77 protein-coding genes, 2 pseudogenes and 1 riboswitch are annotated in these 87,684 nt (G+C 45.1%); of the genes and pseudogenes, 49 read left to right on the forward strand and 30 right to left on the reverse strand.

The window, feature by feature from the left end; all coding sequences use genetic code 11:
• Positions 1 to 9 precede the first annotated feature (9 nt).
• The 4 genes from Q4Q46_RS16970 to sodB all read right to left on the reverse strand — a co-directional run bounded on the left by Q4Q46_RS16970 (position 10) and on the right by sodB (position 5,686).
• Positions 10 to 1,536: a SpoVR family protein gene (locus tag Q4Q46_RS16970; protein ID WP_259512880.1), complete on the reverse strand. Its 1,527-nt coding sequence runs from the start codon at positions 1,534 to 1,536 to the stop codon at positions 10 to 12.
• Positions 1,537 to 1,545: 9 nt separating this feature from the next.
• Positions 1,546 to 2,814 carry a YeaH/YhbH family protein gene (locus tag Q4Q46_RS16975; protein ID WP_063883574.1) on the reverse strand — a complete coding sequence of 423 codons (1,269 nt, stop codon included), beginning with the start codon at positions 2,812 to 2,814 and terminating at the stop codon, positions 1,546 to 1,548.
• 66 nt (positions 2,815 to 2,880) lie between these two features.
• A complete protein-coding gene (locus Q4Q46_RS16980; RefSeq protein WP_006086332.1) occupies positions 2,881 to 4,815 on the reverse strand; it encodes a PrkA family serine protein kinase in 1,935 nt (644 codons plus the stop codon).
• Positions 4,816 to 5,101: 286 nt separating this feature from the next.
• Positions 5,102 to 5,686 (reverse strand): superoxide dismutase [Fe], encoded by a 585-nt coding sequence (sodB, locus tag Q4Q46_RS16985; RefSeq protein WP_028760317.1) that lies wholly within the window; start codon positions 5,684 to 5,686, stop codon positions 5,102 to 5,104.
• A 224-nt stretch (positions 5,687 to 5,910) separates the two neighbouring features.
• Here sodB and grxD point away from each other — a divergent pair, with 224 nt between their 5' ends.
• Positions 5,911 to 6,243, forward strand: coding sequence for a Grx4 family monothiol glutaredoxin (gene grxD, locus Q4Q46_RS16990; protein WP_011846572.1), 333 nt, complete (start codon positions 5,911 to 5,913; stop codon positions 6,241 to 6,243).
• Between the two features lie 155 nt (positions 6,244 to 6,398).
• On the opposite strand, the gene Q4Q46_RS16995 is transcribed toward grxD, so the two are convergent.
• On the reverse strand, positions 6,399 to 7,649 hold the full coding sequence (locus Q4Q46_RS16995) for a uracil-xanthine permease family protein (RefSeq protein WP_106650264.1): 1,251 nt from the start codon (positions 7,647 to 7,649) through the stop codon (positions 6,399 to 6,401).
• A gap of 216 nt (positions 7,650 to 7,865) precedes the next feature.
• Here Q4Q46_RS16995 and Q4Q46_RS17000 point away from each other — a divergent pair, with 216 nt between their 5' ends.
• Together Q4Q46_RS17000 and hda are read left to right on the forward strand one after the other, a co-directional pair.
• Positions 7,866 to 8,957 (forward strand): DUF2066 domain-containing protein, encoded by a 1,092-nt coding sequence (locus Q4Q46_RS17000; protein WP_311906555.1) that lies wholly within the window; start codon positions 7,866 to 7,868, stop codon positions 8,955 to 8,957.
• A 67-nt stretch (positions 8,958 to 9,024) separates the two neighbouring features.
• The gene (gene hda / locus Q4Q46_RS17005) at positions 9,025 to 9,735 is read left to right on the forward strand and encodes a DnaA inactivator Hda (RefSeq protein ID WP_006081292.1); all 711 of its coding nucleotides are present in this window, start codon (positions 9,025 to 9,027) and stop codon (positions 9,733 to 9,735) included.
• Between the two features lie 158 nt (positions 9,736 to 9,893).
• Here hda and Q4Q46_RS17010 read toward each other — a convergent pair whose 3' ends face one another.
• The 4 genes from Q4Q46_RS17010 to bepA all read right to left on the reverse strand — a co-directional run bounded on the left by Q4Q46_RS17010 (position 9,894) and on the right by bepA (position 14,517).
• Positions 9,894 to 11,849 (reverse strand): hypothetical protein, encoded by a 1,956-nt coding sequence (locus Q4Q46_RS17010; protein ID WP_311906556.1) that lies wholly within the window; start codon positions 11,847 to 11,849, stop codon positions 9,894 to 9,896.
• A gap of 297 nt (positions 11,850 to 12,146) precedes the next feature.
• Positions 12,147 to 12,521, reverse strand: a complete 375-nt coding sequence (locus Q4Q46_RS17015; RefSeq protein WP_107947135.1) for a DUF2069 domain-containing protein — start codon at positions 12,519 to 12,521, stop codon at positions 12,147 to 12,149.
• 47 nt (positions 12,522 to 12,568) lie between these two features.
• On the reverse strand, positions 12,569 to 12,919 hold the full coding sequence (gene arsC / locus Q4Q46_RS17020) for an arsenate reductase (glutaredoxin) (protein ID WP_106650269.1): 351 nt from the start codon (positions 12,917 to 12,919) through the stop codon (positions 12,569 to 12,571).
• A 128-nt stretch (positions 12,920 to 13,047) separates the two neighbouring features.
• A complete protein-coding gene (bepA, locus tag Q4Q46_RS17025; protein WP_311906557.1) occupies positions 13,048 to 14,517 on the reverse strand; it encodes a beta-barrel assembly-enhancing protease in 1,470 nt (489 codons plus the stop codon).
• A gap of 112 nt (positions 14,518 to 14,629) precedes the next feature.
• Here bepA and Q4Q46_RS17030 point away from each other — a divergent pair, with 112 nt between their 5' ends.
• The 3 genes from Q4Q46_RS17030 to cctA all read left to right on the forward strand — a co-directional run bounded on the left by Q4Q46_RS17030 (position 14,630) and on the right by cctA (position 17,039).
• Positions 14,630 to 14,863 (forward strand): sulfurtransferase TusA family protein, encoded by a 234-nt coding sequence (locus Q4Q46_RS17030; protein ID WP_311906558.1) that lies wholly within the window; start codon positions 14,630 to 14,632, stop codon positions 14,861 to 14,863.
• Between the two features lie 221 nt (positions 14,864 to 15,084).
• On the forward strand, positions 15,085 to 16,170 hold the full coding sequence (locus Q4Q46_RS17035) for an AI-2E family transporter (protein ID WP_261273035.1): 1,086 nt from the start codon (positions 15,085 to 15,087) through the stop codon (positions 16,168 to 16,170).
• Between the two features lie 518 nt (positions 16,171 to 16,688).
• Positions 16,689 to 17,039, forward strand: a complete 351-nt coding sequence (cctA, locus tag Q4Q46_RS17040; protein WP_006081299.1) for a tetraheme c-type cytochrome CctA — start codon at positions 16,689 to 16,691, stop codon at positions 17,037 to 17,039.
• A 93-nt stretch (positions 17,040 to 17,132) separates the two neighbouring features.
• Here the strand turns inward: cctA and Q4Q46_RS17045 are convergent, their stop codons facing one another.
• Positions 17,133 to 17,879, reverse strand: a complete 747-nt coding sequence (locus tag Q4Q46_RS17045) for a cytochrome b/b6 domain-containing protein (RefSeq protein WP_311906561.1) — start codon at positions 17,877 to 17,879, stop codon at positions 17,133 to 17,135.
• 297 nt (positions 17,880 to 18,176) lie between these two features.
• On the opposite strand from Q4Q46_RS17045, the gene Q4Q46_RS17050 reads away from it, so the two are divergent.
• Positions 18,177 to 18,812 carry a LuxR C-terminal-related transcriptional regulator gene (locus tag Q4Q46_RS17050; protein WP_006081301.1) on the forward strand — a complete coding sequence of 212 codons (636 nt, stop codon included), beginning with the start codon at positions 18,177 to 18,179 and terminating at the stop codon, positions 18,810 to 18,812.
• 169 nt (positions 18,813 to 18,981) lie between these two features.
• Here the strand turns inward: Q4Q46_RS17050 and Q4Q46_RS17055 are convergent, their stop codons facing one another.
• Positions 18,982 to 20,748 (reverse strand): M61 family metallopeptidase, encoded by a 1,767-nt coding sequence (locus Q4Q46_RS17055; RefSeq protein WP_311906562.1) that lies wholly within the window; start codon positions 20,746 to 20,748, stop codon positions 18,982 to 18,984.
• Positions 20,749 to 20,892: 144 nt separating this feature from the next.
• Here Q4Q46_RS17055 and hinT point away from each other — a divergent pair, with 144 nt between their 5' ends.
• The 6 genes from hinT to tsgA all read left to right on the forward strand — a co-directional run bounded on the left by hinT (position 20,893) and on the right by tsgA (position 25,015).
• Complete coding sequence (gene hinT, locus Q4Q46_RS17060) at positions 20,893 to 21,249, forward strand: purine nucleoside phosphoramidase (protein WP_006086341.1); 357 nt, start codon at positions 20,893 to 20,895, stop codon at positions 21,247 to 21,249.
• Positions 21,246 to 21,773, forward strand: coding sequence for a PaaI family thioesterase (locus tag Q4Q46_RS17065; RefSeq protein ID WP_006081304.1), 528 nt, complete (start codon positions 21,246 to 21,248; stop codon positions 21,771 to 21,773). The genes hinT and Q4Q46_RS17065 overlap by 4 nt, the downstream gene beginning before the upstream one ends.
• Positions 21,760 to 22,257: a PaaI family thioesterase gene (locus Q4Q46_RS17070; protein ID WP_259521415.1), complete on the forward strand. Its 498-nt coding sequence runs from the start codon at positions 21,760 to 21,762 to the stop codon at positions 22,255 to 22,257. Before Q4Q46_RS17065 ends, Q4Q46_RS17070 begins: the two co-directional genes overlap by 14 nt.
• Before the next feature lie 141 nt (positions 22,258 to 22,398).
• The gene (locus tag Q4Q46_RS17075) at positions 22,399 to 22,794 is read left to right on the forward strand and encodes a YcfL family putative periplasmic lipoprotein (protein WP_220592722.1); all 396 of its coding nucleotides are present in this window, start codon (positions 22,399 to 22,401) and stop codon (positions 22,792 to 22,794) included.
• Between the two features lie 290 nt (positions 22,795 to 23,084).
• The gene (gene deoD / locus Q4Q46_RS17080; RefSeq protein WP_012196924.1) at positions 23,085 to 23,789 is read left to right on the forward strand and encodes a purine-nucleoside phosphorylase; all 705 of its coding nucleotides are present in this window, start codon (positions 23,085 to 23,087) and stop codon (positions 23,787 to 23,789) included.
• A 50-nt stretch (positions 23,790 to 23,839) separates the two neighbouring features.
• A complete protein-coding gene (gene tsgA / locus Q4Q46_RS17085; RefSeq protein WP_311891178.1) occupies positions 23,840 to 25,015 on the forward strand; it encodes an MFS transporter TsgA in 1,176 nt (391 codons plus the stop codon).
• A 67-nt stretch (positions 25,016 to 25,082) separates the two neighbouring features.
• Here tsgA and Q4Q46_RS17090 read toward each other — a convergent pair whose 3' ends face one another.
• Positions 25,083 to 25,763, reverse strand: a complete 681-nt coding sequence (locus tag Q4Q46_RS17090) for a Crp/Fnr family transcriptional regulator (protein WP_261273030.1) — start codon at positions 25,761 to 25,763, stop codon at positions 25,083 to 25,085.
• Between the two features lie 197 nt (positions 25,764 to 25,960).
• Positions 25,961 to 26,086, forward strand: a riboswitch (TPP riboswitch).
• Between the two features lie 54 nt (positions 26,087 to 26,140).
• Between Q4Q46_RS17090 and Q4Q46_RS17095 the strand changes: the two genes are divergently transcribed.
• The 13 genes from Q4Q46_RS17095 to Q4Q46_RS17155 all read left to right on the forward strand — a co-directional run bounded on the left by Q4Q46_RS17095 (position 26,141) and on the right by Q4Q46_RS17155 (position 36,826).
• Positions 26,141 to 28,375: a TonB-dependent receptor gene (locus Q4Q46_RS17095; protein WP_311906563.1), complete on the forward strand. Its 2,235-nt coding sequence runs from the start codon at positions 26,141 to 26,143 to the stop codon at positions 28,373 to 28,375.
• A 106-nt stretch (positions 28,376 to 28,481) separates the two neighbouring features.
• Positions 28,482 to 28,742 (forward strand): hypothetical protein, encoded by a 261-nt coding sequence (locus Q4Q46_RS17100; protein ID WP_006081308.1) that lies wholly within the window; start codon positions 28,482 to 28,484, stop codon positions 28,740 to 28,742.
• A gap of 46 nt (positions 28,743 to 28,788) precedes the next feature.
• Positions 28,789 to 29,442, forward strand: a complete 654-nt coding sequence (gene pnuC / locus Q4Q46_RS17105) for a nicotinamide riboside transporter PnuC (RefSeq protein ID WP_011846582.1) — start codon at positions 28,789 to 28,791, stop codon at positions 29,440 to 29,442.
• Positions 29,442 to 30,590 carry a phosphotransferase gene (locus tag Q4Q46_RS17110; protein WP_311906564.1) on the forward strand — a complete coding sequence of 383 codons (1,149 nt, stop codon included), beginning with the start codon at positions 29,442 to 29,444 and terminating at the stop codon, positions 30,588 to 30,590. The genes pnuC and Q4Q46_RS17110 overlap by 1 nt, the downstream gene beginning before the upstream one ends.
• 146 nt (positions 30,591 to 30,736) lie before the next feature.
• Entirely contained in the window at positions 30,737 to 31,609 is an 873-nt protein-coding gene (locus Q4Q46_RS17115) for a DUF6279 family lipoprotein (protein ID WP_311906565.1), read from the forward strand.
• A 70-nt stretch (positions 31,610 to 31,679) separates the two neighbouring features.
• Positions 31,680 to 32,273 carry an HvfX family Cu-binding RiPP maturation protein gene (locus Q4Q46_RS17120; protein ID WP_300482073.1) on the forward strand — a complete coding sequence of 198 codons (594 nt, stop codon included), beginning with the start codon at positions 31,680 to 31,682 and terminating at the stop codon, positions 32,271 to 32,273.
• Between the two features lie 136 nt (positions 32,274 to 32,409).
• Entirely contained in the window at positions 32,410 to 32,958 is a 549-nt protein-coding gene (locus Q4Q46_RS17125; RefSeq protein WP_011846586.1) for an NAD(P)H nitroreductase, read from the forward strand.
• 55 nt (positions 32,959 to 33,013) lie between these two features.
• Positions 33,014 to 33,511, forward strand: coding sequence for a GNAT family N-acetyltransferase (locus Q4Q46_RS17130; protein ID WP_106650284.1), 498 nt, complete (start codon positions 33,014 to 33,016; stop codon positions 33,509 to 33,511).
• A 193-nt stretch (positions 33,512 to 33,704) separates the two neighbouring features.
• Positions 33,705 to 34,328, forward strand: a complete 624-nt coding sequence (locus Q4Q46_RS17135) for a 2OG-Fe(II) oxygenase (protein WP_259512915.1) — start codon at positions 33,705 to 33,707, stop codon at positions 34,326 to 34,328.
• A 350-nt stretch (positions 34,329 to 34,678) separates the two neighbouring features.
• Entirely contained in the window at positions 34,679 to 35,284 is a 606-nt protein-coding gene (locus tag Q4Q46_RS17140; RefSeq protein WP_106650286.1) for a GNAT family N-acetyltransferase, read from the forward strand.
• Between the two features lie 19 nt (positions 35,285 to 35,303).
• Positions 35,304 to 35,768: a GNAT family N-acetyltransferase gene (locus tag Q4Q46_RS17145; RefSeq protein WP_311906566.1), complete on the forward strand. Its 465-nt coding sequence runs from the start codon at positions 35,304 to 35,306 to the stop codon at positions 35,766 to 35,768.
• 31 nt (positions 35,769 to 35,799) lie between these two features.
• Entirely contained in the window at positions 35,800 to 36,204 is a 405-nt protein-coding gene (locus Q4Q46_RS17150) for a hypothetical protein (RefSeq protein WP_106650288.1), read from the forward strand.
• Between the two features lie 226 nt (positions 36,205 to 36,430).
• Positions 36,431 to 36,826 (forward strand): hypothetical protein, encoded by a 396-nt coding sequence (locus tag Q4Q46_RS17155; RefSeq protein WP_106650289.1) that lies wholly within the window; start codon positions 36,431 to 36,433, stop codon positions 36,824 to 36,826.
• Between the two features lie 85 nt (positions 36,827 to 36,911).
• Here Q4Q46_RS17155 and Q4Q46_RS17160 read toward each other — a convergent pair whose 3' ends face one another.
• Positions 36,912 to 37,757 (reverse strand): substrate-binding periplasmic protein, encoded by an 846-nt coding sequence (locus Q4Q46_RS17160; protein WP_311906567.1) that lies wholly within the window; start codon positions 37,755 to 37,757, stop codon positions 36,912 to 36,914.
• 137 nt (positions 37,758 to 37,894) lie between these two features.
• Between Q4Q46_RS17160 and Q4Q46_RS17165 the strand changes: the two genes are divergently transcribed.
• The 10 genes and pseudogenes from Q4Q46_RS17165 (at position 37,895) to Q4Q46_RS17210 (ending at position 50,613) form a co-directional block, all read left to right on the forward strand.
• Positions 37,895 to 39,058: a DUF2157 domain-containing protein gene (locus tag Q4Q46_RS17165; RefSeq protein WP_311906568.1), complete on the forward strand. Its 1,164-nt coding sequence runs from the start codon at positions 37,895 to 37,897 to the stop codon at positions 39,056 to 39,058.
• Complete coding sequence (locus tag Q4Q46_RS17170; RefSeq protein ID WP_311906569.1) at positions 39,045 to 40,244, forward strand: DUF4401 domain-containing protein; 1,200 nt, start codon at positions 39,045 to 39,047, stop codon at positions 40,242 to 40,244. The genes Q4Q46_RS17165 and Q4Q46_RS17170 overlap by 14 nt, the downstream gene beginning before the upstream one ends.
• The gene (locus Q4Q46_RS17175) at positions 40,244 to 40,759 is read left to right on the forward strand and encodes a GDYXXLXY domain-containing protein (RefSeq protein WP_311906594.1); all 516 of its coding nucleotides are present in this window, start codon (positions 40,244 to 40,246) and stop codon (positions 40,757 to 40,759) included. Before Q4Q46_RS17170 ends, Q4Q46_RS17175 begins: the two co-directional genes overlap by 1 nt.
• 313 nt (positions 40,760 to 41,072) lie before the next feature.
• Entirely contained in the window at positions 41,073 to 43,907 is a 2,835-nt protein-coding gene (locus Q4Q46_RS17180; protein WP_311906570.1) for an ExeM/NucH family extracellular endonuclease, read from the forward strand.
• A gap of 339 nt (positions 43,908 to 44,246) precedes the next feature.
• Positions 44,247 to 44,747, forward strand: a pseudogene (locus Q4Q46_RS17185) (transposase); the annotation flags it as partial.
• A 76-nt stretch (positions 44,748 to 44,823) separates the two neighbouring features.
• The gene (locus Q4Q46_RS17190) at positions 44,824 to 45,801 is read left to right on the forward strand and encodes a transposase (protein ID WP_311906571.1); all 978 of its coding nucleotides are present in this window, start codon (positions 44,824 to 44,826) and stop codon (positions 45,799 to 45,801) included.
• Between the two features lie 903 nt (positions 45,802 to 46,704).
• Positions 46,705 to 47,904 (forward strand): alpha/beta hydrolase-fold protein, encoded by a 1,200-nt coding sequence (locus Q4Q46_RS17195; RefSeq protein WP_107947158.1) that lies wholly within the window; start codon positions 46,705 to 46,707, stop codon positions 47,902 to 47,904.
• Positions 47,905 to 47,949: 45 nt separating this feature from the next.
• On the forward strand, positions 47,950 to 48,420 hold the full coding sequence (locus Q4Q46_RS17200) for a hypothetical protein (RefSeq protein WP_107947159.1): 471 nt from the start codon (positions 47,950 to 47,952) through the stop codon (positions 48,418 to 48,420).
• A 108-nt stretch (positions 48,421 to 48,528) separates the two neighbouring features.
• Positions 48,529 to 49,878 (forward strand): serine hydrolase domain-containing protein, encoded by a 1,350-nt coding sequence (locus tag Q4Q46_RS17205; protein ID WP_107947160.1) that lies wholly within the window; start codon positions 48,529 to 48,531, stop codon positions 49,876 to 49,878.
• A gap of 342 nt (positions 49,879 to 50,220) precedes the next feature.
• Positions 50,221 to 50,613 (forward strand): DUF6678 family protein, encoded by a 393-nt coding sequence (locus Q4Q46_RS17210; RefSeq protein WP_107947161.1) that lies wholly within the window; start codon positions 50,221 to 50,223, stop codon positions 50,611 to 50,613.
• A 209-nt stretch (positions 50,614 to 50,822) separates the two neighbouring features.
• On the opposite strand, the gene atcC is transcribed toward Q4Q46_RS17210, so the two are convergent.
• The 4 genes from atcC to atcJ are packed head-to-tail and all read right to left on the reverse strand — an operon-like array spanning position 50,823 to position 53,324.
• Entirely contained in the window at positions 50,823 to 51,719 is an 897-nt protein-coding gene (gene atcC / locus Q4Q46_RS17215) for a cold adaptation protein AtcC (RefSeq protein WP_311906573.1), read from the reverse strand.
• An 11-nt stretch (positions 51,720 to 51,730) separates the two neighbouring features.
• Positions 51,731 to 52,489 (reverse strand): cold adaptation protein AtcB, encoded by a 759-nt coding sequence (gene atcB / locus Q4Q46_RS17220; protein ID WP_263185176.1) that lies wholly within the window; start codon positions 52,487 to 52,489, stop codon positions 51,731 to 51,733.
• Positions 52,489 to 53,016 carry a cold adaptation protein AtcA gene (atcA, locus tag Q4Q46_RS17225; protein ID WP_115015148.1) on the reverse strand — a complete coding sequence of 176 codons (528 nt, stop codon included), beginning with the start codon at positions 53,014 to 53,016 and terminating at the stop codon, positions 52,489 to 52,491. Before atcA ends, atcB begins: the two co-directional genes overlap by 1 nt.
• A gap of 23 nt (positions 53,017 to 53,039) precedes the next feature.
• On the reverse strand, positions 53,040 to 53,324 hold the full coding sequence (gene atcJ / locus Q4Q46_RS17230) for a cold adaptation protein ActJcold adaptation protein ActJ (protein WP_311906576.1): 285 nt from the start codon (positions 53,322 to 53,324) through the stop codon (positions 53,040 to 53,042).
• Positions 53,325 to 53,539: 215 nt separating this feature from the next.
• Here atcJ and Q4Q46_RS17235 point away from each other — a divergent pair, with 215 nt between their 5' ends.
• Positions 53,540 to 53,707, forward strand: a complete 168-nt coding sequence (locus Q4Q46_RS17235; RefSeq protein ID WP_311906577.1) for a hypothetical protein — start codon at positions 53,540 to 53,542, stop codon at positions 53,705 to 53,707.
• Positions 53,708 to 53,717: 10 nt separating this feature from the next.
• Here Q4Q46_RS17235 and ppx read toward each other — a convergent pair whose 3' ends face one another.
• On the reverse strand, positions 53,718 to 55,280 hold the full coding sequence (ppx, locus tag Q4Q46_RS17240) for an exopolyphosphatase (protein WP_311906578.1): 1,563 nt from the start codon (positions 55,278 to 55,280) through the stop codon (positions 53,718 to 53,720).
• Between the two features lie 41 nt (positions 55,281 to 55,321).
• On the reverse strand, positions 55,322 to 57,493 hold the full coding sequence (ppk1, locus tag Q4Q46_RS17245) for a polyphosphate kinase 1 (protein WP_006081332.1): 2,172 nt from the start codon (positions 57,491 to 57,493) through the stop codon (positions 55,322 to 55,324).
• 375 nt (positions 57,494 to 57,868) lie between these two features.
• On the opposite strand from ppk1, the gene yegD reads away from it, so the two are divergent.
• Positions 57,869 to 59,341 carry a molecular chaperone gene (gene yegD / locus Q4Q46_RS17250; protein ID WP_259544303.1) on the forward strand — a complete coding sequence of 491 codons (1,473 nt, stop codon included), beginning with the start codon at positions 57,869 to 57,871 and terminating at the stop codon, positions 59,339 to 59,341.
• A 71-nt stretch (positions 59,342 to 59,412) separates the two neighbouring features.
• The gene (locus Q4Q46_RS17255) at positions 59,413 to 59,901 is read left to right on the forward strand and encodes a CreA family protein (RefSeq protein ID WP_107404719.1); all 489 of its coding nucleotides are present in this window, start codon (positions 59,413 to 59,415) and stop codon (positions 59,899 to 59,901) included.
• A gap of 230 nt (positions 59,902 to 60,131) precedes the next feature.
• On the opposite strand, the gene Q4Q46_RS17260 is transcribed toward Q4Q46_RS17255, so the two are convergent.
• The 3 genes from Q4Q46_RS17260 to pdsR form a co-directional block, all read right to left on the reverse strand.
• A complete protein-coding gene (locus Q4Q46_RS17260; protein ID WP_311906579.1) occupies positions 60,132 to 61,331 on the reverse strand; it encodes a cystathionine beta-lyase in 1,200 nt (399 codons plus the stop codon).
• 256 nt (positions 61,332 to 61,587) lie between these two features.
• Complete coding sequence (gene pdsS / locus Q4Q46_RS17265) at positions 61,588 to 63,747, reverse strand: proteobacterial dedicated sortase system histidine kinase (protein WP_311906580.1); 2,160 nt, start codon at positions 63,745 to 63,747, stop codon at positions 61,588 to 61,590.
• A gap of 74 nt (positions 63,748 to 63,821) precedes the next feature.
• Entirely contained in the window at positions 63,822 to 64,514 is a 693-nt protein-coding gene (gene pdsR / locus Q4Q46_RS17270) for a proteobacterial dedicated sortase system response regulator (protein WP_006081337.1), read from the reverse strand.
• A gap of 258 nt (positions 64,515 to 64,772) precedes the next feature.
• Here pdsR and pdsO point away from each other — a divergent pair, with 258 nt between their 5' ends.
• The 3 genes from pdsO to Q4Q46_RS17285 all read left to right on the forward strand — a co-directional run bounded on the left by pdsO (position 64,773) and on the right by Q4Q46_RS17285 (position 68,748).
• Positions 64,773 to 65,597 (forward strand): sortase-associated OmpA-like protein PdsO, encoded by an 825-nt coding sequence (pdsO, locus tag Q4Q46_RS17275; RefSeq protein WP_311906581.1) that lies wholly within the window; start codon positions 64,773 to 64,775, stop codon positions 65,595 to 65,597.
• Positions 65,598 to 65,702: 105 nt separating this feature from the next.
• On the forward strand, positions 65,703 to 68,012 hold the full coding sequence (locus Q4Q46_RS17280; RefSeq protein ID WP_311906595.1) for a marine proteobacterial sortase target protein: 2,310 nt from the start codon (positions 65,703 to 65,705) through the stop codon (positions 68,010 to 68,012).
• A 31-nt stretch (positions 68,013 to 68,043) separates the two neighbouring features.
• Positions 68,044 to 68,748 (forward strand): class GN sortase, encoded by a 705-nt coding sequence (locus Q4Q46_RS17285; RefSeq protein ID WP_311906582.1) that lies wholly within the window; start codon positions 68,044 to 68,046, stop codon positions 68,746 to 68,748.
• A 222-nt stretch (positions 68,749 to 68,970) separates the two neighbouring features.
• Here the strand turns inward: Q4Q46_RS17285 and Q4Q46_RS17290 are convergent, their stop codons facing one another.
• Positions 68,971 to 69,996, reverse strand: a complete 1,026-nt coding sequence (locus tag Q4Q46_RS17290; protein WP_006086374.1) for a GGDEF domain-containing protein — start codon at positions 69,994 to 69,996, stop codon at positions 68,971 to 68,973.
• Positions 69,997 to 70,206: 210 nt separating this feature from the next.
• Between Q4Q46_RS17290 and Q4Q46_RS17295 the strand changes: the two genes are divergently transcribed.
• Entirely contained in the window at positions 70,207 to 71,829 is a 1,623-nt protein-coding gene (locus tag Q4Q46_RS17295; protein ID WP_311906583.1) for a M28 family metallopeptidase, read from the forward strand.
• Positions 71,830 to 71,965: 136 nt separating this feature from the next.
• On the opposite strand, the gene Q4Q46_RS17300 is transcribed toward Q4Q46_RS17295, so the two are convergent.
• The 3 genes from Q4Q46_RS17300 to Q4Q46_RS17310 all read right to left on the reverse strand — a co-directional run bounded on the left by Q4Q46_RS17300 (position 71,966) and on the right by Q4Q46_RS17310 (position 74,671).
• Positions 71,966 to 72,829 (reverse strand): DUF481 domain-containing protein, encoded by an 864-nt coding sequence (locus Q4Q46_RS17300; protein WP_311906584.1) that lies wholly within the window; start codon positions 72,827 to 72,829, stop codon positions 71,966 to 71,968.
• 385 nt (positions 72,830 to 73,214) lie between these two features.
• Entirely contained in the window at positions 73,215 to 74,201 is a 987-nt protein-coding gene (locus tag Q4Q46_RS17305; protein WP_259528553.1) for an ATP-grasp domain-containing protein, read from the reverse strand.
• Positions 74,202 to 74,221: 20 nt separating this feature from the next.
• The gene (locus tag Q4Q46_RS17310) at positions 74,222 to 74,671 is read right to left on the reverse strand and encodes a MaoP family protein (RefSeq protein WP_011846617.1); all 450 of its coding nucleotides are present in this window, start codon (positions 74,669 to 74,671) and stop codon (positions 74,222 to 74,224) included.
• Positions 74,672 to 74,779: 108 nt separating this feature from the next.
• Between Q4Q46_RS17310 and hdfR the strand changes: the two genes are divergently transcribed.
• Entirely contained in the window at positions 74,780 to 75,649 is an 870-nt protein-coding gene (gene hdfR, locus Q4Q46_RS17315; protein ID WP_311906585.1) for an HTH-type transcriptional regulator HdfR, read from the forward strand.
• 10 nt (positions 75,650 to 75,659) lie between these two features.
• On the opposite strand, the gene Q4Q46_RS17320 is transcribed toward hdfR, so the two are convergent.
• Complete coding sequence (locus tag Q4Q46_RS17320) at positions 75,660 to 76,031, reverse strand: diacylglycerol kinase (RefSeq protein WP_311906586.1); 372 nt, start codon at positions 76,029 to 76,031, stop codon at positions 75,660 to 75,662.
• Between the two features lie 279 nt (positions 76,032 to 76,310).
• Here Q4Q46_RS17320 and Q4Q46_RS17325 point away from each other — a divergent pair, with 279 nt between their 5' ends.
• On the forward strand, positions 76,311 to 77,258 hold the full coding sequence (locus tag Q4Q46_RS17325) for a DNA ligase (protein ID WP_311906587.1): 948 nt from the start codon (positions 76,311 to 76,313) through the stop codon (positions 77,256 to 77,258).
• Positions 77,259 to 77,303: 45 nt separating this feature from the next.
• On the opposite strand, the pseudogene Q4Q46_RS17330 reads toward Q4Q46_RS17325, so the two are convergent.
• The 3 genes and pseudogenes from Q4Q46_RS17330 to Q4Q46_RS17340 all read right to left on the reverse strand — a co-directional run.
• A pseudogene (locus Q4Q46_RS17330) lies at positions 77,304 to 77,876 on the reverse strand (restriction endonuclease); the annotation flags it as partial.
• Positions 77,869 to 78,429, reverse strand: coding sequence for a TrkA C-terminal domain-containing protein (locus Q4Q46_RS17335; protein WP_311906589.1), 561 nt, complete (start codon positions 78,427 to 78,429; stop codon positions 77,869 to 77,871). The gene Q4Q46_RS17335 and the pseudogene Q4Q46_RS17330, both read right to left, overlap by 8 nt.
• Positions 78,430 to 78,447: 18 nt before the next feature.
• Complete coding sequence (locus Q4Q46_RS17340) at positions 78,448 to 78,771, reverse strand: diguanylate cyclase domain-containing protein (RefSeq protein WP_259400050.1); 324 nt, start codon at positions 78,769 to 78,771, stop codon at positions 78,448 to 78,450.
• 96 nt (positions 78,772 to 78,867) lie between these two features.
• On the opposite strand from Q4Q46_RS17340, the gene Q4Q46_RS17345 reads away from it, so the two are divergent.
• The 4 genes from Q4Q46_RS17345 (at position 78,868) to Q4Q46_RS17360 (ending at position 87,579) form a co-directional block, all read left to right on the forward strand.
• Positions 78,868 to 83,745, forward strand: coding sequence for a PAS domain S-box protein (locus Q4Q46_RS17345; RefSeq protein ID WP_311906590.1), 4,878 nt, complete (start codon positions 78,868 to 78,870; stop codon positions 83,743 to 83,745).
• Positions 83,745 to 84,677 carry a diguanylate cyclase gene (locus tag Q4Q46_RS17350; RefSeq protein ID WP_311906591.1) on the forward strand — a complete coding sequence of 311 codons (933 nt, stop codon included), beginning with the start codon at positions 83,745 to 83,747 and terminating at the stop codon, positions 84,675 to 84,677. The genes Q4Q46_RS17345 and Q4Q46_RS17350 overlap by 1 nt, the downstream gene beginning before the upstream one ends.
• Before the next feature lie 161 nt (positions 84,678 to 84,838).
• Positions 84,839 to 86,152, forward strand: a complete 1,314-nt coding sequence (locus Q4Q46_RS17355; RefSeq protein WP_311906592.1) for a methyl-accepting chemotaxis protein — start codon at positions 84,839 to 84,841, stop codon at positions 86,150 to 86,152.
• A gap of 641 nt (positions 86,153 to 86,793) precedes the next feature.
• Positions 86,794 to 87,579: a type 2 periplasmic-binding domain-containing protein gene (locus Q4Q46_RS17360; RefSeq protein WP_311906593.1), complete on the forward strand. Its 786-nt coding sequence runs from the start codon at positions 86,794 to 86,796 to the stop codon at positions 87,577 to 87,579.
• The last annotated feature ends 105 nt before the right edge of the window (positions 87,580 to 87,684 follow it).

Below are 87,684 nucleotides of genomic sequence, written 5' to 3' on the forward strand. Positions count from 1 at the left end.
GGCTTATTATTATTCTGCTTTAGCCACTTCAGGGCAGGATGCTAATACGGTAATACTCGCATCAGCATTCTTTTGCTCTAAGGTGACAGTAAAACCCCATAATCTATGTAAATGCTTTAATACTTCTTTATGGCTGCTGGCTAAGGGAATATCGTTATTTGGCACATAGCGTAAGGTTAAGGAACGGTCACCGTTGATCTCCACATTATGCACTTGGATATTTGGTTCAATGTTCGACAAGTTATATTGCTGCGATAATAACTGGCGAATATCTTGATAACCTTGTTCATCGTGAATAGCCGATACCGACAGATAATTGCGCTTCTCATCATCATGGATACCAAACAATTTAAATTGGCGGATAACTTTAGGTGAAAGATATTGGCTAATAAAGCTTTCGTCTTTAAAGTTTTGCATTGCAAAGTGTAAGGTTTCGACCCAATTGCTGCCGGCAATGTCGGGAAACCAAGCTTTATCTTCATCGGTTGGATTTTCACAAATACGTCGAATGTCGGTGAACATGGCAAAACCTAAAGCATAGGGATTGATGCCACTGTAATAACGACTGTTGTAGTCGGGTTGGGCAACCACACCCGTGTGGCTTTGCAAAAATTCCATCATAAAGCGATCAGTGACCACACCATCGTCGTACAAGTGATTCAAAATAGTGTAGTGCCAGAAGGTGGCCCAGCCTTCGTTCATCACTTGAGTTTGTTTTTGTGGATAAAAATATTGCGCCATTTTACGCACAATACGGATTATTTCTCTTTGCCATGGTTCAAGTAAAGGGGCATTTTTCTCGATGAAATATAAGATGTTTTCCTGCGGTTCTGCGGGGAAACGACGTTTTTTTGTTTGAGACAGTTCTTGGTGTTGGTTAGGTATAGTGCGCCATAAATCATTTACTTGGCTTTGCAGGTACGCTTCGCGATCTTTTTGTCTTGCTTGTTCTTCTCGGAATGATATTTCAGAGGGGCGTTTATAGCGATCTACACCATAGTTCATCAGCGCATGGCAGGAATCTATGACACTTTCGACCTGCTCTACACCGTATTTTTGTTCGCAGTTACTGATGTAGTTTTTAGCAAACACTAGGTAGTCAATAATCGAGCTCGCATCTGTCCATGTTTTAAATAAGTAATTGTTTTTAAAGAAACTATTATGTCCGAAACAAGCGTGGGCGATCACCAGCGCCTGCATTGTGATGGTGTTTTCTTCCATTAAGTAAGCGATGCAGGGGTTAGAGTTAATCACAATTTCATAGGCGAGCCCCATTTGGCCACGTTTGTAACCTTGCTCGGTTTCGATAAAACGTTTGCCGAAAGACCAATGGGTGTAACCTATGGGCATGCCTATGCCAGCATACGCATCCATCATCTGTTCAGCAGTGATGACTTCGATTTGATTCGGGTAAGTGCTGAGTTTATAGAGCGCTGCCACCCGCTCAATTTCCTTGAGGTAGTCCTGAAGTAGCTCGAAGCTCCAGTCGGGACCATCGCTCAGTGGTGTCCAAGGTGTTGATTTAGTTATCCCCATAGTGCCCCCTTAAACCGCTTGTTTCTTGAATAGCTCCCTAAAGACAGGGTAAATATCTTCGGCTTGACGTATATGCTGCACGGCGATGTTGTCGTAATGCTGTTGCAGGGATTCATATTCGCGCCACAGGGTTTGATGGGCGCGATTGGTGATTTCGATATAGCTGTAGTAGCGCACCAGTGGCAATATTTTTTGTTCTAACAATTGCCTACAGGTAGGTGAATCGTCGGCCCAGTTATCACCGTCGGATGCTTGGGCTGCGTAAATATTCCACTCATCGGCGGGGTAGCGGGCTTGTTGAATTTCATGCATTAATTTCAATGCACTGGACACTATGGTGCCGCCCGTTTCTTGGGAGTAAAAGAACTCGTGTTCATCGACTTCTTTGGCTTGGGTATGGTGGCGAATGTAAACTACTTCTAAATTTTTATAGGTACGAGTGAGGAACAAATACAGCAAGATATAGAAGCGTTTTGCCATATCTTTAGTTGCCTGATCCATAGAACCAGACACATCCATTAAACAGAACATCACAGCTTGGCTAGAGGGGATTTCTCGTTTCGCATAATTATTAAAGCGCAGATCGAAGGTATCGATAAACGGCACTCTAGCAATCTTTTGTTTTAATTCCTCAATTTGAGCTTTTAAATCCAAAATCAACTCAGCCTTAGTACCTGGAATATTTTCCAGTTCAGCAAGTTCTTGTTCTAACTCTTTTAATAGTTTCTTTTTACTGGCCGACATAGCAATGCGACGTGCAAGGGATGAACGTAATGAACGGACAATATTGATGTTAGCGGGGACGCCATCATTGGTGAACCCAGCACGGTAGATTTGGTATTCCACCAGTTTATTGAGGCGATTTTTTTGTAGATTGGGGAGTTCTAAGTCCTCAAACAATAACTCTAGATACTCGTCTTTAGAGATTTCGAACACAAAGTCATCGTCGCCTTCACCCGAGTTTGAGGCCTCACCTTTGCCCGAACCGCCGCCTGAACCACCAGGTGGTCGGTCAATTTTATCGCCACGGGTAAATTGGTCATTACCGGGATGCACTCTGTCCCTGACACCGCCTTTGCCTTGGTGAAACATAGGTTCACTGATATCCCGTGTTGGGATACTGATTTTTTCGCCTTTATCTACATCCGTTACGCTGCGACGAGTCACTGCATCGCTGACGGCTTTTTTAATTTGTTGCTTATATCTATTGATAAAGCGTTGGCGGTTGACTGTGCTTTTTCCTTTCGCATTCAACCGTCTATCGATAAAGTTCGCCATACGCACCTCCCAAAACCCAGCGAAGGCTTTGGCAACACCAAAGCCCTGTACTTAGTTAGCGCAAGTTTAAGAAGATTTACGAACTCGTAAATACCACTCAGACAAGAGTCGGACTTGTTTTTTGGTATAGCCTTTCTCCATCATGCGATTGACGAAATCATCGTGTTTGCGTTGATCGTCGTTCGACGTTTTGGCGTTAAAGGAAATAACAGGCAGTAAATCTTCTGTGTTGGAGAACATTTTCTTCTCGATCACTGTGCGAAGTTTCTCGTAGCTGGTCCAGAGTGGATTGTTACCCTCATGGTTCGCTCGGGCGCGCAGCACAAAGTTGACGATTTCATTACGGAAATCTTTAGGATTGCTGATCCCCGCGGGCTTCTCAATCTTTTCAAGTTCAGCATTGAGGGCGGCGCGGTCGAATAGCTGACCTGTTTCTGGGTCGCGGTATTCTTGATCTTGGATCCAAAAATCGGCGTAAGTGACATAGCGGTCGAAGATATTTTGGCCGTATTCAGAGTAAGACTCTAAGTAAGCGGTTTGAATTTCTTTACCGATAAACTCCACATATTTAGGGATCAAATAACCTTTTAGGAATTCAAGATAACGTTCGGCGGTATCACCGGGGAACTGTTCTTGTTCAATTTGTCGTTCGAGGACATAGAATAAATGTACTGGGTTGGCGGCGATCTCTGAATGGTCGAAGTTAAATACCCGCGACAAAATCTTAAAGGCAAAACGGGTGGATAGTCCATTCATGCCTTCATCGACACCTGCGTAATCACGGTATTCTTGGTAAGACTTAGCCTTAGGATCGGTATCTTTCAGGCTTTCACCGTCATATACCCGCATCTTAGAGTAGATGGAGGAGTTTTCAGGCGGCTTGATGCGTGACAACACACTAAATTGCGCTAAGGTTTCTAAGGTGCCGGGAGCGCAGGGCGCTTTCGATAACTCAGAGTTTATCAGCAGTTTTTGATAGATTTGCAGCTCTTCTGAGACCCGTAAACAGTAGGGCACTTTGACTATGTAAACACGGTCGAGGAAGGCTTCGTTGTTTTTGTTGTTTTTGAAGGTTGACCACTCGGACTCGTTTGAGTGAGCCAGAATAATCCCGCTATAGGGCAGGGCCGATAGGCCTTCTGTGCCGTTATAGTTGCCTTCTTGCGTTGCAGTCAGTAGCGGGTGCAGCACTTTAATCGGTGCTTTGAACATCTCAACGAATTCCATTACCCCTTGGTTGGCGCGGCATAAAGCACCCGAATAAGCGTAAGCATCGGCATCATCTTGGGAGAAATGCTCGAGCTGACGAATATCCACTTTACCGACGAGGGATGAAATATCTTGGTTGTTTTCATCACCGGGTTCAGTTTTCGCTATCGCCACTTGATCCAGAATCGATGGGAAGACTTTCACCACACGAAATTTAGAGATATCGCCACCAAACTCATGCAGACGTTTTACCGCCCAAGGCGACATGATGGTTTTAAGATAGCGGTTGGGAATGTTGAATTCATCTTTTAGCAGTTGACCATCTTCTTCTAAATCAAACAGACAGAAAGGATGATCGTTGACAGGGCTGCGTACCCCATTTGCGCTCAGAATGTAAATGGGCACTTTTTGCATCAGGGCTTTGAGTTTTTCGGCCAGCGATGACTTACCGCCGCCCACTGGGCCCAGTAGGTATAAAATTTGTTTGGACTCTTCTAATCCTTGTGCCGAGTGCTTTAGATAAGCCACGATTTGCTCTATGGCATCTTCCATGCCGAAGAAGTCTTTAAATGCGGGATAGCGTGAAATAAGTCGATTCGAAAAAATACGGCTAAGTGTTGGATTTTTTGCGGTATCAATGACTTCTGCTTCACCGATTGCAAGCAGTAGTCGCTCAGATGCTGACATGTAAGCGCTGCGATCTCCTTTGCAGATATCCAGAAACTCTTGCAAAGAATATTCTTCATCGAGTTTTTGTTCGTAGCGCTTTTGGTAATGCTCGAAAATGCCCATATAAACCCCCTGAAACGCCAGTGATGTCATGGAACGGATAACTGGCTAACCAGCCTCCTACTCTAATCTTAGACATAAACTCACTATCTGTGTCAAAAAAATATCAAATAAAACAATAACAAATAGTTGCAAACGCAATTATTGCACTTGTAGTTTACGGCGGGGTAATCTGCGGGATAAGGGATGGACGGCAAACGAGGGGTATAAAAAAAGAGCCACTAGGGCTCTTTTTACTGGGATTAACTCACTGCTCATTTAGGCAGTTAACAACGATAGGTTAAATGAATTAACCAGCGAAGTTTTGGTTAACGAAGTCCCAGTTAACTAATTGCCAGAAGTGGGCAAGGTAGTCTGGACGCACGTTACGGTAATCGATGTAGTAAGCGTGTTCCCACACGTCAACTGTCATGATTGGCGTGACTGTGCTGTCAGTCAGTGGCGTTGCAGCATTGCTAGTGTTAACGATAGCAAGTGTGCCATCCGCTTTTTTCACTAACCATGTCCACGCGCTACCGAAGTTGTTTACTGCTGAATCAGTAAATTGTGCTTTAAATGCGTCGAATGAACCGAAAGCAGCATTGATTGCATCAGCAACTGGGCCAGTTGGCTCGCCGCCAGCATTTGGTGCTAGGCAGTTCCAGTAGAAAGTGTGGTTCCACACTTGAGCTGCGTTATTGAATACGCCACCCGTAGAAGTTTTGATGATATCTTCTAAAGATTTACCAGCGAAATCCGTTCCTTCGATTAAGCCGTTTAGCTTAACAACATAAGTGTTGTGATGCTTGCCGTAGTGGTATTCAATGGTTTCTTGAGAAATGTGTGGTTCTAGTGCGTTCTTTGCATATGGTAATGCGGGTAATTCGAAAGCCATTAGTATCTCTCCATGGTCTTAGGTTATCGTTTTTAAACGTGCTCACTTAGGACTATTGTACCGATAAAATTTGTGATGTGAATCATTGTTTAGCTAATTGACTAGATAGACGCCATCGAAAAATCAAATGTCGGCATAACCTTACAAACTGTGGGATTTTGTTCTGCCTCTAGCTGACGTACAATAGCAGCATTGAGTCAATGTCATCCTACTTAGGAATCAAAATGGAAACAGTAGAGAAAATTAAGCAACAGATCACGGAAAACCCTATCATTGTTTATATGAAAGGTTCTCCAAAGTTGCCTAGCTGTGGCTTCTCGTCACAGGTCGCTCAGATCATGATTAACTGCGGTGAGCAGTTTGCATTCGTGGATATTCTTCAGCATCCAGACATTCGCGCAGAATTACCTAAGTTTGCTAACTGGCCGACTTTCCCACAATTGTGGATTGAAGGTGAGTTGATCGGTGGCTGTGATATCGTCGTGGACATGTTCCAAAAAGGCGAATTACAACCTTTGATTAAAGCCGCTGCCGCTAAGATCAAGACTGAAGAATAAGCGTTAATGCTTATTTTATAAGTATGAATGAAAAAGCCGCCATGATTAATATCATGGCGGCTTTTTTGTCGCTGCTTTTCAGAGTTCTATTGCTAAAAAACCACTACAACAAACACTTCAATAACACTGTGATTCCTCAAGCCCCCAAGCAAAAATTAGTGAGGGGCGACATCTGACACATTGTGCTTATCGTGAGGCTTGGTCGCAGGCAATAATAAGTTCATGGTAATTGCGACAATACCGCACAAGCTGATACCGGTCAGACTAAACGAGCCTATGCCAAATGCCATGCCGCCGATACCAAAGACTAAGGTGACTCCGACAATGCTTAAATTACGCGGCTCAGACAAATCCACATGATTGCGAATAAGGGTGTTGAGGCCAACGGCTGCAATTGAGCCGAATAACAAACACATAATACCGCCCATGACTGGGACGGGAATGGTTTGCATCAGCGCACCTAGTTTGCCGACAAAGGCCAACGTGATGGCGGTAATGGCGGTCCAAGTCATAATTTTTGGATCAAAATTGCGCGTTAGGGTTACAGCACCAGTGACTTCTGAGTAAGTCGTGTTTGGCGGGCCACCAAAGGCTGCAGCTGCAATTGTAGCGACACCGTCTCCCGTTAGTGTGCGGTGTAGGCCAGGTTTTTTCATAAAATCTTTACCTGTGACATTGGATATCGCCAAAATATCACCTATGTGTTCAACCGCCGGAGCGATTGCCACTGGGATCATAAAGGCGATGGCATGCCAGTTAAATTCGGGTGCGACAAATTTAGGAATCGCAATCCAACTGGCGGCAGTCACTACGGCAAAGTCAACAATACCAAAGGCAAGACTTAAGCCGTAGCCCACAATAATCCCCGCTAAAATCGGCATGACTTTGAGTAAGCCCTTGGCAAAAATTGCCACTGCTATTGTGGTACAGAGTGACGCGAGTGAAATAAATAGCGCAGTATTGGTGTCAACGAGAGTCAAGCTGCCATCGCCACTTTTACCTAAGGCCATATTCACAGCGACAGGTGCTAAGCCAAGGCCGATGATAATGATCACTGGACCCACTACCACAGGCGGTAACAGCCTATGGATGAAGTCGGTGCCGCGCACTTTGACCAAGGCGCCAAGCATGACATAGACCACGCCCGCGGCCATAATACCGCCCATGGTGGAGGGAATACCCCAGGTTTGCACGCCATAGAGTATGGGGGCAATAAAGGCGAAGGAAGAGGCAAGGAAGATAGGCACTTGGCGTTTAGTGATCAATTGGAACAGAAGGGTACCGATACCAGCGGTAAACAATGCCACACTAGTGTCGAGTCCTGTCAGCAGCGGCATTAACACTAGGGCACCGAAGGCCACAAACAGCATTTGTGCGCCCTGAAGGGGGATAGCGAGTCGTCTCATTTATTATTCTCGTTAATTTTAGGGTAAACCGCCAGATGATATCAGTTTGTTGGATTTTCAGCAGAAGAAAATCGCCCGTTTTGCCGACTCGGATCACTGTTTGGGTTTTCCATGCCATGGTTGGCACTGAAATGGGGCTAAATTTTGCCAAGACTCGCTTAAGGCGCTAACTATGGTACAATTTGCCCCATCTGACGTTACTTCAACTACTCAAAGATGCTGAAATTCCTATTGAAGCCGAGCTTAATTGCATTTCTATATTGTCTGTTCACGATTAATAGCGTCAATGCTGTTGAGGTGAGTAAATTAGATGAGGCCAATGTGCCTGTGTCTTCGCGCGCGGTTGCAGAACGCGACAAAGCCTTAAAAAGTGCGCTTGAGCAAGTCATTATCAAGAACACTGGCACGGCGCGATCCCTCGACAACAGTCTGATCCAATCTCAGCTCAGTAATCCTGATACCTTGCTGAGCCAGTATGGTTATATCGAGCAGAATGGCCAATTACTGCTAACTGCCAGTTTTGAACACCGTCGCATCGTGGCGCTACTGCGTCAGGCGCAATTACCGGTTTGGGGAACACAACGCCCGCTGACCTTATTTTGGGTCGCAATGCCAGGTGATGGCGACACTGTGATATTGGGTGACTCGTCTGCGTTAGCCGAACGTAAACTCTTTAGTGATTTTTCCGATGCACGTGGTATTCCGGTACTTTTGCCTATCTTAGATCTTGATGAGTTGATGGGGATTAATCCTAACGATATCAAAGGTATGTTTGCAGATATCGTGGCCAGTGTCTCCGGCCGCTATCAAGCTGACTTTTTGGCGCTGGTGGCGATTGATGCCACTGGCAGTCAAGTTCGTTATCGTTTAAATCTCTATACTAAGGCCACCATTGACTCTTTGACGCCACCGTTATTCAGCTACAACGGCACTGCTGAAAATTCGACTCAGGCGATTGAAGCCATGATGGCGGCGTTAGGCGAATACTATTTTACTAAGTACGCGATTGCCGACACGGGTACACAGCAAGGCGCGAGTGTCACCTTTGTGAATATTCAAAAAATGGCGCAATTAGTTGAAGTTGAAAGATATTTGAAACAACTTAGCGCGATTAAAAATGCCACGTTAACGCATATTCAAGGTCATACCGTGACCTTCTCGCTAGATTTGTTTGGCTCAGAAACGGATTTACAACGTTTATTAAGTTTAGAGCCGCGAATTTCTGTGGTTGCACCTGTGAGTGCGGGGGAATTTAGCCCTGTCTCTAACCAAACAGGCAAGCCTGTGTATGAATGGCGTTTACCTTAAGATGTTATCGGCCGTGCTTAGCCATGCTAAGCGCGGCATTGTTTTTATTTGATATTGAGAAGACCGAGTGCCCTTAAACTCACCTCTGCAACTCTCGTTACCTGTGCATTTGCCAGACGACGAAACCTTTAATAGTTATTACCCTGCCGCGGGTAATGATGAGCTTATTCAAAAACTGAGAGCCAATGCCGAAGGACAGGGGGAAGCCGCCATCTATTTGTGGGGCCCAGTTAAATCGGGTCGAACTCATTTAATGCACGCCGCTTGTGCTCACGCCAACGAAGTTGAGCGTCGCAGCTTTTATATTCCCTTAGGCATACATGCGAGCATTTCGACCGCATTGCTTGAAGGACTAGAACAGTTAGATTTAGTCTGTATCGATGATGTCGATGCCATCGCTGGTCACCCCGTCTGGGAAGAAGCGATTTTTGATCTCTACAACCGCGTCGCCGAACATAAAAATTGTGCTTTAGTGGTCAGTGGCAGTTCGTCTCCTGCGGATGCGGGTTTCCTCTTGCCAGATCTTGTTTCACGTATGCAGTGGGGGTTGAATTATCAACTGCAACCTATGGCTGATGATGAGAAACTTGCCGCACTGCAACGCCGCGCCGCTATGCGTGGCCTGCAATTACCGGAAGATGTGGGACGTTTTTTGCTGAACCGAATGGCGCGGGATTTACGTACCTTGTTCGATGTATTGGATAAGTTAGATAAAGCCTCATTAGTGCACCAGCGCAAGCTCACCATTCCCTTTGCCAAAGAGATGTTGCATCTTTAAAAGCATGATTGGTTAGAGACGCGGTTTGAGTGGTTTTGAATTAGCCTTGAGCGATATAAACGCTAGAAAATGTAAAATTCCTAAAACCTAAAACCTAACAATCAAAGCCCGTCATACTGAGTGCAGACGGGCTTTTGTTTATTTAAAGCTTAAACACTCTATTGCTGAGGATGACGGTGACGGTCGCCACTTAAGCGAAGTTCAGGCTCAAAGCGTGGCTCTGCATCACGTGCTGGTGCATTGTTTTGGCCTTTGAGCTGTGCATTCGCAGGCGATGTGGCTAATGTTTGACGCCAGCTTTGACCTTGTGTCATGGCAATCGGTTCGGGCAGACTTTCAATCAGACTGATGCCATCAAGCTCTGGCAGAATTTCATCAATCACCAGTGCAGCGCGATTCTCTAGGCTGTCTTGTGCAATTCTACCTCTTTGTCCCCAGTCAATAATCAGCGTATCAGCGGTTAACACCGCAGGCTTATTGGTGACGGCGACATCACGTAATATTTGATAGCGATAACTCATCATGGCTTCTTCAAACAGCATAGCCGTGTCTTCACGGGTGCTGGAATAGGCATAGAAGTCACTGGCGATATCAGTAGAAAAGAAAGTGCTCACATCCGATGGTTGATAGGCTTTTTGCACATTATTCGCCGCTGCGCCGAGGAAACGGACATTGGCAAGTCCCATCATTTCATCACTCATTAATGGATAACTGCTGCTGACTTGATCGGATATCAGGCTCTTGTTGGCATTGCGGCGACTGTAATCATCTAGCAGTCTTGGCCCTGTGAGTGAGGCATGTACGCTGCGGGGGAAGAAGTCATTGGCATGGGCAAGCTCGTGATACAGCAATGAGGCTAGATCGGGATTGATTTGCGCTAACGTGCGGTCTGCTCTGACGGTGATAGGTACGCCAAGTGACGCATATTGATTGTCTTTCACATAACGCCAAGGCATCACAAAGTTAAGATCATCACCAAAATTACTGCGGTAATCCGGCGCTTCATTAATGGTGTCGCGCTGGCTTGGCGTAAGCCATAAATCGTCGGGATCGAGATAAATTGCTCCTGTAACGACCCAATAGAAGGAAGGGCGCACATCATAGCTAATCACTACGGCCGTGACGGATTGTAACAGGCGGGCAAAATCGCTATTAGGGTCCATCTGGGCTAAGAAAGCGGCAAAGTTATCGCCCATCCAGTCGTGGGAAACCAGTACACGATTAAGAATAGTCTCGCGATTTAGATCGCTTGAGGTTTGGCCTATCAAAGGTAAGGTATTGATAGTGCAGCTATCATTAAGTTGATTGGAGTAAACACAGCCCGCTAACACATTGGCGTAAGGTGAAGCTGGACGATAGGCGTGGGTGCGTGCCACTGGGGTATCGAAATATTGCGAGCTGATCGCCGGCGCCGCGGTTGTTAGCACAAAAGCATCATCACTGAGTGGATTACCATTGATACTGGCGTTCACTTTGAGTCGAGTGATTGTATCTTGGGCGACGGTTGGCGCGGTAAATAACGGCCTAAACGGATCGCTTACATCGACCATTAAATCCGGGCCAGACGCTACGCACCAAGAGATATTCGCAGCACTTAATCCTGATTGTTGTCCGAGCCTTAAGCTGACACTGTTGCCTTCAACCACTTGGTGATCTTGGCGAACGTTCAGTACGCCCGACGATGCGGGGTCGACATTAATGCCGATTTCTCCGCTGACATCTAGATGACTTCCCGTCACATGCAAGCTAAAACGGTAGTCGCCAGCGGTAGGAGCATCGAATGCTAATACAGGACTGTTTTGACTGACTAATTGTATGTTCGGCCCATCGATTTGCTGCCAGCGAAAGGTTAAGTTTTGGCTATCGCGATTAAGGATGTTGGCAATGATGGCACTGGATTGACCTGCCACATAAGTCGGTTCAGTTTGAAAACGGATTGAGGATGATGTGGTAACAAGAAGCGGCGAAATGCTTTCTGTGCAGCGTGGCAACGAGCTAGAGGGGGGCGTGACTCCGCCATTATCTGTGTTGCTGTCTCCACCGCCTCCGCACGCCATAAGTAGGCTAGAGCAGGTTATTAATCCTAAAAGTTTCAGTGGTATCGATATCCCCATTACAACATTCTCCCATGTTAACTCAGCGGTGCAATCAGGCTTTTTGTGACTCGCGGGACATCAATACTCCACGATGAAAAACTGACTATAGCATGGGGGTTAAGTTGCAAAAAGTCGCTACAAGTATGTTAATTGTTAATTTTCATGCGATTTAGTTGTTCGATTAACTGTGCATTGAACTGAGGATGAAGAGGGTATTTGAACGCAGATCTTTAGCTGAGTTTGGCGTTGCGATTTAAAAATGCCGTCAAACCTAGTAAGGCAAGACGGCGCTGAAATCACATTGTATGCAATGGCTTATTCTTTGGATTTTTTCTTCAGGCCTAATCCCAGTTCTCGACCACGGATCCGAGCGTAGAAGGGGAAGGCAATCAGCAGCACACCAATCAACAATACTTCGATTAATGCAAAGGCGAAGGCATCGGTAGTGACATAAAGCAGCGTCAGCCCATGCAGCATATAGAGGCACAGAATAAAACTCGCCCAAGCATAAGTATATGGATTACCTTGGAAAACCCCTTTTGCAGGCAGTAACAATGGCACTATCCATAAGAGGCTAAATAGCAGAGTATATTCACCGCTAATACCCTGACCAACAAACCAGCCGCCTAATAGCAGGACGAGCGCAAAGTAACCTAAACGGCTAAGAGTAAATAAGGTGTTGGACGTCATATGTCTACCTAAGAATTAAAATTAAAGCGATTTTATAAAAATCATAATTAAAGAATAGCGAGCACATTCTCTGGAGGACGACCGATGGCAGCGCGTTGATTGGCGAGCACAATTGGCCGTTCTATGAGTTTAGGCGTGTTCACCATGGCTTCAATCAATTGCTGCTCAGTCAATGAGGTGTCGGCAAGCCCCAAGGCTTGATATTCCGTTTCTTTGGTGCGCATTAATTCGCGAGCACTGATGCCTAATTTTGTCAGAATGTCGCCAATGACTTCAGCCGTAGGAGGCGTTTTTAAATATTCCACTAGGGTAATGTCACAACCTTGTTGCTCAAGTAGAGCTAAGGTTTCACGGCTTTTTGAACAACGTGGGTTATGGTAAATCGTCGCTTGGGTCATAGTGCTAGAGGCTCAATACGGGCTGAAATAACAATGGAGCGGATGATAACAGAAAAAACAGCGCCCCGTCAGTGTGTTCGGGGCGCATAAATGGGCTATTAAGTTAAATCAATTTATAAAACAACTGATTACTTAAGTGCTTCCATCTCTTTATCGGCCATTTTGAATTGGCGAATACGGGCCTCAATACGTGCAAGCTGTAAGGGATTACTTTCGGATGCACGGTAGGCAAAGTTAAGCTGATCGATAGCGCCCTTATAGTTAGCCCCTAATGCCATTAGCTCAGCGGTGGAAAAATATTCCAATGCCTGATTACCTGTTTTTTTATAGACAGCGCTCAGCAATTGATAGGGCAGCTGATTTTGCTTATCGAGGAATATCATATCTTCTAGTAAAGGGATTGCCTTAGGGGCTTGGTCAGCTTCTAGGTAGATATTGGCTAAGTTGGCGTTGATCACTTGCGATGTTGGCTTCATTTTCCGCTGGGCTTCAAGCATAGCAATCGCCTTTGCGTAGTCCTTACGTTCGGTCAATAAGTCGGCTTTAGTATCGATATAAAACAGGTTGTTATCATCAATTTTTAACAGTTCATCGACGATTTTTTCCGACTCATCAAACTTCTTCAATCTAAATAACGCCAGCGCTTTGCCATAGAGCGCCGCCTCTTTAAAGCTGTAGGTCTGTTTGTTTAGTTGCTTGTCAAACATGCTCAAAACCGCTTCGTCGCTATAACTGGAAAAACGGACTTGAATACGAGCTTTCGCCAGCTGGAAGTTCAGGTTATCGGGAATATAACGCTTAGGATATTGCTCGGCGCGGTTACGGGCTTCAGTGATCCGCGACTCTGGTAATGGGTGAGTTAGCAGCATTTGTGGCGGTGTGGTGGTAAAGCGGTAACGAGTGGCTAACTTGCCAAAGAAATCCGCTGCAGCGTTGGGATCAAAGCCTGCATCCACCAAAATTTGCATACCGATGCGGTCGGCTTCTTTCTCGTGCAAACGGGTATAGTTGATTTTTGATTGTGTTGCCATCGCTTGGGTCGTCGCCAGTGCAGCCATACCGGCTTGTGGTACGGCAATGGTTAATAAAATGGCACCGAGTAAACCCGCAATTGTCGCAGGATTGCTCTTTTGTTGTGCTTCGAGCGAACGCGCAAGGTGACGTTGGGTAACGTGGGTAATTTCGTGGCCGAGTACTGAGGCGAGTTCGCTTTCGTTATCGGCATTGAGAAATAAGCCAGTGTGCACAGCAACATGGCCGCCGAAGAAGGCGAAGGCGTTGATTTCATCATTTTGTAACAAGAAGAAATAGAAGGGCGTTTTTACCCCTGTGGCATGGGCGACCAGTTTGTTGCCAAGTTCTGTAAGGTACTGACTCAACACAGGATCATTTAACATCGGCGCTGAGGAGCGAATGATGCGCATATAGGCATCACCGTAAACCATTTCTTTTTCAAGGCTGAAGGTGTTAACTGCGGCCGTACCTAAATCCGGTAAGTCATTGTTAGCAAAGCTTTTGGCGGCTAAGGTTAGCAGCATCAAAGAGAATGCGCCTGCAACAAAAGGTTTTAATCGAGTCAAAAAAGTCAAGTTACGCAAGCGGATCCTTTATTTCTAATTATCTCAACTAAAGGCAGAGATACTGCACTTAGCTTGTAGTTTGAGGTGCAACTTAGGATAATAGCCCAAGTTCGTCTATAGCAAGTTCATTATGATTTTTATTGATTTAACGCTATTTCGCTGTCCTGTGCCTTTAGTTAAAGTGAAACTTGTATTGAAGCCAATGCGAGACGGCGAGCAATTGCATATCTTACTCTCAGACTCAGGTTCGCGGCGAGATGTTCCCCAATATTTAAAAAAACAAGGTCATGTCGTGCAAGAGTTGCGTAATGATGTGAGTCTGTTAGCCTTGATGGTCACCAAAGTTGATCTATCTCAGGGATAAATTGAGGATTTTCATGTTTAAATCCTTTCCGAGTCGTGACCTAATTTAATGTGCACGCTAGATAAGTTCACCAAATGAGTTTGCTAGCTGGGCGTAAGATTTCCGTTCTGCTAACAAGTTGAAGTGAAAGTAGTTTGAGTAACGTCGTAGATAACACCATGATAAATAAACTTTCCTGAGCGTTTGGGAAGCCTAGCCAACCATCACTATTGGAATGATCCATGTTTACTGTTTTTTCTCGTTGGTATCAAGAGCGCTTTAGTGATCCACAAGCTGTGACCTTAATGGCTATTCTTGTTGGGTTCGCGTTAGTGATTTATTTTGCCGCAGGTTTACTTGCCCCCTTATTAGTCGCGCTGGTGTTGGCATTTTTATTGGAGTGGCCCGTGGCGCAAATGCTGAAATTAGGCATTAATCGCACCGCTGGTGCGTCCTTAGTTATCGTGTTGTTTTTGGGCATTGTGGTCTTACTGACATTTGGCTTAATTCCGAGTGTGTGGCGTCAAGGCGTGAGCTTAATTGCCGATTTGCCGAGCATGATAGATAAAGGGCTGCTGACGCTACAAACCTTGATCAACCAATACCCGCAATTTATCAATCCTGAGCAATTAGATTTGATGGTCGCAGAGCTTAAAAAACTGCTCGATACTCAGCATGTACTGGATATTGCTAAGCAATTAATTGGCTATTCAGCGTCATTACTCGTCTTGATGGTATACGCGATTTTAGTGCCTCTGTTGGTGTTTTTCTTTTTAAAGGATAAAGATCAGCTGATCAGTGGCAGTAAGCGTTTTTTCCCTGCTAATCGTCAATTAGCCCGCAAAGTGTGGTTTGAAATGCATCAGCAAATTTTCAATTACATTCGTGGCAAAGTGATTGAAATCGTGGTGGTTGGCGTCGCGAGCTATATCTTGTTTGCCTTAATGGGGCTGAGGTATTCAATGTTGCTCGGGGTGTTGACTGGCTTGTCGGTATTGATCCCCTATGTTGGCGCAACCTTAGTCACCTTGCCGATCACCTTAGTGGCATTTTTTCAGTGGGGTTTTAGTTCTGAATTCGGCTATTTGATGTTGGGTTACGGCATTATTCAGGCGCTCGACGGTAATTTACTCGTGCCGATTTTGTTCTCCGATGCGGTGGATTTGCATCCAGTGATAATCATAGCCGCGGTATTAGTCTTTGGTGGTTTATGGGGCGTGTGGGGGGTATTCTTTGCCATTCCATTGGCCTCGCTGGTCAAAGCCGTGATTAACGCTTGGCCTAAAACTGAGGTTGAAACTCTTCAGGGACTCGATGCGAGTTCATGACGACTTGCTCGATTTCCAGAGCTCGTTTTGTCTGCTGGCTTGCATGTAACAACTAAATTTGACACTGAGTTCCGCTATGGAGCTCAGTGTCACAGACGAGTAGGGCGTTAAGGCACTCTTTTTAATTTCCACGTATAGTCGTCATTACACATCTTTATCAAGCACCACTTACTCCTTTCGTTAACTTTTATTGTTTTGAGTTTGTCCTTAAGTCCTTCGAGTAGAGCCCAAATTGTTTAACCTTGGCTTTTTATTATGTCCTTAGTTGCTATAGGGATTTACATTATGTAACCTCTAGGTTAGGTATATGTAAAACTCTTATATAAGCATGTGGTTACATGATGCAGCGCACATTTTACCCTTGAGTATGTTGATAAAGTTGGGTTGCTTAGCATGGGTTTGCTTATTCGTACATCCTTAGCTAAGTTATATCGAGTCGTGCTATTTACTTTTGGTTGCGAGATGGAAGTCACCCTGACAAGAATTTCCACTGACAATCGCCATTGGAGGATACTATTGTGAGCAAAAAACTATTAAGTGCGCTTTTCGGGGCAAGTCTCGCAGCGTTAGCGCTGTCGCCAACCGCATTTGCTGCAGATCAAAAATTGTCTGATTTCCACGCTGAGTCGGGTGGATGTGAAAGCTGTCATAAAGATGGTACACCTTCTGCGGATGGTGCTTTTGAATTTGAACAGTGCCAAAGCTGTCACGGTTCTCTTGCTGAAATGGACGCGGTGCATAAACCACATGACGGAAATTTAGTCTGTGCAGATTGTCATGCGGTGCATGATATGAATGTAGGTGAAAAACCGACCTGTGAAAGTTGCCATGATGATGGCCGTACACCAGCGACTATTCTGAAAAAATAATCAAAAAATGTTAGAAGCGTTGGCATCTGCCTTCAAGTCTACATAAATAACGCCAGCAAATGTTGGCGTTATTTTTATCCGTAAATGAATCAATTACTCGTCTTTTGGTTGGCCTTGGATGATCTTCTTACCTGAGAACATGGCTGAAATAATGCCAGGTTGACGTTTAACTTCGGTATAAACCACAGCGAATACATGTAGTAAAATCAGTAGCAAAAGTAGATAAACCGCATAAACGTGAACTTCACCGGCTAGTCCCTTCAGCGGTTTAAGCGCAGCCGCTTTCTCAGTATTCACCCCAGTGGCATCATAGGGTTTTAAGCTTGCTGGGTCGACATTGGCATCGGCCAGATAGCTTTGTACTGCACTACCTAATGGCGGAAAGTAAATATCGGTTCCTGCACGTAAAAGCCCAGTAATCATGATAGTGATTAACAGCAGCATGATACCGAGAACGGCAAATTTGCCTTTAGGATTATGGCCTAAATACTGCGGATTTTTACCCGCGGCCAATTCTGACTTATAGGTCATTAATTCATTTTTGCTATTAGCATTGGGAAACATATGGCTTAAACGCGCATATTTGTTGCCGACAAAACCCCACACAAGGCGAATAATGAGGTTGATTGCAAACGCATAGCCTATGTACACGTGTAAAGTTTTTAAGCCAATTTTGCCCGTTAATTCAGTGATGCCCAGCTCAGCACGATACATCATGATGCCACCGACTAAGATGAGTGCGAGTACGAGAATGACATTAATCCAATGGAATAATCGCGTCGGTTTGTCCCAAACTGAGTAGGATTTAACTTCAAACGCGCTGGGTTTGCTGCTGGACATGGAATTTCCTTATTTTTTGTGTTGGTATGATCTTACGCTTTTATCTCAAAATTTCAGTAATTTTTTTCAGTTTCAATTAAGACTTCTGATTGATAGTGTATTCAACGAAAGTGTTAGAAGTTTTTGATTTGCGTACGGTAAATATTTTTCACGTAAGTCTTTTTAATCTGTTTTATCTAATGCTAATATCGTCACCACGGTAGACTTGGAAGTCTATTGAACGGATGTTGAAGTTGTATTGAGAGGATTTTAGGTTCTCAAAGTGAATAATCGTTAATCAGACAGGGAGTGAGCAGGATGTTCAAAATATTACATTGGATTGTAGTGTCACGATCGCAAGTATTAATGGAATTGCTAGCAGGACGTTGGCCACAGGAGTTTCTCGTTAAGTTGACGCAAGTCAGCCCTGATGAGATGTGTGAACAAATCAAGGATAATCATGCCTCCATGGTAGTGATTGATTTAGCAACTGTTGATCTTCAAAAAGCCCATCAATTTCAGCGTTTACTTGCCCGTGAACAACCAAGTGTACGAGTCGTCTATTTACAATTCCCTAAACAAGTCGATGCACGTTTTTTAATGCAAGCGGCCACGACCGCAGGGGTGTTTTATCTCGATGCGGGTTTAACTGAGATTAGCCTAGGATTCTCGAATATTTTACGAGGCCATAGGGTGATCCCAATTCAACTTGTCAATGGGGTAAACGATGACTTTGGTTTGTTCGAAGATACTGAGCCGCTGACGATTCGTGAGCGAGAAGTATTACAAGCCCTCTTAACGGGTAGTACTAACTTAGATATTGCTAATCAGCTGTTTGTCAGTGAAAGCACGATAAAAACCCATTTGTACCGAGTATTCCGTAAGATCGGTGTGTCGAGCCGTGGTCAAGCAATTGCGTGGGCGCAGACCTATTTGCACGATGTGGTGGTTTAAATCTGTATTAGCACTGATAGAAGACACTGATTTCGCAAGGGAATACTGTTCTAGACCTAGATGTGTGCGTTTAGAGATTAGTACCTAAGTTAAGTGTTATCTCAGAAATGATAAAAGGGGCTTTTGCCCCTTTTGTTTGTCTTAAAATCAATCGAATTAAAACGTTAAATTAACGTCCTAACCAAGCCGCGAGTTTAGTTTTGTCACTAATTGCTAGGGCGACAGTGTCCTTCGGCGCGGCAGTTATCATCAATTCACCCGTCATCAATTCATCCCGTCTAAACCAATGTAGATTCAAGGATTCACCCAGCGGATATTGCTGTAGCTGCGACTCAAATTGCGCGCTGACTTGCAAGTTATCGGCGGCGATTAAGATATCCCCCGCACTTAATCCCGCAAGGTGGGCAGGGCTGCCTTGGGTAACTGTCACCACTTTCAATCCCATCGGCGCCACTTGAGTTTTCGCGCCAAAGGCAATCTCATAACCTTTCGCTTGCCCGCCGCCCACATCCTGCGGACCTTGGCTGGCTCGAAGGTTAAACTCGACGCCAAATTCTGCAAGTAGCGGAGCCAGTGGAATATCGTCGGTGTTATCTAAGTAGACAAACAAATCGTGGCAATCACGGCCTAGGAGTTGCTCGACAATCGCTTGGTGGCAGCTGTCAGTCGTGCCTTTGTCTTGCAGAGCATATTCCTGCCATAAAATCTGCATAACATGGTCGAGATTGTATTTGCCTTGGGTTTCACTGCGCAGGGTTAAATCTAAGTACAGCGCAAACAGCGCGCCTTTGGTGTAATAACTGATGATGGCGTTTTGCGCGTTTTCATCCTGCTTATAGAACTTAGTCCAGGCATTAAAGCTTGAATCTTTAACACTTTGTTTAAAGCGTCCTTGGCTGCGATAGACACGGGTGAAGGTCTCACTCAGCATATCTAAATAGCTGTGTTCATCTACCAACCCAGCGCGATAGGTAAGGAGGTCATCGTAATAGGAAGTGATGCCTTCATAGGCCCACAGTTGTGGCGTGTAGGTTTCAGCCTCAAGTTTATAGGGTAAAAAGCACTCCGGCTTAATCCGCTTCACGTTCCAGCTGTGGAAATACTCGTGGCTGCACAGGGATAAATAAGTGCGATAGTCGTTATTAATTGGCGCATCGAGCGACAGTGGCAAATCCTTGCGAGAACACATCAATGCGGTAGAAGCTCTGTGCTCTAACCCGCCAAAGCCATTGTCTAATACTGTGGTCATAAACAAGTAACGTTTAAACGGCGCAGGCGTACCAAAAAGATTGATTTGATACTCACAAATGGCTTTCAAGTCTTGGCAGAGTCTTGGCATGCAAGCTCGGTGGCGGCCATTGAGGACGATATCGTGTTGGACGCCGCAGGCATCGAAACTGGCTAAGGTAAATAAGCCCATTTCCACTGGATGATCGATAAGCTCGTCATAGCTTGTGGCACTAAATTGGCCGAAGGTAAGATCATCACCACTGATGCGGGTCATGCTGGTAGCGACGCGCCAATCACTTAATGTGGACTCAGAGGGCGGTAACATAGTGACAGTGTGGGTTTGTTGTTCAAAACCGTGGGCGGATAAAAACACGCTACTGCCGTTAAAGAAGCCGTGGGTCGTGTCCAAATGCGCAGTACGTACCGACAGATCCCAAGCATACACTTGATAAGTCAGAATAATTTCGCTGCTATTATTGTCAATCGACCAAGTTTGCTTATCTAGTTGGCTGAGCTTGAGCGTTTGGCCATTGGCATCTTGTGCCTTGAGTTCAATAATATTTTTAGCAAAGTCGCGCACCATATAACTGCCAGGCAGCCAAGCGGGTAGGCTAAAGACTTGCACTGGCTTTGGTTGGGATAATGTCATAGTGACAGCGAATAAATGGGCTTTCGGATCGACGGGGATTATCTGGTAATGGATCATATTTATCCTGCAAAACCTGAGTGTTTTAATGGTGGCCATGCTGCCAAAAATGCCTGCAACTGGCAAATGAAAAGCAAAATATCTACAGACACAAAGCATTGAATTACTAGTATACTATGCCAACTAACCCAAGGAGGACGCCCCATGGCCGAAGAAACGATTTTCAGCAAAATTATTCGTCGCGAAATTCCCGCGGATATTCTGTATCAAGATGAACTTGTGACTGCCTTTAGAGACATTTCCCCTAAGGCGCCAACCCATATTTTGATTGTGCCGAATCATTTGATCCCAACGGCGAACGACATGAAAGCCTCTGATGAGCCGGTGCTTGGCCGTATGATGACTGTTGCGGCTAAATTGGCGGCGGAAGCGGGTATCGCTAAAGATGGCTACCGACTGATCATGAACTGCAATCAACACGGTGGACAAGAAGTCTATCACATTCATTTCCACCTTGTGGGCGGGGAGCCTCTGGGGCCCATGTTGAGCCAAGGCCAATGAAGGTAAATTCGGATTTTTTCCCGCTGACCCAAATGGCCCAGCGGTTTGTGGATCAACTAGCCCAGTGTCGTCGTCTCGGTTTAACCGTACTGGAGGCGAGTGAGCACCATGTGTTGATTGAGTTGCCCTACAGCACTGAATTAATTGGTTATCCCGATACGGGCGTTATCCATGGCGGAGTTATTACTACTTTAATGGATACCGCCTGTGGCAGTGCAGTGGTCAGTGCAATTTTCCATAAATTCAAATTGTTAGAAATCTCACCTACGCTTGATTTGCGGGTGGATTATATGAAGCCCGCTCAGCCCCATAAGCCTGTGTTTGGGTTTGCGGAATGCTACAAGTTGTCTTCCAACATTGCCTTTACCCGCGCGATTGCTTATCAAGACAGCATAGATGATCCTATTGCCCATGCTGTTGGTTCCTTTATGCGGATCAGTCCAGAAATGGTGGGTGATGCCTTTAGACAAGCGCTGATGGGTGAAGCCGTGCCTGAAATAGGAGACACTGATGAGCGCAAATAATTCGGAACTTGGCGCAGCCAGTCCCACTCAAAACGCCCAAGTCAAAGCTCCTATTGATGTGCAAGGCATTGTTAAGCGCGCCACTGAGCTTAACGATTTTGGTCATTTACTTGAGCACGTTCCCTATGCCAAATTTATTGGGATGAAGGTTGAGCGTTTTGGTGATGAGCTGATTTTTAAATTACCTGCTAAGGACGACAATATCGGTAATCCTGTGTTGCCCGCTATCCATGGCGGCGTCATTGCAGGTTTTATGGAGATGTCGGCGATAGTGCAGTTAATGGTTTTTATGCAAACAGCCAAAGTGCCTAAAGTGGTCGATTTTTCTATCGACTATTTGCGTGCGGGTCTGCATAAAGATAGCTTTGCAGAATGTCGCATTACCCGTCAGGGGCGAAGAGTGGCCAACGTGAATATCGATTGTTGGCAAACCAATCGTAAGCAGCTCATCGCTACGGCACGGGCGCACTTTCTGATTGATTAACTCGTTTTAGTGAGCAGATAGTTGAGTGATGATTAAGTCTGTCTTGTTAAGCATAAGTTCAGCACAGTTCACTTAGCTTGTCGTTTAATAGGGAATAATGCGCGCTAGCCGCGCATTTAGTCGCGTGACTGGGAGAAATATATGAAACAAATTTATACCGGACTATTATTGGCCGCGGCGCTGACCTTAGGTGCTTGTGCCTCACATACCGCCGGGATTTCAGTGAGTTCACTGGGTGAAACCCGCGTCGATAATACCAGCTTTGCCCGAGATATTGCGGTACAGAGTGTGGATGCTCGCCGAGTCGGTGATTTAGTGCAGGGCTCTGCGCTGATTGTTAGCAAATCATCAACTGACATGCGTGTGCAGTATAAATTCACTTGGTACGACGCCAGCGGTTACACCATAGAAGATGAGGCAACCAGCTGGAAATCGGTCAAATTACACGGCAAGCAACAATTGCAAGTCTCCGCCGTGGCACCTAATGCCCAAGTGGTTAAATTTGATGTGTACGTGCGCGAAACCTTTTCGAACTAAGCCTGAGTTTGCCTTTGTTTAGTTTATAAATTATTTTTTGATATAAAGTGATTGTTATAATGGCTTACTTCTCTCTGGGGTAAGCCATTTTTATCCGTATTGATTAATTTTTCAACAACCTTTTCTCATTTTTTATCTTTATTAATTCAGCCTTATCATGTTGAAATATGCGATTAATTACTCATTGTTGAGTAAAAAAACTTACTGCAGGGCTAGAACCGGACTTTAGTCCTAAATACATTTAGTGATTGAGCACTACTATCAGCATATTACCACATGAGGATAGAAAGATGACTGCTCATATTAATGCTCAACCTACTGATTTTGCTGAAACTGTTATTATGCCGGGTGATCCACTACGTGCTAAATATATCGCTGAAACCTATCTCACCGATGCCGTAGAAGTCACGAATGTTCGCAATATGCTTGGTTACACGGGCTTTTACCAAGGACAACGCATTTCCGTTATGGGGCATGGTATGGGTATTTCATCTATGGTGCTCTATGGCCATGAGCTGATTAATTATTTTGGCGTGAAACGCATTATTCGTATTGGCAGTTTAGGTGCAACACAAAAACATGTACAAATGCGAGATGTTATTTTAGCCCAAGCCGCAGGTACGGATTCACCTACTAACGCTAAGCGTAGTAGCGGCTACCAAATGGCAACTTCTGCGACCTTTTCTTTATTGCATAAAGCCTATACAACAGCGAATGAGAAAGGTATTAGTGTAAAAGTTGGCAATATCTTTAGTGGTGATCTTTATTACGATCCCGATGAAGATATGATCCCCGCACTTGAGCGTTTTGGGGTATTAGGTATTGATATGGAAGTGGCGGGGCTTTATGGATTGTCACACCAACAAGGTATCGAATCATTAGCCATTTTAACGGTATCGGATCATTGTTTAACCGGTGAAGAAACAACGGCCGAAGAACGCCAACTCTCTTTTAATAATATGATCGAGCTCGCGTTAGAAACCGCCCTCAATTAGGTTTAAAGCCATCCTTTGAACCCTTAGCATTTCACTTATGGAATGACATAATGAATAATAAAATTACTTTAACAGCCATCAGTTTTCTCGCCAATTTTATTATGGCGGGCTTTGCGACCCAATTTGGGATGTTGATTGAACCCATAGCTGAGAAATTTGCTGCTAATGTTAACGAAGTTGCATCAATCTTTTCATTGCTCAATGGTGGTGCACTCGCGGGGACGATTGCAGCATTTTTCTTTATTGAAAAAATGGGTATCAAAAGAATGACCTTGATAAGTTACAGTCTGGTTGCTCTTTCTGCTCTGGCTTTACATCTAACCAATTCCCTACAAGTTGTGATGGTGGCAATGACCTTGATTGGTTTTTGTGGCGGTATCGGTCTATGTATTGCTGGTACGATTGTGGTGTCTGTGTGGCAAGAGAAATTACAAAGCACAATGTTAGTAGTGCAGGATGCGACTTTTAATATTGCAGGTGTTATTTTTCCATTGATAACAACTTATGCATTAACAAGCTCACTATCATGGAGTTATAGCTATTTAGCTGTAGGTTTGGTCGCGTTAGGTACCGTCATTATTACATTATTCACTAATTTTTCTATATGTGAGCAGTCTTCTTCAACAGAAGATAAGCAACAATCTGAGTGGAATTTTGGAATTATTAGCGGGGGTATTGGATTATTTTTAGGGATGCTCGCATTATATACATTTTTAACTTGGGCACCTTTATTTGTAAAACAAAAATTTGATATTCCGTTTGAAGAGGCGGGTAATATTATTACCCAGTATTGGTCCGCTGCGCTAATTGGTGCCCTAATTTCGACTGTGATTGTGACTCGTGTAAAAATTCACCATTTCTTAGTTGGTATTATTGCTTTAGCTATGGTGCTCACCTCTGCCATTGTCAGTACCAATAATCTTAATTGGATAGCTTATTTAACCTATGGTTACGGTTTTGTGTGTGCCGCGCTTTATAATGCATTTATTGCTTATGGCGTGTCTTTTGTAAAAAAAGCCAGCAGCAAAAATGTGTCATATATTCTTATTAGCGGAAGTGCAGGGGCGATGTTTAGCCCAGCCATCAGTTCTTTCTTTGAACGTATTATCGGATTACAAACAGTGATGTATGTGATTCCTTTGCTTTACGCAGCGATATTTATGTTATTGATCGTTTCAAGTCGGATGAAATCGGCTATGGAACAACACTCGCCATCGGTAAGTTAATTTACCTGTGCATCCATCCCACACTCGGTTGTTAAATTAAGTCGAGTGTGGGTTATGCTGAAAGCGATTATATGCCTGCTTCAACAAATTTCTTGAGTGCGTTGAGATCACAAATCCGAATGCCATCTTTTTTCCGCTCAATTAAGCCTCGTTCCTCAAGATTTTGTAGTGCCCGACGGTAGACTCGGTCGGTAGTACCAAATCGTTCAGCCTCTAAATAGCGTTTACTAAAGCCATCTACGGGCAAGTCATTTAAGTATTCATGGTAAATATCAAATGCCACGTTATAACTGATGGGATAGAGCAGTCGCCGAGTAAAAATATCCACTGTGTCTTGGTAGTCAATCGCAATTGCACTAGCGAAAAATAGCGCGAGTTGAGGGTGTTGACCGAGGTAATGTTGCAGTTTTTCAGCGCTAATCAACGTGATTTCTAAGGGTTCACTGGCAATAATGTCTAGTTGACAGTGGTACTGGGTGAAGAACTCCATTTCGCCAAACAGCTGTGAATCACAATCAATAGTACCTAATTGAAAACACCGACCATTTCTCGCGGTATGGCCGAGTGATACGCGACCTTGCTTCACCAATACAAGTGATGCCATCGCTTCCCCCTGCGTCATGAGGTGAGCGCCTTTTTTGAGCATTTTTATTTCGCTGATACAGCTAAGTACAACCGCTTCAATAAGTGGATAGTCTTGCTCCCATCGCTGGCTATAACGTCCTTTCGATAAAGGTTTTAGCTGCATCGACTATGATCCTCTTACTGTTTTCGAAATTGCGACCTTCTATAGCATTATCATGATAGGCGGTCAAATGGACGAAAGGATTTAGGCGGCTACTAAAGATATTTTCATCATACGAACTGAAAGGCCGTGGTTTTCGCGACATTTAATTGAATCGCAGAGATAAGAGTGCCCACTTTTTATTTCCGTCATGTATACTAGGCGCCGCCAAGGGGTGTTTGCAGCGAATGAATTTACATTGATTACTGCAAACTGAGATGTCAGTTGACGAACCCTTAGAACCTGATCCGGCTAATACCGGCGTAGGAATGGGCCAATCAACAGCACACTTCTGAATCGCTTATTCGTTGCCGGATCTCAAACTATGTATTTGAGGTCCTATGTTAAACAGTAAAACGCTAAACAGTAACACGTCAAAACGTCATTCCCCGTTTTCAACCGTATCGCCCAGCTTGTTTTTAACCCGAGCGCCGCTGGCATTAGCCATTGCTGCTGCGCTGAGCTCTGCTGCATTTGCACAAACAGATGCTATCGATAAACCCGATCCCAGCACTGAGATGGAAGTCATGGTGGTGACGGCGGATTTTCGCAGCTCAAGTTTAGAAAAAATGCCCTCCAGCATTACCGTTATCGACAGTCAAAAAATTCAAGATGAAAGCGCGCAGCACTTTGAAGATCTGCTCAATTCTATCGCCAACTTTAACTGGTCAGGTGGAAGTTCGCGGCCTAAATATTTTCAAATTCGCGGCGTAGGTGAGCAAGAGCAATACCAAGGTGCACCTAATTCTTCTGTAGGTTACATCATAGATGATATCGATTTATCCGGTATTGGCATGGTGTCGAGCATGTACGATCTACAACAGGTCGAAGTGCTACGTGGACCACAGGGCACACGTTATGGCGCGAATGCCTTAGCGGGACTGATTTATCTGAAAAGTAACGACCCCACCGATGTGTTTGAACATGGTGCAGAAGTCTCGTTAGGCGATGATGATTTACGCACGTTTAGCGGTTTCAGTTCTGGCCCATTAACGGATTCTGGCAAGCTACTTTATCGTGTGTCACTGCAGCAACATCAACAAAATGGCTACCACGACAACCTCTATTTAGGTCGTGACGATACCAATGGCCGCGATGAGTTCAGCGGCCGCGCTAAGCTGCGCTGGTATGCGACTGACGATTTGCAGTTTGATTTAACTGTGCTGCACGCCGATTTTGATAATGGCTACGATGTGTGGAGTTTAACCAATTCACCGACCCAGACGACATCGGATCAACCGGGTGTCGATAGCCAGCGCACCACAGGCGCAGGCTTTAAAGCGACCTATTCTGGCGCCGAAACCTTTGAGTTGACCTCGTTAACGTCCTTTGCGAATACCGATCACCATTACAGTTACGATGGCGATTGGTCGAACCCAGAGTATTGGGCTTCTAAGCAATGCAGTGATGACTATGGCAATCTGGCGCCGTGCCAATATGATTATTTTTGGGATAAAACGGGTCAGCGTAAAACCGCGTCGCAAGAGTTTCGCTTAAGTTCTACCGAGCAGGGCCGAATTTTTGCGGACAGCACAGATTGGTTGCTTGGTGTGTACGCCATGAATCTGAAAGAAGATAACCAATTGTATTCTGAATACAATACTTGGCCGGATGAAGTCTTAGACTCTGAGTATGAAGCGACGAACTATGCCTTGTTTGGTCAGCTCGATACGGATCTGGGCTCAGATTATGCCTTATCTGTGGGTTTACGTTTAGAGCGCCGCAATAGCCATTACTCAGATACGAATAACGATAATTTCGACCCGAGCGAAACCATGTGGGGTGGTCATATTGCAGTGAGTAAAGTGCTGAATGACTCACACAACGCATATGTCCGTGTCGCGCGCGGTTACAAGGCGGGCGGTTTTAACATGACTTTGCCTGTCGAACTGAACGATAAAAAAGAGTTCAGTACTGAGACGCTTTATAACTATGAAGTCGGCCTTAAATCTTATTGGCTAGCGGGGCTAATCGATACTAATCTGGCGCTGTTCTATATGGACAGACAAGATCAACAGGTGGCGGCATCCCAGCAAGACCCTGATAAACCACAGCGTTTTATTTTGTTCACCGAAAACGCAGGCAGTTCGAATAACTATGGTGCTGAGTTAGATGCGACCTGGTATGCCACGGATAATCTACAAATTTACTCAAGCTTAGGTTGGTTAGAAACCGCCTACGGCGATTATCAGTATCAGGACAAATATGGCACTGAGGTGGATTTAACTGGCCGCGATCTGGCCCATTCACCACACTTTACCTACAGCCTTGGTGGGACTTATCGTGCCAATTCGGGTTGGTTTGCTAACCTAAACCTGAGCGGTAAGAGTGAGTTTTACTATTCCGACAGCAATGAATCCCGCTCTGAGCCCTACACTATCGTCAATGCCCGCGTGGGCTATGAGGCGAGTGCATGGTCGGCTTATTTATGGGGCCGTAATTTGTTCAATGAAGAATACGGTGTGCGCGGTTTCTACTTCGGTAACGAGCCTGATAATGGCTGGGCAGAAAAGCAATATATTCGTTACGGTGATCCGCGTCAGATTGGCGTCAGCTTTAACGTTAAGTTTATGTAAAAGCTCATGTAATAGCACATATCACTATGAGCCTATTGGGTTAACTCATGACTAAGCTGTAGTCCAGTGTAAGGGCTGCAGCTTCTCTCAAATTTAAGGAATTAAAATGAAACTGACCGCAGAAATTAGCATGTATCCCTTCAATGAGAACTACCTCGATCCGATTAAGTGGTTCATTGGCCGGGTGGATAGCTATCCTCATATCGAGCGCGTCACGAATGCGATGGCAACACAAGTGTGCGGCGATTATTTAGATGTGATGACTATGCTGGCGACCGAGATGCAAGCCGCCCATGAGAAGTGGGGCAAGGCAGTATTTGTGTGTAAGTTTATCGGTGGTGAGCTTAATTTAGCCCACAGCGAATAACGCTTTACCGTCACATACGCGATAAATAGGCAGTGAGAACAACACAATGACAGATTTATGGTTAACCATGGTCGAGAGTATGAATGCGGCCTTTGGTGAAGTCCATGTGATGACCGCATGGGAAGCTTTGGCGGTATTGCTAGCCATGGCATATCTACTGCTGGCGATGAAGGCGAGCGTCTGGTGCTGGGCGGCGGCCTTTGCCAGTACCGCCATTTACACTGTGTTGTTTTGGAAGGTGTCGTTACTGATGGAGTCAGTGCTGAATATCTATTATATGGCGATGGCGCTCTATGGATATTGGCTCTGGACCCAAGGCGGCGATAAACATCAAGGGGTCAAAGTGACCACTTGGCCGCTGAAAACTCACTTGAAACTGATCGCGGTGACAGGCGTTATTTCGTTATTAGTCGGTCACGGCATGGCGACGTATACTCAGGCCGCATTCCCATATTTAGATGCGGCCACGACCTGTTTTGCTGTGATGACGACCTATTTAGTCGCGAAGAAAGTACTTGAAAATTGGCTCTATTGGGTCGTTATCGACATAGTGTCGATTTACCTTTATCTCAGCAAAGGCTTGATGCTGACCTCGTTATTATTCGTACTCTATGTGGGGCTTGCTGTAGTAGGGTATTTCCTGTGGCGCACTGCGTTAGCCGACGCCCGTGAGGCCAATGCCTTGAAGTTACTCAGTTAATGCTCGATGTAATCGCAGCCATGCAATACACAGCGGGCGAATCATTCAACGCACTCTTGCCCATACTCAAACGAGCTGGACTTGAGCAAGTGCTGAGCATTTGCGAGCTTTCCGGCGGCTTGAGTAATCATAACTACAAGATCACTACGCCTGCAGGCAGTTATGTGCTGCGGGTCAATGCCGATGCGGCGGACAGTTTTTGCTTCCGCGAGCAGGAGCGTTTTTACTGGCAACAACTCGCCCAAGCTAAACTTGCCCCAGCACTGCTGTGGGTGAGTGAAGATGAGCGCTACTACCTCAGTGATTTTATTGAGAGTGACCTTATCGAAAGTGCTGTAGCGAGCGTTGCAGAGTGTGCAGTAATTGAACACAATGTGATTGATAGCGAACGCTTTCAACGTAAACGCTTCATCCATTGGCCTGCCTTAGAGCGCCAAACCAGTGCCGCTGATTTTGTGCTGGGGCAGTCGTCTTTGGGTATTTTATATCACGGCTATTCACAACAAGCTTATTTAAATCCTGAACCTTGGCTGATGCCAATACAGCAAGATAAGCATCCCAACTCAGCTGCGAATTTACTGCTGGAATTATTGCTGCAATTGCGGGAACTGCCCACAGGTTCTTATGCCATTAGTATCACAGAGCAATGGCAGGAATATCACCAGCAGATGCTTGCCTATCAGGCATCTCTTGCGCTCACGCACGATTGGAGTGAGCGAGTGGCTAAGCTGCTTGGTATTCAAATCGACATCAAACATTGGTGTGATGACTTAGCGGCTTGTTTAATTAAGCCGCAGTTTTGCCATCGCGATCTTAATCCCCACAATCTGTTACTCAAAAACAACCGCTTGTATTGTATCGATTTTGAGTATGCGACGGCGTCGCATCCACTGTGTGAGTTAGCCGTAGTGTTAGCGACCCATGCGTTAACGCCAGCCCAGCAAAACGAGTTAGTGACGCAGTATCTGAGTCAACATCCCTATGTCACGTCCCACGCCGTAGCGGCCGTGCCTGCCGCCATTGACATGTACTGGGTATTTGCTTGCTACTGGGCATTATTGATGGCAGCGCAAACGGAGCCCAGTCGTAGCGCCGACTATCTCGCATGGTTTGATTGTTTTTGGCCGCTCATCACCCAAGCATCATAACGATTAGCGGCACGATTGGCGATTTAAAGCAGGCAAAGTATTAACATATTAAAAACCTTTATTAGACAAACTTGTTTGATATAAGAGGCAACTTTATATAGGCTCAAGCGTCATATTAGTAACAGTTCTAGGATGGATGATTCAGTATGAAAAAAGGCGTGATGCTACTTGTGTGTCTCTTAGGCTTAAGCGCCTGTTCCACTAAATTCAGTTACCATTTCCTCGATTGGGCCATCGGTTGGGAGCAAGAGGACTACGTTACCTTAGATAAACCGCAGCAAAAGGCATTTGACGCCCTCATTGAGAAATTTGTTCTCTGGCACCAATCCAAAGAATTGTCCCATTATGTGGTGCAATTAACCGAAGTCGAAAGCCTCATCAAAACCAATACCTTAACACCAGTATTATGGGCCGAGCATGTGGAGATTGCTAAGCGGCATTGGTTTCGTTTGTTTGAGTTTGCCTTGCCAGAGTTACTGCCCATCATAATGTCCTTGTCCGATGAACAGGTGAAGCAAATCCTCGCCAAATTACGGGAAGATGAGCAGGAGCTTGTCAAAGAGTTTGCCGGCAAAACCCCAACGCAGTTACAAAAAGAGGCCGATGAAAACCTTCAAGAGCAATTTGATGACTGGCTTGGCAGCGTGAGTACTGAACAAAAAGAGCTTATTCATCAGTATAATCAACAGCGTTTATCCACCTTAGATATGTGGCTCGAGTATCGCCACGAATGGTTACGTCAGTTTGAGGTCGCCCTTGGCCAGCGCGCCGATAAAGCGCTATTAACCGAGCGTTTGACCTTGCTAATGACGCAGCCCGATGAGCTTAAGTCTGAACAACATAAAGTTTTTTTGCGTAAAAATACTGAGGCATTTGGAACCTTACTGCTAGCGATGAACGCGAGCCTATCGGATAAGCAGTCGAAGCACTTTTATAAAAAGTTGGGCGGACTCATTCAAGATCTCACCGAGCTTAATCAAGAAGCCATTGAAAAAGAGGCAAGTGCAAAAAAAGCCTAGGCCATGAAAGATTTATGGGCTTGCTAGGGTCTATTCCTGCAAGCCAATTCATCAGTCAAAGAGAGACACTATGCCACTTGCATCCCGTTACCAAAAATTGCTCAATATGAGTCGCTATTTCGATGGTTTAGCACCATTAGCCCTCAGGATTTACCTTGCGCCCGTGTTGATGCAAGCGGGTTATAACAAGCTCGCCCACTTTGACGATACGGTGGCTTGGTTTGCCAATCCCGATTGGGGTTTAGGCCTGCCAATGCCGGCGGTAATGGCAGGATTGGCGGCGGGAACCGAGTTCTTTGGCGCTATCTTATTACTGCTTGGGCTTGCGACTCGGCTGATATCTATCCCTTTGATGGTCACTATGTTGGTCGCCGCATTGACAGTGCATTGGCCAAATGGCTGGTTAGCGATTGCCGATGGCAGTTCTTGGCTTGCCAACGACAGAGTGCTTGAAGCAGGGGATAAACTGGCGAAAGCTAAAGAAATATTGCAGGAGCATGGTAATTACGACTGGCTGACCAGCTCAGGTAACTTAGCTGTGCTTAATAATGGTATTGAGTTTGCGGCCACTTATTTCATTATGTTGTTGGCACTCTTTACCTTAGGCGGCGGCCGTTACACTAGCCTAGATTATTTCATCGCTAAGCGTTGCGGGGTTAAGTAAGCATTTTATAAAGAGCTCTGGATTTTCAAGCGCAATCAAAGCGTTAAATCCCATCCATGCGGTGGGATTTTTTTATGCCTCTTTGCCTGCAATTTGCTATGCTTGAACGCAATTTATATCGAACTAGGATAAGAACTTGGACGCTATTGAACTTTTGCTCACCCGTCAATCGACCCCGCGATTAATCGCTCCCGCTCCCGATGCGAGTCAATTAAAAATCATCTTAGATGCTGCCATTCGTGTGCCAGATCATGGTGCATTAGCCCCATGGGAATTTATTATTGCCACGGATCAAGGGTTAAACACCTTAGCCGATATCTTTGTTGAGGCGGCTAAAGCCAGCGGCGCCGACGAGGATTTCGTTAATAAAGCCAAGGGTATGCCAATGCGTGCGCCTATGGTGATCACTGTCGTTGCAAAAACGCAGCAACACCCTAAAGTGCCTGTACTTGAACAACAAATTGCAGCGGGCTGCGCAACGATGGCGATGCAACAAGCGGCTTTTGCCTTAGGCATAGGCGCGGTATGGCGCACGGGCGATTTTGCCTTCGATGCTAATGTGAATGCCGCCTTAGGCCTTGAACCACACGACCAAATTGTCGGCTTTTTGTATGTCGGTACGCCAGCGGTTGTGGCACCCCAAAAACCGCAAAAGGACGGCAGCCAATACGTCCGTTATTTATGAAAAAGCTTATGACTATATTTTTATAAACATTGTCTATTTTTAGTGGAGAAATCCTATGCAAGTGGCGCGTACTCCGAGATTAATCCTGCGGCAGTTAACCCCAGCCGATGCTTCATTTATGTTAGTCTTGCTCAATAGCCAAGGCTTTATTGAGAATATAGGGGACAGGGGAGTACGCACGCTTGTGCAGGCCAAGGATTATATCCTCAATGGACCAATGAAAAGTTATGCCGAATGTGGTTTTGGCTTTTATGCCGTGGTGCTTGCGGAGAACGGATTCACCATAGGAATTTGCGGTTTAATCAAACGGCCGACGCTTGATAATGTCGACATAGGCTATGCATTTTTGCCGCAATATTGGGGTAAGGGTTACGCATTCGAAGCCGCGAAAGCCGCTTTTGATTTAGGCAAAAGTTTAGGTATCGAGCGTATTGTGGCGATTGTGAGCGCCCATAATGGCGCGTCAAAGGCATTGCTGAACAAACTGGGATTACAGTTTGAGCAGTGTGTGCAGCTTAGCCCAGATGATGAGCCAGTTGAACTGTTTAGTTGAATTTAAGCTGTTGTTTATAGTGATTTTTATTTTATTGTAATTCGGCGTTCTTTACTCTAGAATTCTGAAAATTTACTGTTGAGATATGGCAATCATATCTCGTATCGACGCCCCTCGAAAATCAGGCTCATTTAATCCCTCCTTGAGCCCTTGAGTACAGCAAAAGCGTAGCCCTTTTATTGGATGTAGCATAATGGTTTCGCAATTAAGTGAAGCAATGCTGGACGTGATCGCTGATGCCTTAGTAGACAAAGGCTATATCTTTTTACCTGACTTAGTTCCAAACAATATAAGCCAAGTGCTATTGGAAAAAATTCAATCAACGCAAGCACATGAGCTAAAAGCTGCGTCCATTGGTCGTGGCGCAGAGCAGCAATTAAACCCCGACATTCGCCGCGACAGAATACAATGGCTAGAAGAGCACAACGAGCCTGATGCCCAATATCTTGAACTGATGACGCAACTCAAAAATGGCTTAAATCGTCGTTTGTTTATGGGGTTATTCGACTATGAAAGTCACTATGCGGTATATCAGCCTGGGGCATTTTATAAAAAGCATGTCGATGCGCTAAAAGGCAGTCAAAACCGTATCTTAACCACAGTGTTTTTCTTAAATCCTGACTGGAAAGCGGCTGATTGTGGCGAGTTGATTATCTATGATGAAGCTGATATTGAGATTGAACGCATCGCACCTAAAATGGGTCATTTTGTGATTTTTCTCAGTGAGCGATTTCCCCATGAAGTGACTAAAACCTTAGCCCAGCGCAATAGTATTGCGGGTTGGTTTAGGGTCAGTAACAGTGTGCATGGCTTTTAACTTTAGATTTTAACTTTTGCCTCTAACTATGGTGGCTAGCTTCAACGGATAGCAAACGCTTAAATACTGAACGCAGATTTAGGTGTTTGCTGTTATTGGCCCCGATTGCTTATCTCATTTCGCGACGTATTCTGTGATAGCAGTATTGACTCCAAGCGGATTTAACTGCCATTCACTCATTTCTCAAATTTTTTACACTCTTAAGCTTTAGGTAATCTAAGCCGTCGACAATAGGACAAATTTGTCCAATCATGCTGAAAATAGGGTGTTTTTTTATTCTCGTTTAATGTTAGGCTAGATAAAAATGTGCGCAACAACACACTTTTCTATTATCTAACGGAGGCGAGACTGTGGGCTGTGAAGATAACTTAGGTTGTTTAACGGGTGAGCATATTGTGCTTGAGCCTTTATCTTTGTCCCATGTGGCGGCATTGAGTTTAGCTGTAACAGATGGTCAGCTTTGGCGTTTGTGGTTTACTAGTGTGCCAGAACCCGCCGAGGTGAAGTCCTATGTGACTAAAGCCCTCGAAGAAAAAGCGCGGGGTCAGAGTTTTCCCTTTGCTGTGCGGGATAGAGTGAGCGGTGAAATTGTCGGCTGCACGCGAATTTGCAATTGGGAGCCTGAAAATCGTCGCCTTGAGATTGGCTACACTTGGTATGCAAAACGTGCCCAGCGTACGGGGATCAATACCGAAGCTAAGTTATTACTATTGACCTTTGCCTTTGAAACCTTAGATGCCATTGCCGTTGAGTTTCGAACTCACTGGCATAACCAAGCCTCCAGACAAGCGATTGCGAGACTAGGTGCTAAGCAAGATGGTGTGTTGCGTAATCACAAAATTCTTAAAGACGGCACAATTCGCGATACTGTGGTGTATTCCATTATTGATGCTGAGTGGCCAGCGGTGAAAAACAGTTTGCAATTTCGATTGCGACAACACCCGCCAACACTCTAACGATACCAAGGAAAGGCCCATGGCAAGCATTATAACTCGAGCAGATGTGACTCAAGCCCATGAGATTGCAGTGTTATTCAATGAGTACCGACAGTTTTATGGGCGCAGGGATGATGTTGCGGCGGCGGAGCAGTTTATTCAAGCAAGATTATTAGATGAGTCATCGGTGATATTTATTGCCAAAGATAATCAAGGGCTTGGATTAGGCTTTGTGCAAATGTATCCCAGCTTTTCATCGTTACGTATGGCTCCAATGTTGATCCTCAATGATGTGTATGTGACTCAACATGCCCGATGTGTCGGTATTGGGCGAGCGTTAGTGCAGCAGGCCGCCAGTTATGCCAAAGCGCATAATATGAGTTATTTGATGTTAGAAACACAGCAAAAAAACCAGCGCGCACAGGGCTTGTATGAAGGCTTAGGCTTTGTGCGTAACCAAGATTTTTATATCTACGAGCTTGAGATCCACCCAGGGCTTGAGTAGGTTTATTTATGACGATTAAAAGGAAAGTAACATGTTAACTCAGGTAAAAACATTGGTATTAGGTGGTTTAGTATTGAGTGCCAGTACCGCAGTTTGGGCTGATGAAGCAGAAAAAGCGTTTAGTAAAGAAGCCATTGAGTGTGCCGCTTATTACCAAATTAGCTCAGAAGCTATTGGGGCGATGAATGCACCGCAAATGCAGGCTGTGGGTGAGCGTTTAAAAAGCTCTAAAATTGAATCTGAGAATTTAGCCAAGAAATACAGCTCTGAAGCTGAAGTGACTCAAGCAGTTGCCGACGCGAAAGCGCGTCAAATCGAAAGCTTAGGGGGCTCAAGTAACTTAGGTGCGTTAATGGGCAAATATAAAGAAGAATGTAAAAACCTATTAGCCGATCCACAAAAGCGTTTAGATTATTGGACTATGGCGACTATGTAGTCGGCAGGTTTGAGTCAGCACAGGTTTTTAAGCATGTGATTTTGAGCATTTGACTTTGAGCATTGTGAATTGAAATATGTGATGTAAGGGAGCCTAAGGGCTCCTTTTTGCACTCTGCTGAAACTCAACTGGGGTTTTCAGGGTCTTATCGCTAGGGTTGCAATTTTAGTTCTGTTTACGCTTTATCTTCAAACACCAGCCAATATGAGCAATAACGAGGAGCAGTATGGTTTTAACATTAATGGCAGCAACTGTCTTGAGTGCTGGAGTCTGTGGATACCATTTGATCTATGGTAAGCGTGTTCTATTGGCGCCGCTGTTAAAGGCCAATGTTTCCCAGCAGAGCAAGCAAATGCTGCGCTGTTTATTTCATTGTCAGTCAGTGTTTTTTGTGGCCTCAACTGCGGTACTTTTGGCCTGTGCACTTAGAGTGATCCCAGGTATGTATGCCTATAGCTTATTGTTATTTCTTGGGATGAATTACGGGATCTTTGCAATTTGGCAGTTTTATATTGCCACTTTAAGCCCGCCAAATAGTGGCCAGATGATTATAGTGCAGGCTTTAATTTTTTTGCTGATTGGCACTTTGGCAATGCTTGGGCCTCTGTTGTCTGTCGCATAAATCGCTAATCATGCTCAGATAATCATCGCGCTTGACGCGTTAACGACTTGGCGAAACTAACTGCGCTAATAGTGTGAATAAAAAATTATTGGCTCGACTGGATTGCGTATTGGGCAGCGAGTTCGGTGAGTTTGCCATTGTTGATGAGCTGCTGAATCCAGTGTGTTAGCTTCTTAGCATCGAGTGATGAACTGTGGTTAAGCAAGATGCCATTATCGTACTTTTGGTCCCATTTATCTGATATTAAAAGTAAATGCCTGTCTTGTGGGTTAGCCTTTAAATAATACTGTAAATAGGAATGAGTGACAGGAGCGATATCAGCCCGTTCGCGCAAAATGCTTTCGATAGAGGCTCTATTGTTGCTAACAAACAAAGGGCGAAATTGCTTTTTCAGCGTTTCAGTATCAGTTTCAAAGTGGGCAAACTGATAGTGATAGCCCTTAACGAATGCGATTGATTTATTGGTTAAGTTTTTGAAATAATTTTGATTATGGGCTTTGGCCCTAAGCGCAATAAACACTTCTCCATCTATCATATTTAGCGGAATAAACTGATCCGCAATTTTTTGCCATCCCCAGGCGGGATTCTCAAATATCATCATGTCGAAGCGGCCTAACATATAGGCTTTATATCTGTGCTCAATACTGGTGACGGTAAATTCAAAAAACACTTCTTGTTGTATTTGATTCAATGCATTAATGATATCGAGGGTGAGGCCTGTGTAACGGCCATCCTGTTGTAGATCCACATAGGGGGCAAATGGATAACCACCGACACGAATAGTCGGTATCGTGTTGGGGGCTGTTGTATTGGGGACTATTGTATTAGGTGCTGTGGGTGGCTGATTGTTATCTTGGGCGATTGCGGCCGAAAATACGCTGATCCCTAAGATGAAACTAAAGAGTAGACGATACAACAGTCTTATTACCATGGTCACCCCTAATCATGCGAAAGGTTAATGATTTTTTACAAGTATACACAATTTAATTTACTCAACGCTGTCGATGTTGTGCGAATTTTGAATAGGTCATAGTAAGCTAGCGCAAACAGGATGAGGGAGAACTCACATTGAGCCAGATAAAATCTCAAGTGTGTGGCTGGGTTGAACAGGGACATATCACGCAAGAGCAAGCGAATACGCTTTATCGGCAGGTTACAGTGTTGCCAGATAAGTCGAGCTGGCGCAGTTTAATCGCTAACCTATTGCTCTGGTTTGGCGCGTTAAGCTTTGCCTCTGGGGTAATTTTTTTCTTTGCCTACAATTGGCAATCCCTCGGGCGTGTTGCCAAATTCGGGCTGATTGAAGTGGCGATAGTGCTCGCCATCGCCGCATTTGCTTGGCTCTATTATCGTGCTAATTCCCTTTCTGCGGCTTCCCATTACCTTCGTCACAGTCATAGTAACCACAGTAATCAATGCAACGACAGCAACGACAGCAGATTTGGTGCGACGACAGCCAATGGCGTGTTACTGGCCGCGAGCGTATTGGTGGGCGGTTTATTAGCGCTGGTTGGACAAACCTACCAAACGGGCGCCGATCCTTGGCAGCTATTCGCCCTATGGGCGTTAGTGATTTTACCCTTTGCGTGGGTGGCAGGATTCGATGGTTTATGGCTGCTGTTGGTGGGGCTTATTAACCTAAGCATAGGGATATTTTTGGATTCCTTTTCCCATTTATGGGGAGCTTTCTTGGATGAGCAAAGCCAACTGCTGATCTTTATCTGTTTGAATTTATCTTTTTATTACGCTTTTGTATTGTTAGGCCGTAACGTCGCGGGGCGTTGGCACGCGCCAATCCTCGAATATGCCTGCTCATTGTTTGCTATGGGTTGTTTTACTTGGTTAATCACTTGGTTGATTTTCGACGATCTTTTTAAGTCTGATGGCGCGAGTACTTGGATCATTTGTGGTTATTTTGCCCATCTGATATTTGGATTCGTTATTTTTCGCTATCGCTTACCGCGCATTTATCCCTTGGCCTTGGGCGGTTTTAGCTTGATTGCCGTGGGCGCTGCGTTACTGATCCGGCTGATGTTTGAGGACAATGATCCCATAGGCGGGTTTCTGTTTATTGGGCTTTATATCATTTTAGCAAGCACAGGCTTGAGTATTTGGTTAAAGGAACTCAGTCGCAAGCTTAAACCACTGTCAGAATCTATGTCAGAATTAGAACCTGAGCCCGCAGCGAGAGCGACCCAAGGGAAAGTGGGAGACATTCATGAGCAACAATAATGGCTTACCGGATGGCGACATGGTGACCAATTCTTTAACGAGTTCAGTAGCGACTCCTTTAAAGTCTCCTTCAAAAGATAATGCCGCTTCAATTGATGCATCGGGTGAATCCAGTCTGATAACCCTGTGGCAATCCTTGTATGCCGAGGGCAAAGTCAATACGCCCCAAATGCCTGAAAACCAGGATATTCCTTGGTATATTGCCGCTATGCAGGCCTTTGCCGCTTGGATAGCCGCTTTGTTTTTATTGGGTTTTATGATGGCGGCATTTGGCGCTATTTTTGAGCGGGTAGGTGAGGGCGTCGCCTTATTTATCGGCTTAACCTATTTAGCCGTGGGCATTGGTTTGTATTTTTTGCCGCGGCAACAGATCTTCATTGAGCAATTTGCTTTTGCCGCCTGTTTGAGTGGTTTAATCAGTGTGGCTTGGGGATTCTATGATTTAATCGACAATGATTTTAGCCTCAACTGGTATCTGTGTATGGCAGGTATTCTCTTGCTGTTGTGGGGCTTAATTGCCCATGGATTAGCCCAGTTTGTGTTCGCGTTTGGCTTAAGTTGGTGCGTGATTGGCCTCATGGCTAAATTCGAATGGCTCAATGTCAGCCCAAGTCTGTTTGCCTTAATTATTAGCTTAGTGTTGTTCAATATCAATCGGTTCGGACGTCATTACCGCCGCGCGCGCATGCTTATCTACGGCTTTGCACTGGCATTAATTACATTGCAACTGATGCATGCCTTTAGCATGGACAGTATTTTTGAAGCCTTATTCAGTCCTTGGCAACAAAGTCTGTGGTTCACGCTAAGCCATCTGTCGATTATTTTTGTCATTTGCGGATTATTGTTGGTCAGCGTATTTCGCAAACGCCAACAATCACTTAACTCAATGGCGGCGATAGGCTGTTTTCTCGGTTTAATGGTTATTAGCGGTTTATCTTTACCTATGCAGGGATTATCGACGGCTATCCTATTGATTCTGCTTGGCCATTATTGCAATGAGCCTTGGCTAAAAGGCATGGGAATTGTGTCGGCGCTGTTGTTTGTCAGCGGATATTATTATTCCTTAGAAACAACGCTACTGCTGAAATCTGCTTATTTGATGGGTTTAGGCGCGCTGTTGCTGGTGGCAAGGATGCTGGTGTGGCGGTTATTTCCTGCCAATGAAAATGCCAAGGAGACGATGTGATGGGCAATGTGATGGGAAAACTGGCAGCTTCACATAAATGGTCGCTGGGCATAGTATTGTTCACGACTGTTGCGATTCTCGCTGGCGTGAATTGGCGCATTTTCAAATTCGAACAACTGCTTAATCACGGCCAAGTCGTGCGCTTTGCATTAGCGCCAGTCGATCCGCGCTCGTTAATGCAGGGGGATTACATGGCGCTGGAATATGCTATTGCCCGCGATGTGAACAGCGCCTTAGCGCCGCAACAAATGCAGGGTCAGTTGTTGCTGGCACTAGATGGGCAAAAAGTGGCGCGTTTTATGGATTTTTATACCGACCAAGCGCTGGGTAAAGATCAGCTGCGGGTGCAATTTCGTGTTCGTGGTAATCAAATCAAGCTCGCATCGAACAGCTTTTTCTTTGAAGAAGGGCAAGCCGATCATTTCAGTGCGGCTAAATACGGCGAGTTTAGGGTGAACGCCCAAGGTGAGTTACTGCTGGTCAGTTTACTCGATGAAAAACTTGAGCCCTTATAGCCCTGCGTCGGGGCTTTCATCCATTGGCTCTGCTTATGTTGTTAAGAGCGATTTATACCCATTACATTGATTATTTCTGGCCGCATTTGTAATGGGCGGCCAGCATTCCCCGTACTGCTTTCTTCCTAGTTCTGATCGCTAAATCGCACCAATAATATCAACCTTAAGTTGCAACTTTGGCGCAACCAATTTGTAACCTTAATCCTCTATAGTATTGTCAGTGTTCGAGGTGACATCATCTTGAAGCATCTAAGCACATCAATTAAATCGCAATTCAATACAAAATATTAAAACAATACATTTAGGGGTCTCAATGTTTAACACTAAAACTGTGCTGGCGTTAGCCATCAGCAGCGTTTGTGGGCTTGCCCATGGCGCGGATAATGTGATCATTTCAGAATACGTCGAAGGCAGCAGCAACAATAAAGCCATCGAACTGTATAACCCAACTGCGGGCGTTATTGATTTAAGCCAATACCAATTGCGTTTCTATTTCAATGGCAGCACCAACGTCGGTACGACCATAGCGCTCACTGGGTCATTAGCGGCGGGGGCGACGTATGTGGTTGCCGATAACGACGCGTCTGCCGATATTCTTGCGGTTACCAATCAACAGAGTAACGCCAGCTTCTTTAACGGCGACGATGCGATTGAACTGACTTATCAAAATCAAGTGATTGATAGTTTAGGTCAAGTTGGTGTCGATCCCGGTGCCGAGTGGGGCAGTGGTGATTTATCCACTCAAGACAACACCCTGCGCCGTAATCCTGATCAGCTGATTGCCGATCCCATCAGTGACGATGCTGTCAGCTTTAGCACTTGGTTAGGTTTTGCGAAGGATGATATTTCTGATCTCGGTAAATTCAGCGCGGGCACGCCAACCGATCCCGTCGACCCTCCACCGAGTTCTTTAGTGTGCGGCGAAGAAGCCACAGCAATTCATGCGCTTCAAGGCGCGGGCGCTGCCAGTCCTCTTAATGGTCAAACCTTAGTGGTTGAAGCGGTTGTCGTCAGTAATCAAGAAGCCGGTCTTAAGGGCATTTTTGTACAAATGGCTGATAACGAAGCCGATAGCGATCCACAAACCTCGGAAGGGGTGTTTGTGTATACCGGCACTGCGCCTACTGCGTATGTGGCGGGCGATCGTATTCGTTTAAAAGCCAAAGTCACTGAATATCAAGGCTTAACTGAACTAACGACTGTATCAGATCATAAGTTGTGTGCCACTGCACAAGCATTGCCAACAGCGGCTGTGGTGACCTTACCGGTTAACAGCAGTGATGATTTTGAGCCATTTGAGGGCATGCGTGTTCGTTTCAGCCAAGATTTAGTGGTGAACGAAGTCTACAACCTAGGTCGTTACGGCGAGATTTCATTAGGCAGTCAGCGCCACTTTATTGGTACGCAAGTGGCTGCACCGGGCGCGGATGCGCTGGCAGTGAGCGCTGCTAACCAACGTGACAGTATTTTATTGGATGATGGTTTAACGGCGCAGAATCCTGATCCTGTGCAATTCCCCGCTCCTGGTTTGAGCGCATCAAACACTGTGCGTGTAGGCGATAAAGCCACATCGCTTACGGGTGTGATGCACTATGGCTTTAATTTGTATCGCATTATGCCAATCGAGACGGTGAACTTTGTAGCGGAGAACCCACGTCCAATCGCACCCACATTGGTTGAGGGCGGTAATCTAAAAGTCGCTAGCTTTAACGTGCTTAACTACTTCAATGGTGATGGTCAAGGTGCAGGTTTCCCAACTGCCCGTGGTGCCAATACGTTGAGCGAATTTGAGCGTCAAAAGGCGAAGATTGTCAGCGCCATGGTGGGCATTAGTGCCGACGTATTTGGCTTGATGGAAATCGAGAATGATGGCTTTGGCGCTAATTCGGCCATTGCTGATTTAGTCGCAGGTTTGAATGCCGCTGTGGGTGAAGCGCGTTATGCTTATATCGCGCCAACAGGCATGAATGCGATTGGCACCGATGCCATCACAGTTGGCTTGATTTATCGTAGCGATAAAGTCACGCCGCAGGGCGCTGCACGCATTCTATCCAGTGCCAATTCGCCATTAGATAGCGATCAAAAGCCCCTGTTTGATGACAGTAAAAACCGTCCAATGCTGACCCAAGCCTTTAGCGTTAACGGCAGTGAAGAGGGCGTGGTTGTTGCGGTTAATCACCTTAAATCTAAGGGCAGTGAATGTGCGGGCGATCCTGATCTCAATGATGGTCAAGGCAACTGTAATATCACTCGTACCCGTGCGGCGACGGCTGCAGGTCAATGGATCAGCGAGCAATATCCAGATCAAGGTGTACTGCTGATTGGTGATTTGAACGCCTATGCGAAGGAAGATCCATTAACGGCGTTAGGTAACGCGGGCTTTAGTGAGCTGTTTGCCAAACTTGAAAAGCCGAACCCTTATTCCTATGTGTTCTCGGCAGAATCGGGTCAGTTGGACCATGCTTTAGCAAACGCTGCCTTGTTAGATAAAGTGGTGGATGTGACTGAATGGCATATCAATACCGACGAACCGCGCGTTTTGGATTACAACGAAGAGTTTAAGACGCCTGCTCAAATCCAAGACTTATTCGCTACTGATGCGTATCGCTCATCGGATCACGATCCTGTGGTGATTTCACTCTTGCTCGAAGCGGAAAAAGTCGCGCCAGTGGCCAGTTTTACTCAAGTGGTGAATGGTGCTGCAGTGCAACTGACATCCACTTCAACCGACAGCGATGGACAAATCGTGTCTGCCGAGTGGAGCTTTGGTGATAACACAGTGGCAGTGGGTGAGGTAGTGACTCACAGTTACAGCCAAAGCGGCGAGTATCTGGTCACGCTAACTGTGACTGACAACGATGGCTTAACCCATAGCACGTCACAAACTGTGACTGTGGTGGTTGGAGAGGTAAAACAACCGCCTGTTGCGCAAATTCAACGTATCAATTTATTGTTCGTCGATATGTTTATCTCGACTAGCTACGATACCGATGGCGTAATCAAGCAACATAAGTGGACGTTCGACAACGGCACCCGCGCTAACGGTCAAGTGGTATTGCGCCTTGCCCGCCGTGGACAACACACAGTTGAACTGACCGTTAAAGATAACGACAAGTTAACGGATACTACGACGCTGACGTATCGTTAAGTCAGTCCTTTTATTCCGCTGATTTTAAGTGACGCCAAGCCCGCAGCCGCGGGCTTTTCTTTTTGCCCAAAAGCAAGATAACGTTATCGTCAGTTGTTGCTACACATCAATTCTCATTGTTTCCCCAGTGACTCACCGCCTCTTTATTTAACTAGAAGTATCCCAGAGGGCTCTACTAAAATATCCCTATTTTAGAAGGTTACAGGTGCAACAATGCCAATTTTAACTAAAGCTTCTGCTGTTTGTTTAGCCAAACAGTAAAAGTGGACACCCAGCCTAAATAGCGCAGTTGTTAACCTCCGACTATGCTTGGGTTAAGCATTAAACAAGGAGGTTTGTATGCCGCGCCCACGCAGAACTCAGATAAGTGTTGAAGACACACCCTATTACCATTGCTGTAGCCGCGTTGTGCGGCGTGCGTTTTTGCGTGGTGATGATGTCTATTCGGGGAAAAACAATGACCATCGCCGCGCTTGGGTAGAATCACTACTGTTTGAACTTGAAGCCGTTTTTGCCATTGATGTGGCGGCCTTTGCTGTGATGTCCAATCATCTGCATGTGGTGCTGCGGGTCGATATCGACAGCGCCAATCGTTGGACTGACCGCGAAGTACTTGAGCAGTGGCATAAGCTGTTTAAAGGCGATGAATTAACGCACAAATTCGCCAAAGGTGAGTTAGTTGAGGCGCATGAAGTTCACAGATTAAAGCATTCAATTGCCATTTATCGCAGCCGTTTATGTGATATCAGTTGGTTTATGCGCTGCCTCAACGAACCCATCGCAAGGCAAGCGAATCAAGAGGATAACTGCACAGGTCGTTTCTGGGAAGGTAAAAGAAAAATGGACATCCAGTCTTAATGGCATGGTAATTAACCACCGACTATGCTTGGGTTAAGCATTAAACAAGGAGGTTTGTATGCCGCGCCCACGTAGAACTCAGATAAGTGTTGAAGATACTCCCTATTACCATTGCTGTAGCCGCGTGGTGCGGCGTGCATTTTTGTGTGGCGATGATGCCTATTCGGGAAAAAACTATGACCATCGCCGCGCATGGGTAGAATTGCTACTGTTTGAACTCGAAGCGGTTTTTGCTATTGATGTGGCGGCCTTTGCAGTGATGTCCAATCATCTGCATGTGGTGCTGCGGGTCGATATCGACAGCGCCAATCGTTGGACTGACCGCGAAGTACTTGAGCAATGGCATAAGCTGTTTAAAGGCGATGGATTAACGCAAAAATTCGCCAAAGGTGAGTTAGTTGAAGCTCACGAGGTCAACAGATTAAGGCATTCAATCGCAATTTACCGCAGCCGATTATGCGATATTTCATGGTTTATGCGTTGCCTTAATGAACCGATAGCAAGACAAGCAAATCAAGAAGATAACTGTACAGGTCGTTTCTGGGAAGGTCGCTTTAAATCGCAAGCCCTGCTCGATGAAGCCGCTGTGTTAACTTGTATGGCCTATGTTGATTTGAATCCTATTAGAGCGCAACTGGCTGATACACCAGAACAATCCGACCATACCAGTATTCAGCTGCGTATTCGGGCCGCATTAAAAGGTGAGCAACCTAAAAATCTACTGCCTTTTATCGGTAATGAGCGCGACAACCAGCCCAATGGCATTGCGTTTTTATTATCGGATTACCTTGAATTGGTCGATGATACAGGTCGAATTATTCGAAGTGATAAACGTGGGGCAATCAGTATAAATAGCGCTAAGTTACTTGCAAGATTAAATATCCCACATGACAATTGGCTCAAGCTCACCACTGAGTTTGGCAAGCTATTTCATGGTCCGGTGGGTACGCTGCAAGCACTCACTGATTACTGCGAACATCTAGAAAAGCGACGACGGCACTTTGCGGCAAGCTGTCAGCACTTTCACAGCAACTAACTGTAATACTGCTTAACCAAACCAATCACTGCCCATTTGTTTTATTGGGTGGGTTAGCATGTCTTAAATACACCATTTTTTAATGAGTTAGCTCATTTTTATGCTTTAGCTTTAGCCCTTCAACTGTTGATGACTCTCATTTAAGCAATTTTAGCTCGTACAAGTTGTAGACAAACCAAAAGTGCATTATGTTGTTGATCTAAAATGGATGGCCAGATTTTGATAACCTATTTTTAGGGGCAGTATACTTTGATGCTGACACTTGAAAGTTAAAGTAAATTTTCGATATGAATATGACTGAATTTGTGTAAATTTAGGTACGATTATTTACTGTTATTTTGGCGATAATGTCGATACTGGGGCTGAGATTGTGAGCTTTCATGGCAGTCGAACCGGCAAGTTTTGATGTGCAACAAAGCCAAACTTAAGTCATTTCTCAATATTAAAGTCCGTCATAAAAATCTAGGCTCAAAACTAGCTAGCATTCGGCTGGTGAATCGCAAGCTTGTAACCTCATTGCCCTAAAAATTATCTCCTATATCCAGCGTTCAACTGCGTACCACTAATGGCTGAAACTGGATCGTTATACCGTATATTTTCAATCGCTTGGTATTGAGTGATTTTAAGTTGATATCGGCGGGGGTTATGCTAAGTGTCTGATTATATTGTTTTTAAAGTTAAACCCTTAAAAGTTGCTGTTTTTAGATAATAGGTTTTGAGAACAAGCATGCGCGTTTTTATGATGGATTCTTGTATATGAAAAGCGATAGAAAGCTGTTAGCTTTTAGTTAATACATATAATTAAGAGTGCGCGTTTTTACTGGTCTAATGAGGTAAGTACGTATGCGAACAATGCAAGTATTAGGTTTTTAAATCACAATCAAAATCACAAAAAGGACTTTGATGCGTTTTTTAATTTCATTACTCTTTGTTTTTACCGTTGCTATATCTGAGGCTTCTGCATCTGTGTCTTCTGCGTTAGATAAAGTGACTATTGGAGAAAATTTCATTATACATTCTGAAATTATTGGCGAAGATAGACCTATTTCAGTGTATATACCAAAGGGAGTAAATACAGGTGATTCTCTATATGTTATCTATTTACTTGATAGTGAACACCATTTTCATACCGTCACGGGCATAGTGCAGTCTCTAGTCGACTATGAACAAATACCCAAAACAATGGTTGTTGGTATTCAAACAACAAATCGTCCTCGTGACTATCTCCCTAAGATAAACGGTGAGCCACAAACCAAATTTCAAACATTTGTAAAATCTAAATGGCCTGATTCAGGGCAAGATAAATTTTTAAAATTTCTAAATGATGAGCTCTTTCCGTATATTGATAAAAATTATACTACCTATCCTCACAGAACAATTATTGGTCATTCAAATGGTGGGACATTAGCACTTTCAGCTTTATTTGAGCGCCCAGAACTGTTCAATAATTACTTAGCTATAAGCGCCAATGGATGGTGGAGTTATGATGAAATAATTCAAAATTCAAAAAAACTAATAGAAAGCAACCGTCCTAAACAAAAACTTTTTATTTCGGTTGCTGGTGAAGGTAGTCAATTCTATACGGGTACATTAGAGCTATTAACCAACATGGAAAGGAACAAACCCGTTAATCTAGACTGGAAATTTGAACACTATCCAGAGCGTACTCACATGAGTGGCATATTACCTGCGATAACGAGTGGGCTAGAGTATTTGTATGCTGATGTTAATTTTAAAATCACCCCTGAGTTGGCTAAATATGCGAACATATCAGTCGTTAAAAGTTACTATTCAGATTTATCTAAGCAGTTTGGCTTCACTGTTTCAGCCCCTGTTGATATTTATGTAGAATTTGCAGAGCAACAGCAAATGAACCTGCGAGAAGAAGAAGCGCTTAAGACATTAGAGCAATTTGTACGTGATTACCCAGAACATTCATATGCGCATATGAAACTTGCTCAAGGTTATGCTAAGGTGAAAAAATTTAATCAATCCTATGAAGGTTTTGTTCAAGCACTTAATTTAGCAAAACAACAAAAGAAAGAAACGAACATTATCGATGCGCTTCAAGATATGGTTAATCAAGCTCAAACAAAACTTTAGTAATAAAAATCCATATAAGGTATTAAAAGTCCTCGGAGATCAAAATTGCTTAAAGAGTATGTACATAGATTTAGGAATGCCCTAGTAAAGGCCGCAGAGCTTGAATCCTACCGTTTATACAAGCTAGGCCGATGGAATGAGCTTAATTCTTTTCCTTTTGGGTCATGTGACATCGCTAGTAATTTCCTTGCCATGTACCTGAAAGAAAAAGGTATAGAATCTAAAATCATATGGTGTGGAAATGCACTCGAGCAGTACAGCTCAGTAAAAAGTCATGTGTGGCTTGAAGTCGATGATACATTTATAGATATAACAATTTCGCAGTTTCCGGAGTACGACAATAATCGGATACATATCTGCAAGAAAAACTCCCCAACTATGCTGATGGAGATTTATAAGCATTGCAAAGAACTTGGCCACCACAATTACCAAGAACGGGAAATACAATTAAACTCCGCATCTGAAAGTGGGCAGCCTTTATATGAAGAAATTAAGAAGCTAGCAGATGGAGGGTAAAACTTTTAATAAGGCCAGCCAGAGGGCCGAAAAAACTGCCGCTTCGCTCTGTTTTTTCGGCCTCTGCTGGCGGCGTTATATTTTCTTTGCAAAGGCGTGTTTATTACCATGGTAAAAAAGTTACTGTTTAGCTCTCTATTTTTTGTTACCTGTGTGAATGCAAAACAACACGATTTTTCCGTCATGTTAGCTTGCCATGCATCATCGGATAAGCCGGGACTTGCAATCAGTATCGAGCAATCTGGAAAGCATATTTTCAAAGGCGCACTTGGGGTTGCAGATATAAGCACTCGTGACCCCTTAAAAGTTGATAGTATTTTTCAGATCGGCTCAATCTCAAAGCAGTTTACGGCCGCTGCGATACTTCAACTCGTTGAGAATAATAATTTATCCTTAAAAAATACTCTGGATGATTTTATTACAGATCTTCCAGTTGAGTACGCAAAGCTAACGATTGAAAGTGTTCTAAGTCATACTTCTGGGCTGCCAAATTACAACTCGGATGTAGGGATCAGGCAGCGATGGGACAAATACGCCACCATTGATGAAGTGATCAATGTAGTGAGTAAAATGCCAGTGCTGACAAAGCCTGGTGTTGATTATGCGTATTCAAATACCGGATATATTTTGTTAGGAAAGGTGATTGAAGCCGCTTCTGGTCTGACATATAGCGAGTATTTGCAGCGGAATATTTTTTCTCCTTTAGGCATGAAGAATTCGTTTGTTGTGACTAAAGGGGTAAGTTCAAAGCAAATTGTGAGAGGTTATACCGCAAATAGCGATGAACCTAATGCGTATTTTACTCCCGAAATCGTTGACCGTAGTTGGATTTATGCGGCGGGTGCAATTGCATCGACTCTTGACGACATGAGCTTGTGGCATCGTGGTTTAAGTTCTGGGAAGGTAATTTCGGCTGCAAATTATCAGCTGATGGTAACTAGAGCAAAACTAAACAACGGGGAATCAGTCAATTATGGGTTTGGCACTGATGTATACCCGATAAGCGGTCAACCGTCGTACAGTCATCAAGGGCAAGTGCCTGGTTTTGTGGCATGGTCAGTCTATTTTCCTTCGCATGATTTACTTGGCACAGTATTCGGCAACAATGACGCTGTTCACCCAGGCCCAGCTTTGTTAAATATGATTGCAAGGCAACTTAACCTTTCACCAGCGCCAATTGCTCATCAAAATATCACAGAACAAGCTAAGACTCTGATTGGTAAATACAAAGGTACAGACGATACGATGATGACTGTTACATTTGATGATGGGCAACTCAGTGCGAAAACCAGCAATGGCGTCATTCGAAAATTAGTGCTTCGGGAAAATAACTCATTTTCATTTGCATGCACCGAGGATTATTATCAACTTCGAGAGCAGGATGATAAGCGTTTGCTTGTTCCTGTCAGTATTTACATGGGTGAGCGAGCACCTTTAGTTCGAATGGAAATACAATAATCACCATTAAAAATGACTCGTAACAAGTTGCTCGCGTTTGTGGCGGGCGAGCATCCAAAGGAAGGACTTGAACAACATTCTTGTTTAACTGCCAGTTCGCTGTCCATGGCTCTCGTTCATAAACTTAGAATCCCTAGGCTTCTATTCACCCTGTCGACGAGCAAATACGATGGCAAGCCAATATGAGTAGGTCAAACCAATAAGCGCTCCACGGTTTAAAATGGATGGCCTAATTTATTGCCCATCATTTTATCTGTCATTTTAATTAGTTTTTATTGGCAATATATATCTATTAAAGCTATATCATTTAGTTTTTCACTTAGTCGCTTGAGACACTAAAAAATGAATTCTGAAGTTTTGAAGTATGTAAACGAGCATCAGCTTTCGTCTGTAATGAATAAAACAAAGTGGTGCGAGCTTGAAAAGGCATTAAATGGATCTGAAGACTTTATTCCCTATGTGCGATACAAATTGATTTATGATGAAAACCCTAATGCAGGTTTTACTGCTGTGTGGTGGCCCGAGTTACTTGAAATAGCAGAAACCATTGAGTGGTTAGAAGTTGATCCATTCAAAAGAGAATGGCTAGGCCGATTAGTGGCGGATCGAGTGACGGACTTTTCTGATGTTGTAAGCGCACAATTAGCCCAATATTCAATTCCTTATTCAATAGAAAATGGCATGTTTAGAATTTGGGGTTATCTGAGGAGGGATGAATCTCCAGAATTTATCTAACTGAAGAGTTTTATCTCTGTAAGTCACTTATTTTAAAGCTAAAACCTCTCAAAACTGAGACCTAGGTACTGATTGTTGGGATTGAGCATAGAGACAAAAGACATTAAAAAAGTGCTTTATTTTTCAATAAAGCACTCATTTTTAAGCGACTCAAGCACTCGTTAACGTACTGAACACAGTACTGATTAAAGTCCCAATCAAAGTACCGATCAAAGTACTATGTAGAGTGGCCAGCCAAGGAGGCCGACGAGACCTTCCTTGTGTTCGAATCTTTCTAAGCGTTCGGGTGAAGCGTCGCTGAGTAATAGTTCGCGGTAGCTTTTCGCAAAGTACAGGGTACGCAGTAGGGCGGGGGCAAAGTTTTTGCCGAGATCTTTACTGATGGTCTCAGCGAGTTCTGCGGGCAATTCTGCTAATGCTTTCTGAGTTTCCAATTCAATATGCTCACGGGTAAACCATTCCTCTTTTAAGGTGATTTTGCCGATACGCTTTTTCAAATCCTGTCTGACTTTGGCGCCATCAAACAACAATCGATACAGTACCGCTTCGGCTAATACACTCTCTAGATTGAGAAAGTCGAGCGGATCATAGCTCGATTGGGCATAAAACTGTGCCAATAGCGCCGCAATCGACTGTTGGCGCTGATGCTCAAGCAGGGCATCTTGATAGGCTTCATAACCTAGCCACTCTTCTGCATCGGGTGGGCTGGACACTTGTTCGAGCAAGAACTTGTCGACATCGCCGTACAGTGACTTGCCGTTGACGAGTTTATGCTTGCTGACAGTGCTGAGCATGCTCCAGCCTTTTTGAAAGCATTTGACTACGCCATCGGCGGTGATCAACAGGCGTATCGCCTGCTGCGGGTTTTGGTTTGACAATTCCATCAAACCAAGACTCACCACACCAATGACATCGTGCGCCGCTTGTTCGAGCAGGTGCATTTTATACTTGTTGTAAAACTTATCGGCCAGTTTGAGGCTCATCAAAATGGCTTTGGATTTGATTTGTGACAGCTGTTCACCGCTCAGCGTTTCGTCTGCTTGGCCTTGGATCAATACCTTGCTCAGGTATGGTCCTTGATCTACATCACGCAGTACCAGTTGCATCAAATAATTCCTTAATCCAAAAAGCTAAACATATCATCGACTTCAGCGTATTCATCCGTAACTTGGTTTTTCTCTTTGGCTTGAATAACCAGCTCGTTGACAAACTTGCTGATGATCACTTCCCAACCTGAGCTTTCGTTACGCAGCAGACTCTTAATGGCTTTTTCAACATCGGGCGCGAGCTCGTGGATCAAGGCCATTAGGCTGCGTGGGTCGTCTATGCTGAGGCTGTGTGCATCTTCACTGGCGACGCGGCTGTCGTAGCCGATGGTTTCAGTGTCTTCTTCGTCATCATAGAGATCTGTGTAGCCGTCTTCATCTTCATGTTTTTCGCCTAACATCATTTCGATGAAAGGGATCGACAGGTAGAAGAGGCCCGCAGGATCTTCGGCGATACATTCTAGAATCGCAGTTTGCTTTTCTTCGCTATCTTGAATGCGAATTAAATAGGTCAAAAAATCAAAGGTATGCTGAATAAGTTCTTCGGCATTGTTTTTGATTTTTTCTTCCCAGTACAAAGGTTGCTGACAGACGATGTCGCGAATTTGTTCCGGGGTCATGAGTTCAGACATGATCGAAGGACAAGAGATATCATGGTGACTGTTGATTTGCGTCAGCGTGACGATATCCATGTGTTCGATAACTTCGACTAATTGCTCGTCGCTCATGGTATTTGCAATGATTTCAAAGCGTTTGCTCGCTTGTTTTGGCTCTACGTCCGCCAACTCTTTAATTTCGGCGACGGTAATCTCAATGAGACTAGTGTTCATTAGCGGTCCTCATCATCGTAGTGATCGTAGTAGCCATCTTCCTCTTCGCCTTCATCATCGTCGTCGTTATCTGAGGTGCCAACATAATCGTTGTCATCATCTTCATCGTCGTGATGTTTTGCTGCTGGCGTTGCTTTACCTTGAGTTTCAAGTAAATACAGCACGGCGCAGCTTTCAATCAGTAAGGTTTCCGAGTAACCACGCACGGCTAACACTAAAGGTAAATCAGCATTGTTAAAGCCAATCGTGACTTTAAACTCATCCCACTCGGGTTGAGTTGCCGTGTTTATCCAATGTGCCCACTTGAGTTTGGCTTCGGCGGGAAACTTAATTCGACCGTAAAGCGCGACAGGCAGGTACTCAGGCACAGTATCAAGCATCTTAGGATCGGCTTCTAACACCTTTTTGATTTGGCTAGTAAATTGCTCTAGCGCTTTAGGTGTATCGGGATCGTCGTAGGACTCGATATTGTCGTAGGCATTATTTTTTAGCTCATTAATGCGTGAGATATTCAGTTTTTTGACCATTTGGCACTTACTCTAGAAAACGCTCAAGGATAAAATTGATTCCACAGCTCGCGCATGGCGCTAGCGGGATCGGTCACTATGACGTTATTGAAATCTTTGATAAACGCATTTCGTCGCTTAGGATCTGACAACACATCATAAGCATTTTTAACGCGTTCAAGTTGTACGGCGGCTTGCTGCTTTTCCTCTTCCGAGGCGCCTAACAACTTGTCGGGATGATATTTGTTTGACAGCCGTCGATAGGCTTTTTTAATGTCGTCTTCTTTGGCACTGGGTTTTATACCGAGCACACTAAAGTGGTTAATCATACTTGTACCTGCAGGCGATGGGGCTGATATCGCGAGATAAAAAGGGTTTGACTCTGATTATCTTTAAATTCGTGGAATTATGATTAGTCAGCCGTGGATGATAGCAGAAATCCCCACTCAGCGGCAAACGCGCGAGCAGGAATTTGTGCTTTAGTGAAGGGTTAAAAATCCTTTAAACTTTAATCTGTTGTGGCGCATGGATTAAGTCAACCGCTATGCTGTTGAAATCCCGTTACCAAGCCAGATTGACAGCTAACTTCACCTTGTTTTTAGGCGAGATAATTGCCCTCGATTCTGGGCAATATTTTAGCACCGAATCCTTCGCTAAAATCATTCACACAGAGCTAACTCACACTCGCCTCAGCCACGTTCGGCAGAGTTAACGCCGAACAGCTAAGTCAAACTAGACACTAATCGCAGGTTCATCCCAAGGGTGAGCATTTGCTTCTGTTCCCGCTGTAAATCCTTCATAAACAGGCTGATTTTTCGCTTATGGCTAGGTAGCACTAGCATGAGCCCATCGGGGATCACTTTAATATGATCTAAGGTCAGCGTCTTGGCGATACGGCCAAGGTTGAGCAAGATCGCAAGTCTCAGCAGGCAGAGCAGGCGATTCAACGTGAGCTTATGGTTGGGATCGAGTTCGGCGAGCATTAATTCGTTGGGCTTTTTTCTGTGGTTGGTGATAAGCCGCGCTAAATCCAGCTGCAAGGCTTCACTAAACCCGGGTAAGTCACTGTTGCTGATGATATAGCCACCGTGTTTGTGCAGGGACTTTGAATTAATGTGTAGCCCAATCTCATGTAAGGTTGCGCCATAGGCGAGCAAGCGTGCATGGGGCCTTAATTGCCATTCATCGGCGACCTGTTCAAACAAGGCCATGGCGGTGTCGCGTACCTTAGCGGCGTGGGCCATATCGATATGATAAAGCTGGGCAATACTGTCGACGGTGCGGTGGCGAATATCCTGATACTGACCAATCTTTGCCAGTTCATAGAGTACGCCTTCACGCAGTGCTCCTGGGCTAAACTCGAGCTTTTGTATCGGTAAGCGCCTAAAAAAGCTGATTAAAATGGCAAGTCCGGCGGGCACTAAAGGAATGCGTTTATCATCGACATTGGCAAATTGAATTTGGCTAATATGGCCACATTTGATCAACTTGATTTTGAGCTGTTTGAGTCGTGGCAGCGTGATAGTTTCATCGCCGTGTTCTTCTTGAATCGCTTCGCAGATGGCTTTCACTGTGCCTGAGCTGCCTAACGTCAGCTCCCAGCCGCCCGCGAAATATTCCTTGGAGAGCGAGGCGAACTGTTTGTCGGCCGCGCTTTGAGCATCACGAAATGAGGCAGGGGTGATGAGTCCATCGATAAAGAAACGCTCGTTAAAACTCACGCAACCGCAGCGCAGGCTAGATAACTGGGTTGGGGTATTCTTTTTACCGATCACGACTTCGGTCGAGCCACCACCAATGTCGATGACTAAATTACTTTTTCCAAGCACTTGGCTTTGGGCAATGCCGTTATAAATCAAACGCGCTTCTTCATGGCCTGAAATCACTTCCACCGGATAGGGCATGATGGCGAGCGCGGCCTCGATAAATTGATCGCGGTTTTTGGCGATTCTGAGGGTGTGGGTGGCCACTAATCGCACTTGCGCTTGGTCGAGATTGGAAAATCTTTGATTAAAATCCCGCAGACAATTGAGGCCACGTTCTATGGCGTCATTGTCGAGAATATTCTGCGCATTGAGCCCAGTGGCGAGCTGAACCTGTTGTTTTTCTTTGTGTAAAATCTGCAAGCTGCCATCTTGCTCACGGGCGATGACCAGATGAAAACTGTTCGATCCCATATCGATGGCAACAAAGTGGCGCGATTTAGCATTTGCGGGCGCATTGGTTTGTGGTGCCTGCGACTTTAGTAATGTGTGTTGCTGTGTGTGCGAATGTGTGGCTACCAATCGGATTATCCTTAGGCAATCAAAGCGATATAAAGCCAGCGTTAGCTGGCTTTGGCCTGTAACTCGGGCGTTATGTCTGGCTCAGCGTTGCTCTCTCGCTCAGCATCACCCTCATGGGCGGACATACGTAAGGCATTAAATTCTTGCAGTTGGCGCTTCTCATAATTAATCAGATATTGATAAATGGCAATTTGAGAACGCACTTTTCGTTTGTTACCCCGATTTCGATAGGGGTTACTTTGTTCTTTGTTGATGACCCGCGCTTTAGTATTGTCATTGAATTGTAAGGATAAAATATCCATTATCATTTGTTTTAGGCGCAGATCATAAATCGGCACACTCACTTCGACGCGATTATCTATGTTGCGGCTCATCCAATCGGCGGAGCAGATAAAGAGTTTGTTCTCGCCGCCAGCGTGGAACAGCATCACCCGTGAGTGTTCGAGGAACCGATCAACGATACTGTAGACTTCAATGTTATCGCTGATCCCGGGTATTTGCGGGATAAGCGAGCACATACCGCGAATGAGTAACTTAATTTTGACCCCAGCCGCCGATGCTTCATAGAGCTTTTGGACCAAGGATTCATCGAGTAAGTTATTTAGTTTTAAGGTAATCGCCGCCTTCATATGGCTTTGGGCATTAACGATTTCATTATCAATTAAGTGACTCAGTTTTTGTCTGGCATCGTAGGGCGACACAATTAAATGCTGGAAGTTATCGCGGCGATACGGATGTTCAATCAAGTCAAATACTTGCTCCACTTCACGGGCAATCTCTTGATTGGCGGTGAACAGCGACAAGTCAGTGTAGACCCGCGCCGTGCCTTCGTTAAAGTTGCCTGAGCCGACGTGACAATAGAGTTTGATTTCCCCTTGTTCCTCACGGCCAATCAAGCACAACTTGGAATGCACTTTTAAGCTGGTGATACCGTGGTGAACTTTGACGCCCGCTTCGGCCAAGATGCGGGTCCATTCGATGTTGGATTGCTCATCGAATCTGGCCCGCAGTTCAATTACAGCGGTGACTTGTTTGCCGTTTTTCACTGCATCGATAAGCGATTGCATCACATGGGATTTTTTCGCCACTCGATATAAATTAATTCGAATAAAGCGCACCGCAGGATCGTAGGCCGCTTGGCGCACCATTTCGGTAAAATGGGAAAACTTATGGTACGGATAGTTGAGCATGATATCGCCCATTCGAATCGCATCGAAACTGTTGGCGCTGCGGCCAAAACCTGCACTATTAAGCGCCGGTAGTTTTTCGTTTTCGAGGTAGTCGCGGCTCGGGTTGGGGAAGGCGATAAAGTCTTTAAAGCTGTGATAGCGCCCACCTGGGATCAAGCATTCGGTCGAGCTGATGTTCAGGTTTTCTTTGAGCATCACCAACATGTGCTCAGGCATTTCTTTGTCATACACTAAGCGCACCGGCTCGGCAGTCAGACGTTTTTTGAGGCCCTTAGTCATTTTTTCGAGCTGAGTTTGCTCTAACTCGTCGGTGATATCAAAATCGGCATCGCGGGTTAACTTCATCGAATACACTTCGATAGCATCGTACTCGAAGAAGGGGCCAAAGAGTTCATCGACGCAGTGGCGAATAATGTTATCTAATAAAATCAGATATTTTTTCGCTTTACTCTTTTCAGCGGGGAGTTCGATAAACCGCGGTACGTTTTTAGTGGGCACTTCGACTAAGGCGTATTGACGGCGAGCCTTAGTGAACAAACACACACATAAATAGGTGGCGTCGTCGTTGATTTGTTTGATCAAATCGCGATTGTTATTGACGATAAGCGGGGCGATATGGCGTTTAAATTGATCACGAAAATGCTTTTTCAGCCAGTCGCTGTGGAACTCGCTTAATTGTTTCTCATTGATTAACAAAATATTACGACGCACTAGCTCGCGCATTAAATCCGTGTATATGCCGTCGAACCTTTCTTGCAATGCCATCACTTTCGATTGGATTTTTGCCATTAAATGGCGACTGTTGCTGCGACCTTCCTGCAGGGATGACAGCAGAATCGAGCGCCTGACCGCAGCCACGCGTACTCTAAAAAACTCATCCATGTTATTGGAAAATATCCCTAAAAAGCGCACTCGCTCCACTAAAGGAACATTGGGATCGCAGGCTTCTTGCAATACCCGCTCATTAAAAGACAACCAAGAGAGTTCTTTATCAATCGAAAGTTTATCGGTATTCGGGGACACTGCACAGCTCCTTTAAGCAAGCGTCATGGCGCAATATACAATAGCATTCATCCGCCTTTGTGCAATCAGATTTACTGCCTACAAGTGAAGGAATTTCAATGATAAATACTGCGTACATGCCAAAATCAGTCTGGGATTTATCTGGGATAAAGATACGAGGGAAATATGTCAGCTTGATGACGAGTGTGACAGAAATATGACCTTAAGATGATCATCTTGGATTGGACTGAAATGCTGCTCGTGCAACTGCGATTGACGCATTGAGCCCGCTATACTCGCTGCCAGTTTGCGAGTCAATCCGGCAGTGTTAACTCCTTGGGCATTATCGCAAACTATGTTATCTTTCTCGGCTTTTTTATCGCGGGAGTAAAAGGTATGTTTGTTGGATTTGATTATGGTAGTGCTAACTGCGCCGTAGGGATCATGCAGGGTGATGATGTGCAGTTATTGGCGTTATCAGAGCAATCAGCTTATTTACCTTCGACCTTATATGCGATGGACAGGGAACTGATCGCCGAGGCGGTTTATCGTGGTCTTCCTATTGAATTAAAAGCCGATTACGCCAAAAAGCGCGCCGCACAATTGAGCCGCGCCCGCATGGTGCGCCATGAGTTAGATCTCGACGCTGATGTTCAGGCCGTGTTTGTCGGTGAGCAGGCGGTAAGCGCGTATTTAGAGATGCCGGAGGAAGGATTCTATGTCCGTTCGCCAAAATCATTTTTAGGTGCAACGGGTCTCAGACCCGAGCAAGTGGCCTTGTTTGAAGACATAGTTACCCTGATGATGCAGCACATTAAAGTGCGCGCCGAATCTGTGTTAGTTGAAAAGGACCTTGCTAAACAAGGCGCTGCGGCAACGATTACCCATGCGATTATTGGTCGTCCGGTGAACTTTCAAGGCATAGGCGGTGAAGAGAGTAACCGTCAGGCCGAATCCATTTTGACCTTAGCGGCAAAACGTGCGGGTTTCGTCGACGTTGATTTTCTGTTCGAGCCGTTAGCGGCGGGGATGGATTATGAAGCGAGCTTGACCGATAACAAAACCGTGCTGGTTGTCGACGTGGGCGGCGGTACAACTGACTGCTCTGTGGTCAAAATGGGACCCGCCCATAAACAAAAAGCGGATCGCAGTGAAGATTTCCTCGGCCATAGTGGTCAGCGAATCGGTGGTAACGATCTCGATATCGCCCTTGCAATGAATGCCTTTATGCCGCACTTTGGTTTAGGCTCTTTAATGACCAATGGCAAACCTATGCCCAGTAAAGCTTTTTGGAATGCGGTAGCGGTAAATGATATTAGCGCCCAGCGGGAATTCAGTACCTTAAGCAGCCGTAAACTGATTGATGAATTGGTGAAAGAAGCCGAGCAGCCACAGTTACTCAACCGACTGTTAAAAGTGCAACAACAGCAGCTAAGCTATCAGTTGGTCCGTCAAGCCGAACGCGCCAAAATTGCCCTGTCGGATGCCGAGAATACAGATATCAATCTCGATTTTATCGAAGCGGCGCTGCACGCGGGTGTGAGCCGCAATTTGTTTGAGAATGCTATCGAGCCTTCACTGACAAAAGTAGAAGCCCTGATGCATCAAGCACTTGCGCAAGCGGCAAAAACCTTAGCGGCTGACGGCTTAGCTCAAGACTCTGTGAATCACGAGAATGTATCTGCCGACAATGCTGCAGAATGCAAACCTGATGTGATTTACGTGACAGGTGGTACGGCGCGAAGCCCTGCGATATACGCGAAAATTGCTGGTATTTATCCCGATATTCCGGTCGTGGTCGGCGATCACTTTGGCTCTGTGACAGCAGGGTTAACCCGCTGGGCACAAAAGCTATTTGCTAAGCACTAACATATAAGCATTAACATAAAATCACTAACATATAAGCACTTATATAAGCACTAATGTAAAAGGATGTAGGAATGAAAACTCTGTTGAAGTGTGCGTTTGCCGCCACTGTGAGCCTTTTGCTCGCGGGTTGTGGTGACGATGTAGGTAAGGTGAGCTTAGGGCTTTTTACCACCAAAGATGTGATCATCGATGCTAAGCACGATCCTAAAATTCCTGGGGTGACTTGCCATATTAGTCGTATCGAAGCCAATTTAGATTTTGCCGATCCATCGGATATGGGCATAAGTTGCCGTCAAACTGGGCCAATTAACGCGGCCGATTTGGCTAATATCGACATGGGTAAACACGGCGAAGTGATTTTCACCGAATCCCTGAGCATTTTGTTTAAGTCATTAAAAGTGCGCCGAATTTATGATGCACAGAACCAGACTCTGCTGTATTTGTCCTATTCGACCAAAGAGACCAACGGCAGCCATAAACATGCCCTTTCGACAGTGCCGCTTTATGGCTCAGCCGCTTGGGTTGACCCTGCGTTGAGTGCTGGAGCGAAAGCGAATTAATCGCCGAAGAGTTTATAACTTTGCTGTGCTTTTACCGTAAGCATCGATATTTGAAAATTGATATTTGAAATAAGTTGAATTTGCAGTCAGTGTTGATAACAAAAAGGGGCGGAATGTTTATTCCGCCCCTTTTTGTTTTAATAGGCTGCGCGCATTTAGTCGCTAATGACATAACTGAATAAATATTAGCCTCTAACGACCTAGCTTAAATCCTATCAAGATCACTATCTTTATTTAGTTTTGGCCGCCAGTACTGCATTAAAGCGTTCAAACCCTGCGCTGAGATCGGCAATTAAATCCGCGGGATCTTCTAAACCAATATGCAAACGAATTAACGGTTTGCTCGCATCCCACTTTGTCGCCGAGCGGATTTTTTCAATGCCGAAAATGCCGAGGATCAAACTCTCGTAGCCGCCCCAAGAAAAGCCCATCTTAAAGTGACTCATATTCTCAACCAGTGCGGTGACCGCATCGGCATCGCCTTGTTTCAATACAAAGGAGAATAAGCCGTTGGAGGCGCTAAAGTCGCGTTTAAAGAACTCGTGGCCGGGGCAGGTATCAAACGCCGGATGACGCAGATGATCGACTTCTGGTCGGGTTTTCAACCAGTTGGCAACTTGCAGGGCATTTTTTTCATGCTGCGCCATACGCACGCCTAAGGTACGCAGGCCACGGGCGGCAAGGTACACATCATCAGGGGAGGTGGTTTGTCCCATCAAATAACTGTGTTCACGTAATTGTGGCCAGTATTTTTCGTTGGCAGTGGCTGTGCCTATCATCACATCCGAGTGACCGACGATGTATTTGGTCGCCGCTTGAATCGAAATATCCACACCCATTTCAAAGGGTTTGCTATTGATTGGCGAGGCCCAAGTGTTGTCCAGCATAGCAATCAGCCCATGTTCGTGGGCGATGCGGCACAAGGTCGGCACATCTTGCACTTCCATGGTGATGGAGCCTGGAGATTCTAAAAACAACACTTTAGTATTGGGGCGAATAAGGTCGCGAATGCCCGCGCCAATCAGCGGATTGTAATAAGTGGTTTCGATACCAAAACCGCCGAGAATATGGGTGCACAGATCACGCGTTGGCTCATACACACTATCGACCATCAACAGATGATCGCCGGCTTTTAAAAATGACAATAACGCCGCACTGATCGCCGCCGCGCCAGAGGGATACAGCGCCGTACCTACGCCCCCTTCTAATTCGGCAATTGCCGCTTGAAACGAAAAATGAGTCGGGGTGCCACGGCGGCCATAAAACATCTCGCCATTGGTTTTATTTTTTGCGGCATGGCGCATTTCATCCATCGTTTCGAAGACGATAGTCGAAGCACGAAAAACGGGCGGATTGATCACGCCTTTGGTCCATTTTTTGTCTCGACCTAAGCTGACGATTTGGGTGGCTTGATGATGTTTATCTGTCATTGGATCATTACCTTGGCATTTAGGTTGAACGAATAGGTTGAACAATGTTGGAGAAGAACCATTGGAGATATCTAATCTATTGTTATGGCGGCCATCTTAGCATCTGCACGCAGAAATGACAGGAGGCGCTATGATGATTTTGACTCATGTTATTGGCGCCTGTCCCTTCGGTCTTTAGATTATGAAGCAGGGCTCAAAGGCAACGTGACTCATAATTTAAAGGCAGTGTAACTTTAGCTCAAAGGCTGCGTGATTCTTAGCTTAATGGCAAGGTTACTAGGATATCGACGCCATTATGCTCGCTGCGATTGCGGGCGAGGATTTGTCCTTGGTGGAACTCGGCGACCAATCGTGCGATATACAGACCTAAACCGAGATGAGGTTTGTCTTGGGCTTGATTTATCCGCACCGACACCATGGAGTCGAAAATCTGCTCCGACATATCAACGGGCAGTTCTGGTCCTAAGTTACTGATAAGCAAAGTTGCTTGCTTACCGACTTGGGTGAGCGTGACTTCGATGGCGCTGCCTTTATCGCAAAATTCAATCGCGTTAGCGATAAGTTTGTCCATCAACTGGGCGATATATTCCGGCACACCTTGCATCATCAGAGGTTGCTCGGGCACTTTTACGCTAAAGCCTTGTTCTGGATAGGTCATTTGATAACCTTGCATACAACCGCTAACCACTTGGGAGAGTGGGAATTTAGTGATATCGGCCTGCGTTAAACTCTGCTCTAAGCGCGTTGCTTCGCTCATGTTATTTAAAATCATGCTTAAGCGGCTGACACCTTCTTGGGCGCGGTCGACATATTTCTGCGTGTCTTTATCTAAGGTTTGCAGGTTTAAATGCTCAAGGGATGATCGCACAACCGCCACGGGCGTGCGCAGCTCATGGGACAGGCGCGACGACATATTTTCCAGATAATGTGTGTATTGACCAAGCCGTCCGACAATGTTGGAGAAACTGCGGGACAGATCGCCAATTTCATCCCGAGCTTTAGACGGTTTGAGGTGATTACGAACGCGGCCTTGGCTATCAATGGCATTTTCGGCCTCATCGCGCAGTTTACGGATACGGTTAGAAATGCTCGAAGCGAAAAAGAACAGCGCCAAAGTGCCCATGCTCATAATGGTCAAAATCACGTTAAAGAGTTTTTCCAGCGCGCGGTTACGCAGGGTACGGATCCCGTGGGTGGTTTCTTCGGCGACAACGGCGCCCATCACATTGTTATCAATCCAAATAGGGCTGGCGGCAGCGAGCACCACAGCTTTGTTGTCTGGGGTTAAGCGCCAAGTTGAGCTTTGCTGACCTGCAAGGGCTTTTTGGATATGACTGCCATCAAGCTCGGTGGAGTCTTGTAAGGAATCAATAAAGTCTTTGGGCGGCTTAGTGAGAATTTTATAGTACAGCGGATGCAAGTAATCGCGCTTGAAGGTTTCCCACAGCGTGGTGCTCTTTTCATCTTCTAAGGTGCGGGTCCACACGCTGTCATTGGCACGAATATCGCCCGATTTTGCCAGTACGCGGCCGTGCTTATCGACCACCCAAATGCGTGAGCTATAGTGGCTCATACCTTTGATAATGTTTTCAATTTCTGGCGATGGCACCAACACAGTGCCGAGATTATCGACCGTATCTAAGGCCGAGGTGCCGACAACGGCTGCCACATCGCGGTTCTTGCTGTCGTTAACATCGGAAATGGCAAAACCGAGTTTGCTGCCGACCATGTCTAAGGGAATACGCAGCTCGACATTGTAACCCACATCTGTGGTCGCCCATTGTCCTTGGATGCGCACTTCAGGTTTGACGGGCACGGTTTGCTTAGGATTGGCAGGTAACTCGAAGGCGCTGATCCAGCCCGGTTGGGTGGTGGCGACGATATAGCGTTTGAATTTATTGTCGGGGGCGAGGGTCGCAATCGAAAGATGATCGTTTCTATCAACACTTAAGGCATTTTTACCACGTAGCACCACAGTTGGGTCAGTCACTTGAAAGAAGGCATAAAGGTAGCCGTCGTACTGGCCGACCATGTGGGTAAAGCTTAAGGTCAGCGGCGCGTTGGGATCGGCGCGCATGATCTGATGCGCCTCACCGTACTGGATAAATCTGTGCTGATATTCTTCCCATTCGTTAAGTTTACCGTCGAGCAGAATCGCCCCATTGAGTTGATAGGCGTACAGATCGCGACTCTTTTCCACTTGCTTTAAAAAGCTCGCTTGTCCATCGAACAATTTCGGCCGTTCGTGCAGCGCGGTGGCCAATGCCTGAGTGGTGCCTTCTAAGGTGCGTTCTTGACCGTGGCGAAGATACTTTTCCATCTCCCACACATATTGATACCCCAGCCAAGGTAGGCAGAGCAAAAACAGGCTAAGGCCGATGACTTTAGTGCGTAGACCAAAGGGGAAACGTGTCATAAGTTAGGGATCAGCATCAATGGGATCAAAAGTGTATTGGCTCAAGGTTACGTGCATCAAGGTATTGTGAGAGTTCAGGCTAAGCTGTCCCAGCGATAACCCATGCCATAAACCGTATCGATACAATCAAACTCAGGCGCGGTGGCGATGAATTTCTTGCGAATGCGTTTCACATGGGAAGTGATCGTGCTGTCATCGACAAAAATCTTCGCCTCTTGCATCAATTCATGGCGGCTGCGCACATGGCCCGGGTGTTTAGCTAACGCGTGCACCATCCAAAATTCAGTGACGGTAAGCTCAATCGGCAGCTGGTTCCAATAGACTTGCATGCGATTGGCATCAATCGTCAGTGGACCTCGCTCAAGCAGGTTTTCCTGCGCCGTTTGGCTGGCCGCAAGTTCAGATCGGCGAAACAAGGCCGCTAAGCGCGCAGTTAAATGGGGGAAGCTCACTTCTTTACTCAAGTAATCATCGGCGCCTAAACGCAGGCCACATACAGTATCAAAGTCACTGTCACGGGCGGTCAAAAAGATGATCGGCAGCGTGCTCGACATAGCACGCAGTGACTGACATAGCATAAAGCCACCATCAATTTCATTACCTAAGCCGATGTCGATAATGGCTAAATCCGGTAAACGAGTATTAAAGGCTAACATGGCCGATGGTCTGTCGGCATAGGTTTGCACGCTGTAACCGTGTTGTTGCAGCACGTCCTTGTAATTCTCGCGAATGGCCGCTTCATCTTCCACTATGGCGATACGCTTCATAGAGCCATATTCCTATTGACTTGGGGGAGTAAGTTTTCGTGACTATACAGGATTTTACCCGAGATAAAAGGCCACAAATGCAATTGCCATTTTGTTGCCACAATTGATAGTTGCATTGCCATTTTCCATCCCTGCTCATGCCATTCCACTTGTGTTTAATAGCCTCATTCAGTTTTGCACCCGTTTTGACCTGATGGGGTTTTGAACTTGTTGTTCAGGTTCGAGTGCAAGCTCAGCTAATAATCAAAAAGGAATGAGATGATGAAAAAGACACTAATTAATTTGTTGGTTTTGAGTTTATTAAGCGCGCCAGTCGCCAGTGTGTCGGCGCGGGTTTCACTGCAAAACCAAGGACAAGATCACAGCTTAGATAATGACGCCGATGTTAGCGGTATGGCGATGGATGATGAATACGCAAATGAGGACGAACAGCCAGAAGCCTTAATTGGCCTCGGTGGTGGGGCGTTAGTGGGCGCGTTAGTCGGTGGTCCTGTGGGGGCCATTATTGGCGCGTTCACTGGCACCTTGATTGGTAAGTCGGTTAGCGACACAGACACGCTGCACGTTCAGCAAAGACAGATCAGCCTGCAAGAGTCGCAATTATCCGAGTTGAGTGTAAAGCAACAAGCCGCCGAAAAACGCGCGAGCGAATATGCCAAGGCGCAGCAAGAGCTTGATGAGTTGCTATCTGCGCAACGTCAATTACTCAGTGAGCTCGCCCTAGGGCTAAACGTGCAGTTTCGCACTGGTTCCTCTGAGGTCGAATCGCATTTTTTGCCCCAATTAGATGATGTGGCCGAGGTGATGAATCTGTCGCCTGAGCTTAATTTGGAATTGAAAGGCTATGCCGATCGTCGGGGTGATGTGAGTTACAACCAAGCCCTTTCTGAGCAACGTTTACTGGAAGTCCGTGGCTACCTGATTAAGCAAGGCGTCGCAGCTGAACGCATGACAACACAAGCCTTTGGCGCTTTATCGCCACTGCAAGCGGAGCAGGACAGGGAATCGGATGTGTTCGATCGCCGTGTGACCTTGACCTTACAGCCCCATTCAACCTTGATGGCAACGCGCACGACGCAATAGCGGTCGATGTTAGTCGTCCATTCTAAGCCGTCAATTTAGAACATTCATTTTAACGACTGCGAACGTCAGTCCATATTAGTTAATAGAAAGAAGGAAGCCTTTGTGATGATCACAGGGAAAAGGGTAAAAGAAATCAGCGAAAGCTTAGCGATATTAATGATCAGTGCCGCCGTATGTTGGGGCTTGCCCTTTGTGGCATTAGCCTCACCCAATAGCACGGGCACATTGTCTGAGCCGCAGAATATTGCCTCGGCGCTGGTCGGCGAAAATACTGCTCAAAGTACGGCAGAATCACAGGTCATTAATTACGATGACATTACCCAGGGATTATTACTTTATCGCCAGCCGAGTGGCGCTTGGGTGCCATCTTTGCCACTCGATACACAAGTGTCGATGCAAGTCTCAGGCTTAAGTAATCGCGTGAGTGTGAAGCAGGTTTTTCGCAATAACACTGAGTTTGTGTTGAATGGGCAATATCTGTTCCCGCTGCCCAATGAGGCGGCGGTGGATTCGCTGCGATTACATATCGGCCAAAGGGTTATCGAAGGGCAAATTCATCCTAAGGCCGAGGCTAAGCAGATTTTTGAGCAAGCCAAAGCGGAAGGCAAACGCGCCAGCTTAGTGAGCCAAGAGCGGCCAAATATGTTCACGACCGAAGTGGCCAACCTAGCACCACAAGAGGAGCTGATTGTCGAAATCAGCTATCAGGAGAGTGTCAAATATGAAGATGGCTTGTTTAGCCTACGTTTTCCGCTGGTGGTCGCGCCTCGTTATATTCCGGGCTTAACCTCTGACGCCAGTGCTAGCGACTCAAATGAGCCTATGGCACGTCAATCGAGTCGAGTGACCAGCTCGCAGGTGTTTGATGCCGACCGGATTGTGGCGCCTGTGCGGGACGGCGCCAATGGACGCGATCCTGTGCTCAGGGCTGACATTCAAGTCTTGCTGGCAAAGGGGGTTGATAAGGCGTCAATTGAGAGCCCTTACCATGATATCCAACTTAAGCAAACCAATAGCGGCGTCGATGTGTCACTAGCGCAACGCGTGCCTGCCAATCGTGACTTTGTATTGCAATGGCGCGTACAGCAGGGTACGAGTCCAATGGCTTGGGTGTTTAATCAACAGGGTAAGACCCATAAACCCGATGGCGATAATTTGTCTCAGGACACGCTTGAAACCAGCAAAGCCAACGGCATGAATGAAGATAATTACAGTCTCGTCATGGTGTTGCCTCCTAAGGTCGAAAAGAGCACCCAACTGAGTTTGCCCCGTGAATTAATTTTGGTGATTGATACTTCGGGCTCTATGGCGGGGGATTCTATCGTTCAAGCCAAAAATGCACTGCTTTATGCATTAAAAGGACTCAAGCCCGAGGACAGTTTTAACATTATCGAATTTAACTCCAGTCTGTCTCAGTTTTCAGCGACATCATTACCGGCGACCTCATCGAATTTGTCCCGTGCCCGTCAATTTGTGAGCCGTTTACAAGCCGATGGTGGCACCGAAATGGCGCTTGCACTGGATGCTGCCTTGCCAAAATCCTTGGGCAGTGCCCCGCCCGATGCAGTGCAGCCTTTGCGCCAAGTGATCTTTATGACCGACGGCTCTGTGGGCAATGAGCAAGCCTTGTTCGATTTGATCCGCTACCAAATCGGTGAGAGCCGCTTGTTTACTGTTGGTATAGGCTCAGCGCCTAATTCTCACTTTATGCAAAGGGCGGCAGAACTGGGTCGCGGCACTTTTACTTATATTGGCAAAGTGGATGAAGTCGACGAGAAGATCAGCACCTTACTGAGCAAAATTCAATATCCCGTGTTAACCGATATTCAAGTGCGTTATGACGATGGCAGTGTGCCCGATTACTGGCCGTCACCGATTGCAGATTTGTACCGCGGCGAGCCTGTGCTCGTAAGTCTAAAACGCAGCGCCCGTGAGCCGCAGGAATTAGTGATCTCAGGTCGCCAAGGGCATAAAAACTGGCAACAGTCGTTATCTCTTCAGGACAACTCAGCGGGACTTATCACTAATCAAGGTGCGGGTTTAGATTTACTCTGGGCGCGTAAACAGATTGGTGCATTGGAGCTGAGTAAAAATGGTGCGAATGATGACAAGGTAAAGCAGCAAGTCACGGCTTTGTCGATGAATTATCACTTAGTCAGCGCCTATACCAGTTTAGTTGCGGTGGACTTAACCCCCATAGATTCAACTGCAATGAGCCGCGATGCCGTGGTGCGTCAGCACTTGCCCTTAGGTTGGCAACCCTTTGGTGCCTTGCCGCAAACTGCGACATCGAGCCGTTTGGATATGTTATTGGGTGCATTGACCTTGCTACTGGCCTTGGTGCTTATGGGCTCGATTCTGCGACAAAAACGCGAAGAGAAGGCGGCCATGATGGCGCTTGCCAGTCATCGATGAACCATGAATCATGAACGACGAGTAAAGCGCGATGAGCAAAGGCCGAACACAGCGATTTTTAGTAGTGGGATTATTTTTAATTGGTGCAACATTGTTAGGAAAGGGACTCTATATGCAAGCTAAAGCACACTTTGCCCAGTATTTGATTGAACAGGCGTGGACTAAAACCTTAGCCGATGGACAATCCCATAAGCCTTGGTCATGGGCAGATACTTACCCCGTCGCAAAGCTGTCCATTTATCGTGAGCAAGCGGCTAATAGCGATATTGAAGTCGAGCTTAATGACAGTTTATATGTATTGGCGGGGGCTTCAGGGCGAAATTTAGCCTTTGGCCCGAGTCTAGTGTTGTCCAGTGCGCCAGCGGGGCAAAAGGGCAATACTGTGATTGCCGGACACAGGGACACGCATTTTGCCATCCTTAATGGCATGACGGTAGGGCGTCGATTATCGCTGCAAACGCTTAAGGGAAATCACATTATTTATGAAGTAGTTGCGACTCAGGTGGTGCATGAAACTGAAACGCAGTTTATGGCGCCATCCGATAATAATCGCTTAACCTTAATCACTTGTTATCCCTTCGATGCGCTTCAAGGCGGCGCCGAACTGCGCTTTGTGGTGCAGGCGATACCGGTTGAGGATGAATCAATGGATACGGTTAGTGCCGATGTTTCAGCTTCAGCTGGGAATGGGATGCAAGGGAAGGTCGCTTCTAGTACGCGCAGTTTCACCCATTAGGTCGCACGTTAATTTAAGCCTTAGCGCAATCTTCAACCAAAGCGTTAAGGCTGCTTTGAGCTAACAATGTCAACATTAATAATGTTGATTAAATCATGCTGATCAAATAGTGCTTATCAGTAACCGCCAAATGATTGTCTTTTAATCATCCTAGCCTGAAGCCGAATCATCGGCTTCAGGCTAATTCATTACGTTCCAGTTAGCATAATCAAGTCATCACAATTAGTTGCTGATCGGTAACACGCGATTTCGACCTAAACGTTTAGCGTCATAAAGTAATTTATCTGCCGCTTCAATCAATTGCATGCCCGTTTGCTTTTCTTGCCATTGGGCAACCCCAAATGAGGCACTGATATTATTGATGCGCTCGTCTTTACGTCTGTCTTTCAAACTGAGCTTTTCGAGTCCACGGCGCATGGCTTCGGCCAGTTGCCTTGCAATTCGTAACTGACTTTTAGGCACAATAATCACAAATTCTTCACCGCCAAAACGATACAGTTTCGCGCCATCGCGGCAGGATTCCTGTAGCCGTTTCGCCACGGCGCGTAACACTTGGTCGCCGAGCTGGTGGCCGTAGGTGTCGTTAAATACTTTAAAATGGTCGATATCGGCCAAGATCACGCAGGTGCCTAAGGGCGCTTGGGCTAACATGCCAGCAAAATCGCTGTCGAAGGCGCGGCGATTAAAGCAGCCAGTCAGCGCATCGTAGAGCACATCTTTTTCTGTCTGTTCGAGCTTTTTCTTTAGCGCATCGATTTCGGTTTGCGCTTTCTGCAATTGTCCGGTAAAGAACTCAGTGCTCGAGCGAATATTGTCCGACTCTTTCACTAAACTGCGCACCAGATCGAGCACTTGCTCAACACTAAAACCCTCATCTTCGATGCGGTTGAGCTTTTCAAAATTACTCTCGATGCGCGACTGGAATTCATTGGCATCTAGATTGGTATCTTTGAGCGATTGGGACAGCTCAGTCACCATAGCATCCAGATTCTGGCGCATTTCGCGGACATCGAGTTCAACGGGATCGGCAACATACTGGCGATATAAGAGTTCACTACTCACAGGAGGACAAGTGTTGTACTGGGCGATAACGGTATCGAGTCGTTGATTTAATTCGGGATTCTGTTCACCAACATAAGTGTACCAAAGCGCATAGTTAACCGGGGTGGTCGGAATTTTATGTTTGAGCATCAGAGGCACTGCTTTTTTGAGATTCAGTGCAGCGGCTTGTAATAACTCTAGCGACATATTGTTACCTTACTTAATGAAAATAAACGGATATTTTAAGATTTTCGCTATTTTATTCTGTTGTTATCTGTTCAAAGCTAACCGTAAGCATCGTCGGCTCGATGAAGGCATGAACACCGTTTGTGCTTGGGCAGCAGCGACTCCGTTTGCGCTAAGACTTCCATCATAAACTAAAGATGATATGGTAAAGTCTATCCTTAAAATCAAATAATGATAATAACTTGGGAGAAAGTTGTGAAAAATATCATCTTAGCCACAAGTCTGATGGCCACTATCTCATTACCCGTCTTAGCTGAAACCACATTTGTGCAAAGCCTCGATCTCGCGCAATACCGAACCGATGTTAAAACCTTAGCCAGTGATGCCTTCGGTGGACGTGCGCCTTTATCAGAAGGTGAGAGCTTAACTTTAGACTATTTAGTGAAAGCATTTAAAGATATGGGTCTCAAACCCGGATTTGGCGATAGTTATCTGCAGGCCGTGCCTTTGGCACAAATTAGTGCAGATCAAAATATGCAGCTTGATATCGGCGGACTTAAATTTGCCAATGGCAGTGAATTTACCGCGAGAACCCAAAGAATCGCTGAAACCGTGAGCCTGAATAAAAGCGATGTGGTGTTTGTCGGCTACGGGATCAACGCGCCCGAATATGGCTTGAATGATTACCAAGGGTTAGATGTAAAAGGCAAAACCGTTATCGTGCTTGTGAATGATCCTGGCTTTGCGACTCAAGACCCTGCGGTATTTAAAGGCAATGCCATGACCTATTACGGTCGCTGGACTTATAAGTATGAGGAAGCCGCGCGTCAAGGTGCTGAGGCTGTGTTTATTGTTCACGAAACAGCGCCTGCCGCCTATGGTTGGGGTGTGGTGCAAAACTCCAACACGGGCACTAAGTTCACTCTGGTCGATGCCAATAATAACCAAGGCCAAGTTGGCATCATGGGTTGGGTACAGCACGAAACCGCGCAAAAAATCTTTACTAAAGCAGGATTGGATTTTGATACCTTAAAGCAGCAAGCAGCCAAGCCAAACTTTAAGGCGATCCCACTTAAGTTGAGCGCCCAGCTCACGTTAAACAATAAAATTGAACGCGCTGAGTCCCATAACGTTGCGGCTTTACTGCCCGGCAAAATGCGCCCCGACGAAGTGGTGATGATGCATGCCCATTGGGATCATCTTGGTACTGTGATTGAAGGCGGTAAGTCAGAGATTTTAAACGGAGCGGTCGATAATGCCAGCGGTGTGGCGGGGGTTTTAGCCTTGGCGCGTTACTTCAAACAGCAAGCCAAGACGGCGCCACTGGATCGCTCGGTGCTCTTCAGTGCCTTTACGGCGGAAGAAACCGGTCTGATCGGTGCACAGCATTTTGCTCAGCATCCGAGTGTGCCAACGAAAAACATCGTCGCCTTTTTAAATATCGATGGCATGAATGTGAACAAGGGCGTGGATTACATTTTGCGTTATGGCGAAGGCGTGTCTGAGTTGGAGCAATACTTAGATAACGCCGCGAAGGCCCAAGACCGTTCAGTTAAAGCTGATCCAAGACCGCAGAATGGGTTGATGTTTAGATCCGACCACTTTGCGCTGGCTCAACAAGGTGTACCTGGATTGTTATTTATGAGCCTTGGGGATACCGATCCTGATTATATCGCCCATAAATATCATAAGCCTGCTGACGATTATGATCCAAGCTGGAATTTAGGTGGTGTAAGCCAAGACCTAGACCTCATTGCCAGTATGATTACCACCTTAGCCAATAGTACCGATTGGCCCCATTGGCTTGAGTCATCTGACTTTAAAGCCAAGCGCGAGCAAGATGGGCGTAAATAGTGTTAATGAGTTGAATCATGAGGGCGCCCAGTAGGTGCCCTTATTTTTTAACGCTGATTTTAGCTGGGGATTCAGCGATAGTTTTAGCGAGGCGCAGCGATTTAGTACAATAAAGTCTTAATAGAATGTGTTTGAATTAAAAAGAATAACTGATGGAAAGCATAGGGCCGATAAAGCTGTAATAGATATTGTAATCGGCGATTTGAGTGTCTTTATTCGGCGAGTTTTGGGCGATATCCACATCCACTTTGTAGTAGTTATAGGCCACGCTCATACGCCAGTTTTGAGTGATTTGTGCATCGACCCCCACTTTGATATCAACGAGTTCGCCTTTTACATCATTGAGTGTGATGTAGAAATACTGTGCATGGCTGGTAACTTGCCAACCTGGAACAAATTCATACTGACCATAAATGCCAAAGTCCGGCAGTGGTGCAGTGACATTTTCATCAACAATGCGCGGTATCGCTTGGCTACCACAGACATTATTGAGTAGTTCCGATGAAGCGCAAACCCCAATCATACCTTCAAAACCTGTCTTGATAAACATAGTGTGTAAACCAAATGACAGACCCACATCATAGTTACTGCCTTGAAAGACATCATAACCATAGCCTAAGCGCAGCACGTCGATGTTTAAGGTTGAACTGAGCTTACCGCCGGCTTTGATATCGTAAATGGTGTCGTTGATTTCGAGCTGGAAGGGTTTGGCTAAGGCTTGGGTGTCGGCGCTGCGGTGGAGTTGTTTCCAGTCGAGGTAGATATTATGCCGCTCGTTGAAGTGATAATTTAACTCAATAAAAGGCAGAAATTCGTTTTCAGCGAGTTGTAGATCGGACTCATAATCCAAGGTGAAATTATTACCCGAAACTGGGTTAGTGACTTGCATATTAGTGTCTGACTGCGAGTAAAAACCGCCTAACTGAATAGTAAAGTCATCGGCTTGCACTTGAGTGCTGACGAGTGACGCTATGATGAGGGGTAACAGGCGAATCGACATGTTAAGGAGTAACTCCAGCATTATTCTTATTATGTTTAGCGATAAGGTCAGACTTTAGTGCCATAAAAAATCGACATTTGGAGTTTAACAGCAAATTTCGCGATGTGAATAAAATGTTTTAAAAAATGCGAAAATTTGTGATTTAAAACAAAAGTAGGACTTATTTTAGCGCTATTGAATGAAATTTGAGCGAAACATCACATCAATTGTGGATTGAAGGGCTGACACAAGGGAAGGGTAAGAGCTACTTAGGCATGGCTTCAGTATTGCAGCTTTGCTTGTGGCGCGAGATGTCAGTGGATGTGAAACACGTAAATGAAGACGTAATCAATTTAAGAATAGCTAGCGGCGTGATACCGCTAGATATTAAGTTGTCCCTCGTCCGCTATTTAGGCTCGATAACGGGCGCTACAGACGTTTCTACATTGTCAGTAATAACCACTTTGGGGCTACTTGGCTCATCTTTATTAAACATGCCTAAACGGATGCGAATAAAGTGTAAAATTTGCGCGGCAATATCCACATTCAAACAGGATTCTAAGCCTTCAAATCCTGGGGATGAGTTTGCTTCGCAAATCTTGTAATGGCCGTTATCAAACAATAAATCGATACCCGCAACATCGAGATCGAGAATATTGGCTGTTTGCGTGGCAAGCCATTCAATTTCAGGGGTGATTTGAAACGGACGTGCTGAACCGCCGGCACTGACATTGGCTTTAAAGCTGTCTTCTTGACCACGCCTTTCATAGCAACCCGCAACACGACCACCGATAGTAAATACCCGAAGATCGCGGCCATGACTGTTAGCGATAAACTCTTGCAGAATGATGTTAGCGTTTTTGTTGGTCGCTTCAATCAACTGCATTAAATCGTCAAATTCCCGTGCTTTATGGGATAAAAACACACCGCTGCCCTGTGAGCCAGAAAGCGTTTTAATCACCACAGGAAAACCGAGATGGCGCTCTACGAGGGCGATATCAACGGGGAATTTAACCAACATAGTTTTAGGCGTAGGCAAATTCTTCTCGGCCAACAATTGCTGGGAGAATAATTTGTCTTTAACGATTTCAATGGCTTTAGAAGGATTGAGGCAATACACCCCTAATCTTTCTAAGTGGCGAATAATGGCTAAGGCAAAGTAAGTTGTGCCTGATCCCATTCGCGGAATAATAAAATCGGGCAGCTCGACGGCTTGCCCATTCAATAAAATACTCTTGTTATCTTCTCTGGTGACAGTCAGATCAAATTCATCAGGTGCGTAAACTTCCAACTGTATGTTGTCGGCTTTTGCTGCCGCCAGTAGACGCTCAATTTCATACCATTCAGGTTTTAGCTGAGTCGCGGTTTCTTTATATAAAATCCAACCACGCATTTAGTAGCAAACCTTAATCTTCATTCTTTATCCTCGGGTTCAGGTTCATCCTGAACATCATCTTCAATATCAAATACAGCCTCGGCCTCAACTTCTATTTCGGGCTTGGTTGCAGGCAAATGCACTGTACCAACCACGGCATAAAAGGGTTTCCCCATGGCGAGCCTGCGATACTTTACCCAGATCTGCTCTAACAAGCTACTGGGCGCGATATTTCCTTTGGCGACTTCCACAAATTGAGCTTCATCGGAGGTGCAGGGCAAGGTTTTACCTTCGGCTAAATTCTTCATTGCATGACCATGCAATTCAAGCAGTTCAGCTTCCTTATTAGTAAAATCGCCGCTTCGTTTGAAGCCTTTGGGGAAATTCGCGTCGTCGTAGAAACGTTTTTGCGAGACAAAACTGGCAGCAGCTGAGCCGTTAAACGTCTCAGAACCCTTGTTAGCGTTTGAAAAAGACTGTTCAGACATGGCAGATACCCTCTAGTTTTTGATATACAAAGATTTGCAACTGGAGTATTGGCTAGTATTATTGATTTATAAATCAAAAAAATTTGCCTATGTTGGTCAAGAATTTTTATGGATACCGATTTACTGAAAACCTTTCTTGAAGTCTCCCGTACTCGCCATTTCGGTAAAGCGGCCGAGAATCTGTATCTCACGCGCAGTGCTGTGAGTTTTCGAGTCAAGCAGCTTGAGAGCATTTTAGGCGTCGCGCTGTTTGAGCGTCAGCGTAATAACATTCAGCCCACACCCGCAGGCGAGCGCATGCTTGGCCATGCCGAGGCGGTATTAACGGCGTGGGAGCGGGCTAAACAAGATGTTTCCCTCAGTCAGTTACAGTCGACTCAGCTTGCCATTGGTGCAGGGCCGAATATTTGGGATGCCTATTTGCAAGGTTATTTACAGGGATTGCACGTGGGGCTGCCCGGCGTTGCGCTGCGCACCGAAGTGCTGCCTGCCAATGCGATGACGCGCCAATTAATGGACCGCACCCTCGATATCGCGATTTCATTCGATCCGCCAAAGCTTGATCAATTTGAATTAGTGCAACTGGGGCAAATTAATTTGTTGTTGGTTTCGAGCCTAAAAGGTCAAACGGTGACTGCCGTGGTGCCGGGGCAATATGTGAAAGTGGATTGGGGAACGGCGTTTAATATTGTGCATGCGCAGGAATATGCGTCGCTGCCTGTGCCGACACTGCACACGAGCTCAGCGCGTATCGCCTTGGATTTCATCTTAAATAATGGTGGTTGCGCTTTCTTACCCGAGCATTTGGTGCAGCATGCTTTGCGCAGCGGCGAATTGCATCACGTTAGTGGCGCCTGCGCCATTTCAAGAAATGTGTATGTTGCCTATTGGGCGGAAAATGATCGTTTAGCCCAGATCAAACAAGCCATCGACTTTTTAAGGGACGATGGCTCAGTGTTTGCTCATGCGACTATCTAAAACGTCTGTGTTAAAACACCAGTGGCGCCAATACGACCAGCCAAGTTAATCCACACAGCGCAAGACTCATAAACACGGCAGCCGAGGCAATGTCCTTGGCTTGGCCACTTAACGGGTGTATTTCACTGCCGACACGGTCAACCACAGCTTCAATCGCCGAGTTTAATAGCTCAACAATTAACACGATAAACAACGTGAAAATCAGCATAAGGCGTTCAATAGTGCTGATATCAACCCATAAGGCTACGGGTAACATGACTATCGTCAAGATTAATTCCTGTCTGAAGGCGGCTTCGTGGATCCAAGCGGCCTTTAGGCCCTTCATCGAAAATCCCGTCGCTCTGAAAATGCGTTTAATACCGTGATTGTTGGCTGGTTTCATAGTGTTTCCAATAGACATTAGCGACAACGCGCTGAGGTGTTGCTCATTCAAACAGGTTTGATAAAACCAACAGTTGTAGATTTTAACATTTGACTGAGTCAATAAATTTGGCCGCAGTATAGCCCGAGATGAAAAGCGCATAAACAATTAACTGAGTAAAATCGTCATCAACATTCGTTGTTAACTTAGGCGCTTAGTGACTTTCGACGGTTTTTTAGTGCAACTTGAGCTATGGGTTCTAAGCTTGATGAAGGATATATTGTCAGAGTGAGCAAGGGAATGACTCATATCAGCCCGTTACAAGATTTAACATTTCATTGGTTTATCCGCTTTCGGTTTTTCAAACAACGTCTGTTCTTACTCAGTCTGCTCATTTTCTGTTGTTTCGCTCCTGTGACCTATGCAAAAACATCACCACCTTCAATACAGTTGGCAACTGAGTTTGATGCCCAGCAAGAGATTCATATTCAGGACTTTTTGATTAGCGAAAAACTCGACGGGGTGCGAGGTTACTGGAATGGTCAGGCACTATTGACCCGGCAAGGTAATCTTATTGCTGCTCCGACATGGTTTATCGCGAATTTCCCGAATTATCCCCTCGATGGTGAGTTATGGCTTGGGCGAGGCCAGTTTGAGGCTATGTCGAGCATAGTTCGACAAACCTCAGTCAAGGATGATGACTGGCGCAAAGTGCGATTTATGGTGTTCGATGTCCCTAAGGCGGGTGGCGACTTTCAGCATCGCTATCAATTTGCGTTGACCGAATTAAGCGATAAGTCGCATTATCTTGAAGTTATAGCGCAGTTCCAAGTGGACAGTCTTGAAGCTCTGTATCAAAAACTTGATAGCTTAGTTGCTAAAGGCGCTGAAGGATTAATGCTACATCGCAGCTCCGCGATGTATGTCAGTGGCCGCAATCCTAATTTGATGAAATTAAAACCCTATTATGATGCTGAAGCGACAGTGATCGGCCATATACAAGGGAAAGGTCAATTTGCAGGGCAAATGGGTGCAATAAGAGTGCAAACCCCAGACGGCCGGATTTTCAACATAGGCACAGGTTTTAATCTCGCAGAGCGCCAACATCCCCCCGCTGTGGGTGCAATCATCACCTATAAATATTTAGGCCTTACCGTAAATGGCTTACCCAGATTTGCCAGCTTTCTGCGGGTACGAGTCGATGTGAATGAGAGTAATAAAGTCATTTCATCGCAAGAAGGAAACTAGCGGGGCAGTTCTGCCCGCAATACTGCTCCGCTAGTATTTAAATCATTACTCGTAAAAAGTGACTGTAGTAAGTAGTTGTTCACTATAATTAAAAATATCGTCTACTGAACTAATGGGATGACGAGTTTCATTTTTATTAGCATCCATTAATCCAAGGTATTTTTGTTTAGCATTAAAGTGCAATCGACATAAAGGCTTACGATTGTTGTCATCTAGTAACACACCAAAGTAGCTTTGTGTATCTCTCGCAATAATTCTGTTTACTTCTAATTTTTGTCTCAAGATGGCTTTAATAATATTGAAACCTTCTATTTCTTCATCTGTTGTAATGACTTTAATTTTTTCGTCATCGGAAATTATTAAAGACTCGCTTGAGTTTTTATCTTCAACAACTGGCTTATCCCCACCAATAGCAGATTTTAATCGTTCATTGATACTGTCGCTTAGAAATTGTCTTAGTGCTTTATGCGTAATCTCTGCGAATTGGTGTTTCACTTTGGGTGTGAGAACACCATCGTAGGCTCTTGAAGCAAAAAAGCGGATGAATTCGTCCTCAGGTTCTTTAAACTGCTCGCTTATGATACGTTTTATTTGGCTTAAGTACTTAAGTTCACCTGCTTCCATCTAATGACAAATTATCATTAGCAGAGAGTTCAATACCGTAGGAGTGCTTTAAATCTGCTACTTTGGTGTAGCCTTTCAACTTCAATTCACTCGTAGGTAATTCATAATGATTGGCTTCTGCAACACCAGAGCAAACCAGATCAACAAACTCACGCACATCGGGTTTCATCACAATAAATAAATGATCGCCAGCATATAGGAAGGTTGATCCCCTAGGTGGAATTACATTGTTTCCTCTGGTTATCATCTCCAATACTGTACCGTCAGGTAAAGCCATTTGGGATAAACGGCGACCAGAAGCGCGTGAGGTATCGCCCAATTGATACTCGACAATGTCAGCATCCACATCGCCTAAAGCAGTAATTTCCAGTGTCGCTGCAGGTGTCGCAGGAGGCGGTTGCGTGAGTCCTAAAGCGCGTGCAATCCATGGTAATGTTGACCCCTGTATGGTCGCTGAAATTAACACGACGAAAAACACTACGCTAAAAATAAGACTGGCACCAGGCAGGCCATAAATCAGCGGATATATAGCCAGAATAATAGGCACCGAACCACGAAACCCAACCTAGGATACTAGGGTAATTTCACGCGCATTAAATGAGGTTGAATACTCGTAACGCCAGTTAATGGTGACCGCTTGGAAACTAGAGCATATGTAGGTTAGCACTGAGTTGACGATGAGTTGAGTTATGTTCATCGCGCCTAAATGCTGAGTGTCCGGTAATAGACAAATAAATTTCTCACCACCATAGTGCGCAACCAAATCGTTCGGGCGGTGTATCGCTGTGCGTAGTGCTTTTGTGACGAGATATATACATTGATCATCACTACTGATGGTCACAAGGAACGCTGAAAAGTTTAATTCATTTAAATCAAATTTTTGCAACATTTAGCGCATTTATTGTTTATTGATATTTGTTGAGTGGCAAAAGGATTTTTATTAGTCCAAAATCATAACTCTCTGATTATAAGATATTAGGCGTTTATGCACTTGTCCATGAGTTATAAAAATGCTTCGAAATGGGGCTTATTAGTCCTGTTGATTGGATTGGCGCTAAGCGCGTTATTAACAGGGTTGACGGGGCGCATGAACGCCCAAACGATTGAGCAAGCCTTGCGCGAAAACGCGGAGCAAATCAGTGAGAACGTGATTAACCGTATCACCTTATATCAATATGGTTTACGCGGTGCACGCGGTACGATAGTCACTGCGGGTGAGCATGGAATTAGTCGTGCTAGCTTCCATCGCTATAGTTTAACGCGGGATGTGGACCATGAGTTTCCCGGCGCCCGTGGATTTGGCTTTATTCGTCGAGTACCCAGTGCCGATGAAGCGGCATTTATAGCAAGAGTTCGTCAAGATGATTGGCCTGATTTTAATATTCGCCAACTTAACGCTCATGATGGTGAAAGATACGTTATTGAATATATTGAGCCAGTAGACCGCAATAAAGCTGCCGTTGGCTTAGATATTGCCTCAGAGGCACATCGTAAAGCCGCTGCCGATGCGGCTATGTTATCCGGTGAAGTGCGTTTATCTGCACCCATCACATTAGTGCAGGCTACGGGCAGGCCGCTACAATCATTCTTAATTCTGCAGCCTATTTATCGCACGGGTTTAGTACCTAAAACACAACAGGAAAGACTTTCAGCTGGGTATGGTTGGAGTTATGCACCCTTAGTGACGAATGAAGTACTGACTGGGTTAGCGCTAAATCAAAAGATGACTAAGCTGCTCCTTAGCGATATCACCCAAGCTGAGCACCCCATCAGTTTTTTTGAAACACACCCTGATGATGCGTCTCCACTATCTGCATATCGCCATAAAATGACGAAAGACATTTTTGGGCGTCAATGGCAGATAGAAGTCATCGCTTATCCATCATTTATTAAGTCACTGCGTCTTAATCAGTCCAGTTTAGTGCTGTTAAGTGGCAGTTTGTTTAGCCTGCTTTTAGCTGCGTTAATTGCCATGTGGTCTATTAGTTTGCAGCGTAAGAAACAAGTACAACTTGAGCAGGCAAGGCGCGCTAACATGCTGGAGCATTCCCTCGATGGCATTATCAGTTATGACACTAAAGGCCAAATTACCAGTTGGAACCGAGGTGCGGAGCAGTTATTTGGTTATACCGTGGCGCACGCTCTTGGCCAGTCGTGTTGTAAATTGATTATTCCTGCCAGCATAGTGCAGCAAGAAAGAGCATTATTCGCCGAAGTGTTAGCGGGGAAAACCTTATTAAATCGGATATCTAGCCATCAACGACAAGATGGTAGCCATTTATCAACCTCGACAACAGCCATGCCTATTTACGACGAACACGGCAACATAGTAGGTATGAGTCAAACGATCCGCGATATTACGGCGCAGCAGGAAGCTGAGCGATATATATTGAGCTTAAATGCGAGTCTCGAACGGCAAGTAGCCAAGCGTACCCATGCGCTGCAGCAGGCGTTACTCGAAAACCAAACCTTGCTCGACACTATTAATCAACAGCTACTCTATTCCGTTACTGACCCCAATGGCGTCATCTTAGAGGTGAATGATAATTTTTGCCGTATTAGTGGCTATGCGCGTGAGCAACTGGTGGGGAAAACCCATGCAATACTCAAGTCAGGTGAACATGATGCATCTTTCTGGCGAGCTATGTGGCAACAGATAAACGTGGGACAGTCTTGGCACGGTGAAATCTGCAATCGTGATAAGCACCAAACGTTGAAATGGTTCGATACTGTGATTGGTCCAGTATTTGATGAATACGGTAAAATTGAACGTTTTGTGGCATTAAGGATTGATATTACCGACCGTAAGTTGACACAGATTGAGAAAAATAACTTAGGGTCATTACTGACTAACGTGCTCGATGCCGCCTCTGAAATGTCCATCATAGCCACTGATGTACAAGGGAATATCACCATTTTTAACCGTGGAGCAGAGCGCTTACTCGGTTATTCAGCCGAGGAAATGATAGGTCAATCTACCCCTGCGCCTCTGCATTTGCCAGAGGAGGTAATGGTCAGGTCTGCGGAGCTCTCCGCTGAATATGGTCACGACATTCAAGGCTTTGATGTTTTCATCTATAAGGCAAGAGCCGAAGGTTCGGAAACCCGCAATTGGACCTATGTGCGTAAAGACGGTAGCCAGTTTCAAGTGTCACTTTCTGTCACTGCGATGCGGGACAGTGTTGGCGAGATTATTGGTTATTTAGGCATTGGCGTCGATATTTCACTGATGTTACTGCAGCAACAAGCACTGATGACGGCCAGTAACCATTTAAGTAAGGCCGCCGAAGTGGCTCAGTTAGGTATCTGGACTTGGAATCTGCTCGGTAATTCGCTTGAATGGAATGAACGTATGTTTGCGATTTACGATCAGCCTGAAAGTCTTCGTGAACAAGGATTAACCTATGAGCACTGGTCGATGCGGGTTCATCCTGACGATATTGCTTTTGCTGATGCTAAATTGAAAGGCGCTGTTGAAGGAACGGCGAAATATGACCCTATTTTTAGGGTGGTAAGGACAGATGGCTCGATTCGCTTCGTTCAGGCAGCCGCCCAAGTAGAGCGCGATAAACAGGGTCATGCGATTAGAGTGATTGGGATTAATTTAGATATCACTGAACAGCAACAATTGGAAGAAAGCTTGCGAGAAGCTAAGCAGGAGGCCGATGCGGCGAGTGCGGCTAAGTCTGCATTTTTAGCCAATATGAGCCATGAAATTCGCACCCCAATGAATGCCGTATTAGGCATGCTACAACTCATTCAACACACTGCACTTTCTGTGCAGCAACAAGATTATATTAATAAAACACAAATCGCAGCGAAGTCATTGTTAGGGTTATTAAATGACATCCTTGATTTCTCTAAGATAGATGCGGGAAAACTCACCCTAGATCCTCATCCTTGTTCGATTGAATTGCTGATGCGCGACCTTGCCGTTGTGCTATCGGGTAACCATGGCGAAAAAGATGTTGAGGTGATGTTTGACCTAGACACTGCTTTGCCGTCTTGGCTATTAGCCGATCAACTTAGATTACAGCAGGTCCTCGTTAATTTAGCGGGCAATGCATTAAAGTTCACTCAACATGGGCAAGTGATTGTTGGTATTGAATGTTTACGCCATGAGGCAGATACAGTCACAGTACAAATTTCAATTACCGATACGGGTATTGGTATCAGTGACGAGCAGATTGAACGGATTTTTACTGGTTTTGAACAGGCAGAATCTTCAACATCTCGTCGTTTTGGAGGCACAGGGTTAGGATTAGCGATCAGTAAAAGGCTCGTTGAGCTCATGGGGGGGCAGTTACAGGTAACAAGTCAAATTGGGGTAGGCAGTCGTTTTTGGTTTGATGTGTCGTTTCCAATCATGACGGAGAAAGAGAGTGAGCGGATTGATCTCGCTAAATATCGTATTTTGGTAGTTGATGATAATCAGCTAACAACAGAGATTTTACATAAAGTGTTAACGGGGTTCGGTTGTGAAGTTGAAACTGCATCTGGCGGTTACGAAGCCCTTGATAAGGTAAAGCAATCAAAGCCCTTTGATGTTGTTTTAATGGACTGGAGAATGTCTGACCTTGATGGGCTACAGACGGCTGAGATGATACAAAATTCGACTTCAGGTAGCCACATCCCATTAGTGGTGATGCTGACTGCCTACGGGCATGAAGTGATTGCCGAAAGTCAGCATATAAAAAATGTCCCCTTCGTTAATTTTCTTACTAAGCCGGTAACTTCGCAGATATTAGCTGAAGCCCTAATTAATGCTATCGAAGGTAAGACAATGGAGGTGCCTGCCAAGCCACCTTCGCAGCGGCTGCTATCGGGGTTAAGCATTCTAGTCGTCGAAGATAATCAGTTAAACCGACAAGTTGTCGATGAGTTATTGAGTTACGAAGGTGCAAGCGTAGTGCTCGCTGACGGGGGATTAGAAGGTATATATCAAGTATTAGAAAGTGGCGATTTATTCGATATCGTTATTATGGACGTGCAAATGCCCGACATAGATGGACTCGAAGCGACTCGCCGTATCCGTGCTGATGGACGTTTTTCTGCACTGCCCATACTTGCAATGACAGCGAATGCTTCACAGTCCGATAGGCAAGATTGCCTTAATGCAGGTATGAATGATCATGTAGGCAAACCCATTGATATGCCATTACTACTACCGAGTATTTTACGTTTAGTCGGACGTGACGATGTAACTTCAGAAGATTATGAAAGGCAGTGGCCCGAAGCTACTGAGGACCTTAATGATGGACAGTTATTAGATGATATACGTCTTATTCTGCGTCGTTTTGGCGGTAATCAGTCGTTCTTCCAAAAAATGGCCAAAAGTTTTGCCCCTGAAATGCTGAAGCAACTAAATCAGTTTAAACAATCGACTAAAATTTTTGATTATTCAACTGCTGCGGCGATTAGTCATGGTATTAAAGGCATTGCCAGTAATTTTGGCGCACGACGTTTAGCTGCGCATGCCGCTTACGTAGAGAAACAGTTTAAGCAAGAATGCCCTGAGCTTATCGATATTAAGCGTTGGACAGATAGGCTAGAGGAACTTATCCATCAGAGTAGTCAGCAACTTTCAATTTACTTTGAGGCGGAAGAATCTACTCCAGTTATTAGCGATAATGTAGAAAAGTCAGTATATTCTTCGGCATCGATGCAGAGTGTTAAAACGGACCTTAATACCCTAATGACCCTATTAAAAGAGAACAATTTAGAAGCTATGGCCTTAACCGACCAGTTAGCAAGTTCGTTATCAGGCCATCCACAGTGGCAAATGTTGCATGGGCAGGTGCAAGCACTCGATTTTAATCAGGCATTAGACACGCTACGGATTATCATGTTGGAGGGGGCGTAATGTATCTTGCAGAATTAATGGCTCGGCCACAAAGTGAGAAAGGCAAGATCCTTATCGTTGATGATCAGCCGCTCAATATCAAAATATTGCATCAACTCTTTAATGAAGAGTATGAGTTGTTTATGGCGACCAATGGTGAGCAGGCGATAGCCATATGCCAGAAGGTACAGCCAGATTTAGTGCTGTTAGACATCGAAATGCCTGGTATGTCGGGTTTTGACGTTTGCCAACATCTTAAAGCCGATCCAGAAACCGCGAGTATTGGGGTTATTTTTGTCACGGCTCATTTTGATGAAGTGCAAGAAGTTAAAGGTTTTCAGCTGGGTGCAGTCGATTTTATCCATAAACCAATAAATCCAATCATCACCACTGCGCGGGTAAAGAATCAGTATACCCTCAAGCGACAATCCGATCTGTTGCACTCTATCGCGCTGCTTGACAGTTTAACGGGCGTCGCCAATCGACGTCAGTTTGAGCAGCGACTCCCCGAACTTTGGAAACACTGCTGCCGTAACCAACTCGCTTTGTCGGTGGTGATGCTAGATGTGGACTTTTTTAAACGTTTTAATGACCATTATGGTCATCAGGAAGGCGATCAATGTTTGCGACAGGTTGCAAAAGCTATTAGCAATTCTCTGCAGCGCGGGATAGATTTTGTTGCCCGTTATGGCGGTGAAGAATTTATTTGCATCTTGCCAGAAACCCCGATTTCTGGTGCGATGCATATGGCACAGAACATAGTGAATGCTGTGCAAGCTTTACACCTTGAGCATGTAGATTCTAGTTTTAAAGAAGTGACAATTAGTGCAGGTGTGTCCAGCGTTATACCAAGACAAGATTTGACCTGGCAGTCCCTTATCGAAACTGCAGACCAGCAGTTGTATCTTGCGAAAGAGCGCGGACGCAATCAAATAGCGAGCTTAAGTCTTTAGTAGGTTACTTGGTATATTTTTATTCTGACATTGAAAAATCAGACTATATTTTACTCAAATCGTCTTAGATATGTCCTCAGAAGGTGTAAGTATTAAGGAGAGTGAGAAGAGTAAGGTTAAAACTTCTCAGACACAGAAATTAACTCATAAGGAAATAGAGTATGTTTTTTCAAAAAAAACTCCTATCGAAAATTACTGCACTAGAAAAGGAGCTATCTTCTTTTCAAGAAACTCAAGAAGGTCTTAGAAAAGAGATGCTGTACTTTTCTTTAAGCGCGGATGGGAAAATAGTGGAAGCCAATTCACTTTTTTTAACATCATGTGGATATGAGGAAAAAGAGCTGATAGGGAAGCAGCTTAAAAATTTCATGCTTAAGAAATCTTTAGGTAAAGATCATTGTAAACGGATGTTTTCATGCATAAATAGCAAAGCACACTGGCATGGTGCTTTACAACTTGAAACTAACAGCGGTAAAGAAGCATGGTATAGAGCCATTATTCAACCTAAAGTCCGAGTTGAAGACGGTATTGTCCTGTTGGAGGTGTACTCCATAGAGCTAACTCGAACGATTTCTCAATCAAAAGAAATAGAAGATATGCTTGTAGCATTAAACCGTTCTTCTGCCGTGATTGAGTTTAGTTTAGATGGGATTATATTAAATGCTAATGATAATTTCTTAAAAGCAATGGGCTACTCTAAAAGCCAAATCATGGGTAAACATCATAAAATATTTTGTGATCCACATGAAACGGAATCACAAGAATATCGGAACTTTTGGCTACAACTGAAAGCGGGTGAATTTGTATCACGTCGTTTTAAGCGATTTGATAGTCATGGTAATCCGGTATGGCTGGAAGCATCTTATAATCCAATACACGATGATAGTGGTGAGTTATATAAAGTCGTGAAGTTTGCGACAGTTATTACGGAACAAATGAATAGAGAGTTCGCTATTTCTCAAACGTCTGAAATTGCTTATAAAATTTCTAATAAAAGTGACTCGGATGCGATAATTGGTAAAAAAGTGATTCAATCTACAATTCAAACGATGAGTGAACTTTCAGTTCAGATGGGGGATGCAAGTAAAGGTATATTCGATCTAAATACTCAGTCCATGAAAGTCGCTGAATTGGTGGAAAGTATACGCGGTATTGCAGATCAAACGAACCTACTTGCTCTTAATGCAGCAATAGAAGCCGCAAGAGCTGGCGACCAAGGACGAGGTTTCGCTGTTGTTGCTGACGAAGTTCGGCAGCTTGCTAATAGAACCAGCTCTGCAACTGAAGAAATCATCAATGTAGTTGGAGAAAATAAAAAACTAACGGAAAAAGCGGTTTCATTGATAGAAGAAGGCATGGAAAAGGCTCAGAAAGCACTTGAACTTTCTACAGATGCTGGACATGTAATGAATGACATTCAGTCAGGAGCGAGGCAAGTAGTGGATGCTATTAGTCAATTGAATAAAAACTTATAGTCAGTTGCTAATAAATATTAGTGATGAACACTATTCTGAACTTTGAAATGAGGGATGTTTTTTCATTGTAATCGTTCCAACTTTTGCTTAACTCAAGTTATGAACCATATTCCGTTGAATCGAATTAACTGTATTGGCAAAAAGTGCACCCCCATCGTGGCAGCAAATTCAGCTCGAGTAACTTTAAGTAGATCTTGGGGTGAACTTGGGTATCGAAAATTATTGTACGGTAGGGTTTCTGATGTAGCCTCTCTCATTTGGGTGTAGCCCAATGACATAAGGCATTACAGCATGTAATCATATTAATGCGTTAACTTAAATGCGACAGCCTTTATGCGACAACTTAAAAACGATAAGCAGCGTAGACAATCAATAGGTTAGATCTATGAACTGAACAAATTTTGCTCTTAACGTACAATCATTTTCGATATCCAAACTGCCCCATCTTCACGGATTGACTTAACGTCGGCAACTTCACAACGAGTTACTCGAACGGGCTTTTTGAGACCATGATGAATAGCTATGGCCTAACACGCTCGCAGAAGAAATAGAGGCATAATAACAAGTGATTTGGACGCGAAGAATGAAAGCCACAATCGTTGTCGTCTGCTAAGCTTGAGAAAGCCACAGAGGGACGACTCATGTTTAGTCACTTTATTACCTTGTGTATTTTTTCTGCGCTTTTCCTTCACTGCATTTTCACCCCAGCCTATGCCGCGGATGATGCTGTCATTAATGCTGTCATTAATGCTGGCGGCAAGCGGCAGATGACGGCTTATTTAGGGGAGATCCCTGGATTAATTAATGCCGATGGCACTGGACCATTTGTGGAACTGGTTAAAGCAATTGATAGGGCAGATCCTGAGGTTGAAATTGAGATTAAGGTTTTCCCGCTTTCACGGGCGATGCTAGGGGTGACGCTTGGTCGTGCTGATTTTGGTTTGCCTGCAATCCGTAATAATGCCGCGTTAGATGCCTTACCTTACCGTTTTAGTTCTGTTTCATTTGGGCAAGTCACCCACGTGCTTTATACCAATGTAGATAAGCCGATAACGAAGGCCATGTTATTTGATCAGCAGCAAACGGGGCGCGTATTTACGGTGGAGGCGATTCCAGATTACATGCCTATCCCTGCGGAACCTTCAATAACCATTAAACGTTCTTTGCTAAAACTTTCCCGTGGCCGTATCGATGCGTTCGTTTGGGCGCAGGAAGAGGCCGATATGATGCTAAAACAGTTGAAACTGCATAATATCCACCGTGAAGACTTTGGTTATTTTGAAGATGTGTTTGTGATTGCCAAGGGCCCCGAAGGGGATGTCGTTGATGCATATTTGACTCGCATGATTGAGCTACTGCGGCAGACTGGAGAATTAAGCCAGATTTATCAAACTATCCATCAGTCCTACAATGACTGGCAACCTTAGTTTTTAAATCAAATAGTTAACCTGATTAACTCCCGCCGATAACGAGATATTCTTAAGCTTCACTTGTTAGAAGTGAAGACTGAGCGCGAACATATTTTCGCGCTA

This window comes from Shewanella vaxholmensis, assembly GCF_031932135.1.
GTDB classification, from domain to species: domain Bacteria; phylum Pseudomonadota; class Gammaproteobacteria; order Enterobacterales; family Shewanellaceae; genus Shewanella; species Shewanella hafniensis.

Coding starts and splice junctions, on each gene's coding strand:
- Q4Q46_RS16970 (WP_259512880.1), bottom strand. CDS start 1,536: ATGGGGATAACTAAATCAACACCTTGGACACCACTGAGCGATGGTCCC.
- Q4Q46_RS16975 (WP_063883574.1), bottom strand. CDS start 2,814: ATGGCGAACTTTATCGATAGACGGTTGAATGCGAAAGGAAAAAGCACA.
- Q4Q46_RS16980 (WP_006086332.1), bottom strand. CDS start 4,815: ATGGGCATTTTCGAGCATTACCAAAAGCGCTACGAACAAAAACTCGAT.
- sodB (WP_028760317.1), bottom strand. CDS start 5,686: ATGGCTTTCGAATTACCCGCATTACCATATGCAAAGAACGCACTAGAA.
- grxD (WP_011846572.1), top strand. CDS start 5,911: ATGGAAACAGTAGAGAAAATTAAGCAACAGATCACGGAAAACCCTATC.
- Q4Q46_RS16995 (WP_106650264.1), bottom strand. CDS start 7,649: ATGAGACGACTCGCTATCCCCCTTCAGGGCGCACAAATGCTGTTTGTG.
- Q4Q46_RS17000 (WP_311906555.1), top strand. CDS start 7,866: ATGCTGAAATTCCTATTGAAGCCGAGCTTAATTGCATTTCTATATTGT.
- Q4Q46_RS17010 (WP_311906556.1), bottom strand. CDS start 11,849: ATGGGGATATCGATACCACTGAAACTTTTAGGATTAATAACCTGCTCT.
- Q4Q46_RS17015 (WP_107947135.1), bottom strand. CDS start 12,521: ATGACGTCCAACACCTTATTTACTCTTAGCCGTTTAGGTTACTTTGCG.
- arsC (WP_106650269.1), bottom strand. CDS start 12,919: ATGACCCAAGCGACGATTTACCATAACCCACGTTGTTCAAAAAGCCGT.
- Q4Q46_RS17030 (WP_311906558.1), top strand. CDS start 14,630: ATGATTTTTATTGATTTAACGCTATTTCGCTGTCCTGTGCCTTTAGTT.
- Q4Q46_RS17035 (WP_261273035.1), top strand. CDS start 15,085: ATGTTTACTGTTTTTTCTCGTTGGTATCAAGAGCGCTTTAGTGATCCA.
- Q4Q46_RS17045 (WP_311906561.1), bottom strand. CDS start 17,879: ATGTCCAGCAGCAAACCCAGCGCGTTTGAAGTTAAATCCTACTCAGTT.
- Q4Q46_RS17050 (WP_006081301.1), top strand. CDS start 18,177: ATGTTCAAAATATTACATTGGATTGTAGTGTCACGATCGCAAGTATTA.
- Q4Q46_RS17055 (WP_311906562.1), bottom strand. CDS start 20,748: ATGATCCATTACCAGATAATCCCCGTCGATCCGAAAGCCCATTTATTC.
- hinT (WP_006086341.1), top strand. CDS start 20,893: ATGGCCGAAGAAACGATTTTCAGCAAAATTATTCGTCGCGAAATTCCC.
- Q4Q46_RS17065 (WP_006081304.1), top strand. CDS start 21,246: ATGAAGGTAAATTCGGATTTTTTCCCGCTGACCCAAATGGCCCAGCGG.
- Q4Q46_RS17070 (WP_259521415.1), top strand. CDS start 21,760: ATGAGCGCAAATAATTCGGAACTTGGCGCAGCCAGTCCCACTCAAAAC.
- Q4Q46_RS17075 (WP_220592722.1), top strand. CDS start 22,399: ATGAAACAAATTTATACCGGACTATTATTGGCCGCGGCGCTGACCTTA.
- deoD (WP_012196924.1), top strand. CDS start 23,085: ATGACTGCTCATATTAATGCTCAACCTACTGATTTTGCTGAAACTGTT.
- tsgA (WP_311891178.1), top strand. CDS start 23,840: ATGAATAATAAAATTACTTTAACAGCCATCAGTTTTCTCGCCAATTTT.
- Q4Q46_RS17090 (WP_261273030.1), bottom strand. CDS start 25,763: ATGCAGCTAAAACCTTTATCGAAAGGACGTTATAGCCAGCGATGGGAG.
- Q4Q46_RS17095 (WP_311906563.1), top strand. CDS start 26,141: ATGTTAAACAGTAAAACGCTAAACAGTAACACGTCAAAACGTCATTCC.
- Q4Q46_RS17100 (WP_006081308.1), top strand. CDS start 28,482: ATGAAACTGACCGCAGAAATTAGCATGTATCCCTTCAATGAGAACTAC.
- pnuC (WP_011846582.1), top strand. CDS start 28,789: ATGACAGATTTATGGTTAACCATGGTCGAGAGTATGAATGCGGCCTTT.
- Q4Q46_RS17110 (WP_311906564.1), top strand. CDS start 29,442: ATGCTCGATGTAATCGCAGCCATGCAATACACAGCGGGCGAATCATTC.
- Q4Q46_RS17115 (WP_311906565.1), top strand. CDS start 30,737: ATGAAAAAAGGCGTGATGCTACTTGTGTGTCTCTTAGGCTTAAGCGCC.
- Q4Q46_RS17120 (WP_300482073.1), top strand. CDS start 31,680: ATGCCACTTGCATCCCGTTACCAAAAATTGCTCAATATGAGTCGCTAT.
- Q4Q46_RS17130 (WP_106650284.1), top strand. CDS start 33,014: ATGCAAGTGGCGCGTACTCCGAGATTAATCCTGCGGCAGTTAACCCCA.
- Q4Q46_RS17135 (WP_259512915.1), top strand. CDS start 33,705: ATGGTTTCGCAATTAAGTGAAGCAATGCTGGACGTGATCGCTGATGCC.
- Q4Q46_RS17145 (WP_311906566.1), top strand. CDS start 35,304: ATGGCAAGCATTATAACTCGAGCAGATGTGACTCAAGCCCATGAGATT.
- Q4Q46_RS17150 (WP_106650288.1), top strand. CDS start 35,800: ATGTTAACTCAGGTAAAAACATTGGTATTAGGTGGTTTAGTATTGAGT.
- Q4Q46_RS17155 (WP_106650289.1), top strand. CDS start 36,431: ATGGTTTTAACATTAATGGCAGCAACTGTCTTGAGTGCTGGAGTCTGT.
- Q4Q46_RS17160 (WP_311906567.1), bottom strand. CDS start 37,757: ATGGTAATAAGACTGTTGTATCGTCTACTCTTTAGTTTCATCTTAGGG.
- Q4Q46_RS17170 (WP_311906569.1), top strand. CDS start 39,045: ATGAGCAACAATAATGGCTTACCGGATGGCGACATGGTGACCAATTCT.
- Q4Q46_RS17175 (WP_311906594.1), top strand. CDS start 40,244: ATGGGCAATGTGATGGGAAAACTGGCAGCTTCACATAAATGGTCGCTG.
- Q4Q46_RS17180 (WP_311906570.1), top strand. CDS start 41,073: ATGTTTAACACTAAAACTGTGCTGGCGTTAGCCATCAGCAGCGTTTGT.
- Q4Q46_RS17190 (WP_311906571.1), top strand. CDS start 44,824: ATGCCGCGCCCACGTAGAACTCAGATAAGTGTTGAAGATACTCCCTAT.
- Q4Q46_RS17195 (WP_107947158.1), top strand. CDS start 46,705: ATGCGTTTTTTAATTTCATTACTCTTTGTTTTTACCGTTGCTATATCT.
- Q4Q46_RS17205 (WP_107947160.1), top strand. CDS start 48,529: ATGGTAAAAAAGTTACTGTTTAGCTCTCTATTTTTTGTTACCTGTGTG.
- Q4Q46_RS17210 (WP_107947161.1), top strand. CDS start 50,221: ATGAATTCTGAAGTTTTGAAGTATGTAAACGAGCATCAGCTTTCGTCT.
- atcC (WP_311906573.1), bottom strand. CDS start 51,719: ATGCAACTGGTACTGCGTGATGTAGATCAAGGACCATACCTGAGCAAG.
- atcB (WP_263185176.1), bottom strand. CDS start 52,489: ATGAACACTAGTCTCATTGAGATTACCGTCGCCGAAATTAAAGAGTTG.
- atcA (WP_115015148.1), bottom strand. CDS start 53,016: ATGGTCAAAAAACTGAATATCTCACGCATTAATGAGCTAAAAAATAAT.
- atcJ (WP_311906576.1), bottom strand. CDS start 53,324: ATGATTAACCACTTTAGTGTGCTCGGTATAAAACCCAGTGCCAAAGAA.
- Q4Q46_RS17235 (WP_311906577.1), top strand. CDS start 53,540: ATGCTGTTGAAATCCCGTTACCAAGCCAGATTGACAGCTAACTTCACC.
- yegD (WP_259544303.1), top strand. CDS start 57,869: ATGTTTGTTGGATTTGATTATGGTAGTGCTAACTGCGCCGTAGGGATC.
- Q4Q46_RS17255 (WP_107404719.1), top strand. CDS start 59,413: ATGAAAACTCTGTTGAAGTGTGCGTTTGCCGCCACTGTGAGCCTTTTG.
- Q4Q46_RS17260 (WP_311906579.1), bottom strand. CDS start 61,331: ATGACAGATAAACATCATCAAGCCACCCAAATCGTCAGCTTAGGTCGA.
- pdsS (WP_311906580.1), bottom strand. CDS start 63,747: ATGACACGTTTCCCCTTTGGTCTACGCACTAAAGTCATCGGCCTTAGC.
- pdsR (WP_006081337.1), bottom strand. CDS start 64,514: ATGAAGCGTATCGCCATAGTGGAAGATGAAGCGGCCATTCGCGAGAAT.
- pdsO (WP_311906581.1), top strand. CDS start 64,773: ATGATGAAAAAGACACTAATTAATTTGTTGGTTTTGAGTTTATTAAGC.
- Q4Q46_RS17280 (WP_311906595.1), top strand. CDS start 65,703: ATGATCACAGGGAAAAGGGTAAAAGAAATCAGCGAAAGCTTAGCGATA.
- Q4Q46_RS17285 (WP_311906582.1), top strand. CDS start 68,044: ATGAGCAAAGGCCGAACACAGCGATTTTTAGTAGTGGGATTATTTTTA.
- Q4Q46_RS17290 (WP_006086374.1), bottom strand. CDS start 69,996: ATGTCGCTAGAGTTATTACAAGCCGCTGCACTGAATCTCAAAAAAGCA.
- Q4Q46_RS17295 (WP_311906583.1), top strand. CDS start 70,207: ATGATAATAACTTGGGAGAAAGTTGTGAAAAATATCATCTTAGCCACA.
- Q4Q46_RS17300 (WP_311906584.1), bottom strand. CDS start 72,829: ATGTCGATTCGCCTGTTACCCCTCATCATAGCGTCACTCGTCAGCACT.
- Q4Q46_RS17305 (WP_259528553.1), bottom strand. CDS start 74,201: ATGCGTGGTTGGATTTTATATAAAGAAACCGCGACTCAGCTAAAACCT.
- Q4Q46_RS17310 (WP_011846617.1), bottom strand. CDS start 74,671: ATGTCTGAACAGTCTTTTTCAAACGCTAACAAGGGTTCTGAGACGTTT.
- hdfR (WP_311906585.1), top strand. CDS start 74,780: ATGGATACCGATTTACTGAAAACCTTTCTTGAAGTCTCCCGTACTCGC.
- Q4Q46_RS17320 (WP_311906586.1), bottom strand. CDS start 76,031: ATGAAACCAGCCAACAATCACGGTATTAAACGCATTTTCAGAGCGACG.
- Q4Q46_RS17325 (WP_311906587.1), top strand. CDS start 76,311: ATGACTCATATCAGCCCGTTACAAGATTTAACATTTCATTGGTTTATC.
- Q4Q46_RS17340 (WP_259400050.1), bottom strand. CDS start 78,771: ATGTTGCAAAAATTTGATTTAAATGAATTAAACTTTTCAGCGTTCCTT.
- Q4Q46_RS17345 (WP_311906590.1), top strand. CDS start 78,868: ATGCACTTGTCCATGAGTTATAAAAATGCTTCGAAATGGGGCTTATTA.
- Q4Q46_RS17350 (WP_311906591.1), top strand. CDS start 83,745: ATGTATCTTGCAGAATTAATGGCTCGGCCACAAAGTGAGAAAGGCAAG.
- Q4Q46_RS17355 (WP_311906592.1), top strand. CDS start 84,839: ATGTTTTTTCAAAAAAAACTCCTATCGAAAATTACTGCACTAGAAAAG.
- Q4Q46_RS17360 (WP_311906593.1), top strand. CDS start 86,794: ATGTTTAGTCACTTTATTACCTTGTGTATTTTTTCTGCGCTTTTCCTT.